The sequence below is a fragment of the Pseudomonas sp. NPDC077408 genome (assembly GCF_050269105.1).
Taxonomy (GTDB): domain Bacteria; phylum Pseudomonadota; class Gammaproteobacteria; order Pseudomonadales; family Pseudomonadaceae; genus Stutzerimonas.
In genome coordinates this window covers 889,602-976,899 of the sequence record NZ_JBNNHS010000002.1, presented here as the reverse complement: position 1 = coordinate 976,899, position 87,298 = coordinate 889,602, and the positions used below count along the sequence as shown (strand labels likewise).

Genomic DNA, 87,298 nt, shown 5'->3' with positions numbered 1-87,298 from the left:
ACCGTCCAAGGCCAGGGAGGCCAAGGACGGTGAAAATTTCCAAAACCCGGTATCCGGTGGATCGTAAGGCTGCTCCGCTTAAGTGAACAGCATTACACCATGCGGTGAGCCTTTTCAGTTGTTTCGTATGGTGCCGGCACCAAGAGTCGAACTCGGGACCTACTGATTACAAGGTATGTAGCTTTAATCTAAAAATCAGCTACTTAGTCAAACGTTTGTTACGTGCCTCGTTCTCTGAAACGCTGCCTGGAAACGCCTTGCTCACGCCTTTTTACGCTACGTTTTCCGGGTACGGTGTCGTTATGATGGCCATCTCGCTGGAAGGGAGACGAGCATGTACGAAGATGAGGGCAGGCCGCGTCCGGCAAAGATTTCCGAACGCCGCGATACCATTGCCGGGTGGATCCGCGATGCAGGAAAGAAAGGGCTGACGGCCCCTCAGATCCATGTCCGCCTGCTTGACGAGCTGAACACCGAGGTGACGATAAAAACGGTGCAGCGTGATCTGAATTTCTTGCGCAAGTGCAAGCGCGCTGAACCGCGAAAAGATCCGGAACATGGTGCGCCGCGATGGCTGTTCGTCCGTGATGCGGAGGCGTTGATGCCCGTCCGCTCGAACGACACTGAGCTTTCCAGCGCTGATCTCAAGTCCGCACGGGTGGCGCTGGGTATCGTCATGCTGTACGAGCAAGCAAGCCATCTGCTCCCACTGGCTGCACTTAATGATCTGCGTGAGCACTACGAACGATCCAAACGCCTGCTTACCCGGCTAGCACCTCAGGAGGGCCGCTGGCTCGGCAAGCTGGTAACCGGCACTCAGCACGTTCAGCTTCATCAGGCTGTGATCGATCCGCAAATTCTTGAGCAGATCCAGCTTGCCCTGCTTGGAGGCTATCAGCTGGCGGTACGTTATTTCGCAAGCAATCAGCAAGAAGAGCGTGATTACGAGCTGCATCCACTCGGTCTTTCCTACCAGGATTCGAGCATTTATCTGGTATGCCACTCCGGAAACCCTGATCGAATTCGCTGTTTACCGTTGCATCGGTTTCGCAAGGTTCGGCCTCTGGAAAGCCGTCTGAGCAAGGTGCCGCGGGGTTTTGAGCTCCGGAATCACGTGCAACGCATCTTGGTCGAGCCTGAACCGGTAACACTCAAATTGCGCATCAATGACCGATTGCGCCAGCGGCTGGATGAAAGCGAAACACCGCTGACGCGCGAGCAGGTATTCAGCCCCCTGGGTGAAGGTTGGCACCTGCTTGAGTGCAGCATTGCCTATAGCCAGGGGCTGCTGTGGTGGATTCTCAGCCATGGCGCCACGGTCGAAGTGCTCGAGCCGCCGAGCCTCCGAGCTCAGGTTCGAGAAATCGTGCGAAGCATGGCCAGCTTCTACCTCGACGATGTAGCCGAGCCTATCGATTCTTCCCGGCCCTTACGCGTTACAAGGTGCAGTGCGACATAAGTTGTCGTGCGGATATGGACAATTGCCGGGCCTTTTCAACGACAAGAGTTGCTTCAAAGCAGCCGGTCGCCTGGATCGCAGGTGCTTCTTCAATTGAGGTTTAGTTATGGATAAGCGGCAATTTCTGGCACAGGCTGATGTGGAAAATTTCATCGTTTGGCTGATCGATAACCTTCCTCGACTGCCTGTAAAGCTTAGCTTCAGCCCCAGCCGCTTCGTCGTCGGTGGCCTTCAGAAGCACGTGAATGGTATTGAAGCGGTTCACAGGCTTTATCGGTGGAAAAGCAGCTGGTATGACGAGCAGACTTCTCAGCGAATTGTGTCGGCCAATTTGGCCAGCACGGAACGGTCGCTCCAACTGCTGAGCGACCGCTTGCTGGCAGCACTTGCAAGCGGTTGCGAGCACACGACATATCGTGCGTGCCTGGCTGTACTGGAGTGGGGTGGCGTCCGAGGAGCCATTCCGTTCCTGAACGGATTGCGTCATCAGGGGCAGTTAGTCGAGTACCTAAACCGTTGCAAGCGCTTGTTCGACTTGGACGGCACGCAGAGCCTGTCTGACCTCAATAAGAACAGCATCCTGCGATTCGACGCTGGTCTGACCAAGATCCATGCGCTGATCGATGGTACGGGTTCGCCGATCTATGACAGTCGGGTAGGTGCAGCAATCGCGATGCTTTATTCCCTTTACCGTGAGAGCGCTACGGTCGACGCTGTGATGAGTTTTCCGACCGGGGCGGCTCGCGGCACACAAATCCGCGACCCAGGGCGCCTTGGATACAAGAGTGCACCGCAGTTTTTCACCCCTAGCGTGCCCGCTGAGCGCTGGGCTAAAAGCCAACTGGAGCTTGGCTGGATTCTTCAGGATACCGTTCGACGCTCATCCTTGTTCTCGGGCAGTTCAGTAGATCGATGCCGGGCATTCGAAGCAGCCTTGTTCATGATTGGTTATGACCTTCAATGCCTCGTTCCTGCTAGCGTTCCATCGATACCGGCTTCGCCTCCTGAACGAGTCAAGTCCGCTAGCGCACCGCGCGGTGGCACATGGGTACCTACCAGTGTTCCTTTCAGCCAAGTGCTTCGTGAATACGCTGAAACCAGCCAGCGTAGAGGCCAGGCCATGACGCTGCGAGAGTTCCGCCAATGGCAGCATGAAGAGAAAGGCCGCACTACAAGCACAGCTATGGCTTATTGCGCGCCCTTGAAGGTCACAGAGTTCGATCTGGAAAATTACGAGTTGACTGAGCTTGAGCTGATTGCCAACGGAGGGCCGCTTGGCTTGCAGGCACTGCTTGCTGGCCAGCCAGGTTTCGTCGCTGGAGATGAGCGCGAGCAGGTCTATATGGTGGATGCATTCTTGTGCTGCCGGTCGGCACAGGTCGCCGCTGTGTATGGAGTGGCTCCCGACGATCTGCTCGTGACAGCCGGCTTTGCTGGGCGCGAGAGTTCTGCTCGTTTAATCCGTCGCGTAGGGCGGGACGTGGGGCAACACTTTGGACTTCTGGAGGGCGAAGAGCCGTCTCTGTTGTTCCAGAAGTTTTATGGCGAGGCTCTTTCGGATCTGGACGCTCAGCTTGATCTGGCCGCGCAAGCACTGACTGCCAGCAACTGTCGCGTATCCTGATTCTCGAGGCGCCTCTAACACGAACTTCGTTTCCTCTGATCAAGTCCCGAATGACAGCGCTGCCAGCACCTGTGTGTGGTGGCAGGCTGTCGGCAGCTTAGCGATCCGCTAGCGAACCGGCACCGGCCCGTGCATGCATTGGTAGCCCGGGTACTGCGCTTCGGCGGTGGCCTTCGCCATCGCCGAACTCGTTGCCTGGACTGTCATAATAAAGCTGGCACGCGGGCCAGCGGAGGCGACAACTCGGCGCATTGATACTTGGTAGGTCTTCATACAGAACCCTCATCGGTGAAGTCGTGCTCACTGTGCAAGATCCCTGCGACAGGCTATGTCGCAATGTCCTGCGGGTGCGCCAGTCCCGCGCACGGCGGGATGCGACAGGAGTTGTCGGTCGTCGCGGTGACAATCCGCCCATCCACTCGATGGCTGGAGGTTCCATGTTACCGATCCTGTCTCTAGCCTTGGCCCACTTGCGTGGCCAAGGCGCAACGCCTGCCGAGCGGCAGCGTTATGGCGAGTTACACGAACGCGCTGCTGCGCCTGACGCATCAGCCGAGGCGCTCAATGAACTGGGTTGTGTCTGGTTGCAAGGCCAGCGGGACGAGCGGCTGGCTCGCGGCTTGTTCATCGCCGCGGCTCGATATGGTTCGCTAGAGGCGCTGCTTAACCTTGGCTACATCCATTGGTATGGCAAGGGCGTGGCGGTGAACGAACGCAGGGCGCTTGCCTGCTACTGCCAGGCGGCAGCGAGAGGCTCGCTCGACGCCAGGTACGAGATTGGACAGATCTTCTTAGGTTCGGATGACGAACATCTTCCAGCGCCGCGCAAGGTTGCGACGGACCTGCTATGCGCATACCAGCACTTTCAAACCGCAGCTGGTGATGGTCACGTTGAAGCAATGTACGCCTTAGGCGACCTGCTGCTGGATACTGATTTCATTAAGAGAGACGAAGCCAACGGCCTGTACTGGTTGATGTGTGCGGCTGGTCACGGCCACCCCCTGGCAGCTGACCGGCTGGCGCGCTTCTACCTCGACGAGCCTCGCTTGGAAATGCCGGACCCCGGCAACCTGATGGGGGATTTCTGGCGCAACTACCGCGCGCGTCGCGATGGGCTGGTTACCGACGAAATGGAGAAGGAATGATGATGGATGCAGTCGATATTGCCGGTCTGTTGCGGCCCGTGCAGTCCGCGGTTGAGGCAGCGGGTGAACTGATTATCCGCGAATGGGAGCGCGAGGGTGGGCCGCGAGGCAGTGGCGACAAGGCAGCGGTCGACGAGGAAATTGAACGGCTGCTTTATGAACAGCTGATCGGGCTGTTGGATGTCGACTTCTGGGGTGAGGAGACTTGCCAAAGGCTCACCGGCCAGCGATTTTGCTGGGTGGTGGACCCGCACGATGGGACCCGGGATTTCCTGCTCGGCTTGCCGGGCAGCGCCATCTCCGTGGCCCTGTTGCGCGACGGGCAGCCGGTGCTCGGAGTTGTCTACGCGCCAATCAGTCCAGAGCGGGGCAGAGACTGCATAGCCTGGGCCGAGGGGCTACCGCATCTGCTGCGCAACGGCGCTTCCCATCCGGTTGATCTGTCCAACGCTCGACTCGAGGCGGGAAAGATCGTCTGGTTGAGCGCGGCTGCCTCCCGTAAACCAAACGCCAACATCCGCTTGTGCGAACCGGCTCGTTTCGTGGCCATGCCGAGCGTCGCCTATCGGCTGGCACGAGCAGCTGCCGGCGATGGCGTGGCGGCGGTTTCGTTGACCAGCCTGTCGGCACATGACGTCGCTGCCGGGCATGCGCTGCTGATCGGGGCGGGTGGTGTGTTGCTTAACCAGAGCGGAAAGCCGTTGGGTTACCGAAACATGTCACTGGTATGCGTTCGCTGTTTCGGCGGCGCCGCTGCGGCGTGTGCCGCCCTCGCAAGTCGTCCTTGGAGCCAGGCTCTGGAAGAACGCAACAACCAGCAACGCAATGCGCCGATTACGCCGGCGTTCCCTCCGGTCCTGCATCTTCAGCGCGCATTTGGTTGCCTCGCGGCGCTGCTCATCGGCGACAACCTGGGCGCACAAGTGGAGTTCATGAGCGCGGCCGAGATCGCCGAGCGTATTGCGTCCGAGGCCCTGACGATGGAAGACGGCGGCATCTGGAAGATTCAGGCTGGGCAACCCACTGACGATGGGGAGCTTGCGCTAACGTTGGCGAGATCGTTGGTTAAGCAGGGGGGCTTTGATTCATCGGACATTGCGCAGCGCTATGTGGATTGGCTGAGGTCGGAGCCCTTCGACGTTGGCAATACTACGCGTCAGGCTCTGCTCGGGCCGCTTTGCTTACCGGCATTGGCGGTCGACCAGGCATGCCGCGCGCACGCTTCCACCAGCAGCCAAGCCAATGGGGCATTGATGCGCGTCGCGCCAATCGGAATAGGTGCCCATGGCCGCCCGTCGCTGGCTGCGCATTGGGCCAGGCAAGATGCATTACTCACCCATCCGCATGATGTCTGCCAAGAAGCGAACGCGGCCTACGCAGCAGCGATCGCAGTGGGCGTATCGGGTGCGAATCGCCAGGCAATGCTGGACGCTGCATTGGCAGTTCTCTTGCCGACGACGGAGGGCGATGTAGTAAGGCAAGTGCTGACTGCTGCCGCAGGGGGTGAGCGGCCCACGGAGTATCAGCGCCAGATGGGGTGGGTGCTGATTGCGCTGCAGAATGCATTCTACCATCTGCTAGCGGGGGACAACGTTGGCCATACGTTGAGCGAAACCATCCGGCAAGGCGGTGATACCGACACAAATGCCTGTATTGCGGGAGCGCTGATAGGTGCGGCCGACGGCATCGTTTGCCTTGAATGGCAGCAGCTCGGTCCCTTGCTCTCTTGCCGCGCGCATCCTCAGTCGCTGAGGCCGCGTCCCATGGCCTACTGGCCGGACGACGTGGGCTTGCTAGCCCAGCAACTATTAATGCTATGGGGTAACGGCTCATGCTGAAGGTCATTGACTCAACCGGTAGCAGCACTCGCATCACAATCCACAGCTTCGGAGCGGAACGCTGCGACGATGATGTAGCGATTATCGAACTGCGGTTAGAGCATGACGCGCGAAGCGGCTTGCAACTGATGATGGAAATGAAGACTCAGCAATTTGAGCCCGAAGGCAGACAGGGATTGCTGCCGATTATCACGGTGAATCAATCGGCTGCACCTCAGCTTCGTGTAGCGCACCAGCTATTGGAGGCCAGCCTTGTCGGCAGCGGGCCGTCGCTGCTACAGATCGACGACTACCTGCAGGTATTTAGTGGCTCGTGTGGAGGTCAACTGGCCGTGGAAATTCAGCCGCTTGGTTGGAGCGTTCGAAGTGCATTGCATTACAAGCGACTGTTAGCGGTAGTCTTTGCTCCAGTTGAGTTCGCGTACGATGAATTCCTCACAGTGGCGTTAGGCTTGCAGTCACGCCTGCCCGATAATGCTCCCTTTAAGGCTGGCTTCATACATCGACCACTCCAGCAGCCAATGCTGCTTCTGCTTGGGCTGCTATAAGTTTGCACATGTGTCAGTAGCAGTTTTCAGCGCTATCCATTGTAGGCGTTATAGGGGCTTCAAACGCAGCCTCTAGGTATGCTCGGTCTGGTTTTACTGGCACGTGCTGAGCTCACTTTGCATATTGCCTAGTTTGAGTTAACTGAAACGAAAATCTGAGTGTTCTCTTCGCTTGCGGCTGAAATCTTACAGGGCACGCCTCGCGTAATTTCCTTTCCAAGCTGATGTGCAGCGAAGTTGAACCTGAGATGGCTTCTTTTTCCTGAAGTCCGCGTTGCGCGAGAAACGCCCCTATCCATTGTTCTGAATGCACAGTGAAATCCTTTTCATTAAGCGGCATTCATAGATTGGTCCGACGCCTATGATTGCGCTGCTATTCACCAAGCGAGAAGGTCGTTATTGAGCGCACCCAAAAATCGGTTCCGGGGGCCTGCCAGTGCGTAGCATCTTACTGGGCGTGCGGCTTGACCTGGGGCGAACACTAAAGCATCGCGACCTTACATACCGCGCCGTGCTGATCGAAGGTCAGGGCCGTGCGGATCGGCTGATGCTCGTCGCGGTATTTCTTTAGATGCTGCGAGAGCATGTCGGCTGTCGCTTTATAAGCCTTTTGATGCTCAAGAGTTAGCGTCCGCATACTCTCGTTTTGGTCGACGAGCTCTTTTCGCCTTTCTTCAAGCGTGCCCTTGCGGTTAAACATTGCACTAGAAAGAAGCTGAATCGAGCGATCTCGCTGGGTCGTCAGCAGCGCATCAATCTCGAGGAACGACTTGCCGCACTTATCACCCAGGCTGAGTGCCCATTTACCACTCGCCGTCGGGTCAAGATAAGCGGTGCCAATGTCGAGCAGAGCAAGAATCCTCAGTAACACATCCCTTTTCTGCAATAGGCTATTTACCTTGCCGGCGTGAGCAACCAGTGCCTTATGCGTCCCACCGGTGCCGAAGGTGTCGACCTCTTGCTGCTGGTGAATGTCGCTCTTCAAACGAGATGCTTCGAGCTGCAATTGCTCAATCCATTGCATGGTCTTGTGCTTAATCGCTTCCAGCTGGTTGCGCTTCTCTTGCGGGAAAAGTTCGGGCGACTCTAAATCGCGCATGAAGCCAACAAGGTATTCAAGGTAATTCATCGAGCCACGAAGTTGGGCATGATCTTTGTCGTCAATTGTTCGCTGAAGATTTTCGATAGCTCCTTGGATTTCGGTAAGGCTTCGATTGATATCTGCCAAGTGAGATTGTGCAACGGCAATGCTGAGCAAATGGAACGCGCCCGAGGCTAGCTGCTTTGCCTTTCCTCCCTCCAGTAAACGCCCATGCCCTGCGATCTGCCTATTGTCGTGAACGGCCATGGCGCGCTGGCCTCCACCGACTGCTTCCATGATGGTCAGTGTGCCCTCCGTCAGGCCTTTCTGGATTTCAGGGTCGAAAACTACTTCGAGGGTCTTGTTTGGCAGTGTGGCAACCCCTTTCAATAAATCGGCGGCCAGCTGTTGGCCGCGTTTTACTGCCACATTGTTTGCGCCTGCGAACGTCGGCGCTCCTGCGGGAATCTGTGTGATCAGCCGGGTTTGTACCAACTTGCGGCCTTCGTTATCTGTCACGACCAGCTCCGGGCTGAAGTTTGTCGTTTGCTCATCTGGAACAACCGTCTCTGCTACGGCAGGTACCTGAAGCGTGCTCTCCGCGAGAGAACTTTGAGCATTGCGGCCTCGGATGAAAAGCAGAGCGGCTCCTCCCAGAGCAACTGCCGAAAACGCAGCGGTGCCGTAAAGAACAAATTCGTTCATTAATCAAACTCCTGGTACATGGGCGGCCGCAGGCTTTCGCTGAGGTCAAGCTTTATGCGTAATGGCTAGATGCTATTGGCTTTTCTTGTCACTCTGCAATGGGGCGGTGCATCTAGCTGCCTCATTCTGCCTTCTTGCGTGGTTGGGCCCCGAGCCCTTAGTGCACTCCGGCACGCGCGAGCGCGTTCGCCGTTAGGGTTAGAGGCGCATAAACCCCTGCATTGATTCGGACGTTCGCATGCGAGCGAAAGCCTTAGCCCCAGCGTAGGGCGTACCTTCTAGGCACTGTTCCGCTTTGCTTGGCATTCAAAGCAGCGACCCGCTGGGCCTGGGTGCGCCCAGCACGGGGCCGGCTTGTTGTTGTGTTACCGCCGCGGGCCCGTTTGGTCAGACCTTTGGGGCATCCGCATCCTTCTCTTTTCGGAGTCGAATGTTTTGCACGTCTAGGGAGCAACCAGGGTAGAAAGCATTGAATCATGTACTTTTAGGCTATCAGCCAACCCCGCCGCAAACAGGCGAACAATAGGCTCGGGTGTTAGCACCGTAACGCTCTGTTCCGCCGGGATAAGCGGCTGTAGCGGCGTGTAGCCCTCGAACGACCATAGCCACTGGCCGCCACTCCAGATCAGCACGCACTCGCCAGCATGCTCGATCATGCTGCCGTCCGGCAGGTCGCCGAGCTTCGCGATCCAGCTGTGCTGGGCGCCTTCATCGTTAAGACGCGCGGAGTGCAGACGATCGTCGATGGCCTCGAACGACAGATGCTGCTGCTCCGGGAATGCCCTGGCCCACGCTTCCTTGAATAGCTTGTAGGCCGGGCGGCGGCACTGAGCGCAGGGTCGGTGGCCGGCGGCGTAGGCAGTCGGCTCATCGAGAAAGAACAGCTCGGTGTAGCTGTTCGGCATCATCAGGCCAGGCCGCTTGTAATCCTTGAAGGGAGACAGACCGCAGGTGATCCACGGTTTGACCTTCCACTTGCTCACGATCTGCTGCTCGGTGTTGTGCAGGCGGCCGCGGTTACCCATGAAGGTCCCGCGGCTGGCGACGGCATGCAGCTGACTACGGGGATCGACGCGGTTCTGTAAGGGCATAGGTTACGTTCCTTGTACCGAGGATTATTCGGCCGCCAAGCGTTTGCCGATGGTTTTCTCGATCAGTTGCAGCAGCGTTCTCTGCCGCAGCTCATAGAATGCGTGAAAGTCATCAGCGCGCAGCGCATCGACCGGAATGTAGTGACTGACCAACAGCTTGTTCATGCCCTCATCGTCGAGCCGGACCTGCGGGTGTTCCTGCAGCTTGCTCAAGTACTGAGACGGTGCCGTGCCGCCAATCATGCGGTTGGCCTTATAGGAAATCGGCGTCTTGTTGATGATTGAGTCATACACCCGCGGCGCAATGCCCCGCTTCTCACACCAATCCCGCGGGAAGATGTGGTGGATGTCCAGTGCTACCTCATCAGCTTCCAGATCGCGAATGTTGGCTTTCCAGAAGAAGTCTTTGGCGCCCTCGCGCAGCACCAGCACATTGATGCCCTTGTAAGCCGCGCTGAGACGGGAGCTAAGCGAAGCCAGTCGGTCGATCTGGAAGGTGGCGTCACCGATAGTGCGGGGCGGCTCGGCGTCTTCCTCAATCCACTTCAGCAGCTCTTCCACGTCGTTGGCAATGCGCGTTTCCACAGCACCGCCATACAGCTCACCCAAGACACCGCACCAGTACCAGCGCGCGAGTTTTTCGTTAATGCGCGGCTCGCGCCAACGCTCGTTGTCACCCACCAGCGCCATGACCGCAGCGAGTGGCGGTAGCTGGGTGCGATACGGCAGATCACGCGTGGACGTCAGGCACTCCTGCTTGAGGAACTTGGCGGCGCGGATGAAGCCCTGTTCGACCTTGTCTGCCCAGTTTTTGTAAGCAGCTAGCGGCAGCTCCAAAACAGAGGCGCGTTTGGCGCTCACCGGGGTTACTGCCTTGCCGGTTTTGCCCTCGGCCAAGTCGGCACGGCGCTTCTCCAGCGTGTACAGCATGGTGACCGTCTGGAGGAAGTCGGTGCTTTCCACCGCAGCCAGCAACGGTTCTTTTGCCAGCCGTTTGTGCCGGGAAACAACGCCTCGCTCCTCGCTACCAAACCAGTCGTCACGCAGGTTATAGCCATCAGCGGCGTAGCTGGCGGTGACCAGCTCGAACACCGAAAGTGGCACACCTCCGGTGTTGACCTTCTCGAATACCAGGCACACCGCTTCCTTGCTGGTTTCTTTCTTCAGCACGATCAACGGGATCTGATAATCGTTGTAGGCATCCAGCACCTGCTGCTTGAACTCGAAAAAGCGCTGAACCTCCTGCGGATTGAACTTGTAGAGGTCCTGTAGCCAGTTCATGGCCTCAAAGATCTCGCCGCAGGGGAAGTACAGCTGCTGGCATTCCAGCTCACGGGTCGACAGATCCAGATCAACCTTGCGACCGAAATCGCTGCGTTGCTGGCGGCTTGCGTCTACCGCAATGATGGCGTCATCCAGGCGGTCAGCGCCGGCCAGCGCGGTCGGGATATGGATGTAGTAGTAACGCTCAGCGGGCTTACCCTTTTCGGTGCGTGTCTGCACCGGGCCGTCCAGCTTGAGCACCTGGGTCAGGGTGGTCAGGCGCTGCTGACCATCGAGAATCAGCCTCTCGGGAGCTACAAGATTGTTCTTGGGTACGCCCTCCACCTCGCGCACCTGGAAGCGAACCGCTCCGCCGGTTTCCAACAGCATCACCGCACCCACCGGAAACGAGCGACCCAGGCTGACCAGCAGGCTGCGTACATGTTCGTCGTCCCAGACCCAGCCCCGCTGGAAGTCCGGCAGCTGAATCTTGCCCTCCACGATGTCCTTGAGCATGTCTTTCAGCGGCAGTTTGGTGCTATCGAATGTGGCCATTATCTTTCCTTGAACATTCACATGCCGGGCTCACCCGGCCAGGATTCGGTGGAGGCAGCGAGTTAGTCAGGTTCCGGTCTTCTTGCCGCGCTTGGCCTTGGGCGCGGCGGCGCGTTGGGCCTTGATGCGCTCCAGCAGCACGCTGGCCGGTTCGTCATTCGGGTCCTGCGGCACCAGTTCGCCACGGAACGCCTTGGCGAGAATGCTTTGGGTCAGGTGGTCGATGCGCGCCTGGGCGGCTTTGACGCGAGATTCGAGTTGGTCGGCAAAGGCGAATAGTTGCTCGACGCGGCGGACTATTTCGGTTTGTTCCTCAACGCAGGGAACCGGGAACAAAAAACCTCGGCACTGGGAGAGCGAAATGTTTACTTGGCCCGCTGATCCTTTGGTCTCGTTTATGATGCTGCGGAGATTTTCTCCGCCAAGAAGAACGATTGATATCCAGCCTGAAATAATGTTTTCACTCGGTCTAAAGAGAGTAATAGCTTGGTTTATATTCCACTCTGGCGACGTCGTCGGGATAGTCGCGATTTTTCCAAGTGGCGGGCCTACGATATTCATCACAACGTCGCCCGGCATTGTGATCGATTTCGATGATGCTCCTCTGTGGATGGACTCCGAAATATATTGAGGTCGGTACTCGAAGCTAATCTCTTGATTTACGATGTTGTACACCTTCAGAAATGGAACTCCGGACTCGGAAAAACCCTCTTTTGGGGTACCGCCGCTCTGCACCTTCTCGCACACATCTGCCGCACGCTGAAAACTCCAGTCGACTGCTGCACTAGCCCGCCACTCCTCCGTCAACCGCCCGGAAACGGCGGCGGCGAGGACGGATTGGCGGAAGCGCTTGAGCAGCGCGGGGATGCCGTCGATGCGGGCTTTCAGGGTATCGACCTGGGCCAGCAACTCGTCGAGCTTGGCGGCGATGCGGGCTTGTTCTGCGAGTGGCGGAAGCGATAAACCAAAGTCGGAGAGATCTTCTTTGTTGAAGCCGTTTTGTGCTGACCGTGAAAGAAGTCTTAAGGGTGATTGGAATTGCTCGGAGCGCAAATAGTATTTTGCGAATGATTTTTGAATTTCTTCTGGGCAGATTAGTTTGGCAAGGGCGACATTGTACGCCCCCTCCATACCCGTACAGATTCGCCCTAAAGATGCACCATACCGTGCAATCAATAAGTCATATCGGCGACATGTTTTGATGCTTTTCGTTATTGGAATGTAGGTAGGTACAGGCTTTGATCCGAAGTCGCGTATCTGTAGAAGCCGAACGTAACCATCGGCAGGGTTATCAATAAACGTGGATTTGGGAGGCTGTGTACCGCCTTGCACATCGAAAACCTCTGTGAATTTGGTGTCGCACCAGTTGGGTGGCAAATCACTCATCGCCCGCCCTCACTTCCAACCCCATCACCTCCGCCATCAACTGCTTCTGCGCCACGACCTCATCGCCTGCACCCAACGCCTTCATCAGCTCTTCCAGCTCATGCAGCGCCTCGGTCAGTTCGGCCATGGCTTCTCCGGCCAGCACTTCCGGGGCGGGGAGGTCGGCGGCGTCGAGGCTGCTCTCATCCTTGAGCCAGCTGATATCCAGCGAGTCGCCGCGTTCGCGGATCTGATCGCGGGTGAAGCAGCGGAAGCGGCTGGTTTCACCAACGCCTTCGACGTTCTCGGCGCGCGGACTCTCGCCATTCGGGTCCTCGCCGTAGGCGTCCTCGAAGGGTTTGAGGTGGGCGGGGCCGAAGGGGGTGCGCTTGCCGAAGCTGGGCATGTTGCTGCGCAGATCGTAGATCCAGACGCGGCTGGTGCAGCGCTCTTCCTGGCGGGGGTTGTCGGCCGTGCCTTTCTGAAAGAACAGCACGTTGGTTTTCACGCCCTGGGCGTAGAAGATGCCGGTGGGCAGTCGGAGGATGGTGTGCAGGCTGCACTTGTCCATCAGGTCGCGGCGCACGTCGGTGCCGACGCCGGCCTCGAACAAGACGTTGTCCGGCAGCACCACGGCGGCGCGCCCGCCGGGCTTGAGGCCGCGGTAGATGTGCTGGAGAAAGGCCAGCTGTTTGTTGCCGGTGCGGTAGGTGAGGTCGTCGCGGGTCGGCCCGCCGCCGCCCTTGGCCGTGCCGAATGGCGGATTGGAGAGGATCACGTCGACCTTGGGCAGGCTGGCGCCGGTCTGGCCAAGGGCGTTGCCTAGATGCACCACGCCCTCGGCGTCGCCTTCCATGCCGTGCAGTAGGCAGTTCATCAGCGCCAGCCGGCGGGTGCCAGACACCAGTTCGACGCCTACGTAGGCGTCGGTGCGCTGGAAGCGGCGGTCTTTTTCGTTCAGCTCGTAGAGGTCGTCGGTGTGCTGCTTGATATAGGCGTCAGCTGCGATGAGAAAGCCCGCGGTGCCGGCGGCCGGGTCCTGGATGGTCTCGCCCGGCTGCGGCTTGATGCAGCGGATGATGCTGTCGATCAACGGGCGCGGGGTGAAGTACTGGCCGGCGCCGGATTTGGTTTCGCTGGCGTTCTTTTCCAGCAGGCCTTCATAGAGATCGCCGAGACCATCCTCGCGGGCGCTGAACCAGTCGATGCCGTCGAGGCTCTTGATCAGCTGCTCGAGGTGGCGCGGCTCCTTGAGGCGGGTCTGGGCATCGGCATAGATGGCGGCGATCAGCGGGTCCGGGTTCTTGCCCAGATCCAGCAGCATCTGCCGGTAGTGATCGAGCAGGTTGAGCCCGGACTTGCCGGCGAGATCCGGCCAGCGCGCGCCTTCGGGCAGCTTGTGGCCGAAGCTGTCGTTGTTCTGTACCTGCTCATATTCCATCTTGATGAACAGCAGCAGCACCAGCTCGGTGACGTAGTCGCTGTAGTTAATGCCGTCGTCACGCAAGACGTCGCAGAGGTTCCAGAGCTTCTGGACGATGTCGGAATTGGTCATGGGTTACTCGCTTCAAACAGTATTTGAATAGCAGGCGTCAGTGAGGCACCTGCCAAAAGGGGTCGTCTTGCCAGTGCTGCGGAAAGCCCATGGCGCGCAGGTCGACCTCGGGGAAGTCGGCCAGCAACTCATGCAGGCGCTTGTCCCAACTGGTGTGTGGGCTGGTCTGGCGCATCATGTGGTTCAGGATGGATAGCACCGGGTACATGCGCTTGTGCGTACCTGTTTTCAGGTGCTCGGGCCAAGCGAACCTAGGTTTTTCTGGCAGCTTGGGTCGAATACCCAATTCGCGGTTCCAGAGGCGAGCGTGGTGGGCGCAGATATTTCGAATGGTGGTCAGGGTGTGCAGCCACGACTCCATCAGCGGTGCTACCAGATTCAAGCGCCGTGCAATGGCTTTGCGATCAGCGTCATGTGCAAGACCGGCATAGAGATGCGATAGGTCCCCGAGCGTCAGCTCTTCCACCATTGCCCAGCCCGGCATCAGCTCTGGATTTCGGTAGGTCAGCGGATAGTGGCGGGCATAACTTTCGTGGGCGCGTTGCCGCTTTAAGTGGCTTTTGCGCTCGTCGTTGGAAAGCCGGTCTATGTTCTCGCATTCGCGCTCATAATCGCGCAAAGCGCGCTCCTGCTTTTCACGCACGGTATTGAGCAGGCGCTGATGGTCATACTTGTGCTTAAAAACCCGAGCGTTCAAATACCAGTGAACGCCTCTGCTTGGGCCCATTTGGTTACTAATGACCGCTCGGGCGGCGACTTCCACACGCTCGACAGCGTCCATCGTTAACAGGCGTAGGCGCCGGTCAAAATCGTAGAGACGAGTCAGGCTGCGAAAGCCTGCACCGGTACGGAAGCCATGCTGTGGATCGTCGACGACTTGAAAAGGCCGCATGTACGGCGTCAAGCGGAAGAAGCTGACGGCCTCCAGGAAGTGCCGGGCGCGCGCTTCGTCCTGGATCTGCAGGCCGCGCGCCTTGAGCAGGGCGATCTGCTCGCCAATATCGATAGCGGGTTTGTCGAAGGTTCTCATGCGACAAAACCTGCGGGCATAAAAAACCCGCTCAATTTGTGCGTAACTGCCGAGGCAGCCATAGGCATGGCGGGTGTATTGCGCGCAAGCCTATTCACTACGGTCGGTTTTTGCAAGAGCCAGGGTCTGAAGGCGATCACCGGTTTCAACTTGCTTGCGTCCACAGGTGGCTGTTGATCTCTTCCAAAACCACCGCGAGATGACCGCCGAGCATCTTGTCCAGCCGAGTGCTGCCACCGTCATTTCTGAAGGCTTCGCCAATCTGTTTCTCGTCGATCACCACTTCGTGGACTAGCTGTTTGGCCAAGCGCTCCAGCCATTTGCGTTGGACTGGGGTCCATGGCTGCAAGGCGTAGATGCTCTGCATAGCCTTGGCCACGCGCTGCTCGAATGGAAGCAGGGCTTCGCCGAGGGCCGCGCGGCGGATGAAGCCGACAATGCTGGCCGCGATCTCCTGATTGGTCTGGTTGCGCCAGGCGCTCTGCAGGTTCACTTCGCTGTAGCCATGCCCGTCGAGCAGCAGGCGCACTTCGCGCAGTTGTTCGCGGGTTAGGTCCTGTGGGCGGTTGACCACCACACCCAAGGCCACCGACTGGTTGAGCTGGTTCCGGATGAAATCGTTGAAGCTCTCCAGATAGTCGGCGGGCTTCTGGTTGGCGCCGTAGTTCTGCTCGCGGACCATCAGCTCGTCCGCGTGGGTGGAGATCACCGGGTAGTTTTCCGAGCCGAGCAGGGCATTGACGGTGGCAAGCTGCTCTAGCAATTGGCTGTGCTGGCGAACGAATTGCGCGGCCTGCTGCGGGCCGAGCCCGTGCAAGTGCTGGTGCAGTTTGTCCGGCGCTACGCCCCAGGTGTCTTCCAATTCGGCGAGCTTGTCCTTGAGCGTCGGCTTGCTCTCGGCCTTGTGGCAGGCCTTGCGCAGAATGCGCATGATCCGCTGGCTGAGCTGGTCAAGTACGTCGTGGGCATGGCTGCTGTCTTGTTGGCTGCCGGGCGCGTCGAGGCTGGCCGGGTTGGTCAACTCGTTGACTAACTGCTCTAGGCTGATGCTCGGGTCTTTGACCAGGGGCTTCATGGTGTCCACTGGCTCAAGGCTGGCGTAGAGATCAACCGGGTCGTAGATCTGGAACACGGTTTTGCCGATCTCGTCGCAGCGGCGGGTGGCGCGGCCCTTCATCTGTTCATAGAGGATGCGCGAGCGCACCCGGCGCATGAACACGATATGACAGATGCGCGGCACGTCGATGCCGGTGGTAAGCAGGTCAACGGTGATGGCGATGCTCGGGTAGCGCTCGTTCTTGTACTGGCGGATCAGCTGTACGATCTTGTCACTCTGCCCGGTGATGATCTGCACGGCCGCCTGGTTGTACTCTTCGCCATGAACTTCCTTGAAGGCCTCGTCGAGCAGGTTCTTTACGCGCTCGGCGTGGGCTTGGTTGACGCAGAAAATCATCGCCTTTTCGTCGCTCGAAGGATCGAGCTCCTGGGCCAGCTGCTCGCATATGACTTTGTCGAAGCCGGGCGTAATCACTCGGCGGTTGAAGGACTCGATCTCGAAGTCGAGTTCGTCCTCCAGTTCGGCTACGTCCACCTCGCCGGTGGCGGTATCGATGACGCTAACGCTCTCGCCTTTGGCGAAGTGGATGCCGTTCTGGCTGAGCAGGGTCTGGTAGCGGATCGGCGGTTCGTGATCGATCAGCCAGTCGTCGGCCACGGCTTCGCGGTAGCTGTAGGTGAATATTGGGGCGCCGAAGACTTCGCTGGTGTGCTTGGCCGGCGTAGCGGTGAGGCCGATGCGGCAGGCGTCAAAGTAGTCGAGCACGCGACGGTACTGCGACAGGTACTGGCTGAAGTCGCGTACCGCCAGCTCTCCTTCGGTCATTTCCTGGTCGAGCGTGTAACCACGGTGGGCTTCATCGACGATGATGCAGTCGAAGGCATCGATGGGAGGCGGGTTGTCCGACTGAAAGATGCGCCGGACCATAGCCTGCACAGTAGCTACCTGGACGCGTGTTTCAGCCTCCGCGGCCATGTCGCCCAGTTCTTTGATGTCGTAGATCTGCGCCAGGGTGTGGTTCTGCTCAAGTGTTGCTTCGTTGAAGGCCTCGATGGCCTGCTGACCGAGAGCGCTGCGGTCGACAAGAAAGAGGATGCGCCGAAAGCGCTCGGCTTTCAGCAAGCGGTACATCAGGCCGATGATGGTGCGCGTCTTGCCGGTACCCGTGGCCATGGCCAGCAGACATTGGCGGCGGTTGTCGGCGAGCGCCTGCTCGACGGCGCGAATGGCGTTTTCCTGATAGTCACGCAGCTTGAGATAGGCAAAGCCTTCCTGCAGGAGTTTCGCCTCGGCTTGCTCGCGGCTGCGCTGGAGCAGGTCGCGCAGGCCGTCCGGGGTGTGGAAGTCTTGCAGCGGGCGGCGCAGGTTGGCCGGGCTGCGCAGGTCACGGAACCAGATGCCGGACTGTTCGGCGAGCTGCTTGATGTAGGGGCGGCCATTGCAAGCGAAGGCGAACGGGACCTTGAAGTAGCCGCCCTGGCCATCCGCCCAGCCGTCAACCTGCCCGGCCGATTCTAGGTCGCCTGTGATGATCAGCTGGCGAGCATAGCGCTCGGCCTGGGGGATGCGGTCGGCAATGTTGATGCGCTTGCGTTTGGCTTCAACGATGGCAACCGGGGTGAGGCCTGCGAACAGCACGTAGTCGGCGTTTTCTTTCGGCTTGCTGGTCGGCCATTCGGCAATCGCTTTGTTTTTACCCTTCTCCGGCCGCGCGCCCTTGCTGTAGGTGAGATCGAGCGAGTCGGCTTCCCATCCGGCATCGTTCAACTGCTGGTCGATGAGGATGCGGGTGAGGTCTTCGTTGAGGTCGAACTGACTGCTGGCTTGCTGAGTCTTGCGGGCAACCTGCTGGGCGGCCTGCGGCTGATTCTCTAGCTGGTCCTGCAGCGCCTGCAGGCGTGCTTCGAACTCACCACGGGACTTGGCCAGTTCGGCCTCGCGTTCCATCGCGATCTGCTCATAGACGCGCGCTTCGTCGTGCATCTGTCCGGCGAGGCTGGCTTGCTCTTCCTTTTCTTGTGCAAGCAGCTCAGCTAGATGATGGTTACTTTCCAGTTGCTGCCGGCTGTCGCCAAGCTCGGCACGCAGCTTCTCGATTTGCTCCTGCAGCTGGCGCAGCGGAGCACTTGGGTCAGAGGGGGTAATGAACGGGCCAGACTTGAAGCCGCTGCCGGCGTTGCCGAATGACTGGTGATACCAGATAGCTAACGCGCGCGCGACCTTGAGGCCGTCTAGCGCCTCGCGGTGCTGGGTACGAAATTCGTGGGTGGCCTTGTTACCTTCGATACGCAGCGTGTGGAACAGGTTGCGGATGTTGCCGTCGAGCTGAATTTCCCGACCCAGGCGGAAAAGCAGATCGGATTGGGAGGTGGTGGCGTCGAGCTCGATGCCGGCCCGCACTGCCAGATCCTGCGCCAGCGCCTCACCAAGCTGACGCAGCTTGATCAGCGTGGTGTTTGGGTCGCTGGCAAACACGCGCTCGGCGGTGCTAGCGAGCTGTAAGAAGACCGGGTCGTGTTCCTTGAGAAAGGCGAAGTTACTGCTCTCAGCCATGTTCCGTCCCTTGAAGTTGTCCACGGTCATTCGGTCTTGGAGGTACTTTTGGGGGATGATGCCAGACGCAGCGCGGTGGGGGGTGCTCGGGATGAACTATAGAACTAGGCGGCCAGTGCTCAAAGCTGATACGCACGGAAACCGTGCCTGCTTGGCAGCCTGCCGGGCAGGCCGTCGGCACGCTCCTCATAACGGGTTACCAATGCTCGACGAAGTACGGTCGGAGTGCCGACAAACCAGTGGGCAGTACTTGATTGCAGACCACACCCAGATACGTTGCGGCACGGGTTGCGCCAACATACAAATAGCGCTCGAAAAGCTCAGGCTTCGCCACAGCGAGTTCGTCAACTCCGACAAAGAAGACCGCTTCAAACTCGAGCCCCTTGATGTGTTGGATGTCGAATATCCGAACGTCCGTCTCGTCTCCCAAGGACTGGCCGTCAACACAGGCAACCGCACGCAGGCTGATGCTCTCCAATTGCACCGTCAGGGCTTCGGCCATCGGCTTCACATAATCTTCCGAGGCGACCAGGACGGCAATGCTCGGCATTTGGCGGACCATTCGTTCAATCTCGCCAATCCGAGCCGACACCCAGCTGGAGACAGCCTCCGCCTCAAGGTTCTCAGCCAGCACAGGCATCACTCCCTCGTGTGTAGAGTGTTCGGGCAGGCTTCCGGAGGCTTCCAAATCGCCGCCCATAAGACCAAGCAGCTCACTTGCGAATCCGTTCAGCATGCGACTTTGGCGGTACACCGTATTAATGCGGCGGGATTGCAGGCCATCAGAGATCCACTGCAACTGCTCTAGGCTCCGTAGCCCATGTCCGGTGATCCGCTGGTTGAAGTCACCGCAGGCGAAGAATGACTGGGTACGGGGATCGCTCAGGCTTTCCATACAAGCGAGCTGAAGCGCCGAAAAGTCTGTTGCTTCATCGACCAGCACTTGGTATTGGAACTGGTTCGAGATCCTGGCCAGTTCAAAGAACTTGGGCTGATCTAGGTTGCGTTTAACGAAGTCCTGCTGGATCAACTTACGAGCAGCCCTGAGCATCAAAAGGAGGATAGCATCGAGCTCGATGGCATCGATGTGAGCCGCGTTTTCAGGACGCTGATAACCGTACTGTTGGTCAGCCAGGCATTGACGGCGAAACGCGCGATAGCTGGCCGGGACATCCAGAACGTAGCGCCTCCATGCATTGCGGAAGCGGCGTAATGCGTTCTGGAAACTCATTTCGCCACCCAGGTTTTTGAGCCAGTCATCCGATGGAACGCGGTCACCAAGCCAGTCCCTGATGCGCGCAGCGCGACTGCCCTTGCCCAGGCTACGTCCACGGTAGCGGCTGCGGGCATAGGCTTGCAGGAAGCGCCGGTAGGCTTGGGCAGCCTTCTGGGCCTCGTTGCGCGAGGGCTGTGCCGTATCCTCTGTCACATCATCATCAAACTCAGCCCCGTCTTCATCCTCATCATCAGCTTGGCCTATGGTGTCCAGAAGGCTGGCCAGTTCAGAGAACACCGTCTTGTTCTTGTTGTATAGAAGGTTGCCTTGTTCCCTGATCAGCCTTTCCGTTTTCTCACGGCTTGTCTTGAGCAGCGGCTCGAGCCGATCTTCCAGACCATTCCAAGCGGCATAGGCACCGAGAAGCTGTTCTGACTCAAGTCCTGGAACCACTCCCAATAGCTGCTCGACAATTGGTCGGGCATGCTCCGGAGTAGCGTCACGCAGAAGGGTTGCGCCTTCCTGTAAGGACTCAATGATGCGATGACGGTGGAACGTTTGGAAGGCATCGAACCATCTACATGGATCGCCGACGACCTCTGTGCCGCAATGATGACGGTCTTCCTTCAGAATGAAGGTGCCGCCGGTATTGGTTTTCAAGATCCCAAATACGGACCTTGCTAGCTCATGACGGCGCTTGGCCCAAGTCTTGATATGCTCATCGGAGGCGGGAATGTTCTCTCTGCTGAAGGCTTCCTTCACATAATGTTTGAGCAGCTCGGAAGGAGTAAACATTACCCAGCGGGAGCGGTAATGGGCAGCGTCCAGCAGCGAACGCTCATGCTCGTCCAGCGCATCCCAGTCGAGCTTCTGCCCCAGGCGTTTGATCAGCGTGGTGGTCTTGCCGGTACCCGGGGGGCCAAGAATGATCAACTGGCGGTCGATCGGCAGGCGGAAGATGTCATCTTGAAATTTGTCCAGGATCGCTTGATCACGGAGCGCCATGGCATTCCGGATCTGGTGCCGCAGGCCTTCGAACACGCTCTGTTCGTCAGCGTCGCCTGCCAGCATGCCCGTAAAGTCATCCTGATCTGATGGCGTGATCAGCTTGCGTAGCGACGGTATGGTCTGGGGTGTTTCATCTTCGCGTCGCCAGACACCGCCGACGGAGTCCCACTGGCTGTCCGCCCTGCAAGGTCTTAGCTCCAGATTCTCGAGGATGCGCAGCCAAACCTGCATGCCACCGACCCGGACCTCTACTTCCTCGCCAGCATCGTATGAGGCCAGTCTTCCAAAATCGGAGCGATAGCTTGCGAGCTTGGCGCCTCTCAGAGAAATTCCGGTCGTACGACAGATGTAGTAGGTATCGACCTCTCCATCGTCATTTTCAACGGTAACCCGTGAAATGGCAGGCTCGCGAACGAGGTTGAGTAGCGACTGGGTCTCCCCGTCAGCTATCGAGTTAATGCGATCAACAACTACTGAGCCGTTGAAGGTATTGATAGCCGCTAAGGCGCCTGCGGCATCGCTGCCACGGTTGGCCAGCTTCTTGGTAGCGCGGCTTTCGATCTCCTGAAATGTGCCCAGCGCATCATTGGCAAGGTCGATGACATCGCTTGCGCTCATTGAAGCTCTCCCTGTTTCAATTGTCTCGCGCCTTCAGCCACAGATGCTGATACGGCTCTTTAATCGTGGCGAGGATGATGCCAGACGCAGCCTGCAGAGGGTACCTCGTAACCGAGGCGCTGAATCACGGAGCGGCGAGGACGGGAAACTGGTACGCAAGCATTGGTACGCAGAGCGGTACGCACGGAAAACGTACTTCTGGGCCGCTAGCTATGGAGGAATCGCCGCGCATGAGAGATAAAAGTTTCGTCTTGAAGGGGACCTTTCCGATCTCTTGCTAGCCCGTCGCAGAAACGAAAAAGGCCCACATCGCTGTGGGCCTTTCTTCGTATGGTGCCGGCACCAAGAGTCGAACTCGGGACCTACTGATTACAAGTCTTCGATTTTGAAATTTCAAGCGCCTTCATGAAGTACAAGAACTAATAAAAATCAATGACTTAGAGCGTTTTAGCATTTCGTGTGCTTTCTGCAAATTCCATTGATTTTCATATGAGTGTTGAGCAAAGTGTTGAGCGCAACGGCATAGGAGCGTTCAACTTGGGGCACAAAATTACGGATGCTCAGGCTAAAAGCTGGGCTGTAACAGGGGCAATTAAGAAAGATGGGGTGGCTACACCCACGCGTACATTTTCTGAGCAGTTAGGCGTGCGCGGGTCTGGCTCAATGCTCCTAGAGCGGCGCCCTCATGGGGGAATTGAGGTTTATCTTGCGGTACGTCGAGGTGGCAGGCAGGAGCGCAAGAAGCTCGGTCAGTTTGGAGAGCTTTCTGCAGAGGGCCAAATCAAGGGGTTAGCGTTCTGGCGCCAGGAAGCAGAGCGGGCGTCTGCGGCAGCTCGTGATTTCCCTTCTCTTGAAGCGTACGAAAACCATATTCATCAGCAAAAAGCTGAGCAGCAGAGGCTCGAACACAAGGCCTCACTCCAAGGTTCTTTTGAACAGCTGTTGTTGGCCTACGTCGACGACATGGTTCGACGAGGTAAGACAAGCGCTCCCAGCGTAAAAAATGCTTTTCAGCTTGATGTGATTGATGCATTCCCGGCTTTGGCAATGACCAAGGCAAAACATATCCAGCCAGAAGATATTTCTCAGATCCTGCGTCATTGCATAAGCCGAAAACCGGCATCCAAGGGGCGCGGGCGGCGTAAGACACAGGCGAGCGCAACCAATGGCAAGTTGACGACGGCTAATCGCCTTCGGGCCAATCTGCGAGCTGCGTTTTCATTCGGCTTGAAACACGACCTGAACCCTTTGAGAAAAGGCGATGCAGTGATGTTCGGGCTCGGACTCAACCCCGTTGCGGATCTTCCTACTATCGAAGGCGCGGAGCGTGCGAATACAGAAGCACTAACTGCTGAAGAGTTGAGAGAAGTATTGCTTGCCGTGGAAGCCCTGCCTGGTCGCCGTCAGACTATCGCCAAAACAATGATCTATCTGGCAGGGCAGCGTGTGCAGATGCTACTGCGAGCGTCGTGGGCTGATCTCTCAGAAGATCATGAACACGGCACTGTTCTTCGCTTGGTCGACTGCAAAGGCGGCAAAGGCTCTCCCCCCAGGGACCATCTACTACCTATCTCTGGAAGGGTAGTTGAGGTGCTTGAGCCGTTGCTGACGGTTCGGTCTGGATCAGGTCCCTTTTCGTTGGATGGAGCAAGACGGATGTCCGCGCACACTGCGCAAAAAATGTTCTCAGAGATTGGATCTGCGCTGTCGGTAAAGGGCCTAACTCGCAGGTTCACGTGGCGCACGATGCGAGCAACCATTGAGACTCATTTGGCGATGCTTGGTGTTGATGAGCAGCGAAGGGCATGGCTGCTTTCTCATGGCCGGAGCGGAGTTCAAGCAAAGCACTATGACCGTTACAGCTATCTGAAAGAAAAGCGTGATGATTTAGGGAAGTGGGCAGCTTACCTAGATGCAATGTATGGGTAGCCCAGCATAGGGACTTGGGTTCAGCTGGCCGCTTGATAGCCTTGTCTCATCAGGCACAAGGAACCCTGCTATGTCCCACGTTCTGTGTAACCGCTGTAAGCGGATGATGGTCCCTCGGGTAATTTTTAGTCGTAGCGTTGCAGCCGGCAGAGGATGGCGAATTGGTGGGGGAAGGCCAATCTCCAGCTGCTGCCCCTTTTGCTTGTCAGAGCATTGGGATGCGGCCGCTCAGCCAAGCCCGCTACGTGGCGGTGTGCTGATGAAGTTACTGAGCATTCCGCTGACTCTGATCATGATCACTCTGCTAATCGGTGCTGCCAATGAGGTGGCAGCCCATCTGGGTGGGTCAGCGATCGTCCAGTGGATCGGTGTTGTCGGAGCGGTTTTGGCGACCCACCGATTTGGTCGCTGGTTCGTAAACTGACCTCCCTACCAGTAGCGATTAGTGATCCAGTGCCGTTAGACCCTTCGGTAAAGTACGGGAGGCTTCGGCTGCAGAAAACGCCTTCTGGGTCGCCGGAAGCGCATGCCAACCCCCTTTTTCCCCCGTGGGGCAGCAAAAACACGCATTTTTTCGTCGTAGAAGTTGCGAAGAGCCTTGCCCTGCGTGGCTTCCAAGCGACTTCGACCGGTCATTTCCAGCCCCTGATCGTTCGCGCGAGAAGTTAACCCCACTAGAACGGCGGAAAATTTCACGATGGAAGTTGTTGAGGCCCCATGCGACGGGCGTTTCAGGCAACTTCCATCATGATTTTCTGGTGTGGAAGTGATGACGCGAGAAGTTGGGGAGGGTCCTGATTGAGATCTTTTGGCGTGGAAGTTGTAGGAAGCCCGAATTTCGGGGCTTCCAGCCTACTTCCACGCTATTTTTTTTGTCGTGGAAGTGAGTTATGGCAACTGCCTGGAAGTTGGAACACCATCCACGTCTTCGTAGAAGTTGTGAAGCCCAGCAAGCACGCGGCTTTCACCAACTTCCACGCTCTCTGTAGCACGCTAGCGAGAACTTCCTCCGTGACAAAAAAACGGAGGCCCATTCCTTACAGATATTAGAAAAGCGCTTTTTTTTGCTTCCCACCCCCGTGTCGCGTAGCGGAGTCGTAGAAGTTGGAGAGGTTTCCGAGGGGGAAGCGATGTGCTCGTGCGGTGCCTGAGCGAATAGCGGGTGGGGTTACGGAACTGCGAATGGAACCGCGCATTTTCATTCCGCCTGCTACCGATGCGTCAGTAAGACTGAGATTCTGCTGCTGGATTTGCGCCAGCGAGGCGAGTTCACCGACGATCTTTTTGCCCACGCTCAGCCACAAAGGGTCGAGCAGGTCATGCGGGGCTTGACGCGATAAATGCGAAATGGGGGCGCAACGCTCGTTGGCGCCTGAATGGGGCACGCGGCGCGAGATGATGAGCCGGTCTAACACGACCTCCATAGATCTGCTGTGGGAGGTTGGGTGCAAGTGAGTCGCTACCACTACCCGCGAGTATTTCCCGCTCGGAGATTTAGTCGTATCCATCTTTCGGTCGGGATGACTTGCGCCTGTTGTCCAAACGCCTCGCCAGCAGAAATCCAACGACAGCAGCCACCGATATGCTGAGCAGCACGGCACCGATCGCCTGGGCCAAGATTGACGCCGTTTCCATGCTTCGGTCCTTTCGATTGTGGGCGTGGGGCAACAATACTCGCTTGAATAAAAAACCCTAGCGGCCAGCTTAGTGAACGGCTTTTTGAGTCGACTCCGATTTCGTAGACGTCCCCTGGTCCAATTGGTGCCTACCCGGTGGTAGGCGGAGCCTTGGCCTATTAACCGGTAGCTGCATTTAACCATCGGCAGCTAGCGGCCAGGAGCGGTCTGTCGTTGGTGCCTGCTTTCGGGGAGGCTGTAAACTTACGGCAGCATCAAATCCCCAGTCGTGCGAGACTTTTTAGCCTAACCCCCCAGACGAACTGCAATATGGGCTGTGAGGGAGAGTGCTGGGCTATGTCATCGGCGTGGCCGTGGCGACGGTGCTGCTCCGTAACTGCCACAACTGCTTCAGTAAAGCCCTTGGCCCCCTTCAGCTATTCCCAAAGTTGAATCACCCTATGAACCCTGCGGGCATCGACACTAGCGCACTACTCACCATGCTGGGCTTGATCGCTGCGGTGTGGGCGATCGTGCCAAGCACTGCCAGGCTCAGCTTCCGGTTGAGCCTGAATTGGTTCGACTGGCTGGTTATCTGGTCCGCGCTGCTAGTCATCCATGGGTTCTTTTTCCAGCCTGTACTCACCGCACTTGGGGTTCCGACCTTTGGCCCCTGGTTGTGGGGCTTTGACAAGAGCGTCACCCAGTATCTGCTGTTCTTGCTCCTCGCTGGTTTTGTCTATTGGCGGTCGCGCAGGACGAGGCTTACGCGGTGGAACCTCGGACTCTTCGATGGCCTGACCACGTCACTCTTGCACGCAGGGAAGCTCGAGGAGCTGGCCGACTTGCTACATCGTCATCTCGCATCAGCGCTGAATCTGGCGGCGTCGAAGAGCGTGCGAAGCCGCTTGGCCAACGCCATTCGCCCACCGCGTTCCGACTTCCAAGTCGTCTTCCGAGACGACGGGTCCATCTCGTTAGGAGAAGGTGCTCCGGCGAACTGGCTATTTCGCAAATGGTTCAGTTTTCGCGAGTGGTTTGCCGACATGGTTGGCCCATCGCAGCGGGTGCAGCGCCGTGCCGCCATCGTCATAAAGCGGCTGCTGTCATCCCGTCGCCTTATCGGACATCTCGCCATCGCTCGACCATACCTCTGCATGGAGGTCATGGAGCGCACAACGCACTTTGTGGAAGACTTCCAAGACGAGTTCTTCGACGCACTACTGGTCAATGAGGCCAGCGTCATCTACAGCGAGCTCAAGAACAACGACAACTTCGGCGGGGGCGGACACCGCTTGGCGCTGCCTGATGAGAACCGCATCTTGCGGTTCTACTGTGCCGATGTTGATGTGGCAGCCCGTCTCGGGGTTTACCGGTCTGTCGGCGAGGCCGTACTCGCGCGGATTGATGCAGATGATGCTCTCGAAAAGAAACTCAACGGGCGGCTGCTGACCTTTCAAGATGTTGGAAAGCACCACGACCCGGTTTATGCGGGGATCTGGTTCTTCAGGATCATGGTTCTGGAAGGCCTACATCAGCGTGTCGCCGACCACTTGTGGCTTCACTACATGCCTCATTTCGCTAGCCGCCTAGTCGACCGCGCTCGCGAAGTTCGACCTGAAGACGAGAACCATGAGTTTCCAACGCCGCTGGGCTACCTGCTCTACGAAATCGTTGACGCTACTGCGGTGTGGGTGAGGGATGCCGAAGCTTTGACGAAGCCAGGCGACGCGCTGCATCCCAATCAGCTCGAAGGCAATCACATTTACATTTCCTTCGAAGCTGCAGAGGCCATCGGCCGTGTTATCCAGGCCATCTTGATGTCGCCGCGCGTGCCCCGCCGACTCAAGGACGAATTACTTGGTGTGGCGCTCACCACCCTACGGGACTTGGAGCAGCATACGCACTTGGCGCCGCTGGCCAGGGTGATGCGTATGCACCTCATCGAACCTTATGGCTTCAGGGAACATAACAACTATCTGTATATCCTTAAGCAATGCTTCGATGTACAGGATCATGTACTTCGGGCTTATCTGGAGCGCTTTAGTGAGGAGCTCAACTCTGCTTGGGAAGCTGCGCTCTAAGAACTACGTTGCGTTCAGAGCGTGGGCTGAATCGGCGCGCTCCCTACGACTGTTTTTCGGCTCCAGATCCGAGGCCCCGAGTCTGGCAAATGACGTGCCCTCCGGCCTTTCGCGACTGGCTATAACCGGCCAAGAGCGGGCGTTGAGGTTAGGAAAGTAAATCTGGCCCCTTTTGCCTTTTCCCACAGCCCCACGCTTGCTCGGATATGTAACGACAACTACTCATGCAGGCGAGCTTCCGCTGCTGGCGGAATGCTATGGTGTGTGCGCAAAAGAACCACAAACAGATGCTCTGAAAAGGAGTTCCGCATGAGTCCCAAGCTCTATCTCGTTCTGGTGCTGCTGGCACTGGGTGCTTACCTTTTCTGGCTGACTCGTGAGCAACTGGCTGCGATGCAGACCAAGAAAAAGGGGGTCGCCTACGGCAAGGCGGTGATGGCCGCCGTTGAAACGCATTACGTTGAGCTGAAAGACAAGTCGGGTTTGCTGGTCGAAGATAAGGGATATCAGGTCGTCGACGACTCGAAGTGGAAAGCTGAGGTCGACAAGTTCATCACTATGGTCGTCCGCCCGAAGGTCGAGGGTTTCATCAGGACCCGGGCCGATCAGGCTGTCTTCCACCAATTCGCCACGACCATGCTTCTCCAACTGTTGGACGGCGATGTGTTCCCCCGTCAGTTCCCTGTCGAAGAGTATGCAGCCGGCGCGATCCAGCCGGCCGGCGAGGCTGAAAAGTTGTTAATCCCGGCCCGCTGGCTTTTCTCGATAGTGTTCATCGCCGTCGCGGTCTACACCGCCATCCACCAAGGCTGGGTGGGGGCCTTGCTCATGCTGGTTGCCGGCTTGGTGTTCAACCCGCTGACACACCAGAAAATGGTACAGAAAGCACCGTGGTACGACCGATACAACCTCGGAATTTGGGCGATTCTGGGCATCGTGTTACTGGCCAACATCTCCTACTTCCAGCATGCCCAGGCGGTCTACGACGAGAGCCAGGCCCTCCTTGCCGAACAGCAAAAGCAGCGGGCGATTGAGCGGCAGAGAGTTGCCGAGCAGCGTCGCGTGGATACCGAACAGAAAAGGCTGGCGGTAGAGGCTCAAGCCGCCAATGAGTTCGCGGCGAAGCGCTTAGAGGTCCTCGAAAACCTAAGTCGGGCCATCCAAGAAGAGCGATTTACGGACGCGAAAGCGATCATGGAAAAGTACAGCGCGGTTTCTGATTCTGATCTGGTCGCGCTCAAGGGTGAATACGAACTGAAAAAGGAAGCCTTCGAAGCCAAGGAGGCCGCTGCCAAGGCCGAGCGGAAGCGCCAGGAGAACTACACCACTCGCATCCGAGACTACGCGATCGACGAATACACTTCGGCACAGTATCCGAAGCTCACGGCCAAATATCGCAGCCGGCTAACGGAGATTAAAAGCTTCCGCCGCACAGCGGCTGAGCGCGTGATTGACAGCGGAAAATGCGACTACGTCGAGAATGTCCAGCTCAGCGACGAAAGCACGCTGCGATCACTCAAGTTCTTCATTGACTGCACCAACGAAAACCGGATCTACCTGACCGAGGCTGAACTTAAGAGCGGCGCCGAGGTGCGTACACAGGAAGAAAACTCTTGGGACGAAGGTGAGGCCATTGTTGCGTGTAGGGACATGACGAAACGGAGCGCGACCATCCCGAGTTCGGTCAACTTCCACAGTTTCACTGGTACCAGTGCAACGACCGCCAAGACCACCGGGAACGTCCAGGTGCTTTTAAACTTTGATGCCAAGAACGTTTTTGGTACGGAGATCGGCTACACGGCGAGGTGCATCTTTGAGCCGCGTAAGCAGGGCAGCATCGAGGTTTTCTTACGCGAATAACGCTGAGCGTCGACTGTGCGAGCATTGCAAATGCGTTCGGGGGTGACGACGCGCCGCAGTTACGAGCGCTGCTAACCGGCCGCTTCTGGCCGCTTTGAGCCAGTCGTGACCTAGATCGACCGGATTTTGCCCATCTAAGAAAGTCTACCCCCGCACCCCGACCACCTCATCCCAGCGCATCGTGTACCTCTGGCTCAGCATTTCCCTCCGCATCGCCCAGGCAGGCTTCGCCGGCACACGGCCAATGCGCACCGTGCTCCTGCCTTGCCGCTGGTTGATCTGGTCGACAACTGCCATCAACTGGTCAGCACCAGGGCGCGGTTTGGGCGCAAAGAGATCTGGAGTGAGCTCGCCGCGATGGTTCAGATCCATGAGCAGGATGCTGCACTTAGAGAACGGATAACCTGGTCTGTAGATCTGGCTCAGGCCGCGCTGGGCGAGCGCCAGAATTTCCCTAGTGTCATCTGTTGGGGAAGGTAGAGCCAGGGTCACTGCGTTTGCATAGCGGGGCCCATCCAGGTCAGCCAGTTGGGTTTGAAGACCTACCTGAATCGTGCTGCACAGTGAGCCCTGGGCGCGTAGTTTCTCAGCCGCCCTGGTCACATACGTCGCCATGGCTTCGCGAATAGGCGGCAGCTCTGTTTGGCGCACACCGAACATCTTGCTACTACAGATGGCCTCCTTCGGTGGCGGGTCTTCATTGAATCCAATACAACTCACGCCTAGCAGTTCACGTGCTGTCCGCTCCATGGTCACGCCGAAGGTCTTGCGCAGTGTGCCGATATCAAACTGGGCCAGGCCAGATCCCATGCCGTTGAAATCTTCAGTGCGGCTAGCTTGGCAGCGGAGCGATGACCTACACCTCAAACTTCGGACACCGGAGCCAGGCGCATAAGTTTTTCCTGACGGATAGGGTCTGTCAGGTCGAGGACACCTCCAGTGCCTTTTTCCGTTTCTTTGCCGCCCAGTTGGCAAGCTTTGCCGACGTTTTGGTCGTGCTGATACCCACACCTACCGGCATGACATCGAAACACCTACAAATAACTGTATATGCAACCAGTATTTGTTAAGGCGCGCGAGAGCTCAATCGGGTGGGTGATAGGCGGTTGGCAGTTCAGTCGCTTCGAGGCCATTGAGCATGCGATTGATCTAACCCTTTAATCGCCCTTGCCGATGGAGGCATACGCCACTGATGCAAGCCTGAAGGGCTGTACCATCAAGCCCCGCAACACTTTTTGTACTTTTTCCCCGAGCCGCAAGAGCAAGGTTCGTTCCGACCCTGTTTTGGTGCATCGGTGTTAGTCCCCAGGAAAGGAAGGGCATTCAGGAACTGCTGCTGAAGCATCTTGGCGAATCGGTCTTCCACGCAAAGATTGATGTAGTTATTTGCCACTCCATGTCCGCTTTCGGCAGCAGCTTCTAAGAGCTTAAGGCCACGCTCCTTGTCTTCTTCCAATTCTTTGCCTTCATAGAGCCAGCGGCCAAGAAGGTATTCACAGTGGTGGCAATCTCTAGCGATAGCATCTTTAAGGCACTGCTCAGCCTTCTCTGGTGAGTAGAAGGGCGATTCCATTTCGAGATACAGAAAGGCTAACCCAGCGTAAGCAGTGATTTCTCCCTTAGACACAGCTGCCTCAAACATTGCCAAGGCATCTTCGAGCTGCCCCTTCTGACGCAGATAATCACCGTAAAGCGCACAGGCTGAGGGGTCTCCCCGCGTTGCTGCAATTGCCAATGCCTTTACACCTAGGCGATGACTCTCCTCACCCTCATTCTTGTCAAAGGTTAGTTGGGCGTATCGGTATAGAGCCTCGGTATTCGCCAGCTTAAACAGGCAAGCCTCCTTCCCACCCTTTGCATGGATTTCGCTGAATCTAAACCTATCGAGCCCTGCACTGATCTCAGCGGCTGCCCAGTACAGCTCAGCAGCCATTCGGACAGTCGTATTCTTATGCGCTTCCTCGCTGTATCCGATAATTAGTGCTTTCCTGTTTATCGGTGACATCGACTGAGCTTCGAGAATTAGGCCAGCAGCCATTTTGGCCTCAAAGTCCATGGTCGTGACCGCCTTCCAGAGTGTCTGCTGACTGGTAAAATCTCCGACTTCGACGGTGCTAATGGCCGGTAGCTTCTCGCCTCTGTTGAGTAGTAGAAACACGCTCTCGAATATCCCGACCAGGGTGTTCCGAGCATCAATTGCGCCTTGCAGATCACCTGACCCACGAGCTTCACTGCTGCCTGACGTCTCTGAGCCTGCCGTGGGGGCTCCTCGCTGTTGTCCTGAGTGGACTACTGCGTTTCCTGCTTTTCGAATGGCATGCAAATCAGAGCGCAGGCTATGGTCGATAACCTGGCTCGCGGATAGCTCGTTGATTGCGTCGTAGAGAGCAGCTTGGTCGATTTCCACTTGGAAGCGCTTGGCCAGCATCGAGGTCAAATGCTCAACCACAATCCGAAACTGGGTTTTTGCATAGTCCGGATAGGCAAACATCACATCCAAGGCGCGGCGGTAGTGCTCTCCCGCCTCCGGCACAAGATTGATGCAGAGCTCTACATCGGTCATCTCACGTCTGATATTCAAACCACTCGTCCTTGGGGGCGCGAAATAGGCCTAGTCTGCATCAGCAGTAACTTATCGGCCATGGCCTGAAGCGGCCTTGGAGGAACGCATGGCTGCGAGCGAAGCTGATCGGAGACAGAAAAGATACGAAATGGAATCTGCAAAAAAATCTGTGATTCGGCTTAAATGTTTGGCATCGAAAATAGCCTAAACCCAGCATGGTCACTGGCGTGAAGGCTTTCGTTCAAATGCGTAGTGAAATTTGCAGATTCCACCGTGACAGGTGGCTACGTAGGTCTCCCAAATTATCTACTGGCCGGCGGCAGCCACGCCTAGGAGCTCCTTTGGGCCAACGGCCGCGCAAATGGCGCGCGGTCACCGAATTTAGAATAGTCCAGACGGAGCCACTCATGTACTGCCCCCGATGCAGCGCCCCTCACGAAGCGATAGACCATTTCTGCCGTAAATGTGGAACAAGCTTGTCACCCGTCACGACGACCACCAATACCGCGACCTCTGGTGATCACAGCTTCAACGCCGGCCAGCACAACACGTTCGCCGGCAGCATTAACATCAGGTCGGGAAACGACGAGCCGCGGGCTTACATCGATCGGGTAAAAAATCAACCTTTGTCGATTGGCGGACATCCGCTGAAAGTCAGCTGGGTGCTCCTCTCTGGTGGGCTTGGCTTTGCCAGTAGCGTTGTGACCATCTGGAGCGTATTTCCCAAGGGGCCTCATTATGGCGTGCTGATACTGCTGGCGATCAGTATGGTCGCGATCATGCTGGGTACTGTTCTCCACAGCCAGCGCTTCGCTCGTTTGGGATCATTTCTCACTTTTGAGTCGGACAAAGAAGGCGCAATGTTCCTTACCGAGATCGGAGGGGAATGCCCAATATGCGATGGAAAACTGAAGCTACGCGATTTGGGCCAGAAGGAGCAGAGGACAACGCTGGTTCGCTGCACTCGCAACCCGGACCATTTTTGGTTGTTCGACCCAACGGTATTGGGTGAGCCCGGTACCGAGTAGAAGGAATAGGCTTACATCTCTAGGCTCGTAGTGCTGGATTGTATCCGGCTCAAGCTGCCGCCGGGCCTAAGTACTCAGAGCGCCGCTCGAACAATGGCGATTCAGTTCCCAGGACTCACACAATCATGTCGTCTTTCCTCGAGTCAGCCATCAAGGCCTCTGCCGTGCGGCTAAGTCATTACATTGAGGTCCATCGAGGCCACGCCGAAGTCAGTTTTGCTGAACACGTGGAGCGGCGGAGAAGAGAAAAGGTTGCTCACGCCAGCTCATTCAAGCTCATTTACCTCGATACCCTAGCTTGGAAATGGTTAGCAGATTACCGACAGGGCAAGCCCGCCTTGCCGGCGGCAGTGACGGAATTTGGAGAATCCATTGAACAAGCCGTTCAGACCGGACGGTTCGCGTTCCCTATCGGCGTCCCGACCTTCTTTGAGCTGGACTCGATGGTCGATCCAGCCACTCAAGGGATGCTAAAGATTCTGGCTGACGAACTCTCCCATGGTCTTTGCATTACGTCCTACCATGACCGTATGGGCTATGAGCTGAAAACGCTTCGAACGAACAAGCTAGGTCAGGTAGAAGGACTGGAAGGCTTCTTATGCAGCCCCATCGAGATGATGGGAATCCCAACACTTTCGCTACCGGAATTCGTTAAGGAGTATGTGGATCAGACCACATTCAACAAGGCGTTTTTCGACTCCCTATACGAGCTTCCTTTTTCCATCCAGCTAGAAGTCGCCAGCGGTGCACCGGGCAAAAAGTGGGATAACTCGCGAGGCATTACTGACCTCAATGATGGCAAGGTCCAGCATCAGTCCGCCGTGCCGAATCTCAATGCAGGCATCTTCCTTGAACTGAAAGGCGGAATTGAAGCCTGGTTCATCGGTGAAGGCCTGGCCCTTGATCATCGGCAAATCACTTTGGATGCATTGAATGCGATGAACCATTGGGCCCAAGAGCCCGCTTCGCGTGCTCTGCCGACAATGCGCATCCTTAGCTCGCTGTATGGCTTGATGCGATTTGACCCAAATCGACGTTACAGGAAGGGAGACCCCAACGACTTCCTAGTAGCGGCATCTGCTCTCCCAGTTGCTCAGGCACTTTTCACTGACAGGAAATTTGCAGTCCTCTTGTCTGACAAGAGAATCGGCTTGGACAAATTTCTGGATTGCGTTGTGGTGAGCGGTCCCGAGGAGATGTCCCAGTACCTGAACGAACAGATGTAATCAGCCGTTCCCTTCGTAGTCAGCCTGGGCATATGGACAGTACGATCAGGCAAAACAACTAAACGGGAAATGAATATGGGACTCAAAGAAGATCAGGAATTTTCCCGCGCGGCCTGCGAGCGCTTAATCATGGTCTTCCCTGCGAAGCTCCTAAAGAAAGAGGCCGCAATCGCAGATCGCCTCAGCCAGGTGAAACTATCGCCCTTGAAGAAACTTGAGGCCGTTTACGAGCTTCTGGGTGAGATAGGTGCACACATAGCGCCTTCAACGCCCTGCAAGAAAGGCTGTTCATCCTGCTGCCACTACAGCGTCACTGTTTCTAAGGTTGAAGTCCAGTACATAGAGGCACGCACAAAGCACAAACGATTGAAGCAGGTGCAGCTTAAGGAGGACTTTCATGGGCAAGCGTGTCCCTTCCTTAAGGAAAACTCCTGCAGCATCTATTTGGCCAGGCCATTCGTTTGTCGTCGGCATCATTCACTGGCGCCGACTCCTGAATGGTGTGCTCCCGATAAATCAGCTGCAGGTGATTTCACTCGGCTTGAATCCAGCGAGCTACAAAAAGCCTTTGACGCCCTACGTGTGGGCAGTCCAGTTTGGGATATCCGACAAGTCTTCAAGGCGCAATAAGCCTCGGAGTCCGTTCAGGAGAGCTGCGATGATCACTTCCAAGAGCACCTCAGCGGCGATTTGAGATCGCTTCTGGTCTGGGCGCCGGAAGCCGTCATCGGAAACAGGCAGCTACCGGCCAAATGCGGGTGTTTAGCGCTGGATTGAATGACCTTTAAATTATGCTCCGACGCTCGGCTTAACGCACTCTGTGACTGGATGAACCGTTGCAGGACATGATGTGCAGTCAGCGGTGCGTATCCACTAAGAACGAGCTGCCGCGAGATCTTCTCACCTCACCATGGCTGAACTGGCGCTATAAAACGGCAAAAGGGACTAAATACCTTACAGCAACAGAAGTTTACTCGATCTTTACAATACATATCCGCGGAAAATATCCTTTATAATAGTGTCGATTTATAGTTTTTTAGGAGAATCTGTGGATTCAATATTATCGATAATAGATATTATGTTCCCGGCATTGTTAATAGTGCTGTGCATTGGGGCAGTTTTTTTAACTTTTTGCTGTGCTTTTGTTTGGCGATTTTCATGGATGCCGACTCGCTGGAATGATATTAACTGGAAGCGTGTTGATTATGCCTGGATCATTGCAGGATCAGTAGCGCTAGCAATTCAAGCTGTCACCATGAATGGCGATTCTAAATTGTCAGCGTTAAACGCAGAGGAGAGCTTCCTGCGTATGAGCGCACAGGGCGTGAATATGGATGCCGCCGAGCTTAGTGACTCCGATATATGTTTGCCAGTGGCAAGCAACATCGGTTCGGTTCCCAACGAGTCGATAAATGAGCTTGATAAAGCGTGCAAACAATTTAGGGAGATTAGGCCCGATAACCCGACTGCTCAGACCCTTGACGTTAAATTGGTTCTCTTTTTGAATCGCGGCTCCATCAATGATCAAGGATATAATAATGCAGAAATAAAAAAGAGAATCCAGAGACTAAATGAATCTCTCGAACAATATTTTGCACAGATGGCTGTGGTGCAAGATCTTTCAAACAAGGTAAGCCAATACAAAAACATCCTGAGGAATATGAATTATTTCTCATATGTAATGTTAGTTTTGGCGGTCGGATTGAGGTTGGCGAAGGTTAAGGGTGAGATAATTTTAAAAAGGAACCCTGTCTCCAAAAAAGAGGAAGATTACATATCTAGGGAAGAGCTTTCTCTCGTAATAAATGGCCTGATAAGTCGCGATCAGCTAAACGTTTTGGAACGAAAGATCTACAATCTCGAGCGATCGCTTAGAAGGGTTATTTATAGTGCTGGCGGGTTGCTTGCGATAGTGGTTCTGCTTACGTGCTATATTTTGGTAGTTTCCCCTCGATGATGCTTTCATAATTTTGGCAGGGTCTGAAGGCCGTGAGCTGACCGGCGGCTCTCGGCCTAGAGGGGACAGCTGTTCCAGTCAATAAACCAGTCACCTATCCTGAACAGGCGCCTTGGCGTGGTTGCTAGCCACGGAAGCTGGACAGTGACTCGATGGTGGTAGTGGACCCGCCGCATACGATGACCAGCACATTACTGAACTCACTCAGGGAAACCTTGTTCCCATAGAGCAGCGCCAGGGATGCTCCGCAGGCTGGTTCCACCAGCATACGATGGTCATCTAGGTAGGCTATCCGATTGGCATTCCTTCAAGATGCCGCCTTCTGCAACGATTGAGTTATTTTTAAGAATTAATTGCGCTGCAGGCGCTCAGGGAGCGAGGTTGATATGTCTGGAAAGAGCGCGCCAACGCTAGATAAAGCGAAGGTTCTAGAAAACGCAGTGACCTCAATTCAGCTGGGTATTGAGGACTATGAGTTAACCCAGGGTAACAGGGGAAACCCGCTCCGGGCTGTATCTGCCGCTCGTAATTTGTTTGCGGGCGTACTTCTACTGTTCAAATATAAAATTTCCACTTTAGCCGATTCCCCTGAGCACGCGGCGTACCTCATCTACAAGGCTAGAAAGTTCAAGCCATGCCGAATTGATAGCGGCAAGATCGAATGGCGGCCTGAACTTGAAAAAAATAAAACAATAGACGTATCAGATATTCGGCTTCATTTCGAAGGGTTGGGAATTAGAACAGACTGGACAGCTGTTAATGCTTTGCAAACATGCCGAAATGATCTGGAGCATCTTCATCTAAAACACCCATTAGAAGATATTAACAAATTCTTGCTGGACCTATTCCCTCTTCTAAGAGATTTCATTACACATGAGCTTTCAGAGAACCCTGCAGCCCTACTAGGAGCTACATGGGAGGTGATGCTCAAGAATCATGAGTTCTTCGCTAGGAATCGGGATGAAACACACCGCCAGTGGGCAAAGTTAGGCGTCATGGAGCACACCCTTGAACTTTTCAAGACTTGCGTATGCCGCGCTTGCGGATCTCCGCTTCTTGAGCCTAACCGTGAAGATATTAAGTCAGAAATCCCGTTCGACTACTCAGAGTTCCGTTGCAGCTGTGTTGCTTGCAATCAAACTGACCCGTTTATTGAGTTAATGGCTGAGGCGCTACGCTTCGCGAAGGAGGACCCTTTCAGCGAGGAGGCGGTGATCATAGACTGCAGTGGATGTGGTGCACCGCTGTTCGACTCGATCGAGGGCTACTGCCATCTCTGCGGCCATAGCTATCAACCGCCACGGTGCAGTGGTTGCAATCAGATACTTGAAAGTTACGAGGCTGAGCATGGAGCACTCTGTGATAGATGCTCAGAATATGCCCATTACGACGATGAATATGAGCCACACATAAGCTAGGCCATTAGCTGCGCCTACCTGTGCAGTACAAAATCATTCTGAGGGCTACGCAGGATTTAGATACCGCCGATTTGTGCTTATTCGGCAGAGCGGTGATAAATACGAAGGGGGTGGCGCGCAAGCAAACGACCTTCTCTTAGCGCCAGAGTTTATTGCTATATGCTCTAGTGAATGTCCGCTTCTGGCCCAGAGTGTGTAAAAACGCTGCTAGCCAGTGTTCTATGAGCAACGACCCCTGTCGGTTGAGCGAGGACGCTGGTCAACGTCACAGAAGCGGATCAGTAGCGGATCAGTAGCGGCTAGAAGTCTCCAGACCCAACCTGAGGAAATCCAGGGCGATCCTGTAGCGGTTTTTAGACCGACATCGCCTTCATCAGGTTGCTGGTGCCAAGGATGTTCATGACTCGCTTCAAATTATAGGCGAGCACATTCAAGCTCATCTCCGCGCCAACGCCAGGCAGCCGACGTGTCAGGAAGTGCGTTGCGCCCATCCATTGTTTAAGCGTCCCGAAGGGGTGCTCAACAGTTCGTTTTCGGACTCGCATCATCTCAGGTGCATTACTCAGCCGGTTCTGCATTTCCTCCAACACCGCTTCATGTTCCCAGCGTCGAACCCGTCGTTGCTTGCTCGGTGTGCACTGCAATTTCAAAGTGCAGCCTTGGCATTTCGAACTCCAGTACCGGTGCAGCTTCATGTCTTTTCAACGCTGGAGAAACGCCAAATCAGCGCCTCTCCAGCAGGGCAGGTGTATTCGTTTTTCGCCGAGTCGTAGATAAAGGCGTCATTGTTGAAGCGCCCGTCGGCCTTGGCTGTCGAGGTCATCGGTTTGGGGACATAGGCGGTGATATTGGCGTCGTGGCAAGCCAGGATCTCCTCGCTCTTGAAGTAACCTCGATCAGCTACAACCGACAGCGTTTCTGATGCCATCGCCTCCCGTGCCTGCTTCGCCATCGAGCTGAGTTGGTCGCGGTCTGAACCGACGTTGGTGACCTCATGAGCGACGATCAAATGATGCTGAGTGTCGACTGCGGTCTGCACGTTGTAGCCAACGATTCCAGTACCGCGAGTCATCATGGAACGGGCATCCGGATCGGTCAGGGAGACCTGTTTGTCCGGCGATTCGTTGAGCTGGATTTCAATCGCCTGAAGCTCTTTCATCTGGGCCTTTAGCTTGGCGATTCTCTCTTCCAGCCGCGCTGCTTTGGGCTGAGAAGATTTAGGTTCTGCCTGGTCAGCGACATCGAGCGCCGTGAGGTAACGGCTGATGCTCGATTCAATTTCCTCCATTCGCCGCTTCAATTTGGCGCTGGTGAAGTTGCGGTCGCGATTGTTGACTGCCTTGAATTTGCTGCCGTCGATGGCAACCAGATTTTCTCCGAACAGCCCCAGCTGCTGGCACAGCACAACGAACTGGCGGCAGACGCCTCGGATAGCCTTGCTGTTCTCTTTTCGGAAGTTGGCGATGGTCTTGAAATCTGGCGTCAACCGCCCAGTCAGCCACATCAGTTCGACGTTGCGCTGAGTCTCTCGCTCAAGACGCCGACTCGATTGAATCCTGTTGAGGTAGCCGTAGATATAGATCTTCAGCAAGATCGCAGGGTGGTAAGCAGGCCGGCCTGTATCCGCAGGAGTTGCGCTTTCAAAGCCCAACGAAACCAGGTCAAGCTCATCGACGAAGACATCAACCACTCGCACCGGATTGGTATCGCTGACGTAGTCGTCAAGGCTTTCAGGGAGCAACGTACTTTGGCCTCGATGCTCACCTTGAATGAAGCGCTTCATGGTCGACCCTTACGATGAAATCCTCGAAATCATAGCAAGGGTTTGATCAGACGTTTTTACACACTCTGGGCCGAAACCGGTCATCCGCACGGTGGTCATCGATGCTATCTGGGCAAAGCCGCGCGCGGAGGTTTGATGTCCAGTTGACGTATACCCTAACTGGACATTCCGAAACCCAGCTGTAGCCTGTATGGATAGGGTCGATTTTCCAGTAATTTGGCATCTGTCTGACTGCCTTTAAGATCTCAGCTATACACATTTCCCTGAGAGGGCAGCATGCACGGACAACGGATTGGTTACATACGAGTCAGCACGCTCGACCAGAACCCGGATCGACAACTGGAAGGCGTTCAGGTGAGCAAGGTGTTCATCGACAAAGCCTCCGGTAAGGATACTCAGCGCCCGGAGCTTGACGCACTGCTCGGGTATGTCCGCGAGGGGGACACCCTGGTGGTGCACAGCATGGACCGGCTGGCCCGTAATCTCGATGACTTGCGGCGCATGGTGCAGCAGCTCACCGGGCGGGGAGTGCGGATTGAGTTTGTGAAGGAATCGCTGGCCTTCACCGGGGAGGATTCACCGATGGCCAACCTGCTGCTGTCGGTCATGGGGGCATTCGCAGAGTTCGAGCGGGCGTTGATTCGAGAGCGGCAGCGAGAGGGTATTTCCCTGGCGAAACAGCGCGGTGTTTATCGAGGGAGAAAAAAGGCTCTGAATAGCAACCAGGTTGAAGAACTGCGGCGCCGGGTGGAGTCCCGAGAACCGAAAGCCGCCCTGGCTCGCGAGTTCGGTATTAGCCGAGCCACACTCTATGAGTACCTGCGGGCTCCGGCGTAGGGAGTAAGCCTCATCCCTGGCAGGGAAAAGCTTTCCCATCCAGGGAAGAGCTTCAGACCCCTTCGACTTCGATTCCGTGTTCCGCCAACCAAATCTTACGTTGTGCGAAGTCTGGCATGGCTCGCTCCAGGCGTAGCCAGAACTCCGGGGTGTGGTGCGGCTCGTGCAGATGCACCATCTCATGCACCAACACATACTCGGCAATGTGCTTGGGCAGCAGGATGGTCTTCCAGTGGAAGTACAGCTGCGCGCCCTTGCCGCATGACCCCCAGCGATAGCCAAGATCCTGTACCCGTACCCCTCCAGGGGAAAGATCCATGCGGGCTTGGTAATTCTTCACGCGCAAGGCCAGCCAGCTGCGGGCATGTTCGCTGTACCAGCGGATAAAATGCTCCCGGGCTTTGGGCAGCTCACTGCGCAGCAGGCGGAAGCGGCCGGCTGAGAGTTTGAGCGGCACATCCTGCTCATCGACCAGCTTCAGGCGATAACTTCGTCCCAGGTACAGAAAGCCCTCACCATCGACATATTCCTTGGTAGGGATAGCCCGCTGCAGGCGCTCCTTTTCTGCCAGACGCGAGTAAATCCAGAAGCTTTTTTCCGCTACGAATTGGCGCAGCGTCTGCTCCTCCACCTCGGGCGGAGCGGAGAGGATAAGTGCGCCGTCACGCTCGACAGTGATCTGCAGTGTCTTGCGCCGGGCACTGCGGCGCAGCGTCAGCTGCAGGTCGTCTACGGTGAGGGTGTGATCGCTCACAGTTGCATCAACCGTTCATGGCTGGCCCTGGCCTGATCCATCAGACGGTCAGCCAGCACACCCGCCGTATCGGTATCCACCAACGGCGGGCGCAGTCGCATCAGGTGATCGAATAGCTGCCCGGCCAGTTCCTCCTGGGCCGCTCGTTTACGCGGGCTCCAGATATCGCGGTGGCTTTGCAGTTCGCCCACCAATAGATCGACCAGTTCCACCGAAACATCCTTCAAGCGCAGCAGTTCGGCAGGCTGTGGGTCGGCGTCGGCACACACCACATCCAGCAGGGTGCGCAGGAAGGGCGCATAGTGCTCGGGCAAATCCAGGGGGCTGTTGTCATCGCTCAACTGGCCGCTGCGGAGCTCATTGATGATCTTCTGCATCTGCTCAACAAGCTGGTCCCATTGCTCACCCAGCGACTTGAGTAGCTCGTTCAAGCGTTCGGACAGCTTGCGATACAGCACCGGGTCTTCATCGGCATGCTTGCGCACATGCGAGCGAATGGCGTGCTCCATCTCCGAGGCCTTGGCGCGGTCGTTGACGCTGCGCGACAGCTGCTTCTCGAAGTCGGCATCGGTGAGCTGGATTGGCGGGATCTTTGGATCGATACCCAGTGAGATCACGTGATCGTCGATCAGCTTGCGCACCTTGGCGCCGACATCCTTGCCTAGTTGCGGCAGATCCTTGTAGCGCCCGCGTGCCCGGGCGTGGATATAGGCCAGGCGCTTGGCATCCTTTACGAAGGGCAGACCTTCGGGGCGCGGCAGTACGGTGTCCAGTGAGTCGAGGAAGGCCTTGAGCTTGACCGCAAATTCGGCGCGTACCTTCTCCGACTCCAGTGCGGTAATACAGGCCTCGATATCCTCCAGCGATTCGATACCCTGGCGGCGCAGCACATCCACTACACGCAGATGACGATCTCGCAACACCGGCACCTCGTCCTTGATGCTGCTCAGCGCACCTTCGATATCCTCGTCGGCGTAGGCTGCCAGGGCCTCGCGCAGGTGATTGGCTACGCCGTAGTAGTCGACCACGATTCCGCAGCGCTTGCCGAACCCGGTACGGTTCACCCGAGCAATGGCCTGCAGCAGTTCTGCTTCCTTGATCGGTCGGTCGAGGTACATCACCCCTTCGATTGGGGCATCGAAGCCGGTGAGCAGCATCGATTTGACGATCAGAAAGGCCAGTGGATCGGCCTTGCCCGGCTGCTCATGGTTCAGAGGCTTTTTGAAGCGTTTGATCAGCTGCTCGTGCTTGCTGCCATCCGTCCAGGTCTTCCACTCGGACGGATCGTTATTTGAGCCGGAAATAATCGGTGCGAATTCCAGGCTGCGTAGCGTGTCGCGATACCGCCACGCCTGCACCCGCGCCTGTAGCTTGGGCGGGCGCTGGCACAGGGCTTCATCGTCGAGGCCCTTGTCAGTGGCGGGCAGTGCATCAGCCTCTGCCAGAAGCTCATCACGGGCGGCCTGCAATGCATTGAAATAGCGGATGGCCGCAATCCGGCTGTAGGCGACCACCTGCGCCTTGTAACCATTGGGCAGAATATTGGTGACGTAGTGACGGAGGATGTCGCGGGCCTTGTCGGTAATCAGTGCAGGGGCATCGAAGATATGGCCCTTGGTGGCGTATTTTTTTTTGATCAGCTCCAGTTCGTCCTGGGTGTGTTCGCGGAACAAATCCTCGAACAGCTCGTCCATGCTCGCCCCGTCTTTCACCGCGCCCTGTGCCGTGCGCCCTTCGTAGAGCACCGGTACTGTCGCCCCATCCGCTTCCGCCTCCTTGATGGTGTACTTGTCGATAAAGGCACCGAAAATTTCGTGGGTGCGCTTTTTGTCCCCCATGATGATTGGCGTACCGGTAAACCCGATGCGCGCACAGTTGGGCAGACCTGCCAGCAGGTTCGCGTGCAGGTCGCCGGCCTGGGTGCGGTGCGCCTCATCAATCAGCACTAGGATGCTCTCGTCGTGGTTGAGCACCTCGAACAGTTTGCTTCCCTGGTAGGGCGCGCGCTTTTCTGCGGCTTTGGCTGGAGCAGGGATTTCTGATGTAGTGGCGGCCGATCCATCCTCTTCTTGCTCGGGCGTGCGGTACTTCTGGATGGTGGCGAATACCAGGCCAGGGCCTTGGCGTCGCGCCAGGGCTTTAACGCCTTCGATATTGGACGCCACCTCTGGCAACTCGCCGCTCAGCGTGGCGGTGGCTGAGAGCTGTCTCTGCAGGTCTTTCCGGTCCGTAACCACGATGATCTTGAAGCGGCGCAGCTGCGTATCCGTGCGCATCTTGCGCACCAGAAACACCATGGTCAGGCTCTTGCCCGAACCCTGGGTGTGCCAGACGATGCCGCCGCGCTGATCGCTCTCGCCGTGCTCCAGGCGTGTCTGCCCGTGCTTCATACGGCTCACCGTGCGGTTTACTGCGCGGTACTGCTGGTAACGGCAGACTGTTTTGATGGTCTGCCCGCCGACCTGCATGAACAGCATGAAATGACGGATCAGGTCGAGCAGGTGGTCGGGCGTCAGCATGCCCGCCACCAGGCGTTCCTGCTCTGACAGCTTGGTTTTACCCAACCGCTCAGCCACGGCCTGCTCGCTGCCGCTGCCATCCGGGCCTACCACGGTCTTCCATTGAGAGAAATGCCCGAAACCAGCGCCAATGCAGCCCACCCGGGCTTCGTCATAGCTGCTGGCGATCAACAGCTGCACACTGGCGAACAGAGGCTCATTGCCCTCATTCTCCTCGACCTCGAAGGCTGTCTTGCGCTGGTTGCTGTAGCGTCGCAGTTGATCGACGGCCTCGGCCAGCGGTTCGGGAATGGACGGGCTCTTGCACTCCACCACCACCAGTGGGATGCCGTTTACCAGTAGCATTAGATCCGGGACGATAAATTTTTTGCCGCTGTTATAGCCGGGCGGGCAATCCACCCGGTACTGGTTGATCACGCTGAAGTGATTGTTGGCCGGGGTTTCCCAGTCGATGTAATGGATGGTCTGGCCGCGCCCGCCTTCCCAGCCAGGGAGGCCGTCGACGGTGATGCCCTTGAGCAGCAGCTCAGTGACCGTCTGGTTGGTTTCCATCAGCTTGCCGGCACCCACACGGGTGATGGCTGCCAGAGCTTCAGCAATGCGCTGATCATCCAGCCAGGGCTGACCGTCGCGAAGGTTGATGGCACGCAAGTGCTGGGCCAGCGCGGCCCGCTGAATGACTTCACTGAAGCTACTGCGGCCGGTGGCGGCCGGGTCGTCGAGGCTGCCCTCATTGTGCTGCCAGTTCAGCCCCTGCAACTGAGCTACAAAGGGTTTTTCAACATCTTCCAGTTCCCAGCCCACACGGTTACTCCTTTAATCCAGTTCAGGCGTGTATGGGCTCATACAGGCTCATTCCGGCTCATTCCGGCTCATTGCCGCACATTCCGGCTCATTCCAAGATGCAAAGGGTGTAGGTCGCCCCTCGATTCTTGCCGCTCTGCACAATGGCGCCTTTATCTTTCAGCTTTTTCAGCAGTTTGGCCGCCTGGTCTGTCGATATACGACATAACCCCATGACCTCGGCACGTTTGATTTGCCCATGCTGCTGCACATAGTTCAGCACCATCTGCTCATGCTGAATCGGTGCGAAGCCTGCCTGGCGGGTGTAGGCGGCTTTGTTGCCCACGGCTTGGTACAGGCTGGCCGACAGGGTGTAGCTGCGCCCTCGGGTGGAGCCATGGGCTTCCACCAAGCCGGCTTCGGTCAGGGCTTCAAGGGTGCGTTTGGCGCTGGCGGTGTCGCGTTGGATCTGCAAGGCCAGCTCGTCGGCCGTGACGCGCTTGCTTTCACGCAGGGCGGCCAGGGCGATCAGGCTGTCAATGGGCAGTTCGGCGTTGGTGGCGCGTTCGTGCTCGACCACCAAGCGGCGAAAGTCTAGGTCGGCCTCGGCGGTGGGCAGGCGCAACACCACGCTTTGAGCGGTGGTGTAACTGTAGTCTGGGGCCGGGCGGCCGAACTTGAGCATGCCGCGAAAGATCTTGTCCACACCGCGACCGGAGCGTTCCACCACACCGATGCGCTTCATGGCGTCGGCCAGCGCCGGGTTGCGCGGGCGCGGTTCGGTCACCAGCAGGTTGGCCAGGGTCACGCCATCGACCAGGCCACCGGGGTTGCTGACCACCAGGGCTGCGTCCTCCAGGCGCACATGCACCGCGCCCCGGCCGTGGTAGTCACGGTGGACCAGGGCATTAGCCACGGCTTCGCGGAAGGCACCGAGGTCCACCTTGGGCACCGGCACGCGGAACAGGCCGACCTGCAGCTCTTCTTCCGGGTTATAGGGGCGGAAGTTGGTTTCCAGCCAGTCCAGCGCCTTGAGCAGCGGGAAGCGGCGGAACTCGTTGAAGCGCACCGCCTGTTGGGCCAGCACCTGGAAGGCGAACTCGTGGGCGGGCACCAGTTGGCGCAGTGAAGTTTCCCGACCGATCAGCAGCAGGCCTGTTAGGGTCGGCACGCGCGAGCCATCGGCTTGCCGCGCGGTCAGCAGCAGCGCACCGTCGAGGGCTTCGTCGTCCAGCTCCAGCAGCACGCGGTCGCCGCCATACTGCTGCACGGCCTGGCGCAGACGCTCGCGCTCCAGCGGGTCGAGGTCGGCGAGGGTGGCGCCGGCCACCGGCTGGGCGGACACATCGAGCTGGCCAAAGCTGCTTGCTCGGCTGCTGCGCTCATGGGGCAGCATGGCCACGCATTCGGGGGTACCGTCGTGCTTTAAGCGGCGACGCAGGTAGACACCACTGGTGGTGGCTACTTCACCCTGCGCTTTGGGTACCTGGATGCGCGCTACGGTCACGCCATCCATGTCGACTGCCTCGGCCTGTACGTTTAGCGATGGCGAGGTGCGTGCCGCGACCATGCCGGCCAGGCCCTCCAGCAGACGATGCTCGGCATGCAGGCCGGTGGGCGTGCCGTCGTCCTCGACACCCAGCCACAGCTCGCCGCCTTCGGCATTGGCCAGGCAGACCAGCGCCTCGATCAGCTCGCGGTCGGGGAGCTTCTTCAGGTCGCTCTTGAACTCGACGGTCAGAGACTCGCAGAGCGGCAGGCGCTGAGGCATATCAGGCTCCCGTTGGTGCAGTCGTTTGCAGCATGGATTCCAGCAGCGGGGTGACGCGCACGCGGCCGGTCAGTAGATCATCCATAAGGCCATTCTTCTGTTCCCGAAATTTAGAAAGGCTAAGTTCTTCGGCTCTTAACCTCTCATCAAAAGCTCGGGTATGTTCAACGATTGCGTGTTGCTCTTCTCGCATGGGACGCAGGATCGCAAGCCCTCTGATGACACCTTGAGAAATGTTCGTCTGCGACTCAGCCATACCGCTGACCGTTCGAGAGATTGCACTTTGCATGTACTCTGCTGATAGCGCCAAGGCAAAGTATGCTGGCACCTCAGAATCCAGCAGCCGCAAGCGATAGATCTTGTCTGAGATCATCAGTTGAGAGCGTGTGGACGGTACATGAACCACAACTCCAACACGATTTTTTGGGCCTGCGCGGGTGATCAGAATGTCATCACTTTTGACCTCAAGATCAGGCCGCGGCTTAAATGGGGTGGGTAGCTGCTTATTTTCGTCTTCGTTGTATCCCCCCCACACAACTGAGGTCGTCTTAAGAACGCCCCATTCACCGACTCCGGCTGGCTCAGCTGGGCAGTCAGGGCTCCATCCCTGACCAAGCTCGCTAAGTACCGCCCCCAACGTTAAAACATCCCACTCTCTCGGAATCCACCCCAGCCGCGACTCCTTGTAGAGCTGCGGCGCTTCGCTCTGTGGTGGGCGCAGTTGGCCGTTGGCGTCGATGCCGCGAATCAGCAGGTCATGCAGCAGGCCCTGCTTGATGGCCTTGAGCTTGTTGATCAGAGCCTCGGTTTCGTGGATAGCTGTGTCGAGTGTGTCGAGGGTTTGGGCTATGACTTCCTGCTCTGCAAGAGGTACGGAGGGTACCAGCCAACCCAATGTTTCTCTCGGAGAGGCCCGCGTATGGCTATTGGTTGATCCGATTGCAGCGCGCGCCAGGCGAGCGGAAAACTCTTGCGAATAGAGGTACATCCCCCAGAAGCGCAAATTCTCACCCGCTCTCCGAGGTTGATAGCAAATGAACTCGGTAGAACAACACGTTCGCGTCTCAGGCGCCTCGATAACAGCAACCCGGGGCTTTCTCGGATTGAGCTTCGAAACCAGGACAGAAGGCCCGCTGATCGCTGTTTTGTTGCTCTCTATGGTCTCGCCCAAATCGAATGCAGGCCCACCAAACTCGTCCCAAGCGGGGATGCTGTAATGGACGAAAGTAGCTTTCGGCTGTTGGCTGGGGAAAACGTGCTCCCGGCCAATACGGAAAATGTCCGAAAGGGGTTGTTGCTCCCAGGCATTTTCGCGCTCAGACATAGCCCAACCCCTTCAAAAACCCCTGCAATGCTTCCGCCGCCGTATCGCGCTTGTGCTCAATCTCATTCAGCGTCACCCGGTACTTGTCCCACCAGTTTTCGAAGGCGGCTACGATCTGCTTGCGCTGGGCGGCGATATAACGCTCGACGATGGCCTGCATATCGTTATGCAGAATGGTCAGCAACAGCTCGGCGGCTTGTGGTTCGTCCAGCCCATCGACGGCCTGATTGAGATGGCTGGCGAAGTTTTCCTGCCGGGTTTTGAGCTGCTTCTTCACCTTGGCCAGCTCGGCCTTCCAGGCCTTGAGCTGGGCTTCGTCGACGGGGTTTTCCTCGTCGTCGGCATCTGCCTCGCTGTCGGCCTCGTCGGCATCTTCCCCCTTGGTTGGGGCTGCGGCCTTGAGCTGGCTATCCAGTTCGGCCTTTTTCGCTTCCAGCTCGGCCAGGCTTGCAACGAACTCGCCGAGCAGGAATTTCACCAGCTTGTGCTCCAGCGGGCTTTGCTTGCTGGCCTTGTCTTTCAGGGCGGTGATGATGCTGGTACGCCAGGCGTCGATCACACCCTGGCTGCCACGCGCCATCAAACCGAGAAAGTCGTATTTACTCTGGTACCAGAAGCCGGCAACGATGCCGCGAACCTGGAAGGGATCGAGCAGGCCGATGCCTTCCAAAGCCTGGCTAAAGCTGGTCAGCAGTTCACTGCGCAACTCGACCAAGGCGGCGCTGTTATTCAGCTTCCCAGCCAGAGCGGTGATACGCGGGCTGTGTACGTGCCACCAGGTCTCGAAGGCATCACGCAGGTCGGCTTCCTTGGCTTGCAGGCCGGCATTGCCTTCGATGGCGGGCTTGAGGTCGGCGCGGCGGTCAAGCCCGCTGCGAAAGTCGAAATACTGGGCATCGCGCGCCACGAACAGGTCGTGCGGATCGAGGCCGTGGGCGGTGAACAGCGGCGCTTTCGCTTCGACTTCGGCCTTGGGCACACCGCCCAGCAGATGAGCTCGCACATCATGGGGCTCGGGCGGCGGTGCATTGTCCACATAGCGGCGGATATTCAGGTTGTAGTCGTTGGCACGCAGGGTGGCGATATCCACCACATCGCTGAGGCCGTCGATCTTGCGGAAGTCGTCGAAGGCGGTGGTGATCTTCTCGATATGCTCGGGCAGCAGGTAGTTCTGTGCGCGGCCCTCGAAGTACTCGCGGTCGGCGTTGATAAACAGCACCTTGCGCTGGCGGGCGGCGGGTTTACTGCTGATGCGGTTGGCCCCTTCCTGCTTCTGTTGGCGCAGGATCAGGATGCAGGCCGGAATACCAGTGCCATAGAACAGGTTCGCCGGCAGCCCGATCACCGCTTCGAGCAGGTCGTTCTCGATAATGCCGGCGCGGATGCCGCGTTCCTCACCGCCCCGGAACAGCACGCCGTGGGGCAGTACGGTGGCGATCATGCCCTCGTCGCGGGTGACGGCGAGCATGTGCTGGAGGAACATCAGGTCGGCTTTTTTCGCACCCAGCGGCACCTCGCCGAAGCGGAAGCGTTCCTCACGGAAGCTCGGGTTCCATGCCAGGCTGCCATCCGGGCTTTTCTCGGTGTGGCCCCAGTTGATGGAGAACGGCGGGTTGGTGAGGATGCGGTCGAAACGGCGCAGTTCGCCACCCTCGATATGCCGAGGGTCGGCCAGGGTGTCTTCGTTCTCCAGCCAGGCGTTACTGATGCCGTGCAGCAGCATATTCATCTGCGCGATGGACCAGACCGTGCCGTTGAATTCCTGGCCGAACAGGTTGGCCTTGCGGCCGTCTTCGCCGTGCTCGTCGATGTATTCCTTGGCTGCGATCAACATGCCGCCTGAGCCGCAGCAGGGGTCGTAGACATCGTGGGCCAGGGTCGGCTTGAGCAGGTGCACCATCAGCCGCACCACCGAGCGCGGCGTATAGAACTCGCCGCCTTTCTTGCCGGCTGAATCGGCAAACTCGGCGATCAGGTACTCGTAGGCTGCACCGAGCAGATCGGGGAATTCAAAATCACTGTTACGCAGGCGCACTTCACCGAAGTGGGTGATGAGTTGGCGCAGCTTCTGATCGGGAATCTTGCTCTGGCCGACCTTGCGGGTGAAGTCGATGTGTTCCAGCACCCCTTCCAGGGAAACATTATTTTCTTCGATTCCGCCCAGGGCTTTATTCAGCAGATCGCCCACATTGATGTGCGCCTCGTTGACTAAATGCTTGAACCGGGACTGGCTGGGCACCCAGAAATTGCCATCGCGTTTATACCAGCGAGGATTTTCTGCCGTGACAAAGGCCTCAGCCTTGCTCTTGCCCGCTTTCAACTCATCGGCAACGACTCGCTCATAGCGCTCCTCGAAAACATCGGAGCAGCGCTTGAGGAACAGCATGCCGAAGATGTATTCCTTGAACTCCGAGGCATCCATCTTGCCGCGCAGAATATCGGCGGCCTTGAAAAGGTGGCGTTCCAGTTGTAGCAGCGTGAGGGGCATTGCGAATCCCTAGTGGGCACCCAGGAGCAGGGTGCCATCCTGATGGCATAAAGGCCGGCGATTCTACCCCAGCACAGATGATGTACTGCATCTGGCTAAGTGTTGCGGATCTTGGGTCTCCGGGTTGTACCTCATCGTTTCGTATAGGGCGTGCAGGGAACACAGGGACAGGGCAGTAACGGCCAGGGGCGAGGGTATGTCTTTGCCTTTTCTAGGAAGGGAACTGGGGGAACAAATCGCGGCGTTGTTCCCTGAATCCCGAATGTTGCTCTTAGATAGGGAGCCGGCGTATGCCACATAGCAGTAGGCCGCTCCCGGTGTTCCCCAGGTTCCCTGCCCGAAACTGCAAATTAAACATGTGGCTCCAGACATGCCGGGTTGATCCAATACAGCCCCGGATTGCTCCCGTCAGGTAGGCGCCTTCGGTGCTGCAGCTTGCCCGCCTCTTTCTTGTAAATAGCACCCACGCTATCGAGGGCGTGCACCACTCGAGACAGGTCAAAGCCCTTGGTAGCTTCCTCCAGCCCGCCCCGGGTGAACAAGTACAGGCGGCCGCCCTCCGGGCGTTCTGCCCAGTAGCCAACACGGTCACGCACCTCATCAGAACCAGCTTTTACGGACTGAAAGCGGGTCCCTCCGTGGCGGTCGATAAAGTCAGCAATCCCGCGCAAAATCTGTCGGTCCTCGCTTGGCCCTTCGCCGCGCCCGGCTCGCCAGCTCTCGAACAGTTCGACCATGCTGGTTGTTGCCTCGCCGTTAGCGATTGGAAGTAGTCCCATATTCACCGCCAGCTCTAAGGCTAGCGCAACAATAGCGAAACGCTCTGCCACGCGTGCCGATTGTCCAGCTGCGGCAGGGAAATGTGACCGTATCGCCTCAAGCATGGCGGGCAGTCTCTCCAAGTCGCCGCTGTCCATTAGCGCCCGCACGAATGCCGGGCCAAGGTGGCCATAGTGCGTAACGCTGGCTTTTTTGAGTGCGTCTGACAGGCTTGCGCCGTTAGGGTGGCAGTGCAGATCGTCCCAAGCGCCAAAAGTACGCCCCGCTGATACCGTTACCAGGCGCACTTCTTGCCCCGCGCGGGTGCGCTTACCTGCTTCGGCCATTTTGGTTTCAAGGGTTACTTCGCCACTCGATAGCAGCATGACGCGCCAGCGGCGTACCCGGCGCGCAGCACTTGAGCGCCCGGCGCGTTGTTTGCCGATGCCATCCGCTACGCTGTAAACGACGTCACCTACGTAGCGCGGGTCGGCCTGTCCAAGCTCATCAAGTGCTAGCAGGCAGTCATTTCGTAAAGCTGCGATGCCTTCCAGGCCGTTAGCGGTAGCGTTCCACTTGAGTGTGAAATAAGCGCCATGCCCCCAGACCGACGCGGCGCATTGGACGACGGTCGTTTTGCCATTGGAACTGTCCCAAAGTAAATGAAAGCCCCCGCCAGAATGCTGGTTCAGCGGCGCTAGCAGCGGGCCAGCTAGGGCGGAGCCAACGCCCAGTTGCAGCAATGGATTGCCTGGCAGCAGGGTGCCAATGTATCGGTGCCAGCCTTCCAGGGTGCCGGACCTGCCGTAGTCGCCGTCAGCGATGGTTTCGGCCTGATAAATGGCTTCACCGTGGCCGATGGTCTCTAGTGGCGTGATGAACAGAGTCGCACCATGCCAGCCGGTTGACGTAGCGGAGATTATCCGACGCCTAGGTTGTTGGCTGGCGATATATGTGACCACCTGGGTGCGGTGTTGATAGTCGATTTCGAGCCCCATGCTGAACAGCATGGCCAAGATAGCGTCTGGCCTTCCGGCCAGCAGTTCGTTTGGCATCGCCCAGGTCAGCCACTGGGCATCAATGTTCCTTAAGCGGAGCAGGCGGCCATATTCCGTCCTTTCCGATTCGCTGCGGGTAATGGCATCTACATGCAGAGGGCCGCAAAGCCATTCATGGATGGGTCTTTTTTTGCCGCCGCTGTCGTCCCGGTTGTCATGAAACCAAAGGCCAGGACGCAGTTTAACGCCATCCAGAACGCTGTCTTGGTCATAGACGCGGTAACACGGGTGCGTGATAGCGGGGGCCTGTCCAGCCGACAACGGTGTGACGGTGGCGGACAGACGTACGCAACCGGGCGGGTGAGATTGTTTTTTGTCATCTGGGTTTTGCATGTACCGAACCCCCGGCTTGGGGGCGCAAAGGCCCGCAAACCCTGTAACGGTCTGATCAAAATGTTGTTGGGCGAGCCCTCTAACGGCACTGCCGAAGATAGAGGGCTAAGGGAGACTCAGCGAATGAGCGCGACGGCTTGCTCTACATGCTCGCTAGTCCAGAGCAGGCGGCGACCGAGGCGACGGGGTTGAGGAAACCCGGGAATATCACGGCGTAGGCGCCAAAGCGTGGTTTGGCTGCAGCGCAGCACCCGACAGAATTCGTCGTTGGTTAGGAAGGAATGTTTTTGCATGGCAGGTGCTCCTCGTTGATGTCTGGAAACACTGTGCCGGTTCGTGAAATCGTTTTGGGCGCCAATCTGACCAGATTGTTGTCGGTTTAGAATTTAACCGAACGGGAGGACGCATCAGCCTCTGTGGAGCGTGAAAAGCGCCACTTTTGACCGTTTAGGTGCTGTCTAGCTATCTCGCTGGGTTCGTTTCGAAGCGTTGAGCAGCATAGAAGTGTTGAGCAAAGTGTTGAGCAAAAACGAAAAAGGCCCACCTTGCGGTGAGCCTAAGTCGTTGTTTTGTATGGTGCCGGCACCAAGAGTCGAACTCGGGACCTACTGATTACAAGTCAGTTGCTCTACCAGCTGAGCTATACCGGCTAAAAGATGGGCGCCATTATAGCCATTGCTCGCGGCGAGTAAACTGTTTGTTGCCAGTTGTTTGCATGAGTTTATTCATGTGCTTGCGAATCGCGCCTCGAGCTCGGCAATCAGCATCAGATTGCGCGGTGTCAGCTCGGCAGGGCAGAACGTTCCCAGGCGTACCGCATAGCCGTTTTCGGCCAGCACCAGCGCGCGGTCGAGCAGCAGCCAGAGTTCCAGCGGCCGCCGGAACAGGCCGCGCAGCAGTTCCAGATTGCGTACTTCGGCCAGGCGCTGCCAGCCGCGCCGTTCGAGCGCGTCCCAGTTCTGCTCCGGCGGTTCGGGTAGTTGCTTTAGCGCCGCCAGGTCACGGCAGTACTGTGCGAAGCGCTTTTTCAACCAGCTACTGGGAAGCGAGGGTGTGGGCAAATAATCATTCTTGCCGCGCAGCTCACGTTGGAGCAGGTCGAAACCCAGGCGCCAGGCCATCGACTGGTCGCGCTGACGGCGTTCGCGCGCGCCGGCAGTGACGGTTTCGCTGAGTGGCAGGCCGAGGTCGTCTCGGGAGAGCTCAAGGCTTGATTGCCGTCCAAGCTTCGACAAGGGCCGGTAACGATCTGTCTGGATCCGGTTGTAGCAGCAGGGTGCGATTGCCAGTTGCTGGCAGCGTTGCGCGATGCTCAGGTTGATCAGACGAACGTGCAGCTCGCCACAGGCATGCAGCGCTATCGGCGTTGTGGTGGGGTTGAGGTGTGCAGCCACGTCGTCGACCATCACGTCCTGCTGTCGGTGGTTTGCGTCGATGCCCAGCTTCTGACTGAGGTGGGCGCCGGCTGTAACCAAAGCCTGATCCCACTCAAGGCACGTCAGCTCGCCCCCGCGCCTGACCAGCTGGCGCCCTAGATGACCTTTGCCCGCGCACCAGTCGACCCAGTGGTGCGGGACTTCACTGAACGTCAGGGCCGCGTCGAATGCCTGGATCTGCAGCCACTTGCGTCCGGGCACGTCGGCCAGCTGGCGCGCGTCGGTGTTTCGGATGGGTGAGGCGGGCAGCTCGTCCATGCAGCTCAGGGCGATGGCCCGCGCAGCCAGCTGTGGAAACGGGGCGGGTGCGAGCAGCTGTGCGGGTTGGTTGTGCGCGGCTTCAGCGTCTTCCAGCGAGCGGTCCCGCAACCAAAGCGCCAGCGCAGGGTGTTCGGATTCCCAGCCGAGACGCATGTGCGTGAAGGGACGCGGGCGCCACAACAGTTGGTGCTGAAACAGAAACTCGTCGAGCTGCTGAAAGCGTTCGGCCAGTTGTGCGTAGCTGAATGAGGCGGTGGGCATGGGGGCTCGGCGATGGCGGCTTCATGGTTATGATCGCGCCGAAAGCGGCTGCCGAAAAGCCAGACGCCCGTCGAAACGGGCGTCTGCGGGGACTATTTGCCGTAAATCTGCTCGGGTAGCCAGGTGACCAGCCCAGGGAACTGGTAGGCAATCACCAACAGCAGCAGCTGAATCAGGATGAACGGCACCACGCCTTTGTAGATCGTGCTGGTGGGCACTGATTTCGGTGTCACGCCGCGCAGGTAGAACAGCGCGAAGCCGAAAGGTGGCGTGAGGAACGAGGTCTGCAGGTTCAGCGCGATCATTACGCCGAGCCACACCGGATCGAGCCCCATGGCCAGCAACACCGGGCCGACGATCGGGACGACCACAAAGGTGATCTCAATGAAGTCCAGGATGAAGCCCAGGAGGAAAATCACCACCATCACCAGGAAGAAGGCGCCGAGCACGCCGCCTGGAAGTTGGGCGAATACATCCTCGATCAGCACTTCGCCACCGAAGCCGCGGAACACCAGTGAGAACAGCGAAGCGCCAATCAGGATCAGAAACACCATGGCGCTGATTTCGGTGGTGCCATAGGCCACTTCGCGCAGCTGGCCGAAGTTCAGTTTGCCCTTGTAGAGGGCCAGGACCATCGCACCGAGCGCACCCAGCGCCGCGGCCTCGGTTGGTGTTGCGTAGCCAGCGAGGATCGAGCCGAGCACCGCGCTGATCAGCAGCAGCGGCGGCACCAGCGCATTGATCAACTTGCCCCATTCGATGGGACCGAGTTCTTCTTGCGGCAGGGCCGGCAGTTTCTTCGGCTGGAGGATGGCCACGCCGATGATGTAAAGGATATACATGCCGACCAACAGCAGGCCGGGTAGCAAGGCCCCGACGAACAGGTCCCCGACCGAAACGGTCTTCGGTGAGAAGATGCCCATCTTCAGCTGCGCCTGCTGGTAGGCGCTGGACATGACATCGCCCAGCAAGACCAGCACGATCGACGGCGGGATGATCTGGCCTAAGGTGCCCGTGGCGGCGAGGGTGCCGGTCGAAATCGCCGGATCATAGCCGCGGCGAAGCATGGTTGGCAGCGCCAGCAGGCCCATGGTCACCACGGTGGCGCCAACAATGCCGGTGCTGGCCGCGAGCAGCGCGCCCACCACACAGACGGATATCGCCAGCCCGCCACGCAGGGTGCCGAACAGCCGCGACATGGACTCAAGCAGGTCTTCGGCAACCCGGCTCTTTTCCAGCATTACGCCCATGAACACGAATAGCGGCACCGCGAGCATCGTCTGGTTGTTCATGATGCCGAACAGACGATTCGGCAAGGCGCTCAGGTAACCGCCATCGAAGGTGCCGGTAACGATGCCGAGCCCGGCGAACAGGAGTGAAACACCGCCCAAGGTAAACGCGACCGGGTAGCCGGCCATCAAGGCCGCGCAGATGCTGATGAACAGCAGTATTGCCATCAACTCAGCCATGCTTCACCTCCTGCTCTGGCAGGCGGCCGGCCATGGTGTAGGCGGCTTTGATGATTTCGGAAACGCCCTGCAGGATGAGACAAACCACCAGGACGAGGATGATGCTTTTCTGCAGGTAAACGAACTTGAGACCGCCCGATTCGCTGGAGCCTTCCAGCGTCGCCCAGGAGTTGGCGACGTAGTCCCAGCTTGCCCAGCCGAGAAACAGGCAGACAGGCAAGAGAAACAGCAGGGTGCCGAGCACTTCGACCAATGCCTGGTAGCGTGGGGTGAAACGCTGATAGAAGATGTCGACGCGGACATGGCCGTTGCGTTGCAGAACCCAGGCGGCGGCACCCATGAACACCAACGCGTGTGCGTAGAGGACGGCTTCCTGCAACGCGGTTGCGCCGATGCCGAACCCGTAGCGCAGCACCACGACGATGGCGGTTCCGATGACCAGAAACAGGGTCAGCCAGGCGCAGGCCTGTCCGAAGCGGGCGTTCACGGCGTCGATCACTCTGGCGAGACCGAGCAGTGGAGGGGCATGTTTCGACATGGCAGATCCTTTATTGTTATGGCCAGGCGGCCGGCGATTCTAGGCGGCTGTGCGAACGTGTCGCAACCGGCAGTACTACGTACGTAGTGCCTGTACGTAGTCACGGCGCTTGAGTGAGAGATAGCCATATGATAGCTAGAACTACCTGATTTCGGGGTTCCGACATTCAGCATTACAACAACAAGGAGTGACTCATGAAACGTCGTCAAATTCTGGCCGCCGCTGGCGTTGGTCTGGCCGCAACCGCACTGGCCGGTTGCAATAAGGAAGCCGAAACCGCTGCCAAGTCCGAAGGCACCGCAAGCACCGAGAAATTCAATTGGAAGATGGTCACCTCCTGGCCGAAAAACTTCCCGGGTGTAGGCGTTGGCGCAGAAAACTTCGCCAAGCTGGTCAACGAAATGAGCGATGGCCGACTCACGGTCAAGGTGTATGCCGCTGGGGAATTGGTCCCGGCACTTGAAGTGTTCGATGCGGTGTCCCGTGGTACGGCCGAGATGGGTCATGGTGCGCCCTATTACTGGAAAGGCAAGGTCCCGGCCGCTCAGTTCTTCTGCGCATTGCCATTCGGTCCCAATGCTCAGGAAATGAACGCCTGGCTGCATCGCGGCGGCGGCATGGAGCTCTGGGAGGAGGTCTACAAACCATTCGGCGTACTGCCCATGGCCTGCGGTGCGACGGGCGTGCAGACCGCGGGCTGGTTCAACAAGGAAATCAACTCGGTTGATGACTTCAAAGGCCTGAAGATGCGTACCCCCGGCCTGGGCGGCGAAGTGCTGACCAAGATGGGCGGGACTGTGGTCAACATGCCGGCCGGTGAAATCTTCACGGCGCTGCAGACCGGTGCCATCGATGCCACCGAGTGGATTGGCCCGTACAACGATCTGGCGCTGGGGCTGCACAAGGCTGCCAAGTACTACTACACGCCAGGCTGGCAGGAGCCGAACGTCACCTTCGAACTGGACGTCAACCTGAAGGCTTGGGAAACCCTGCCGGACGATCTCAAGACCATCGTTCGTGCCGCGGCCCGTGCCGTCAACGGCGACATGCTCGACGACTACAACGCGAAGAACATGGAGGCTATGGAGCAGCTGCGCGCGCAGGGCGTTGAAGTTCGCCGCCTGCCCGATGAAGTATTGGCTCGTCTGAGGGAAGTGGCTGCCGAGGTGGTCGATGCTTCCGCCGCTGCCGACCCAGTCGCCAGCAAAGTCTGGGAACAGCAGAGTGCCTACCTCAATCGCTTGTACGAATACGCCGAGCTGAACGAGAAGGACATCTACAACATCCGCGGCTGATCCACCAACCGCATGAACGAAAACGCCGCCCGATGGGGCGGCGTTTTCGTTTGCGTGGAATTAGTTTTCCAAGGTCGCGGTCAGACTGATCTGCGCATTGAGCACGCGCGATACAGGGCAGCCTTCCTTCGCCTGGTTGGCGATCTGTTGGAACTGCTCGTTATCGGTACCCGGCACCTTGGCTTTCAGCGTCAGGGCGATTGCGGTAATGGAGAAGCCTTTGTCGTCCTTGTCCAGGCTGACTTCTGCGGTGGTGTTGATGCGCTCGGCAGTCAGTCCGGCTTGACCGAGCATCATTGAAAGCGCCATAGAGAAACAGCCGGCATGTGCTGCGCCAATCAATTCTTCCGGGTTGGTGCCGGGAGCGCCTTCGAAACGGGTGTTGAAGCCGTAGGGGTTGTCTTGCAGCGCGCCACTTTCGGTGCTGATGGTGCCTTTGCCGCTTTTCAAGTCACCTTGCCAGACGGCGGATGCGGTTTTCTTCATGGGATTCTCCGAATGCTGCGGGTGGACGAATGGCGACGCGGTCTGCCGCTTGGCTGCATGCGGAGCGACATCACCGGCCGGCTGGCCGGCGTTGCGTCACCTAGTGTTGTTCGGCTGCGAGGATCGCGCTGGCCAGCTGCATGTCGCTGGCCTGTAGTTGCGGTTGCTCGCTGCGCAGTTTCACCAGCATCGCTTCGAGATAGGGGCCACGGATGGCGCCATCACTGGCCACGAAGCTGCTGGCGTCTTCCCGTGCCGCGGCGACCAGCTTGTCGTCGCGGAACGTCATGTAAGTGGAAGCGGTGGTCGCGCCCGACGATAGAATCTGCCGGACGAACCCGTCGTCCGCCATCGCCGCACCGAAAGGGATACAGCTCAGGGTCGCGGCTGCCAGGAGTGTTTTGCGCATGATGGATGCCTCTGCTTGATCCTCCATTAGAGAGTGCGCAGCGATCAGCAGAGTTCCTTGGACGCTATCCGCTGCGTTCAATCAGTTGGCGAACCTTGGCGCCGAGCATGTCGATGCTGAAGGGTTTGGCTAGCATATCCATTCCGGGGCCGAGGAACTCGCCGCGTACCTGAGCGTTCGGTGCATAACCGGTGATGAACAGCACGTGCAGGTCCGGTCGGTGCTGGCGTGCGATTTCTGCCAGCTGGCGCCCGCTGATGCCGGGCAGTCCGATGTCGCTGACCAACAAATCGATACGTTGAGCACCCGTCAGATGCGGCAGTGCGCTGTTACCGTCCACTGCTTCGAGGACCTGGTAGCCGAGTTCTTGCAGGACCTCGACCACCAGCATGCGCACCGCGGCTTCATCCTCGACCACCAATACGGTTTCGTCGGCCTGCGCGCCGCTGACGGCCACTGGTTTGCTGGATTGCTCTTCGATGTGCGCAGCCTGCGTCCGGTTGCGCGGCAGGAACAAGGTGATCAGCGTGCCTTGCCCCGGTGTGCTGTCGATGCGTACATGGCCGCCAGTTTGCTTGACGAAGCCATAGACCATCGAAAGCCCGAGGCCGGTGCCCTGGCCGATAGGTTTGGTGGTGAAGAACGGGTCGAATGCCTTGGCGACCACTTCGGCTGGCATGCCCGAACCATTGTCGGCCACGCTGAGCGTGACGTATTCGCCGGGTTCGGGGCCGTCTGGTTGCGGTGTATTGATCTGTACCGAGCCGGTTTGAATGATCAGCCTGCCGCCTTCGCTCATGGCGTCACGCGCGTTGATCACCAGGTTGAGAAGGGCGTTCTCGAGCTGGTGCGCATCCGTGTAGGCCAGCCAGGGGCTTTCCTGCAGGCGGGTATCGAACTCGATGTGCTCGGCCATGGTGCGGCGCAGCATGTCCTCCATCGACTCGACCAACAGGTTGACGTTCACTGGTTGCGGATCCAGCGACTGGCGCCGGGCGAAGGCCAGCAGGCGATGGGTCAATGCCGCGGCGCGATTGGCCGAACTGGCCGCCGCATCGACGTAGCGACCGAGATCGTTGGCTTGACCGTTGGCGACTCGGCGCTGGATCAAATCGAGGGCGCCCAGCACCCCGGTCAGCATGTTGTTGAAGTCGTGGGCGAGGCCGCCTGTCAGCTGGCCGATGGCTTCCATTTTCTGTGCATGGCGCAGGGTGTCCTCGGCGCGCTCGCGTTCACCCATCTCCAGATGCAGCAGATGGTTGATCTCGGCCAGCTCGCGCGTGCGCTCGGCGACGCGTCGTTCCAGATTGTCGTTCAGCTCGCGCAGCGCTTCTTCGGCGGTGACCTGTGCTGTGATGTCGGTGTTGGTGCCGAACCAGCGGGTCACCTGACCGAAGTCGTCACGAATAGGTACAGCGCGCGCCAGGAACCAGCGGTACTGGCCGCTTTTGCCGCGTAGCGGGAAGGTTTCCTCCCAGATCGAGCCGATCGCCACGGCGCGTTTCATAGAAGCACTGACCCGCTCGTGATGGTCGGGGTGATGGACCGAGCGCCAACCCAGGGCTCGCATGGCCTCCAGTGTGGTTCCGGTGTAGTCGTACCAGCGCTTGTTGTACCAGTAGATGTGGCCTGCCGGATCGGCCATCCAGGCGAACTGGCTCATATTGTCGGCGAGGGTGCGGAATTGCTCCTCGCTGGCGCGCAATGCAGTTTCGGCGCGCATACGTTCGTCGGCCGTCCAGGCACGGTCAGCGACTTCGCGAATAAAGGAAATGTCGTCCTCAGCCCATTGCCGTGGTCGATCCTGCAGCAGGATCAAGGCGGCGCTGAGGGCGCCCTGCTCGTGCAGCGGCACGCAGACCAGGCTTTGAACGCGCCTCAGGCGCAGGCTTGCTGCCTGTGCGGCGGTACGCGGGTCATGCAGCACGTCTTCGACCACCACCAGCTCGTCGTGCTGCAGGTCGTAGATGAAGTCGCCATAGTCGGCAAAGCACATGCGCTCGCTGTAGTCACCCAGAGCGCCGTCGCTCCAGTAGCGCTCGACGGTGGCGTATTGTCCGCCTGGGTCGATGGACAGAAAGGCCGCGCGGGTCACCTGCAGTGTGGTGCCCAGCGCTCGCACGGCAGCCGTGACGATGGTGATGCTTTCCGGTTGTCCGCGCAGCAGATCGCCCAGCTCCATGAGTACCGATTGGCGCTGTTCGGTGATCTGACGTTCCTGTATCTGCTCTTCGAGCAGCGCGTTCATGCGCAGCAGCTTCAACGCAGCGTTGCGCTCAGCGGTGATGTCCCGGGCGGTGCCCAGCAGGCGAACCTTTCCATCGCTGTCTACCAGCCGGCGACCGCGATTGGTCTGCCAGCGGAACTGGTCGTTGCGCTCGTCATACACCCTGTATTCGAGGTTCAGTTCGCCGCCACCGACCCCGTCGAGCGCGTTGCGGAAGGCCTGCAGAAGTGCGTGGCGGTCGTCAGCGTGCACCCGCGCGAGGAATTGATCCACCGTCAGGGCGGGTTCGCTCGGTGCGATGCCCGCGAGTCCCTTGAGCTGGGCATCCCAGTGCAGGCAGTTGCCTTCAAAATCGTATTCCCAGACGCCAATTGCCGCGATCTCGTTGGCCAGGCTGACGCGCTGTTCGGCTTCCAACAAGGCCTCGCGCGCGCGCGCTCGGTCAGCGGCCGCGCGGATGCGCTCGGCTACTTCGCGCACCAGTGAAATATCGGCCTGGCTCCAGCGGCGTGGCTGTCGACTGCCGAACAGCAGAAAGGCGCAGTCAGCGGATTGCTCCAGCAAGGGCGCGAGCAACAGGCTGCGGTAACCAAGGTGTTCATGCAGGCCGCCGCAGTTGCCGTGACAATCGGCTTCGTCAAGGAGGTCCTCGAACGGCACGATAAGGCCTTGCGATAAGCGCAGGCGTAACGTCCGTGCACAGCCTCCAAGCGTGTAGGAGGCGGAACGAGATTCGCTGGGGCCCTGCGGCCAGTGCTGATCGATGATCAGGCCGTCGCGCTCGTCCACATGTCCTTGATAGATGCATTCCGCCCCCATCAGCTGGGCAAGCCGATCGGCCATCATGTCGGCCAGCTCGATACGACTACCGCTGTCCTGAAGACGGTCGCTCAACTCGAGCAGGTAGGATTGCTGGGCCTCGCCGCGGGTCCGCTCGCTGATGTCGGTGAAGGTGCAGATCGCCCCATGCAGCACCCTGTCCCGGTACAACGGGGCGACCCGGTATTCCACCGGCAGGCTGGTCCCGTCCGCGCGATAGAACAGCTCGTACTCGACGTGTGCCGGCTCGCCGGTCGTGGCGGTGCGCAGAATCGGGCATTCCTCGAGCGGATAGGGTGAGCCGTCCGGATGACTATGGTGGATAGCTGGATGCAGCTGCCGGCCAAGCACGTCTTCTTTGCTGGAAAACCCGAGCAGTTTGACGAATGCCTCGTTGCACAGGGTCACCAACCCCTTGGTGTCTATGGAATAAAAGCCTTCGCTTGCCGCGTCCAGCAAGCTACGGGTGAATGCCTCGCTTTCCAGCCGTTTGATTTCGGCCAGGCGTCGCTCGTGAATGTCCTGAGCGACCAATACCCAGTGCAGCAGCCGGCAGTCGCAGTCGTAAACGGGCGCGCCGCTGCCTTGGAACCAGCGTTGGCTGCCGTCCGCCGCCAGCAGCGGAACTTCGAAGCTGCCGGCCTGGCCGGATTTCAGGGCGCCTCGCCATTGCTTCAGTATGGCGTCGCGGTGATCCGGCGCCACCGCTGAGAGCCAACCCATGCCAGCCGAGGCTTCGGCGCTCAGGCCGGTAAAGTCACACCAGTAGCGGTTGCAGAAGATTAATTGCCCGTCAGCATCGCACTGCCAGATGACCTGAGGGCTCAGGTCGACCAGAGCTCGGTAACGCTCTTCAGCTTGGCGAACGGCTGCCTGTTCGTGCAGGCGCTCGGTCAGGTCGCGCAGGATATGGACGAAACCCAGGTGCTGACCGTGATCATCCTTGAGCGGCATTTGCACCCCGCTGGCCCAGAAGCGGCTGCCATCCTTGCGCACATGCCAGCGTTCGTTCATCGCCGAACCATCGCGTGCCGCGGTTGCCATTTCCTTTTCTGGCACTCCGCTGGCCACGTCTTCCTCCACGTAGAATCGCGAGGCGTGGCTGCCGATCGCGGCGTGCGGTTGCCAGCCGAGGATGCGTTCGGCGCCCTGGTTCCAGCTGGTGATGAGGCCCTGGGCGTCGGTGGTGAGAATCGCGTAATCGACTGCGCTGTCGATAATCTGTCGGTTTCGCTCGTTGGCTTCACGGCTGCGACGCAGCTCCAGCAGGGCCATGACTTGACGACCCAATGCCTCCAGATGGGCGCGCTGGCGCTCCGACAGCTGCCGCGGCTGGCTGTCCAGAACACATAGTGTGCCGAGCGGCAGACCATCGGCGGTGCGCAGTACCGCTGCGGCATAGAAGCCCGTCATACCGTTGGCCAGCGGCTCGTTGGTCAGGTCCTCGATCACCAGCGGTTCGCTGCAGCCGATGGCGCGGGCGCAGAGCGCCTCGTCTCGAGGACGGTTGCCACCTTCGATGTTGACCGAGGCCTTTACCCATTGGCGGTCCTTGTCGACGAACACGATGGCGGCGCTGGGGGTGGTGCACAGCTCGGCGGCAAGCAGCACCAGATCATCGAATGCCGCCTCGGCGGGGGTGTCGAGAATGCGGTATCGGGCCAGGGCTGCCAGTCGGTCAGCTTCGTTCCATGTATTGCTTGTGTTTTTCTTCTTCAAAACGTTTGCTCGGCTATCCGTGGCGGCAACGATCTTGGTGTCCATGCGGCGGCGACCGAGCGCTTGCAATGGCTAGGCGGCGGCGCAGATGCAAGCGGTTGTTGCTATGCAAGATACCTGTACAGGTCCTAATGCCAAGTAGACCTCGGTCTACGGGCAATCTGCCAGAGCCGCCGGTCTGGTCTTGAGCGGTAGCTCCCAAGTTGTCGTGGCTGGACGGCGTCAGTGCGGGTTGATCGCGGGCGGTACGAGGCCTCGGTCGGCCGCTTGCAATGCCGCCAGCAGCTTTTGGTCACGGCGGTAGACGTCGGGGCGATAGCGCGGCAGCCCGTTGCTGTCGGCTTCGGCTGTCCAGTAGGCCAGGAGTATCGGTGTGGGTTCTGTCGGGCGGTATTCGTAGGTCAGCCCAGTATCAAGCAATTGGGCAACGCGCTCGCGTTCGGCCTCGCTCAGCAGCAAATCAACCAGTTGCATCACCGATTCTACCCTGACACAGCCCGAGCTGAACGCCCGCTGCGAACGTGCGAACAACCCCTGGCTCGGCGTGTCGTGCAGGTAGATGGAGTAGGGGTTGGCGAAACGGATGACCACCCGGCCGAGCGGGTTGTCGGGTCCGGCGGCCTGACGCAGCAGGATCCGCCCCGGATTGCTCCAGTCGACCGTGGCCGGATCGAGTACACGACCTTCGTAATCGAGCACCTGCATGTTGTGTTGCGCGAGGTAGCCCGGGTTTTCGCGGATCTGCGGCAGCTTGTCCTCACGCAAGATGGTCGGCGGTACGGTCCAGGTCGGGTTGAGCGTGATTCGCGTGACGATCGACTTGATCGAAGGGGTCTGCCGAGTATCGCGGCCCACCTGGCTACGTGCTTCCCATTGCGGGCTGCTGTCACGGAAGTAGATCACTCGGCCGCCAGCGATATCGACCAGCAGCGAGCGCGGCTCGATGTCAGCGGATAGCCAGCGGAACCGTTCTAGATTTACCCGCAGCTGATTCAGCCGGTCGGCTGGCGTGGCGTTTAGTTCGGTCAGTGTGTCGGCGCCTAGGATGCCGTCGTCCTGCAGGGCATGGCGGCGCTGAAAGGCCTTGAGCGCGTCCACCAGCTGGTCACTGTAGCGATCATCGACGCCGCCCTGCGCGGCGGCCGTTGCGAGCAGGTAGCCGTCTGCGCTCAAACGCTGCCGTAGCAGTGGCACACGTGGATCTGACATGCCTGGTCGCAAGGTCTGGCCGGCGGGAATCCGCTGCCATTCTGGCTCCGGTTGATCGCGCAGCCGCGCATAGGCCTTGCGCAAGTTGTTGTACTGCTCCAGCGACGGACGCGCCTTATTGAATGTGTGCTCCAAGTGCCCCAGTCCTTCGCTGGCAATGGACATCAGATGCGCCTCGGCCTTCGGCGTTGCGGCCGCATCGGGGCTGTGCCAGACGGGCTCGATGCGGTCCTGGGGCAGGCGTCCTTGGGCAAGGTGACCTAGGGCTGACAGGTAGGCATGGCTGGCTAATACATCGCTGCACTCGCGGTGCAGCGGATCACGTGTGGCGGTTAGCATCGCCCGACGAATGGCTTCGGGATGGTAAGCCGCAGGTTCCAGTCCATCATCGACCAGCGCTTCGAGCTGCACCAACAGCGCGTCAATCTGCGCATAGGAGGTCCACAACATATCGAACTGCTTGCGCCGATAGAGCTCAGAAAGCCGTTCCAGAGCGGTTGTATCGACATCTGCCAGGGGCTGGCCGCACGCACTTGGGAGGTTCTGCAGGACACCCTGAATTGAGCCGGCGGGCTCAGGTATCGGTTCCGCCGCCGCCAGCCATGGCGCCAGAAGCAATGTGAAAAGCAGACCTGATGTATGTTTTTTGTACAACGCTTCACTCCTGGCGGTCCCGCTGACTGCTAGACTCCGCCGCTGAACAAGCCACGGTGCCTGGAAAAACTAGGCCCGTTCAGGCTACTAGAACTTGTTGTATCAGACGACGTGGGAGCGCTGCAGGTCCCGTCTGATTTAATTTCGCTACTTCAATTCGAATATGGGCCTGGTAGCGAGCAGTGGGCGTCGGTCGGCAGGGAAGATCGGCATTGGCGCCCGACGAGGTTACTGTGCAAATGATGGTTTCGCTTCGCCGCCTCTGTTTGGCCGTCGGCTTGCTCATGTCTATGCCGCTGCTGGCTGCTCCACCTGCTTATCAGCCGTTGGTGAACGATCTTGCCCGCGTGGCACCGAGCCTCGATCCGGTAGTGTTGACCCATGCTGTTGCGGCCATGCAGTGCGCGGTGAACCATGGCGCGACGCCGGCTCAACGGTTGGCCGTCATCGATTTTTCGCTGCCTTCGTCAGAGCGCCGGCTATGGATTTTCGACCTGCAGCGCGGGCGGCTCTTGCTCAAGGATTTCGTCGCGCATGGCAACGGATCCGGGGAAAACTTAGCTACGCGTTTCTCCAATGTCGAAGGTAGCCACCAGTCGAGCATCGGTCTGTTCCGCACTGCAGAAAGCTACAGCGGCAAGCACGGCTACTCGCTGCGCATGGACGGGCTCGAGCCCGGAGTAAACGACCTGGCGCGCGAGCGGGCGATCGTTATCCATCCGGCCGATTACGTGAATCCGGCCTGGATTGCGACGCAGGGACGTATCGGTCGCAGCCAGGGCTGTCCAGCGGTTCGCCCAGAAGTGGCGCGCATGGTGGTTGACAGCCTCAAAGGCGGCCAATTCATGTTCTCCTGGTACCCGGATCAGCAGTGGCTACAGTCGTCGGCTTACCTGAACTGTGAATCGGGCCAGGCGGCCACCTTGATTGCGTCAAGAACTGACAATTAAAAAAGTCGCTCGATGTTTAGAGAGCGAGGTGGATGTGAAAAGCGACATTCACCTCGCCGTTATCCTTTCAGCTATTTCTGTTCGCTTTGCGGCGTGACCCTGAGCACTTCTTCCAAGGTCGAGAGCCCTGCAGCAATCTTCTGCGCGCCAGATAGGCGCAGGCTGTGCATGCCGTCTTTGAACGCCTGACGGCGCAGGGCGATGAGGTCGGTGTCGGCGGTGATCAGTGGTTTGATCGCATCGTTGAGCAGCATGATCTCGTAGACCCCGGCGCGGCCGCGATAGCCGGTGTCGCGGCATTCGATGCAGCCCACCGCCTGATGGGCGTTACTCGGCAGCGGGGCATTCCAGGGTTTGGTCAGGGCCTGCCAGTCATCGGCGTCGAGCTTTATGGGCGCCTTGCAGTGTGGGCAAAGTGTGCGCACGAGACGCTGGGCCATCACCCCGAGAAGTGTTGCGCGGAGCAGGTAATGCGGCACGCCGAGTTCCAGCAAACGCGTGATGGCGCTCGGCGCGTCGTTGGTGTGCAGCGTCGAGAGCACAAGGTGGCCGGTGAGTGCCGCCTGGATCGCCATTTCCGCTGTTTCCAGGTCGCGAATCTCACCGACCATGATGATGTCCGGGTCCTGACGCATCAGCGCACGCACGCCGCTGGCGAAGGTCAGGTCGATGTTGTGCTGCACCTGCATCTGGTTGAAGGCGCCCTCGATCATCTCAATCGGGTCTTCGATGGTGCAGACGTTCACTTCCGGCGTCGCCAGTTGCTTGAGCGTGGTGTAAAGCGTGGTGGTCTTGCCCGAGCCGGTGGGGCCGGTGACAAGGATGATGCCGTTGGGCTGCCCGGTCATGCTCTGCCAGCGGCGCAGATCTTCAGCGGAAAAGCCCAGCTGATCGAAGCCCTTGAGCAGCACTTCCGGATCGAAGATCCGCATCACCATCTTTTCGCCAAACGCCGTCGGTAGGGTGGAGAGGCGCAACTCGACCTCACCGCCGTCCGGCGTTTTGGTCTTGACCCGACCGTCCTGCGGTTTGCGCTTCTCGGCGACATTCATGCGCCCCAGCGACTTGAGCCGGCTGACCACCGCCATCGCGACCTGCGGCGGGAACTGATAGACGTTGTGCAGGACGCCGTCGATGCGGAAGCGCACCGTGCCCTGTTCGCGCCGCGGTTCGATGTGGATATCGCTGGCACGCTGGTCGAAGGCGTACTGGAACAGCCAGTCGACAATGTTCACCACGTGCGCGTCGTTGGCATCCGGCTCCTGATCGCTGGCGCCGAGATTGAGCAGCTGCTCGAAGTTGCCGGTGCCGCTGATTTTCTGGTCGGTCGCCGTGGCGCCGCTGACTGACTTGGCCAGCCGATAGAACTCGACCGTGAAGCGCTGCAGGTCGACGGGGTTGGCCACCACACGCTTGATGGGCCGCTGGAGCACATGGGTGAGGTTGGCTTCCCAACTCTTTACGAAGGGTTGGCTGCTGGCGATGGTCACCGCCGAGCTGTCGACCGCCACCGCGAGGATCTTGTGCCGCTGGGCGAAGGCATAGGACATCAGCGGGGTGACCGCCGCGACGTTGATCTTCAGCGGGTCGATACGCAGGTACGGCTGCCCGGCCTGTTCGGCGAGCCAGACGGTAAGGCTTTCCAGATCGTGTTTCTTGCCGGGACGCGCCAGGTCGTCCAACTGCTGCGCGCCAAGAAACTCCAGCGGGTGCTGCTGGCTGTTCGCTGAACTGCGCCGCAGGGTCATGCATTGCTCAGCAGTTTCCTGCAGTAACCGTCCTTGGGCGACCAGATCTCGCAGCAGATCATTGAGGTCGAGGAAACGGTCCTGGGTGGGCGAGTTCAACACGGACATGGGGCCCTTCGGTCATGGCGGAGACGAGGGCCAAGCTTGCCGATAAATCAGCGCGCTGTCTGCCTGAGCGGTTCAACTTTGCGGGACCGTCCGTAACTGTCGAAGGCTGGCGGCACGCCCGCCGTTACAGCCGCTTGATCGCCAGCTTCGGTAGCGTGGGCTTCACCCACCAGCGTGTGGGGCGGGCATTGACCGCGCGCAATTGGGCAGGTTGGGGGTAGTCAAGTAGGGTGGGCTTCAGCCCACAAGACTCGGGTGGACGGGCACAGGTAAGGGGGCTTTGCGATAGCGGTGGGCTAAAGCGGAGCGCCGCCCGGCCCACCCTACGCCAGGCACCGCCCCGCTATTTGGTCAGCAACTTCCAGGGCTTGAGCGTCCAGACCGTACGGGCCTGGTCCACCCGCGCCTCGAGCAGCTCGTCGTTCAGCGGCTGTCCTGCCAGCTCGTAGAGCTTGGCCAGTTCGCCGTAGAGACGGTCGGCTTCCGGCAGCTCCAGCGTGGTCCGAGCCAGGTGCAGCCAGACCAGCAGTCGTTCCATGCGTGGGCGTTGTTCGGCGAGGTCTTCGGGTTGCTGCTGATAACGCAGCAGTTGCAACGCTTCGGCTTCTTCGCCGAGCTGGCGAGGCAGCCAATTGCCCAGCTCCGCGGCGCCCTGGCGGTTGCCACGGTTGTTGCGTCCGCTGGTCCAGCCGCGTTGCAGCAGCCAGAGCGAGGCTCTCAGCGAGAACAGCCCCCAGCGCGGCGCGGCCAATTCGGCGGCAAACTCGTCGGGTGCAGCCTTACGCGCATTCTCGTCGTCCTGACCGGCCTCGATACGCGGGCGCCAGTCCTGGCTCAGTGCGTCGAGCTGCTCGCGCAGTTCGCGGCTGGTCGCACGCGGGGCGGCCTGGCCGAGGCTGCCCAGCAGGGCGCGCAGCTCGACCAGTTGCTGCAGCCAGTCGCCGAGCAGTTTCCAGTGGCCGTTAAAGCGGTACTGTTCGGCCAACCGCTGGCTGTTGCCCAGCAGCTGCCAGGCCAGCGCGGCGAAGGCGTCGTCCAGCGGCATGCTCGCCGCAAGCGTCGGTGCGGGCAGGCTCAGCGAGTAACTGTCGGCGTTATACAGGCGGTAACCCCGCTCGGCCTTGCTGATGTCGCAAGGCATGAGCGCCAGGTCGGAGGCCAGTTCTGCGGCCAGCTCCAGCAGCGCTTCGGGTTCGCCCTGGCGCAGCTCCAGCTCGAGTTCGCAAATTTCTTCGCTCTGTTTGCCAGCGATTACTTTGCCCAGATCCAGCGCCGCTTCGATAACCACCTTGGCCTTGCCGCGACCCCAGGCGATTTCGGCTTTTTCGCGGACGAAGTCCGTGGTGAAAATCGGCTTCAAAGTTTTCTTGTCCAGCTCGGCCAGGCTCGCGGGCCAACACTCGTCCGCGAGTTTTTTCAGGTCCAGCTTGGCCTTGTCCAGGTACCAATCCCACTCGTTACGCTCGGACAGCCCAGCCACGCTCTGGCCGCGGCTCTTTAGCGTCTGAATAAACTGCTCGCCGTCGCGGCGCAGACGCAGCGCGACCTTGGCCTGAGCCAGGTCGCGCTCGGGGGTGTCGTAGTACTGGTTGAACAGTTCGTGCCGCTGCCAGCCGCTCTTGTTGCGTTTCTTCAGCAGCGGATGCTCGCGCAGGGCCGCCAGGGTTTCGCGACTGACGCGCAGTTTGATTTCGGTTTCTTTCTGCATGGTGCCGAGATGATGCCTATGTTTGAGTGTGACCTACGTCACTTGGTAGCGGCCCTTTGAGGTCATCCGTATACTTGCCGCCTTCTGAAGCCGGGGTGTTCCCTATGCCAATCAATCCTTTCGTCAGCCTGTTCGGACGCTCGCCCATCGGGCCGATGCAACAGCACATGGCCAAGTCCCACGAATGTGCCGCCAATCTGGTGCCGCTGTTTCAGGCGATCACGGCCGAAGACTGGGAACGGGTCGAACAGATCCAGAAAGAGATGGCCCGACTGGAAAACGAGGCCGACAAGCTAAAGAAGAGCGTCCGTCAACATCTGCCCAAGAGCCTGTTTCTGCCGGTTCCGCGTTCGGATCTGCTGGAGCTGCTGAGTGTACAGGACAAAATTGCCAACCGTGCCAAGGACATCGCCGGGCTGATGCTGGGCCGTTGCATGACCATTCCGCCGGCCCTGCAGCCGGAAATGATGGCCTTCGTGCAGCGCAGTGTCGACGCCAGCTGCCAGGCGCTGAAAGCGCTCAAGGAACTGGATTCGTTGCTGGAAACCGGCTTTGCCGGTCGTGAAGCTACGCTGGTAGAAAAAATGGTCGAGGAGCTCGAGGAAATCGAACGCGAAACCGACCGCATGCAGATCACGGTGCGCCGCGCGCTGTTCAAGCTGGAAAAGGAATTGCCACCCGTAGACGTGATGTTTCTCTACAAGATCATCGAATGGATCGGTGACGTAGCTGACCGTGCCGAGCGCGTCGGCAACCGTCTGGAACAACTGCTGGCGCGCTGATGCGCCAGCGTCTTTTCTGGTTCAACAGGTAATTCCTTATGTCTTTTATCGCGGAATACGGTTTCGTACTCCTGGTGCTTGCCTGCGCCTTCGGTTTCTTCATGGCATGGGGCGTGGGCGCCAACGATGTGGCCAACGCCATGGGTACTTCCGTCGGTTCCAGGGCGCTGACCATCAAGCAGGCCATCGTTGTGGCCATGATCTTCGAGTTCTGCGGGGCCTATCTGGCCGGTGGCGAAGTCACCGAGACCATCAAGAACGGCATTGTCGACGCAGAAGTCATATCGCCGGATCTGATGGTGCTGGGCATGATGTCGGCGCTATTGGCAGCCGGCACCTGGCTAATGATCGCCACCATGAAAGGCTGGCCGGTTTCCACCACGCACTCGATCATCGGTGCGGTGATCGGCTTTGCCGCGGTCGGCGTGTCCACCGATGCGGTGCACTGGGACGCCATCGGCCCCATCGTCGCCAGCTGGGTGGTGACGCCCATGCTGTCCGGCATCGTCGCCTTTGGCCTGTTCATGAGCGTGCAGAAACTGATCATCAACACCGATGATCCGTTTCTCAACGCCAAGCGCTTCGTGCCGCTGTACATGTTCCTGACCGGTTTCATGGTCGCGCTGATGACCGTCACCAAGGGCCTCAAGCATGTCGGCCTGACGCTGAGCGGCGGCCAGGGCATCCTTCTGGCGTTCGCTATCGGTGTGCTGGTGATGCTGGTGGGGATCGCGCTGCTGTCGCGGATCAAGCTTGATGTCGAGGCTGATCGGACCTTTCACTACGCCAGCGTGGAAAAGGTCTTCGCCGTTCTGATGATTTTTACCGCGTGCTCCATGGCTTTCGCCCATGGCGCCAACGACGTGGCCAACGCGGTAGGCCCGCTGGCGGCCGTGGTCGGCGTCATCCAGTCGGGCGGTGCCGCGGAAATCGCTGCCAAGTCTCCGGTGCCGGGCTGGGTGCTGCTGCTGGGCGCCGTCGGTATCGTCATCGGTCTGGCTACCTACGGCTACAAGGTAATCGCCACTATCGGCAAGGAAATCACTGAGCTGACGCCAAGCCGCGGTTTCGCTGCCGAACTTGCGACCGCAACCACCGTTGTCGGTGCCTCCGCCATCGGCCTGCCGGTATCCACCACCCATACGCTGGTCGGCGCGGTTCTGGGCATCGGTATCGCACGGGGTATTGGAGCGCTGAACCTCGGTGTGGTCGGGTCGATCTTTATGTCCTGGCTGATCACGTTGCCGGCCGGGGCCTTCCTGGCGATTGTGTTCTTCACCATCCTAAAAGCGATCTTCGTCTGATCGGACGCGTTGCCGCTGCTTTTTCCCCTCCGGGGCGCTGCGGCAACGCGTTTCATGTTTCACTGGGCGCCTTCGTCTTTGTCTCCAAGGAGGTCGTCGGTGCCCATTCCCTCGCTCAAAGACCAGTTTGCCGCGCTGATTGCCGCGCCGTCGGTGAGCTGTACTCAGGCCCATTGGGACCAGACCAATCGCCCGGTCATTGACCTGCTTGCGGGCTGGCTGGGCGACCTTGGTTTCAGCTGTGAGGTGCAGGAAGTGACCCCTGGCAAGTTCAACCTGCTCGCCAGCTACGGCAGCGGGCCTGGCGGGCTGGTGCTGGCCGGGCACAGCGATACCGTGCCCTTCGATGCCGAATTGTGGACGGCCGAACCACTCCAGCTGCGCGAAGCCGATGACCGCTGGTATGGCCTTGGCGTTTGCGACATGAAAGGCTTCTTCGCGCTGATCATCGAGGCGGTCCTGCCGCTGCTCGATCAGCCGTTCCGCCAGCCGCTGCTGATCCTGGCCACCTGCGATGAAGAAAGCTCAATGTCCGGCGCCCGAGCGCTGGCCGATGCCGGCCGGCCGCTGGGGCGCGCCGCGGTGATCGGCGAGCCGACCGGGCTGCGGCCGGTGCGCCTGCACAAAGGCATCATGATGGAAGGCATCGAAATCCAAGGGCAGAGCGGGCATTCGTCCAATCCGGCTTATGGTCATAGCGCCCTGGAAGCCATGCATGACGTCATGAGCGAGCTGATGACGCTGCGCCGCGAATGGCAGGGTCAGTACAACAATCCGTTGTTCGACGTACCGCAGCCGACACTCAACCTCGGCTGCATCCATGGCGGTGACAACCCCAATCGCATCTGCGGGCAGTGCTCGCTGGAGTACGATCTGCGGCCGTTGCCGGGGATGGAGCCTGATCAGTTACGTGAAGCGATTGCCGGGCGCCTGCGTCCAGTCGCTGACAAGCATCAGGTGAAGATCGACCTGGCGCCACTGTTCCCCAGCGTACCGGCCTTCGATCAGGGCGCTGATGGCGAGCTGGTTAAACTGGCCGAACGGCTCACCGGACATGCCGCCGAGGCAGTGGCCTTCGCCACCGAAGCGCCTTATCTTCAGCAGCTTGGCTGCGAGACGCTGGTGCTAGGCCCGGGTGATATCGCCTGCGCTCATCAGCCGGATGAGTACCTGGATCTCGACAGGATCGAACCCACCGTGAGGTTGCTGCGCGGGATGATCGAGCACTATTGCCTGCAACCGGCGAGCCGAGGATAGGAGCAGGGCTGGCGACCTCATCGTCGATGCCCCTGCTCCCTGCCTACCGTACCCGACCCGGCTCCCGGACTGAACAAGCTGTTACTGAAGGCTTTTTGCAATGCACAACTACGTCACCTGGCTTCGCGACTCATCGCCCTATATCAACTCGCACCGTGACCGCACCTTCGTGGTCATGCTGCCCGGCGATGGCCTGGAGCATCCCAACTTCGCCAACATTGTTCATGACCTGGTGCTGTTGCACAGCCTTGGCGTGCGCCTGGTGCTGGCGTTCGGCTCACGCCCGCAGATAGAGGCGCGGTTGGCCGCTCGCGGTATCGAGCCGCGCTTTCACCGCGACCTGCGCATCACCGACACGGCAACGCTGGAGTGCGTCATTGATGCCGTTGGCCACATGCGCATTGCGCTTGAAGCGCGTCTTTCCATGGATATGGCAGCTTCGCCCATGCAGGGCGCGCGGCTGCGCGTGGCCAGCGGTAACTTCATCACCGCGCGCCCCATCGGTGTTCACGATGGCGTCGATTACCAGCACACCGGCGAAGTGCGTCGCGTTGATCGCAAGGGCATCGGCCGGCTGCTGGATGAGCGCACCATCGTGCTGCTCTCGCCGCTGGGGTACTCCCCGACCGGTGAAATCTTCAACATCGCCTGCGAAGACATCGCTACCCGTGCCGCCATCGATCTGGAAGCCGACAAGCTGGTGCTGTACGGGTCCGAGCGCGGCCTGCGCGATGAAAGCGGCAAGCTGGTGCGCGAGCTGCGCCCGCCGCAAATTCCGGCCTATGTCGAGCGCCTCGTCGGCACCTATCAGGCCGAGCTGCTGGATGCCGCCGCGCAAGCCTGCAAAGGCGGTGTTCGCCGCAGCCACGTGATCAGCTATGCCGAGGACGGTTCGTTGCTCAATGAGCTGTTCACCCGTGACGGCGGCGATGGCACGTTGGTGACCCAGGAGCAATTCGAGCAGCTGCGCGAGGCGACCATCGAGGACGTCGGCGGGTTGATTGATCTGATCACGCCGCTGGAAGAGCAGGGCATTCTGGTGCGGCGCTCGCGCGAGGTGCTCGAGCGCGAGGTTGAACAATTCAGCATCGTCGAGCGCGACGGGCTGATTATCGCCTGCGCAGCGCTCTACCCAATCGCAGATTCCGACTCGGGCGAGCTGGCCTGCCTGGCGGTCAATCCGGAATATCGCCATGGCGGACGCGGTGACGAGTTGCTCGAGCGTATCGAGGCGCGGGCGCGCAAGTTGGGCCTGAAAACCCTGTTCGTGCTCACCACACGCACGGCGCACTGGTTCCGCGAACGCGGTTTCGAGCCTAGCGGCGTCGAGCGTCTTCCGGCCGCACGGGCCTCGCTCTACAACTTCCAGCGCAATTCGAAGATCTTCGAAAAGGCGCTATAAGGCGGCTGGATCAGCCTTGAGTGGAGCAAGGAGAGCCAGCACGAATGAGGCCGCATTGCGCGACCTTCATGCGTCTGAACTCAGGGGTGTAGGGAGGGCCTAAGCCCACCAAGGATGGCACCGGCGCGCGCACAGCCAGGCCAGGCATCAAGCGCTGTCAAGAGGCAAGCGGTGGGCTAAAGCCCACCCTACGTACTACGTACTGGCATTGCACACCTGCCGCTCGTTGACGGCTAGCGGCATGTTCCTCGGCGCTATACCGGTGTCAGGCTGGTCAGGCTGCGCTGATAATCCTCGACGAAGCTGTCGAAGTCCTGAGTGTCCGCAGCTTCCACCTGCGCCTGCTGTGCCAGCGAGCTGCGTGCGGCTTCGTCGAACCAGGCCATGTCGGCATCTGACAGCGCTCGGCTACGGAAATCGTCTGCATGTTGACGGGTCTGCCGCAGCGCAAACTGGCTGAAGCTCTCGCCGTTGCGCTGCAGCTCGGCTAGCACGCGGGCCGAAGGCGTCAGGCTGCTGTCTGCAACCTTGGCCTGTTGCGCGGCGACGGCGCGGGCATGCTCATCACCGCCGTGACTGCGGTCCAGCAGTTCGGCGACCTGGCCGATCTGCGCAATCAGTTCGTTCGCCCACTGCTGCAGGCTGACGTCTTCACCGCAGCGACGCAGTTCAAGCCCGGGTTTGCGGCCTTCCTTGACCACGCTGAGGAAGTTGTCGCTGCTGGCCCGACATTCGCCTTCTACCAGGCAAGGGCTCTGCTGCAACGTGCAGAACAGCAGGAAGGCATCGAGGAAACGCGCTTCGGTGACGTCGATACCCAGCGGCAGGAAAGGATTGATATCCAGGCAGCGCACCTCGATGTACTGGATGCCGCGCGCTCGCAGCGCATGCAGTGGGCGCTCGCCAGTGTCGGTGACTCGCTTGGGGCGGATGTTCGAGTAGTACTCGTTCTCGATCTGCAAGACGTTAGTGTTGAGCTGTTGCCAGTTGCCCTCCGCGTCCTTGGTGCCCAGCGCCGCGTAGTCGGGGTAAGGCGTGGACACCGCCTTGTGCAGGCTGCTGGTGTAACTCGGCAGATCGTCATAGCAGGGCGTCAAGCCGGCCTGGGCATTGCTCTGATAACCCAGATCGCTCATGCGCAGGCTGGTGGCGTAGGGCAGATACAGCGTGTCTTCGTCGAGCTGCTGTAGCTGGTGCGGGCGGCCACGCATGAAGCTGACGTCCAGTGCGGGCGAGGCGCCGAACAGGTACATCAGCAGCCAGCTGTAGCGGCGGAAATTACGGATCAGTGCGATATAGCGCCAGGACTGGTAGTCCTGCTGCGAGCGGTCATCGCCCTCGTCTGCTTGCAAAGCAGCCCACAGCGCCTCGGGCAGGGAGAAGTTGTAATGGATACCGGCGATGCACTGCATCGTCTTGCCGTAACGCAGCGCCAGGCCTTGGCGATAGACGTATTTCAGTCGCCCGATGTTCGAACTGCCGTACTCGGCGATGGGAATCTGCGACTCGTCCGGCAGGTGACCGGGCATCGAGGGACTCCAGAGCAACTCGTCGCCGAGCTTGCTGTAGGTGTAGCGATGGATCGCGTCCAGCTCGGTCAGCGTCTTTTGCGGATCGGTTTCGGTGCCGGTGATGAACTCCAGCAGCGCTTCGGAATAGTCCGTGGTGATCTTCGGATGGGTCAACGCCGAGCCCAGTGCTCGAGGATGCGGCGTCAGCGCCAGCTGACCATCGGTGTCGACACGCAGGCATTCACGCTCTATCCCATGCAGGCATTGCGAGAGCAGCGACAGGTTGTGGTGCTCGGCCAGCAGCGCCAGGCGGTGGGAGAGAAGATCGCTCAATTGGGAATTCCTTCACGCGTCAGTCGGCACAATATGGGGGTGGATTGCACGCTCTACAAGAGGCCGTCAGCGTTGGACCACGCACCGCTGCAGGGCGTTTCCAGCTAACCTTGGGCGGCGGTCCGGTGACTCAGGTAACCGAGAAGGTCGCCTGCGCCTTGGCCACCAGCTTTTCACCTTGGTGGACTTCGGCTTCGAGTACCTGAGTGCGCCGCCCGCCGTGCACCACCCAGGCTCGGCAGGTCAGTTCGCCTTCGCTCACCGGGCGAATGTAATTGACCTTGCACTCCAGGGTGACGCTGTTGGGCTCGCCGCCGTTGAGGCTGTGACTGGCCTGGCCCATGGCGGTGTCGATCAGCGAGAACAATGCGCCGCCGTGCAGCTTGCCGTGCAGGTTGCGCAAGCCATCGTGCATTGCCAGGCGCAGCAGTGCCTCGCCATTGTCGGCCTTGATGATTTCCAGGCCCAACAGGCGCCCAAAGGCGCTGCTGCTGCCTACTGCCTCGACTTCGCGCACCTTATTTCCTCAGATTCTTCGCATTGGCGAACAACGCGGCCATGGCGTTATTGGCCGGTGCCGGCTTGGTTTCCGGCTTGGCCGCCTTGCGTTCGCCGCGTGCTTGGCCGCCACGGTTGTTGCCACCGCCGCGCATGGAGTCCGCTTTCTCACCGGGCGTGTCGCTCATACGCATGGACAGGCCAACGCGCTGACGGGGAATGTCCACTTCCATGACCTTGACCTTGACGATGTCGCCAGCCTTGACCACTTCGTAGGGATCCTTGACGAACTTCTCGGACAGCGCGGAGATGTGCACCAGACCGTCCTGATGCACGCCGATGTCGACGAAGGCGCCGAAGTTGGTCACGTTGGTCACCACGCCTTCGAGCACCATGCCGGGGGTCAGGTCGCTGAGCTTTTCCACGCCGTCCTGAAACTCGGCGGTCTTGAACTCGGGGCGCGGGTCGCGGCCGGGTTTCTCCAGCTCTTGCAGGATGTCGCTGACGGTCACCAGGCCGAAGCTCTCATCGGTGAACTGCTTGGGATCCAGGCGTTTGAGGTACGCCGAGTCACCGATCAGCGAGCGGATGTCGCGGCCGGTATCCTGAGCGATGCGCTTGACCAGCGGATAGGTCTCCGGGTGCACCGCAGAGGCGTCCAGCGGGTTGTCGCCATTCATCACGCGGAGGAAGCCGGCGGCCTGTTCGAACGTTTTGTCGCCCAGGCGCGGGACCTTCTTCAATTCGTTGCGCGCCTTGAACGCGCCATTGGCGTCGCGGTAGGCGACGATGTTCTGCGCCAGCGTGGCGTTCAGCCCGGAAATCCGCGCCAGCAGCGCCACCGAGGCGGTGTTGACGTCGACGCCGACGGCGTTCACGCAGTCTTCCACCACCGCATCCAGCGAGCGTGCCAGTTTCAACTGAGACACGTCGTGCTGGTACTGGCCCACGCCGATGGCTTTAGGCTCGATTTTTACCAATTCGGCCAGCGGATCTTGCAGACGGCGGGCGATGGACACGGCGCCGCGGATCGACACGTCCAGATCCGGAAATTCCTTGGCGGCCAGCTCGGAGGCCGAGTACACCGAGGCGCCCGCTTCGGACACCATCACCTTGGTCAGTTTGAGGCCGGGCACCTGCTTGATCAGATCGGCGGCGAGCCGGTCGCTTTCACGGCTGGCGGTGCCATTGCCGATGGCGATCAGGTCGACGCTGTGCTTGGCGCAGAGTTTGGCCAACACGGCCAGGGTGCCGTCCCAATCGTTGCGCGGCGCGTGCGGATAAACGGTGGCGGTATCGAGTAGCTTGCCGGTGGCATCGACCACCGCCACCTTGCAGCCGGTGCGCAAGCCAGGATCGAGGCCCAGCGTTGCGCGCGGGCCAGCGGGTGCGGCCAGCAGCAGGTCATGCATGTTGCGGGCAAAGACGCCGATGGCGTCGTCCTCGGCCTTGTCGCGCAATTCGCCGAGCAGGTCGGTTTCCAGATGGGTGTAGAGCTTGACCTTCCAGGTCCAGCGCACCACTTCGCCGAGCCACTTGTCTGCGGCCCGCCCTCGGTTCGAGATGCCGAAGCGCTCGCCGATCATCACTTCGCCCGGGTGCATGCTGCCAGGCGCTTCATCGCCGACTTTCAGGCTGACGCTGAGCACGCCTTCGTTGCGCCCGCGGAAGATCGCCAGTGCGCGGTGTGACGGCGTGCTCTTGAGCGGCTCGTCATGTTCGAAATAGTCGCTGAACTTGGCGCCTTCGTTCTCTTTACCCGGTACCAGCCGCGCACTCAGGGTGGCGTTGTGGGTGAGGAAGTCGCGCAGTTTGGCGAGCAGGTTGGCGTCTTCGGCAAAGCGCTCCATGAGGATGTACTTGGCGCCTTCGAGCACCGCTTTAGTATCGGCGAAGCCCTTCTCGGCATCGACGAAGCGTGCCGCCTCGGCTTCTGGATTGAGCTCAGGGTCGGCGAAGATCGCGTCGGCCAGCTCGCCAAGGCCGGCTTCCAGCGCAATCTGGCCTTTGGTGCGGCGCTTCTGCTTATAGGGCAGATAGAGGTCTTCGAGTCGCGTCTTGGTATCGGCAAGGTCGATCTCGCGCTTCAGCTCAGGCGTGAGCTTGCCCTGTTCCTCGATGCTGGAAAGGATCGACGCGCGGCGGTCATCCAGTTCGCGCATATAGCGCAGACGTTCTTCCAGCAGGCGCAGCTGGGTGTCGTCGAGGCTGCCGGTGACTTCCTTGCGGTAACGGGCGATGAAGGGAACGGTGGAGCCTTCGTCGAGCAGCGCCACGGTGGCGGCAACCTGTTGCGGACGCACGCCCAATTCGGCGGCAATGCGGGAGTTGATGCTGTCCATGAACCTACCTGGGTCAGTCAAACCATGCAGGCCGGGCCTGCGCGAAAGGGCGCGATTATAAGGGCAGCAGAGCATTTGAGGCCGCAAGCCGGACGAAAAACCCGAGCCAGGCGCACCGACTCATTCTTTCGGCCCTCGGCCAGGCACCGCAAAATCTGCTAACAATGGCTGTCAGTTGCGTTTACTTCACTGCGCGCATAATGCGCCGTCGATCATTCCGGGAGTTCTCATGAGCAGCACCGCACCTGCCAACGAAGGCGAAAAGATCCTGATTGTTGACGATGACGCCCGTCTGCGGCGCTTGCTCGAGCGCTTTCTCGATGAGCAGGGTTACCGAGTCCGGACGGTGGAAAGTGCCGAGCAGATGGACCGTCTGCTCAGCCGCGAGCTGTTTCATCTCGTGGTGCTGGACCTGATGATGCCGGGCGAAGACGGCCTGTCTGCGTGCAACCGGCTGCGTACCGGCGGCAACCAGATCCCGATCATCATGCTGACGGCCAAGGGTGACGAGGCCAGTCGGATTCAGGGACTGGAGCAGGGCGCCGACGATTATCTGGCCAAGCCCTTCAACCCGCGCGAGCTACTGGCACGAATCCGCGCCGTACTGCGCCGTCAGGCGCCCCAGGTCCCGGGTGCGCCGGGCAGCGAAGACGAAACCGTCACCTTTGGCGACTACGAATTGTTTCTCGGCACCCGTGAGCTGAAGAAGGGCGATCAGGTGCATATGCTCACCACCGGTGAATTCGCCGTGCTCAAGGCGCTGGTACAGCACGCTCGCGAGCCGCTAACCCGAGACAAGCTGATGAACCTGGCCCGCGGGCGCGAGTGGGATGCGCTCGAACGTTCCATCGATGTGCAGATTTCCCGCCTGCGCCGGCTGATCGAGCCGGACCCATCCAAGCCGCGTTATATCCAGACAGTCTGGGGCGTTGGCTATGTGTTCGTGCCTGATGGCAACAAATAGGAGCCGGTTCATGCTCCCTGCGAACCCGATAGGGATGCAGTGCTTTTCTCAGGCTGCATCATTGGATGGCTTACGGATCACGAAGTGAGCCATCAGCCTCGTAGGGTGGGCTTTAGCCCACCACCCTTGTTCGACTCGGTTGGCTAAAGCGGAGCAGCTTCCGACCCAGTCTTCACTGTGAAATCCCACATCGCTGGCCTCTTGGTTCAGCCTCCCGCGGTCAAAATCGGCTTGTTTATGAAAACCCCGCTCTGGTTCCCGCAAAGCTTCTTCGCACGCACCCTGTGGATGGTGCTGATCGTGGTGCTGTTCTCCAAGGTATTGATGCTCGTGTACCTGATGATGAACGAGGACGTCATGGTCGATCGCCAATACAGCCATGGTGCGGCGCTGACCTTGCGTGCCTACTGGGCAGCTGACGAGGAAAACCGCGAACGCATCGCAGAGGCGGCCGGCTTGCAGCGGGTTACGATGGACGACGTGCCGCCCAGTGAATATCACTGGCCTTACACGGAAATCTTCCAGCGGCAGATGCAGGCCGAGCTCGGTGTCGAGACCGATGTGCGGGTGCGTATTCAGCCTGACACAGCCATCTGGGTCCGCGCGCCTAGCCTAGGTCCGGACTGGTTGCGGGTGCCGTTGTACGCATACCCGTTGCGCGGTCAGCGGATCTGGAGCGTGCTGGGCTGGTTTCTCGGCATTGGGCTGCTGTCCACGGCCGCCGCGTGGATCTTTGTCAGCCAGCTCAACCTGCCGCTCAAGCGCTTGGTCTATGCGGCCCGGCAAATCGGTAAGGGCCGTAGCGTACGGTTGCCCATCAGCGACACGCCGAGCGAGATGACCGAGGTTTATCGCGCGTTCAACCAGATGGCAGAGGACGTCGAGCAGGCTGGCCGCGAGCGGGAGCTAATGCTCGCCGGCGTATCGCACGATTTGCGCACGCCGCTGACGCGCTTGCGGTTGTCCCTCGAACTGATGTCCAGCGACGCGGAGCTGACCGAGGACATGGTTCGCGATATCGAGGACATGAACGCGATCCTCGATCAGTTCCTCGCCTTCGTTCGCGATGGCAGCGACGAGCCGGTGGAAAGCGTCGACCTGGGCGAGCTGGTGCGTGAAGTCGTGGCGCCCTACAACCAGTACGGAGAAACCGTTCGCCTCTGTGTCGAGCCGATGCCGCAATTGGCGTTACGACGAGTTTCGATCAAACGGCTGCTGGTGAATCTGATTGAAAATGCGCTGCGTTATGGCGGCCATGGTGTCGAAGTGGCCGCCCATGTTTCGGGCGATAGCAATGCGCCCTATGTCGTCCTCAGCGTGCTTGACCGGGGCACGGGCATCGATCCGCGGGAGCTCGGCGAAATATTCAATCCGTTCATCCGCGGCGACAAGGCACGTGGCGGGCAGGGCGCCGGGCTGGGGCTGGCGATCGTCAAGCGGATCGCTTCGCAACATGGTGGTGTGATCGAGTTACGCAACCGCGAAGGCGGCGGGCTCGAGGCGCGGGTGAGCCTGCCGTTGGGGTTGCTGCTGCCGAGGGATGCGGTGAAGCAGTAGGGTGGCCGTAGGCTTCGGTTCCCTACTGTCGAGCCGGTTCTTGCTGGCCGCGTAGGGCTCTCGATTACGGAATCCGTGGAAGCTGCGATTCCCGGTTTCCAGCGTTCGCTTAGCCCTTTCCCTTCGTCCTCGTCAGATGCGGGCCGGCGTTCTTTTCCAGATACTGGATGATCAGCCCCGCGACGTCCTTGCCAGTGGTTTCCTCGATCCCGGCGAGGCCTGGAGATGAGTTCACCTCCATCACCAGCGGACCATGGTTGGAGCGCAGGATGTCGACGCCCGCCACGCTCAGGCCCATTACCTTGGCCGCGCGGATCGCGGTCATCCGCTCTTCCGGGGTTATCTTGATCAGGCTGGCGGTTCCGCCGCGGTGCAGGTTGGAGCGGAATTCTCCAGGCTTGGCCTGGCGCTTCATGGCGGCGATGACCTTGTCACCGACGACAAAGCAGCGGATGTCCGCGCCGCCGGCTTCCTTGATGTACTCCTGGACCATGATGTCCTGCTTCAGGCCCATGAAGGCCTCGATCACCGATTCGGCAGCCGTGGCGGTTTCACACATGACCACGCCGATTCCCTGGGTGCCCTCCAGAACCTTGATCACGAGTGGTGCACCGTTGACCATCTGGATCAGGTCGGCAATGTCATCTGGCGAGTGGGCAAAGCCGGTCACCGGAAGGCCGATGCCACGGCGAGACAGAAGCTGCAGCGAGCGCAACTTGTCACGTGAGCGAGCGATCGCCACCGATTCGTTGAGCGGGAAAACACCCTGCATCTCGAACTGGCGCAGCACGGCGCAGCCATAAAAAGTGACCGAGGCGCCGATCCGCGGGATCACCGCGTCAAACCCCTCGAGTGGGCGACCGCGGTAGTGGATTTGAGGCTTGTGGCTGGCGATGTTCATGTACGCGCGCAAGGTATCGATTACTACGACCTCATGGCCGCGTTGCTGGCCGGCCTCCACCAAGCGGCGGGTCGAATATAAACGAGGGTTGCGCGACAGCACGGCGATTTTCATTGGGCACCGGGAGAGGTAAGGGTCTGGGGTTTTTCCTGCACGTAAGTGCGTGCAGGGTCGACCAGCCATTTGCCGTCCATCAGGGCTTTTGACCCGAGCAGGAGGCGATATCGCATGGTCTTGCGGCAGGTAAGGGTAAATTCCACGGGCCAGAGATGATCGCCCAGCGCGAGCAGCGTTCGGACCACGTAGCGAGTTTGCACGTGTCCGTTGGAGCTCTTTATTGTTTTGCGTGTGACCAGTGGCGCCTCGCAGCGATGGCGGCGCTGCACCAGAGTGCCCAGATGGGCCGTGAATCGAACCCAGCGCTTACCGCCGCGCTCGAATTCACTGATGTCCGTCGCGTGCAGAGCCGACGTGCTGGCGCCGGTGTCGATTTTCGCGCGAAGACCGACCACGCCGAGCTCGGGCAAGGCGATCCATTCGCGCAAACCGATGATTGTCTGGAGGTCGGAATTGTTCAAAAAGCGTACCCAGTAGATTTCCGCGCATTCTAGACAGGGCGAATGACAACCGCACCCGTCTTATGACCCTATGACAACGTAACGATAAACAGAGTTGACCGATGAACGAGAAAGACGACGGCAAAGTCAGGTTGGACAAGTGGTTATGGGCCGCGCGCTTCTTCAAGACGCGGGCGTTGGCGAAAGCGGCCATCGAGGGCGGCAAGGTGCATTGTCGCGGCGAGCGGTGCAAGCCTGGCAAGGAGCCTAAGATTGGCGAAGAGCTGGTCATTCGTGCCGGTTCCGATGAGCGCACCGTGGTTATCCAGGCGCTGTCGGCGGTACGCAAGGGCGCGCCGGAAGCACAGCTACTGTATGCGGAAACCGCCGAAAGCCTGTCACGGCGGGAAAATGCTGCAGCCATGCGCAAGGCCGGCACGCTGGGCGTCGAAACCGATGGCAAGCCGAGCAAGAAGCAGCGCCGTGCCTTGCAGCGCTTTCGCTCCGACGCAGGGTGAGGGCGGCGGTTGGACGGTCGCCACTTTCACCTTAGAATGCGGTCCCTTCTCTCAGGCACGGGCTGATACGCAGAGGCGCGCAGCTTCTCGCGTCGTTCAACCGTCCTGATCGCCAACCTGCTCAGGCCATGCCCATGCTCGATTCCGATTACACCCAGCGTTTCCTTTTTGATGACACCGACGTGCGCGGCGAGTGGGTCGGGCTTGAACGCAGCTATGCCGAGGTGCTGGCCAAGCACAGTTACCCGGAGCCGGTCGCTCAGTTACTGGGCGAATTGCTGGCGGCAGCGGCATTGCTAGTCGGCACTCTGAAATTTGATGGTCTGATGGTTCTGCAGGCGCGATCGTCCGGCGCAGTGCCGCTGCTGATGGTCGAATGCTCCAGCGACCGCGAAGTGCGAGGCATCGCCCGCTATGACGAGTCGCTGCTGTCCCCAGGCGCGACCTTTTCGCAGCTGATGCCCGATGGCGTCCTGGCGATGACCATCGACCCAACCAAGGGGCAGCGTTATCAGGGCATCGTTGCGCTGGACGGTGTGACCCTGGCCGATAGCCTGTCCAACTATTTCGCCTCCTCCGAGCAGTTGCCGACGCGCTTCTGGCTCGCTGCTGACAGCCGTCGTGCCTGCGGCATGTTGTTGCAACAGCTGCCGGCCGATCGCATCCGCGACGGCGAGGAGCGTGAAGCCAGCTGGCAGCATCTGCGCACCCTGGCCGATACGCTGTCAGCCGAGGAATTGCTCGGCCTCGACACCCAGACGGTACTGCATCGCCTCTATCACGAAGAGCAGGTTCGCCTGTTCGAGCCACGCTCGATCGTGTTCCGCTGCAGCTGCTCGCGCGAGCGCTCTGCGAACGCCGTGATCAGCCTCGGCCAACAGGATGCAGAGCTGTTGCTGGCCGAGCAAGGCGGGGCGATCACCATCGATTGTCAGTTCTGCAACCACAGCTATCGCTTCGATGCAGCCGACATCGCCCAGCTGTTTGCAGGTGCAGGAACGGAAGGTCCTTCCGGCACCCGACATTAAAAGGGGAGGGGGCGTAGAACCTTTTCGCCATTACGCCCTCATACCCAGCGCAGCGTCATTTCTGTCATAATCGCGCGCACTTTTTTTCGGTGTAGTCCACTGTACCGTGGGCTACAACAGCATGGAGGAATCGGCCCAAGGCCGACGGGAAACTCATGACGCAAGCCACTAACGCCGTGTACATCGATATCAGCACCGCTCAACTGGTTGAACAAGCCATCAAGCGCGGTGAAGGTGAATTGGCCGCCAATGGCGCGCTCGTCGTGAAAACCGGCCACCGGACCGGTCGATCGCCAGCTGATCGCTTTATTGTGGAAGAGCCCAGCACCCAGGGCTCCATCGCTTGGGGGCCGATTAACCGTCCGTTCCCCGCCGAAAAGTTCGACGCCCTGTGGGACCGCGTCGAAGCCTTCAACAAGGCTCAGGATCATTTCGTTTCCCACGTCCATGTAGGCTCTTCCGAAGGTCACTACCTGCCGGTCAAGATGTCCACTGCAACCGCGTGGCAGAATCTTTTCGGTCGCCAGCTCTTCATCAATCCCGAGCAGTACAACCCGGCCGGCAAGGATGAGTGGCAGGTCCTCAACGTCGCCAACTTCGAATGCTCCCCCGAGCGTGATGGGACCAACTCCGACGGTTGCGTGATCATCAACTTCGCCCAGAAGAAGGTCCTGATCGCTGGCATGCGCTACGCCGGTGAAATGAAGAAGGCCATGTTCTCGGTGCAGAACTACCTGCTGCCCGAAGCTGACGTTTTGCCGATGCACTGCGCCGCCAACATTGGCGAAAACGGTGACGTCACCCTGTTCTTCGGTTTGTCCGGCACCGGCAAGACCACCCTCTCGGCAGACGAGTCGCGCTACCTGATCGGCGATGACGAGCACGGCTGGGGCACCGGTGTGGTGTTCAACATCGAAGGTGGCTGCTACGCCAAGTGCATCGACCTCTCCGAGAAGAACGAGCCGGTCATCTGGAAAGCCATCCAGTTCGGCACCGTGCTGGAAAACGTCGTGCTGAACGACGAGCGCGCCGCTGACTACACCGATGACAGCCTGACCCAGAACAGCCGCGCCGCCTACCCGTTGGAATACGTCGAGAAGCGTTCTGAGAAGAACCTTGGCGGAGAGCCGAACGCGGTGATCTTCCTGACCTGCGACCTGACCGGTGTTCTGCCTCCGGTGTCGATTCTCAATGAAGAGCAGGCGGCTTACCACTTCCTGTCCGGCTACACCGCGCTGGTGGGTTCCACCGAAATGGGTTCGGGCAGCGGCATCAAGTCGACCTTCTCCACCTGCTTCGGCGCGCCGTTCTTCCCGCGTCCGGCCGGCGTGTATGCCGAGCTGCTGATCAAGCGCATCCAGGCGTTCGGCTCCAAGGTCTATCTGGTCAACACTGGCTGGACCGGTGGTGGCTACGGCGTCGGCAAGCGTTTCAACATTCCAACCACTCGTGCCGTAATCGCTGCGATCCAGAGCGGTGCGTTGGTTGGTGCCGAAACCGAGCATCTGCCGATCATCAACCTCGACGTGCCGAAGGCCGTCGCCGGTGTCGACACCCAGCTGCTTAACCCACGCAACACCTGGTCCGATGCCAACGCCTACGACGAGGCCGCGAAGGAGCTGGCGAACAAGTTCGTCGAGAACTTCAAGAAGTTCGACGTCTCCGATGCCATCAAGGCCGCTGGCCCGCAGCTCTAAGCTGTAGCGCCAAGCCACGAAAAAGCCGCCTTCGGGCGGCTTTTTCGTGGTCGTCTTTCTGTCAGTTCGGTATGGCCAGTCGCCCTCGGCAGCGTTGGCTGCGAACGCGGCGGCCCCTAACCGCGAGGCATTACCCGAACCCTTCATCGGTTCGGTTGATAACTTCCATCAACCAACATGGATGGATTCGATGCATGTTGGCGCATAGCATTACGGCCACGTTTAAACCCTATTGGAGCCACACCATGCAGATCGAAGAAGCCATCCAGACCCGCCGCGCCGTCAAGGCCTATGACGCCAGCTTTGAGCTCAGCCGTGAAGAAAAGGACGAGCTGCTGCAACTGGCACTCCTAGCCCCGTCCGCCTTCAACCTGCAGCACGTGCGCTTCGTTGAGGTGAGTGATCCGCAACTGCGCGTGCAGATTCGCGAGGTGGGCTGGAACCAGGCGCAGATGACCGATGCCTCGATGCTGGTGGTGGTCTGCGCTCAGGTCGATAGTTGGGAAAAGAATGTCCGCCGCGTCTGGGACGGTGCTCCTGCCGAAGTGCAGGACTACATGGCAGGCGCCATCGACAACTACTACCGTGACAAGCCCCAAGTACAGCGTGACGAAGCCATGCGCAGCTGCGGCCTGATGGCCCAAACGCTGATGCTTGCTGCACGTGGAAAGGGCCTGGATTCCTGCCCGATGGATGGCTTCGACTTCGACGCCGTGGCTAATCTGATCAACCTGCCGGACAACCATGTGATCGCGATGATGGTCGCGGTGGGCAAGCGGGCTGCCGATTCTAAGCCACGTATTGGCAAACTGCCGCTTGAAGAGGTGGTTATCCGCGATCGTTTCTGATCGTCTCGGATCAGCTTGCGCCGGTTGCGAAGCGCGCCGATCAGCCTGAAGGCGGATCGGCGTCTGCCAGTTCGGAACTGTAGCTGGTCAGTTCTGGTTCTTGCAGCTGTCGGCAAGCGTTCGGTAGGCGAGCCTACGGACTTGTCCGGCAGAATCCCGATAGGTCATGACGGCATCTGTCACCTCGCAATAGGGTGTCGGCTCGATCTTGATGGACAGCACCGAGGCAATATCGAGTCGGGTGCCGTAGGTGTAAGGTTCGGGTTCGCCGCTGTTGGCATGGGCAAGCGAGGCGGCCGAGAGGAGTAGGGCAGCAGTAGCAAGGGTAACGCGCATGGCAGGAAATCCTGTATCTGGTCCATAGGTCCGTTCCTGTTCGCGGGCGGGATCACCTGATCCGGCGGCGCTTATGCTTGTTCTTCAGGAGCCCGGCCATCGTAAATTTGCTAGCTTGCTAACGATAATTGCCGATTCCAATCCAGCCGATTGACCGAAAAACCTGGCCGTTTCGCTTGTTGTCTGTTCTGCCCACCTCGTAGGGCCGGCTCGATGCGCTTTCCAGACGGCTGACCGTTACCCTCCCGCCGCTTTGCAGTACCGTCTCCCTCCTTTTGCTACCCTCCGGCCTCCAGTCAAAGGAGTGACTCAGCATGATCGAACAGACGCTTAAACAGACATTCGGCTACGACGACTTTCGTCCC

The 87,298-nt window shown here is 59.1% G+C and carries 61 protein-coding genes, 1 tRNA gene and 2 pseudogenes (1 of these 64 running past the window's edge); 29 read left to right on the top strand and 35 right to left on the bottom strand.

Translation table 11 applies throughout. From position 1 onward, the window contains the following. Positions 1 to 334 precede the first annotated feature (334 nt). From ACQKEK_RS09370 to ACQKEK_RS09350, 5 genes are all read left to right on the top strand, one after another. The gene (locus tag ACQKEK_RS09370) at positions 335 to 1,459 is read left to right on the top strand and encodes a helix-turn-helix transcriptional regulator (protein WP_499142204.1); all 1,125 of its coding nucleotides are present in this window, start codon (positions 335 to 337) and stop codon (positions 1,457 to 1,459) included. Positions 1,460 to 1,565: 106 nt separating this feature from the next. Next, complete coding sequence (locus ACQKEK_RS09365; protein ID WP_499142203.1) at positions 1,566 to 3,083, top strand: hypothetical protein; 1,518 nt, start codon at positions 1,566 to 1,568, stop codon at positions 3,081 to 3,083. 437 nt (positions 3,084 to 3,520) lie between these two features. After that, positions 3,521 to 4,228 carry a tetratricopeptide repeat protein gene (locus tag ACQKEK_RS09360; protein WP_499142202.1) on the top strand — a complete coding sequence of 236 codons (708 nt, stop codon included), beginning with the start codon at positions 3,521 to 3,523 and terminating at the stop codon, positions 4,226 to 4,228. Continuing rightward, positions 4,225 to 6,066: an inositol monophosphatase family protein gene (locus tag ACQKEK_RS09355; RefSeq protein ID WP_499142200.1), complete on the top strand. Its 1,842-nt coding sequence runs from the start codon at positions 4,225 to 4,227 to the stop codon at positions 6,064 to 6,066. Before ACQKEK_RS09360 ends, ACQKEK_RS09355 begins: the two co-directional genes overlap by 4 nt. Further along, positions 6,060 to 6,614, top strand: a complete 555-nt coding sequence (locus tag ACQKEK_RS09350) for a hypothetical protein (protein ID WP_499142199.1) — start codon at positions 6,060 to 6,062, stop codon at positions 6,612 to 6,614. The genes ACQKEK_RS09355 and ACQKEK_RS09350 overlap by 7 nt, the downstream gene beginning before the upstream one ends. Positions 6,615 to 7,095: 481 nt before the next feature. On the opposite strand, the gene ACQKEK_RS09345 is transcribed toward ACQKEK_RS09350, so the two are convergent. The 8 genes from ACQKEK_RS09345 to ACQKEK_RS09310 form a co-directional block, all read right to left on the bottom strand. Further along, a complete protein-coding gene (locus ACQKEK_RS09345; RefSeq protein ID WP_499142198.1) occupies positions 7,096 to 8,400 on the bottom strand; it encodes a hypothetical protein in 1,305 nt (434 codons plus the stop codon). Between the two features lie 443 nt (positions 8,401 to 8,843). Next, positions 8,844 to 9,491, bottom strand: coding sequence for a hypothetical protein (locus ACQKEK_RS09340; RefSeq protein ID WP_499142197.1), 648 nt, complete (start codon positions 9,489 to 9,491; stop codon positions 8,844 to 8,846). A 24-nt stretch (positions 9,492 to 9,515) separates the two neighbouring features. After that, complete coding sequence (locus tag ACQKEK_RS09335) at positions 9,516 to 11,309, bottom strand: GmrSD restriction endonuclease domain-containing protein (RefSeq protein ID WP_499142196.1); 1,794 nt, start codon at positions 11,307 to 11,309, stop codon at positions 9,516 to 9,518. A 66-nt stretch (positions 11,310 to 11,375) separates the two neighbouring features. Beyond that, positions 11,376 to 12,695: a restriction endonuclease subunit S gene (locus ACQKEK_RS09330; RefSeq protein WP_499142195.1), complete on the bottom strand. Its 1,320-nt coding sequence runs from the start codon at positions 12,693 to 12,695 to the stop codon at positions 11,376 to 11,378. Next, positions 12,688 to 14,229: a class I SAM-dependent DNA methyltransferase gene (locus ACQKEK_RS09325; protein WP_499142194.1), complete on the bottom strand. Its 1,542-nt coding sequence runs from the start codon at positions 14,227 to 14,229 to the stop codon at positions 12,688 to 12,690. Before ACQKEK_RS09325 ends, ACQKEK_RS09330 begins: the two co-directional genes overlap by 8 nt. Positions 14,230 to 14,266: 37 nt before the next feature. Beyond that, positions 14,267 to 15,259 (bottom strand): Abi family protein, encoded by a 993-nt coding sequence (locus tag ACQKEK_RS09320; protein WP_499142193.1) that lies wholly within the window; start codon positions 15,257 to 15,259, stop codon positions 14,267 to 14,269. Between the two features lie 145 nt (positions 15,260 to 15,404). Further along, positions 15,405 to 18,869 carry a type I restriction-modification system endonuclease gene (hsdR, locus tag ACQKEK_RS09315; RefSeq protein ID WP_499142192.1) on the bottom strand — a complete coding sequence of 1,155 codons (3,465 nt, stop codon included), beginning with the start codon at positions 18,867 to 18,869 and terminating at the stop codon, positions 15,405 to 15,407. Between the two features lie 196 nt (positions 18,870 to 19,065). After that, positions 19,066 to 21,711 carry an ATP-binding domain-containing protein gene (locus tag ACQKEK_RS09310; protein WP_499142191.1) on the bottom strand — a complete coding sequence of 882 codons (2,646 nt, stop codon included), beginning with the start codon at positions 21,709 to 21,711 and terminating at the stop codon, positions 19,066 to 19,068. A gap of 459 nt (positions 21,712 to 22,170) precedes the next feature. Between ACQKEK_RS09310 and ACQKEK_RS09305 the strand changes: the two genes are divergently transcribed. From ACQKEK_RS09305 to ACQKEK_RS09285, 5 genes and pseudogenes are all read left to right on the top strand, one after another. Then, positions 22,171 to 23,640 (top strand): tyrosine-type recombinase/integrase, encoded by a 1,470-nt coding sequence (locus tag ACQKEK_RS09305; protein ID WP_499142190.1) that lies wholly within the window; start codon positions 22,171 to 22,173, stop codon positions 23,638 to 23,640. A gap of 259 nt (positions 23,641 to 23,899) precedes the next feature. Continuing rightward, complete coding sequence (locus tag ACQKEK_RS09300) at positions 23,900 to 24,064, top strand: hypothetical protein (protein WP_499142189.1); 165 nt, start codon at positions 23,900 to 23,902, stop codon at positions 24,062 to 24,064. 799 nt (positions 24,065 to 24,863) lie between these two features. After that, positions 24,864 to 25,095 (top strand): annotated as a pseudogene (locus ACQKEK_RS09295) (DUF4113 domain-containing protein); the annotation flags it as partial. Between the two features lie 508 nt (positions 25,096 to 25,603). After that, entirely contained in the window at positions 25,604 to 27,340 is a 1,737-nt protein-coding gene (locus ACQKEK_RS09290) for a hypothetical protein (RefSeq protein WP_499142188.1), read from the top strand. Positions 27,341 to 27,649: 309 nt separating this feature from the next. Beyond that, on the top strand, positions 27,650 to 29,200 hold the full coding sequence (locus tag ACQKEK_RS09285) for a hypothetical protein (RefSeq protein ID WP_499142187.1): 1,551 nt from the start codon (positions 27,650 to 27,652) through the stop codon (positions 29,198 to 29,200). A 144-nt stretch (positions 29,201 to 29,344) separates the two neighbouring features. On the opposite strand, the gene ACQKEK_RS09280 is transcribed toward ACQKEK_RS09285, so the two are convergent. Further along, a complete protein-coding gene (locus tag ACQKEK_RS09280; protein ID WP_499142186.1) occupies positions 29,345 to 30,010 on the bottom strand; it encodes a DUF4113 domain-containing protein in 666 nt (221 codons plus the stop codon). Between the two features lie 406 nt (positions 30,011 to 30,416). Continuing rightward, positions 30,417 to 31,781, bottom strand: coding sequence for a DUF4145 domain-containing protein (locus tag ACQKEK_RS09275; RefSeq protein WP_499142185.1), 1,365 nt, complete (start codon positions 31,779 to 31,781; stop codon positions 30,417 to 30,419). A 458-nt stretch (positions 31,782 to 32,239) separates the two neighbouring features. Between ACQKEK_RS09275 and ACQKEK_RS09270 the strand changes: the two genes are divergently transcribed. The 4 genes from ACQKEK_RS09270 (at position 32,240) to ACQKEK_RS09255 (ending at position 35,974) form a co-directional block, all read left to right on the top strand. Next, on the top strand, positions 32,240 to 32,791 hold the full coding sequence (locus ACQKEK_RS09270; protein ID WP_499142183.1) for a hypothetical protein: 552 nt from the start codon (positions 32,240 to 32,242) through the stop codon (positions 32,789 to 32,791). 125 nt (positions 32,792 to 32,916) lie between these two features. Beyond that, on the top strand, positions 32,917 to 34,017 hold the full coding sequence (locus ACQKEK_RS09265; RefSeq protein ID WP_499142182.1) for a hypothetical protein: 1,101 nt from the start codon (positions 32,917 to 32,919) through the stop codon (positions 34,015 to 34,017). Positions 34,018 to 34,092: 75 nt separating this feature from the next. Further along, positions 34,093 to 34,647: a YkgJ family cysteine cluster protein gene (locus ACQKEK_RS09260; RefSeq protein WP_499142180.1), complete on the top strand. Its 555-nt coding sequence runs from the start codon at positions 34,093 to 34,095 to the stop codon at positions 34,645 to 34,647. Between the two features lie 418 nt (positions 34,648 to 35,065). Beyond that, complete coding sequence (locus ACQKEK_RS09255) at positions 35,066 to 35,974, top strand: hypothetical protein (RefSeq protein ID WP_499142178.1); 909 nt, start codon at positions 35,066 to 35,068, stop codon at positions 35,972 to 35,974. A 124-nt stretch (positions 35,975 to 36,098) separates the two neighbouring features. Here the strand turns inward: ACQKEK_RS09255 and ACQKEK_RS09250 are convergent, their stop codons facing one another. Next, entirely contained in the window at positions 36,099 to 36,242 is a 144-nt protein-coding gene (locus tag ACQKEK_RS09250) for a hypothetical protein (RefSeq protein ID WP_499142177.1), read from the bottom strand. A 118-nt stretch (positions 36,243 to 36,360) separates the two neighbouring features. Between ACQKEK_RS09250 and ACQKEK_RS09245 the strand changes: the two genes are divergently transcribed. Further along, entirely contained in the window at positions 36,361 to 37,392 is a 1,032-nt protein-coding gene (locus ACQKEK_RS09245; RefSeq protein ID WP_499142175.1) for a hypothetical protein, read from the top strand. Between the two features lie 353 nt (positions 37,393 to 37,745). Here ACQKEK_RS09245 and ACQKEK_RS09240 read toward each other — a convergent pair. Beyond that, positions 37,746 to 39,175, bottom strand: a pseudogene (locus tag ACQKEK_RS09240) (IS1182 family transposase). Positions 39,176 to 39,451: 276 nt separating this feature from the next. Between ACQKEK_RS09240 and ACQKEK_RS09235 the strand changes: the two are divergent. Next, positions 39,452 to 40,012 (top strand): recombinase family protein, encoded by a 561-nt coding sequence (locus ACQKEK_RS09235; protein WP_499142174.1) that lies wholly within the window; start codon positions 39,452 to 39,454, stop codon positions 40,010 to 40,012. Between the two features lie 52 nt (positions 40,013 to 40,064). Here ACQKEK_RS09235 and ACQKEK_RS09230 read toward each other — a convergent pair whose 3' ends face one another. From ACQKEK_RS09230 to ACQKEK_RS09180, 11 genes are all read right to left on the bottom strand, one after another. Continuing rightward, positions 40,065 to 40,766, bottom strand: a complete 702-nt coding sequence (locus ACQKEK_RS09230) for a M48 family metallopeptidase (protein ID WP_499142172.1) — start codon at positions 40,764 to 40,766, stop codon at positions 40,065 to 40,067. Continuing rightward, on the bottom strand, positions 40,763 to 44,089 hold the full coding sequence (locus ACQKEK_RS09225; protein ID WP_499142170.1) for a type I restriction endonuclease subunit R: 3,327 nt from the start codon (positions 44,087 to 44,089) through the stop codon (positions 40,763 to 40,765). The genes ACQKEK_RS09230 and ACQKEK_RS09225 overlap by 4 nt, the downstream gene beginning before the upstream one ends. 88 nt (positions 44,090 to 44,177) lie before the next feature. Beyond that, positions 44,178 to 45,839: an ATP-binding protein gene (locus tag ACQKEK_RS09220; protein ID WP_499142169.1), complete on the bottom strand. Its 1,662-nt coding sequence runs from the start codon at positions 45,837 to 45,839 to the stop codon at positions 44,178 to 44,180. Between the two features lies 1 nt (position 45,840). Continuing rightward, the gene (locus ACQKEK_RS09215; protein ID WP_499142168.1) at positions 45,841 to 47,163 is read right to left on the bottom strand and encodes a restriction endonuclease subunit S; all 1,323 of its coding nucleotides are present in this window, start codon (positions 47,161 to 47,163) and stop codon (positions 45,841 to 45,843) included. Continuing rightward, positions 47,156 to 49,651 (bottom strand): N-6 DNA methylase, encoded by a 2,496-nt coding sequence (locus ACQKEK_RS09210; protein ID WP_499142167.1) that lies wholly within the window; start codon positions 49,649 to 49,651, stop codon positions 47,156 to 47,158. The genes ACQKEK_RS09215 and ACQKEK_RS09210 overlap by 8 nt, the downstream gene beginning before the upstream one ends. Positions 49,652 to 50,001: 350 nt before the next feature. Further along, the gene (locus ACQKEK_RS09205; RefSeq protein WP_499142165.1) at positions 50,002 to 51,801 is read right to left on the bottom strand and encodes a DUF927 domain-containing protein; all 1,800 of its coding nucleotides are present in this window, start codon (positions 51,799 to 51,801) and stop codon (positions 50,002 to 50,004) included. 116 nt (positions 51,802 to 51,917) lie between these two features. Beyond that, positions 51,918 to 52,094: a helix-turn-helix transcriptional regulator gene (locus ACQKEK_RS09200; protein ID WP_499142163.1), complete on the bottom strand. Its 177-nt coding sequence runs from the start codon at positions 52,092 to 52,094 to the stop codon at positions 51,918 to 51,920. A gap of 281 nt (positions 52,095 to 52,375) precedes the next feature. Continuing rightward, positions 52,376 to 52,451 (bottom strand) — tRNA-Thr (locus ACQKEK_RS09195). A gap of 75 nt (positions 52,452 to 52,526) precedes the next feature. Continuing rightward, the gene (locus tag ACQKEK_RS09190; RefSeq protein WP_499142162.1) at positions 52,527 to 53,759 is read right to left on the bottom strand and encodes a methyltransferase; all 1,233 of its coding nucleotides are present in this window, start codon (positions 53,757 to 53,759) and stop codon (positions 52,527 to 52,529) included. Positions 53,760 to 53,851: 92 nt separating this feature from the next. Continuing rightward, a complete protein-coding gene (locus ACQKEK_RS09185) occupies positions 53,852 to 55,228 on the bottom strand; it encodes a TRAP transporter large permease (protein WP_128119862.1) in 1,377 nt (458 codons plus the stop codon). Next, on the bottom strand, positions 55,221 to 55,766 hold the full coding sequence (locus ACQKEK_RS09180; protein WP_045423313.1) for a TRAP transporter small permease subunit: 546 nt from the start codon (positions 55,764 to 55,766) through the stop codon (positions 55,221 to 55,223). The genes ACQKEK_RS09185 and ACQKEK_RS09180 overlap by 8 nt, the downstream gene beginning before the upstream one ends. Positions 55,767 to 55,960: 194 nt before the next feature. On the opposite strand from ACQKEK_RS09180, the gene ACQKEK_RS09175 reads away from it, so the two are divergent. Continuing rightward, positions 55,961 to 57,061 (top strand): TRAP transporter substrate-binding protein, encoded by a 1,101-nt coding sequence (locus ACQKEK_RS09175; RefSeq protein WP_241529600.1) that lies wholly within the window; start codon positions 55,961 to 55,963, stop codon positions 57,059 to 57,061. Positions 57,062 to 57,121: 60 nt separating this feature from the next. Here the strand turns inward: ACQKEK_RS09175 and ACQKEK_RS09170 are convergent, their stop codons facing one another. The 4 genes from ACQKEK_RS09170 to ACQKEK_RS09155 form a co-directional block, all read right to left on the bottom strand. Then, positions 57,122 to 57,547, bottom strand: a complete 426-nt coding sequence (locus ACQKEK_RS09170; RefSeq protein ID WP_128119860.1) for an OsmC family protein — start codon at positions 57,545 to 57,547, stop codon at positions 57,122 to 57,124. Positions 57,548 to 57,647: 100 nt separating this feature from the next. After that, a complete protein-coding gene (locus ACQKEK_RS09165) occupies positions 57,648 to 57,956 on the bottom strand; it encodes a DUF2388 domain-containing protein (RefSeq protein WP_499142161.1) in 309 nt (102 codons plus the stop codon). A 64-nt stretch (positions 57,957 to 58,020) separates the two neighbouring features. After that, positions 58,021 to 62,766, bottom strand: coding sequence for a PAS domain S-box protein (locus tag ACQKEK_RS09160; RefSeq protein ID WP_499142159.1), 4,746 nt, complete (start codon positions 62,764 to 62,766; stop codon positions 58,021 to 58,023). A gap of 177 nt (positions 62,767 to 62,943) precedes the next feature. Next, positions 62,944 to 64,584: a L,D-transpeptidase family protein gene (locus ACQKEK_RS09155; protein ID WP_499142157.1), complete on the bottom strand. Its 1,641-nt coding sequence runs from the start codon at positions 64,582 to 64,584 to the stop codon at positions 62,944 to 62,946. A 239-nt stretch (positions 64,585 to 64,823) separates the two neighbouring features. Between ACQKEK_RS09155 and ACQKEK_RS09150 the strand changes: the two genes are divergently transcribed. Then, positions 64,824 to 65,534 carry a murein L,D-transpeptidase catalytic domain family protein gene (locus tag ACQKEK_RS09150; RefSeq protein ID WP_499142155.1) on the top strand — a complete coding sequence of 237 codons (711 nt, stop codon included), beginning with the start codon at positions 64,824 to 64,826 and terminating at the stop codon, positions 65,532 to 65,534. A gap of 71 nt (positions 65,535 to 65,605) precedes the next feature. Here the strand turns inward: ACQKEK_RS09150 and tfpB are convergent, their stop codons facing one another. Both tfpB and ACQKEK_RS09140 read right to left on the bottom strand, forming a co-directional pair. Continuing rightward, positions 65,606 to 67,390 carry a type IV pilus assembly ATPase TfpB gene (tfpB, locus tag ACQKEK_RS09145; protein WP_128119855.1) on the bottom strand — a complete coding sequence of 595 codons (1,785 nt, stop codon included), beginning with the start codon at positions 67,388 to 67,390 and terminating at the stop codon, positions 65,606 to 65,608. A 343-nt stretch (positions 67,391 to 67,733) separates the two neighbouring features. Next, the gene (locus ACQKEK_RS09140) at positions 67,734 to 69,098 is read right to left on the bottom strand and encodes a CYTH domain-containing protein (protein WP_499142153.1); all 1,365 of its coding nucleotides are present in this window, start codon (positions 69,096 to 69,098) and stop codon (positions 67,734 to 67,736) included. Between the two features lie 104 nt (positions 69,099 to 69,202). Between ACQKEK_RS09140 and ACQKEK_RS09135 the strand changes: the two genes are divergently transcribed. The 4 genes from ACQKEK_RS09135 to argA all read left to right on the top strand — a co-directional run bounded on the left by ACQKEK_RS09135 (position 69,203) and on the right by argA (position 73,843). Further along, the gene (locus tag ACQKEK_RS09135) at positions 69,203 to 69,880 is read left to right on the top strand and encodes a TIGR00153 family protein (protein ID WP_045164191.1); all 678 of its coding nucleotides are present in this window, start codon (positions 69,203 to 69,205) and stop codon (positions 69,878 to 69,880) included. Between the two features lie 38 nt (positions 69,881 to 69,918). Continuing rightward, entirely contained in the window at positions 69,919 to 71,184 is a 1,266-nt protein-coding gene (locus tag ACQKEK_RS09130; RefSeq protein WP_128119853.1) for an inorganic phosphate transporter, read from the top strand. A 99-nt stretch (positions 71,185 to 71,283) separates the two neighbouring features. Then, positions 71,284 to 72,441: an acetylornithine deacetylase gene (argE, locus tag ACQKEK_RS09125; RefSeq protein ID WP_499142152.1), complete on the top strand. Its 1,158-nt coding sequence runs from the start codon at positions 71,284 to 71,286 to the stop codon at positions 72,439 to 72,441. 100 nt (positions 72,442 to 72,541) lie between these two features. After that, on the top strand, positions 72,542 to 73,843 hold the full coding sequence (gene argA, locus ACQKEK_RS09120; RefSeq protein WP_045423330.1) for an amino-acid N-acetyltransferase: 1,302 nt from the start codon (positions 72,542 to 72,544) through the stop codon (positions 73,841 to 73,843). Between the two features lie 254 nt (positions 73,844 to 74,097). On the opposite strand, the gene gshA is transcribed toward argA, so the two are convergent. The 3 genes from gshA to ACQKEK_RS09105 all read right to left on the bottom strand — a co-directional run bounded on the left by gshA (position 74,098) and on the right by ACQKEK_RS09105 (position 78,527). Further along, positions 74,098 to 75,687 (bottom strand): glutamate--cysteine ligase, encoded by a 1,590-nt coding sequence (gene gshA, locus ACQKEK_RS09115; protein WP_499142151.1) that lies wholly within the window; start codon positions 75,685 to 75,687, stop codon positions 74,098 to 74,100. A 130-nt stretch (positions 75,688 to 75,817) separates the two neighbouring features. After that, positions 75,818 to 76,204: a PaaI family thioesterase gene (locus ACQKEK_RS09110; RefSeq protein WP_127840457.1), complete on the bottom strand. Its 387-nt coding sequence runs from the start codon at positions 76,202 to 76,204 to the stop codon at positions 75,818 to 75,820. A gap of 1 nt (position 76,205) precedes the next feature. Further along, positions 76,206 to 78,527, bottom strand: a complete 2,322-nt coding sequence (locus tag ACQKEK_RS09105; RefSeq protein ID WP_499142150.1) for a Tex family protein — start codon at positions 78,525 to 78,527, stop codon at positions 76,206 to 76,208. A 229-nt stretch (positions 78,528 to 78,756) separates the two neighbouring features. On the opposite strand from ACQKEK_RS09105, the gene ompR reads away from it, so the two are divergent. Together ompR and ACQKEK_RS09095 are read left to right on the top strand one after the other, a co-directional pair. Further along, the gene (gene ompR / locus ACQKEK_RS09100) at positions 78,757 to 79,491 is read left to right on the top strand and encodes an osmolarity response regulator transcription factor OmpR (RefSeq protein WP_064480944.1); all 735 of its coding nucleotides are present in this window, start codon (positions 78,757 to 78,759) and stop codon (positions 79,489 to 79,491) included. A gap of 237 nt (positions 79,492 to 79,728) precedes the next feature. Next, entirely contained in the window at positions 79,729 to 81,048 is a 1,320-nt protein-coding gene (locus tag ACQKEK_RS09095) for an ATP-binding protein (protein WP_045431486.1), read from the top strand. Positions 81,049 to 81,157: 109 nt separating this feature from the next. On the opposite strand, the gene rimK is transcribed toward ACQKEK_RS09095, so the two are convergent. Beyond that, positions 81,158 to 82,063, bottom strand: a complete 906-nt coding sequence (gene rimK / locus ACQKEK_RS09090) for a 30S ribosomal protein S6--L-glutamate ligase (protein ID WP_019340871.1) — start codon at positions 82,061 to 82,063, stop codon at positions 81,158 to 81,160. After that, complete coding sequence (rimB, locus tag ACQKEK_RS09085) at positions 82,060 to 82,527, bottom strand: retropepsin-like aspartic endopeptidase RimB (RefSeq protein WP_122163300.1); 468 nt, start codon at positions 82,525 to 82,527, stop codon at positions 82,060 to 82,062. The genes rimK and rimB overlap by 4 nt, the downstream gene beginning before the upstream one ends. 101 nt (positions 82,528 to 82,628) lie before the next feature. Here rimB and ACQKEK_RS09080 point away from each other — a divergent pair, with 101 nt between their 5' ends. The 4 genes from ACQKEK_RS09080 (at position 82,629) to ACQKEK_RS09065 (ending at position 86,597) form a co-directional block, all read left to right on the top strand. After that, positions 82,629 to 83,024: an RNA-binding S4 domain-containing protein gene (locus tag ACQKEK_RS09080; protein ID WP_499142148.1), complete on the top strand. Its 396-nt coding sequence runs from the start codon at positions 82,629 to 82,631 to the stop codon at positions 83,022 to 83,024. A gap of 134 nt (positions 83,025 to 83,158) precedes the next feature. Next, entirely contained in the window at positions 83,159 to 84,052 is an 894-nt protein-coding gene (gene hslO, locus ACQKEK_RS09075; RefSeq protein ID WP_499142146.1) for an Hsp33 family molecular chaperone HslO, read from the top strand. Positions 84,053 to 84,207: 155 nt separating this feature from the next. Continuing rightward, positions 84,208 to 85,749, top strand: coding sequence for a phosphoenolpyruvate carboxykinase (locus ACQKEK_RS09070; protein ID WP_499142145.1), 1,542 nt, complete (start codon positions 84,208 to 84,210; stop codon positions 85,747 to 85,749). A 245-nt stretch (positions 85,750 to 85,994) separates the two neighbouring features. Next, positions 85,995 to 86,597 carry a nitroreductase family protein gene (locus tag ACQKEK_RS09065; RefSeq protein WP_499142143.1) on the top strand — a complete coding sequence of 201 codons (603 nt, stop codon included), beginning with the start codon at positions 85,995 to 85,997 and terminating at the stop codon, positions 86,595 to 86,597. 87 nt (positions 86,598 to 86,684) lie between these two features. Here ACQKEK_RS09065 and ACQKEK_RS09060 read toward each other — a convergent pair whose 3' ends face one another. Next, complete coding sequence (locus tag ACQKEK_RS09060; protein WP_499142141.1) at positions 86,685 to 86,933, bottom strand: DUF2790 domain-containing protein; 249 nt, start codon at positions 86,931 to 86,933, stop codon at positions 86,685 to 86,687. A 314-nt stretch (positions 86,934 to 87,247) separates the two neighbouring features. Here ACQKEK_RS09060 and ACQKEK_RS09055 point away from each other — a divergent pair, with 314 nt between their 5' ends. Continuing rightward, positions 87,248 to 87,298 carry the beginning of a RecQ family ATP-dependent DNA helicase gene (locus ACQKEK_RS09055; RefSeq protein ID WP_499142140.1) on the top strand. It continues 1,875 nt past the right edge of the window, so only the first 51 of its 1,926 coding nucleotides appear in the window; its start codon is at positions 87,248 to 87,250; its stop codon lies off the right edge, out of view.

Coding starts and splice junctions, on each gene's coding strand:
- ACQKEK_RS09370 (WP_499142204.1), top strand. CDS start 335: ATGTACGAAGATGAGGGCAGGCCGCGTCCGGCAAAGATTTCCGAACGC.
- ACQKEK_RS09365 (WP_499142203.1), top strand. CDS start 1,566: ATGGATAAGCGGCAATTTCTGGCACAGGCTGATGTGGAAAATTTCATC.
- ACQKEK_RS09360 (WP_499142202.1), top strand. CDS start 3,521: ATGTTACCGATCCTGTCTCTAGCCTTGGCCCACTTGCGTGGCCAAGGC.
- ACQKEK_RS09355 (WP_499142200.1), top strand. CDS start 4,225: ATGATGATGGATGCAGTCGATATTGCCGGTCTGTTGCGGCCCGTGCAG.
- ACQKEK_RS09350 (WP_499142199.1), top strand. CDS start 6,060: ATGCTGAAGGTCATTGACTCAACCGGTAGCAGCACTCGCATCACAATC.
- ACQKEK_RS09345 (WP_499142198.1), bottom strand. CDS start 8,400: ATGAACGAATTTGTTCTTTACGGCACCGCTGCGTTTTCGGCAGTTGCT.
- ACQKEK_RS09340 (WP_499142197.1), bottom strand. CDS start 9,491: ATGCCCTTACAGAACCGCGTCGATCCCCGTAGTCAGCTGCATGCCGTC.
- ACQKEK_RS09335 (WP_499142196.1), bottom strand. CDS start 11,309: ATGGCCACATTCGATAGCACCAAACTGCCGCTGAAAGACATGCTCAAG.
- ACQKEK_RS09330 (WP_499142195.1), bottom strand. CDS start 12,695: ATGAGTGATTTGCCACCCAACTGGTGCGACACCAAATTCACAGAGGTT.
- ACQKEK_RS09325 (WP_499142194.1), bottom strand. CDS start 14,229: ATGACCAATTCCGACATCGTCCAGAAGCTCTGGAACCTCTGCGACGTC.
- ACQKEK_RS09320 (WP_499142193.1), bottom strand. CDS start 15,259: ATGAGAACCTTCGACAAACCCGCTATCGATATTGGCGAGCAGATCGCC.
- hsdR (WP_499142192.1), bottom strand. CDS start 18,869: ATGGCTGAGAGCAGTAACTTCGCCTTTCTCAAGGAACACGACCCGGTC.
- ACQKEK_RS09310 (WP_499142191.1), bottom strand. CDS start 21,711: ATGAGCGCAAGCGATGTCATCGACCTTGCCAATGATGCGCTGGGCACA.
- ACQKEK_RS09300 (WP_499142189.1), top strand. CDS start 23,900: ATGAAGTTACTGAGCATTCCGCTGACTCTGATCATGATCACTCTGCTA.
- ACQKEK_RS09285 (WP_499142187.1), top strand. CDS start 27,650: ATGAGTCCCAAGCTCTATCTCGTTCTGGTGCTGCTGGCACTGGGTGCT.
- ACQKEK_RS09280 (WP_499142186.1), bottom strand. CDS start 30,010: ATGGGATCTGGCCTGGCCCAGTTTGATATCGGCACACTGCGCAAGACC.
- ACQKEK_RS09265 (WP_499142182.1), top strand. CDS start 32,917: ATGTCGTCTTTCCTCGAGTCAGCCATCAAGGCCTCTGCCGTGCGGCTA.
- ACQKEK_RS09260 (WP_499142180.1), top strand. CDS start 34,093: ATGGGACTCAAAGAAGATCAGGAATTTTCCCGCGCGGCCTGCGAGCGC.
- ACQKEK_RS09250 (WP_499142177.1), bottom strand. CDS start 36,242: ATGCTGGTGGAACCAGCCTGCGGAGCATCCCTGGCGCTGCTCTATGGG.
- ACQKEK_RS09245 (WP_499142175.1), top strand. CDS start 36,361: ATGTCTGGAAAGAGCGCGCCAACGCTAGATAAAGCGAAGGTTCTAGAA.
- ACQKEK_RS09235 (WP_499142174.1), top strand. CDS start 39,452: ATGCACGGACAACGGATTGGTTACATACGAGTCAGCACGCTCGACCAG.
- ACQKEK_RS09220 (WP_499142169.1), bottom strand. CDS start 45,839: ATGCCTCAGCGCCTGCCGCTCTGCGAGTCTCTGACCGTCGAGTTCAAG.
- ACQKEK_RS09215 (WP_499142168.1), bottom strand. CDS start 47,163: ATGTCTGAGCGCGAAAATGCCTGGGAGCAACAACCCCTTTCGGACATT.
- ACQKEK_RS09210 (WP_499142167.1), bottom strand. CDS start 49,651: ATGCCCCTCACGCTGCTACAACTGGAACGCCACCTTTTCAAGGCCGCC.
- ACQKEK_RS09205 (WP_499142165.1), bottom strand. CDS start 51,801: ATGCAAAACCCAGATGACAAAAAACAATCTCACCCGCCCGGTTGCGTA.
- ACQKEK_RS09200 (WP_499142163.1), bottom strand. CDS start 52,094: ATGCAAAAACATTCCTTCCTAACCAACGACGAATTCTGTCGGGTGCTG.
- ACQKEK_RS09190 (WP_499142162.1), bottom strand. CDS start 53,759: ATGCCCACCGCCTCATTCAGCTACGCACAACTGGCCGAACGCTTTCAG.
- ACQKEK_RS09185 (WP_128119862.1), bottom strand. CDS start 55,228: ATGGCTGAGTTGATGGCAATACTGCTGTTCATCAGCATCTGCGCGGCC.
- ACQKEK_RS09180 (WP_045423313.1), bottom strand. CDS start 55,766: ATGTCGAAACATGCCCCTCCACTGCTCGGTCTCGCCAGAGTGATCGAC.
- ACQKEK_RS09175 (WP_241529600.1), top strand. CDS start 55,961: ATGAAACGTCGTCAAATTCTGGCCGCCGCTGGCGTTGGTCTGGCCGCA.
- ACQKEK_RS09170 (WP_128119860.1), bottom strand. CDS start 57,547: ATGAAGAAAACCGCATCCGCCGTCTGGCAAGGTGACTTGAAAAGCGGC.
- ACQKEK_RS09165 (WP_499142161.1), bottom strand. CDS start 57,956: ATGCGCAAAACACTCCTGGCAGCCGCGACCCTGAGCTGTATCCCTTTC.
- ACQKEK_RS09160 (WP_499142159.1), bottom strand. CDS start 62,766: ATGGACACCAAGATCGTTGCCGCCACGGATAGCCGAGCAAACGTTTTG.
- ACQKEK_RS09150 (WP_499142155.1), top strand. CDS start 64,824: ATGATGGTTTCGCTTCGCCGCCTCTGTTTGGCCGTCGGCTTGCTCATG.
- tfpB (WP_128119855.1), bottom strand. CDS start 67,390: ATGTCCGTGTTGAACTCGCCCACCCAGGACCGTTTCCTCGACCTCAAT.
- ACQKEK_RS09140 (WP_499142153.1), bottom strand. CDS start 69,098: ATGCAGAAAGAAACCGAAATCAAACTGCGCGTCAGTCGCGAAACCCTG.
- ACQKEK_RS09135 (WP_045164191.1), top strand. CDS start 69,203: ATGCCAATCAATCCTTTCGTCAGCCTGTTCGGACGCTCGCCCATCGGG.
- ACQKEK_RS09130 (WP_128119853.1), top strand. CDS start 69,919: ATGTCTTTTATCGCGGAATACGGTTTCGTACTCCTGGTGCTTGCCTGC.
- argA (WP_045423330.1), top strand. CDS start 72,542: ATGCACAACTACGTCACCTGGCTTCGCGACTCATCGCCCTATATCAAC.
- ACQKEK_RS09105 (WP_499142150.1), bottom strand. CDS start 78,527: ATGGACAGCATCAACTCCCGCATTGCCGCCGAATTGGGCGTGCGTCCG.
- ompR (WP_064480944.1), top strand. CDS start 78,757: ATGAGCAGCACCGCACCTGCCAACGAAGGCGAAAAGATCCTGATTGTT.
- ACQKEK_RS09095 (WP_045431486.1), top strand. CDS start 79,729: ATGAAAACCCCGCTCTGGTTCCCGCAAAGCTTCTTCGCACGCACCCTG.
- rimK (WP_019340871.1), bottom strand. CDS start 82,063: ATGAAAATCGCCGTGCTGTCGCGCAACCCTCGTTTATATTCGACCCGC.
- ACQKEK_RS09080 (WP_499142148.1), top strand. CDS start 82,629: ATGAACGAGAAAGACGACGGCAAAGTCAGGTTGGACAAGTGGTTATGG.
- hslO (WP_499142146.1), top strand. CDS start 83,159: ATGCTCGATTCCGATTACACCCAGCGTTTCCTTTTTGATGACACCGAC.
- ACQKEK_RS09070 (WP_499142145.1), top strand. CDS start 84,208: ATGACGCAAGCCACTAACGCCGTGTACATCGATATCAGCACCGCTCAA.
- ACQKEK_RS09065 (WP_499142143.1), top strand. CDS start 85,995: ATGCAGATCGAAGAAGCCATCCAGACCCGCCGCGCCGTCAAGGCCTAT.
- ACQKEK_RS09060 (WP_499142141.1), bottom strand. CDS start 86,933: ATGCGCGTTACCCTTGCTACTGCTGCCCTACTCCTCTCGGCCGCCTCG.